This is a genomic window from Desulfoconvexum algidum, from assembly GCF_055382125.1.
The window spans coordinates 6282883-6398225 of the sequence record NZ_AP042394.1 but is presented as its reverse complement, the minus strand read 5'-3'; the positions used below and the strand labels follow the sequence as shown (position 1 = coordinate 6398225).

The following is a 115343-nucleotide window of genomic DNA, read 5'->3' as shown; positions in this document are numbered from 1 at the left end:
TTTCCGGTGGTGGGGCTGATCATTGGTGCCTTGCTGGTGCTTTTCGATCTTGTGGTCTCCCAACTCTGGGCAAGCCCTGTGGCAGCCTTGCTGGACCTTATTTTCCTGGTGGCGGTCACCGGTGCCTTTCATCTGGATGGGCTGGGGGATACGGCAGACGGTATTTTTAGTCACAGGTCACGGGAACGAGCTCTCGAGATCATGAAAGACAGCCGGACCGGTATGATGGGGCTTGTGGCCGTTGTCTGCGGGCTGGCCGTCAAATTAGCGGGTATCTGGTCCGTCAAAACAAATGGGACTCCGGTTCAAATTATTCTTTTGCTGTTGATTGTACCGGCCTATTCACGGGCTTCCATGATTATTGGCATCAAAGCCTTAAAGTACGGCAGAAAAGGGGAAGGAACCGGTAGGGAGCATTTTAGGCGGCCCCTTGGTTTGCGTGATTTCTCCTATTGCCTGATCCCCCTGTTTTTCTCCTTGTTTCTGGGGGTTAAGGGTCTGGTGTTGAACACGGTTTTTTTCATTGGAACAGCCTTAATACTGTTTTTTTATAAGAAAAAGCTTAATTGTATCACAGGGGATATGCTGGGTGCCATGAACGAGGTGTTGGAAGCCGTTCTGTTTTTGGTCGTTGGTGCGGCTCTGGTCTTGTAGCCCGATTCCCTATTTTAAAAGGAAACAAAGATGATCCAAGGACATGGGGGCAATAAAAGCAAACTTGCAGGGCAGCTAGGCTGCCGTGTTGAAGATATCATTGACATGAGCTGCAATCTCAATCCCCTGGGACCGCCGGAAAATATCCATGCCATTATCAGGGAACGGCTGTCGGCCATTCATTCTTTGCCCGAACCGGATGCCGCGTCCATGTGCAGGGGGTTTGCCCGTTACCATGACATTGATCCCAAGAATGTCATGGCCGGCAACGGCACCACTTTTTTTATTTATACCATTCCAAGGGCCCTATACGTTAAAAAGGCTGTCATTGCAGCTCCCGCCTATTCAGATTATCGAGATGCCTGCCGCATGCACGGGATAGACCCTGTCCATTGCCTGGCAAAAAAAGAGCAAAATTTCCAACTGGACATTGACAAGGTTTCTGGAATGGCAAAGGGAGCTGACCTGGTCTTTTTGTGCAACCCCAACAATCCCACGGGGGTTTTGACACCCAAAGACAAGATTGCCTATCTGATTAAACGCCACCCAAACACTTGTTTTGTGGTGGATGAATCTTATCTGCCTTTTGTGGAGGATGCCCGGAATCTTTCCTTTGTGGAGGACACCCATTATCCCAACCTGCTGGTCTTGTCTTCCATGTCAAAAATATTTAAAATCCCCGGACTTCGCACGGGATTTTTAAGCGGGGGCACCGCTTTGATAGACAAGGTAATGGGGCATTATCAGCCCTGGAGTGTCAACTCCCTTGCCCAGGAAGTGATCACGGATATTTTTGCCCACCCCCAAGCAATTGAATCCTTTTATCAACGGACCCGGGCTTATATACACGAGGAAAAGCAGGTGTTTAGCCAGGCCCTCCAGGGAATTTCGGGGATTTCCCTCTTTGATGCGCCTACCTATTTTATACTGGCGGAATTAGACCGGATGACAGCTTCTGACTTTTGCCGGGCCATTGGCCGGGATAAAATTTTGATCCGGGACTGCGGAAATTTTCATGGGCTTAGTAACCGGTTTGTGCGGTTTTCCCTCAAGACAAGAGATATCAACCTGGCCCTAGCGGACAGTATTAAAAAGAACCTGGCCCCTGGGACGGCAGATCATGTGTGAGATTCACTGGTATGTTCTTTTTGGCGCCTTTGTCCTGGATTTTATTGTGGGGGATCCCCGATGGCTGCCCCATCCGGTTGTGGGCATGGGGGCTGCCATCTCCTGGTTTGAACCCCGGTTTCGGCGTTGGGTTTCAAACCCGTTTTTTTCAGGGTTTTTATTTGCCTTGTTTCTGATAATCTCCACCTGGGCCCTCTCCTTTGGACTGGTATGCTTGGCGGTTTTCATTCACCCCCTGCTGGGGATCGGGGTGCAGGTGCTGCTTTTATTCTATTGTTTTTCTGCAACCAGTCTGGTTGATGCGGCAAGGGAGGTGGCCTGCCCCCTTGAAGCCCATGATATTGGAACCGCCCGGAAAAAAGTTGCCATGATTGTGGGGCGTGATACCCGGGATCTGGACGAGGCCGCTGTCACCCGGGCCACCGTGGAAACCGTGGCGGAAAATTTTGTGGATGGTTTTTTGTCTCCCCTGGTTTTTGCCCTGCTGTTCGGGGTGCCCGGTGCCATGGCCTACAAAATGGTCAATACCCTGGATTCCATGGTAGGGTATAAAAATGAGACTTATCTTTTGTTTGGCCGGGCATCTGCACGGATTGATGACCTGGCCAATTTTATACCGGCAAGGCTTTCGGTTCTGGTGATCGGTCTTGCCGCTTTTTTATTGTCTGCCCAAAGAGGGCTGTCTGCCCTGAAAACAGGTATCGCCCAGGGCCGGCGGCACAAAAGCCCCAATGCCGGGTACCCGGAAGCTTGTTTTGCCGGGGCCCTGGGAATCCGCATGGGCGGTCCCAATGTTTACCATGGAAAACTAGTGGACAAACCCTATATTGGCGGGAAATTTCCAGATCCTGACATCACGGGGATTGATCGGGCCTGTGAACTGATGCTGCTCGCCACACTGCTCGCAACCCTGGCTGGTTGCGGGGTGAGCCTGCTGTTTGTTTAAAGTTGTTTAAGGGAGAAAACAGATGAAAGAAAAGATGCTGCCATTGCCCGATCAGCCCGACCGGCCTGACCGACCCTTCAGGCTGGCCACCACTTCCTTTATTTATCCGGACCACATCCTTCCCAATGTCCGGAAAATAGGGTCCTTTTTCGACGAGATCGAGCTGCTGGTATTTGAAAGTCAGCCCAAGGGGGTATTGCCCTCCCGGGCGGATGTCAGGGAGCTGGGCCAATTGGCTCAAGCCTTAGGTCTTAGCTATAATATTCATTTGCCCACGGATATCAGCCTGACAGACCCCTCCGGGACACAGCGGGCAAAGGCCGCCGATACCCTGCTTGCGGTAGTGGAATTGTTTGCCCCTTTAAGTCCCACCACCTTTACCCTCCATTTGCCCATGGACAGGGGAACCGCCACCCGGGAAGATTTTCTTTGGGACAAACGGGCGAGAAAGGGGTTAGAGCTTCTGGTGCCAAGGCTGCCCGATCCGGGCCTGGTTTCCCTTGAAACCCTTTGGTACGACCCGGACTATCTTTACCGCCTGGTAAAAGATTATGGTCTTTCCCTGTGCATTGATGCGGGCCACCATTTTAAATACGGCCATGATTTGAGAACCACCTTTGAACGCTTCAAAGATAAAATACCCCTTGTTCATCTCCACGGCGTGGATTTTTCAGGCCCTATTCCCAAGGGCCACACCCGCCTGGACAGGCTTCCCCATGAGCTTTTTATGCTTACAACTCAACTTTTGAGCACCTATGAAGGGACGGTTTCCCTGGAAGTTTTTAACCTTGAAAATTTAAACCGATCCCTGGAGAAACTTTCCAAGGTTTTCAGTAATATTCCAAATTTAGAATTATAGCAGTTCCTATTTTCAATAGTTGTTTAAACGGATTGATTTAAAAACCCATTTTATATGTTACAATTGATCCCATGAAAAGAAGAATTGAATTATTGGCGCCGGGTGGTGATATTGATTCCATACGAGCTGCCATTATGGCAGGGGCAGATGCTATTTACTGTGGTCTGGATAGATTTAATGCGAGAAACCGGGCAACCAATATTTCTTTTGAAGATTTAAATGGGGTTATACATCTTGCCCATGGACATGACTGCAAGGTTTTTTTGACCCTTAATATCATCCTTGTGGGAAGTGAAATACCGGCCCTTGTAAAATTACTCAATCAACTGGTTAACACCGGAATAGATGGGGTCATTATTCAGGATTTGGGATTGTTTTATCTGTTATCAACCTATTTTAAGCGCCTTGAGATACATGCCTCTACCCAGTTAAATACCCATAATGAAGGCCAGATAAAATTTTTAAGCAGGCTTGGGGCCAGCCGGGTGAATCTTGCAAGGGAGTTAAATATTGATCAGATACGATCCCTAACCCTGGCGGCGCATAAAAAGAATATGTTAACGGAAGTCTTTGTCCATGGCTCCTATTGTCTTTGTTTTTCCGGTATCTGTTATCTCAGTTCTGTCCAGGGCGGCAATTCCGGTAATCGCGGCCGCTGCAGTCAACCCTGCCGCGATAGATATGTCACAACGCCCCAGGGCAAAGATTTCCCCCTTAACCTTAAGGACAATTCAGCCTATTTTGATCTAAGGGAACTTGCCGATGCAGGGGTTGCCTCTCTTAAGATTGAAGGCCGAATAAAGAAGTTTGATTACGTATTTACGGTGGTCGATTGCTGGAAAAAACAACTTAACCGGTTTTATACCCACAAGAGGCTTAGCACGGATACTCGTGAGTTATATAAGGTGTTTAACCGGGATTTTTCAAACGGCTATTTAAAGGGAGATATCAATAAACAGATGTTTATTGATAATCCCCGGGATCATTCAATCAAACAATTTGTCGGCATTGATGAGAATTCCAAAGATCAAAAAAGGGTACAAGACAAAATAGAATATTATCAAGACAAAGAAGACATTATAACCCGGGTTAAACAGAAAATAAAAAAATTGAGACTAGCTAAAATACCATTAACAATCAGCATTTCAGGGAAAGTGGATACCCCTTTAACCATCTCAATAAAAACACCGGACACCTCCTTTCTTCTGTTTTCAAAAACAAATCTTGTAACTATAAAAAACAGGGCAACGAGTCTAACCCACAACTTTTTGTTGGCCAGACTCAGCGCGGTAAATGATACGGCCTATTATATTGAGCGTCTGGATGTGGAAAATCTTGGGCCGGATCTTTTTATATCCTTTAAAGAACTTAGGGCCATAAAAAAAAAGTGTTTATCCTGCTTAACGGGCTTAAAAGAAATTTACGACCCCATTGAGGTTCCTCGTTTAAAAAAAGCCCCTCCCCTAAAAAGGAAACCTGCCCTTGGGATATTAATTTCTTCCCCCAAGGATATTCATCTTTGCACTGGGACCTGTGCAAAACTTTTTTTCCAACTTCCCAATTGTTTTAAAAATGAGATTTCCGGGTTGATCTCTCTTTTTTTAGACAATCCCCACTTAACGCCCTGGTTCCCTTCGGTTCTCATGGGAGAAACCTATGGGGCTGCCACAAAATTTCTTGAACAGGTGAAACCAGGCCGCATTGTGACCGATAATACCGCAATTGCCTATGAAGCCTTTAAACGGGGAATCCCCTGGATAGCAGGACCCTATCTTAATATGGTGAACTCCTTTGGTCTCCTATGTTTGAAAGAACGGTTTAATTGTTATGGCTCTTTTATTTCAAATGAAATCAGTAAAGATCAGATAAAAAGGATTGTTCGGCCTGAAAATTTTAACCTGTACTATCGTATCTATCATCCGATTTTGCTGTTATCGAGCCGGCAATGTTTGTTTCACCAGGTGATCGGGTGTGAAAAAGATAGAATGGATGAGGACTGTATTCAAGATTGTCAAAAATCTTCAGTCATTACAAATTTAAAAAAAGAGCCCCTGTTTATTGAAAAAACAAAGGGGAATTACCCTTGTATTTATCATCATCATCATTTTTTGAATACAGATATTGTCGGGGATATACCCGATATTTTTTCTCGTTTTTTCATTGATTTACGGGATATAAAAACCCAAACAACAATGGAGATGGATAAATCCGAGGAGATGAATAAATCCGGCATAATACGGCTGTTTGAAAATTTTCTTCAGGGAAATTTTGATTTCCAAAAGCAACTCCAACAAAAGATTCATCCCACAAGCAACATTCAATATAAAAAAGGGATATAGGAAACATCAAACAAGGGATCGTTTAAATAAAGGTTTTCGTGCATTCCTTTTTTATCGGGGAGAACTGTGGAAAAATAGGGAGAGTTTTCTTGAACAAACCCGTGGCAATATGGTATCCTTAGGAACCCTTTTTGTGGGGTGGCCTGTTGGTTGTGTGTTGGTCGCTACAGGCTTTAAAATTTTTGATATTTTGATATAGGATAGCAAAGACAATGTCATTGGTGAACGAGAGAAGGAAAACCAGACAGATTTGTGTGGGGAATGTCAAGGTGGGGGACCTAAGTCAGGTGTCTGTCCAGTCCATGACCAATACCTATACCCAGGACGTGGACGCCACTGTGGGACAGATTTTGTCCCTTGAAAAGGCCGGGTGCGAGATTGTGAGGGTGGCGGTTCCGGATATGGAAGCAGCCTTTGCCATCCGGCAGATTAAAGATAGAATTCACATTCCCTTGATTGCGGACATCCATTTTGATTTCAGGCTGGCCCTGGCTGCAGCCGAGGCGGGTTGCGATGCGCTTCGGATCAATCCCGGTAATATCGGGGACACAAAAAAGATACAGGCCGTGGTTGATGCTTCCCGTGCCCATGGGATTCCCATCCGGGTGGGGGTCAATGCCGGATCCCTTGAACGGGAAATTGAAAAAAGACTGGGCACCACGGCTGAAGGTATGGTGGAAAGTGCCCTGTCTAATATTCGGATACTGGAAAATCTGGGCTTTTATGACATCAAGGTGTCCCTCAAGGCCTCGGATGTGACAAGAACAGTCGAGGCCTATCGCATGCTGGCACCGCTTACCGATGTTCCTTTCCATGTGGGGGTGACCGAAGCAGGAGGGCTCTATGCCGGGATTACCAAATCTGCCATTGGCATCGGGATGCTCTTGTCCGAGGGAATCGGGGACACCATCCGGGTTTCATTGACCCGAGATCCGGTGGAGGAGATTCGGACAGGCTTTGAGATTTTGCGGGCCCTTGGCATCAGAAGCCGTGGACCGGAGCTGATTTCATGTCCCACCTGCGGTCGGTGTAAAATCGATTTGTTTAAAATTGCCGAAGAGGTAGAAAAAGCTTTACTTGAACGTTCCACAAAGATTAAAGTTGCTATTATGGGGTGTGTGGTAAATGGCCCCGGAGAGGCAAAGGAAGCTGACATCGGTATTGCAGGGGCCGACGGTCAGGGAATAATTTTTAAACACGGAAAGGTATTCAAACGGGTGGACCAGGATCAATTGGTCACTGAACTGCTCGCTGAAATAGACGAGATGACGCAAATTGCGGAGGAATTGAATGGCAAAGAAGAATAAGACAGCAATCACCCCGACCCGGGAACAAGATTACTCCCAATGGTATCAAGAGGTTGTAAAGGCCTCTGATATGGCAGAGAACTCGCCGGTCAGGGGCTGCATGGTGATCAAGCCCTGGGGGTTTGCACTGTGGGAAAATATCATGCACGATATGGACGCAATGTTCAAGGAAACCGGCGTCCGAAATGCCTATTTTCCCTTGTTTATTCCATTGAGTTACCTTGAAAAAGAGGCTGAGCATGTGGAAGGGTTTGCAAAAGAATGCGCTGTTGTTACCCACCACAAGCTGGAAAAAGGGCCGGACGGAAAACTGGTTCCCGCAGGGGAGTTGGCAGAACCGTTGATTGTCCGCCCAACCTCAGAAACCATCATTGGTGAGTCCATGTCAAAGTGGACCAGTTCTTACCGGGACCTGCCCATTCTGCTCAACCAATGGGCCAATGTGGTCAGATGGGAGATGCGGACCCGGATGTTTCTGAGAACCAGCGAGTTTTTGTGGCAGGAAGGCCATACCGCCCATGCCACAAAAGGCGAAGCCCAGGAACGGACCATGGAGATGCTCGATATCTATACCCGGTTTGTGGAGGAACACCTGGCCATGCCTGTGATCCGGGGACGCAAAACCGAGTCGGAACGATTCCCCGGAGCCGATGATACGCTTTGTATCGAAGCCATGATGCAGGACAAAAGAGCGCTTCAGGCCGGGACTTCCCATTTTTTGGGCCAAAATTTTGCCAAGGGGTCTAATATTAAATTTCAGAATGAAGCGGGTGAGGAAAGCTATGCATGGACCACCTCCTGGGGGACTTCCACCCGGATGATCGGCGGTATGATCATGGTTCATTCCGATGATGACGGTCTGATTATGCCGCCTCGTGTGGCACCAGCCCATGTGGTGATCCTGCCCATTATTAAAAAAGGCGGGGACAACACCCAGGTGATGGAGAGTGCAGCATCCCTGAAACAGGCCCTAAGAGCTGTGGATTTTCATGGCCGGAAGGTGGAAGTGGAAATTGATGCCAGAGATATCGGGGGCGCCCGGGGGTGGGACTGGGTGAAAAAGGGAATTCCCGTTCGTATTGAGCTGGGACCAAGGGATATTGATAACAACTCTGTGTTCATGGCAAGACGTGATACCAACGAAAAAAAGCCCATGGACAGAGACGAGTTTATCAATGGAATTGCACCACTTTTGGATAATATCCAGGATACCTTGTTTCAACGGGCCTTGCAGTTTAGAGAGGATCATACCCTTTCCATTGATTCTAAAAAGGCGTTTTACAAGCTGTTTACAAAGGCAAAGGGGTATGAAAACGGGGCCTTTGTTTACTCCCATTGGTGCGGCTCCAAAGCCTGTGAAGAAAAGATTAAAAAGGAACTTTCCGTAACCATCCGTTGTATTCCCTTTGACAGCCCTAAAGAAGAGGGAGTTTGTATCTGCTGTGGAAATGACAGCTCCAAAAGAGTTTTGTTTGCCAAGGCCTATTAAACCAAGCTTTATTAAACCAGGGCCTTCGGCGATCCTAGGGAGTATAATTGCGTGCTAAGGCACGCGATGGGTGACCAGATGAGAAACCAAACGAGAGACAGGGGTTAAGCTAGATCATGATTCGAATCACCGACATATTGGATAAGATTTACGAGTATAACCCGGATGCGGATCTTTCCATCATTGACCGGGCCTACGTCTATTCGGCCCGGGTCCATGAAGGCCAGGTAAGGCTTTCCGGGGAGCCCTATCTTTCCCACCCTCTGGAAGTGGCCGATATTCTGGCAGACATGACCCTGGATGTGGAAAGCATTGCAGCAGCTCTCCTCCATGATGTGATTGAGGATACGCCGGCCACCAAAGAGGATATTGAAAAAATGTTCGGCCCGGGGGTGGCCCATATTGTTGAGGGGGTCACAAAGCTGTCCAGCCTGCCTTTGCCCAAATCCTCCGCCACCAAGATTGCCCAGCAGGCAGAGTCTTTGCGCAAGATGATCCTGGCCATGGCCGATGATATCCGGGTGGTGCTCATCAAGCTGGCAGATAGGATTCATAATATGCGGACCCTTAAATACCACAGGACACCGGAAAAAAAAGCTGCCATTGCCCAGGAAACCCTGGATATTTATGCCCCCATTGCCGCCCGGCTTGGGATCTTCTGGATCAAGCACGAACTGGAGGAGATCGCTTTTTATTATACCCTGCGGGATGAGTATGAGCGCATTGATGCCCTGGTGAACACGGCAAAGGATAAAAAAGAAGATTATATCAAAGAGGTCAAAACCAGCCTTCAGTATAAAATGGAGGAGATGGAGCTGCCCTGTGAGATCAAGGGCCGGTATAAACAGCATTACAGCATCTATCAGAAGATGCTCTCTCAGAGTCTGGAGTTTGAGGAGGTCTATGACATCATTGCCTTCAGGCTTATTCTGGACACGGTGCCCCAGTGTTATGCCGCCATGGGCGCTATCCACTCCATGTGGAAACCCATCTATTATAAGATAAAGGATTATATCGGCAATCCAAAACCCAATATGTACCAGTCCATCCACACCACTGTGGTGGGTCCCAAGGGAGAACGGGTGGAAATCCAGATCCGGACCCGTGATATGGATCAGATTGCCGAATCCGGTATTGCCGCCCACTGGAGTTATAAAGAAGGATCTAAGATAGATGAAAATACCGGGGAATTATATGCCTGGATCCGAAATCTGGTGGAAAATCAGGAAAATTATAATGATCCGGATGAGTTCCTGGAAAATGTCCGCATCGATCTATACCCCGATGAAATCTATGTGTTCACCCCCCAAGGAGAGATAAAAACCCTGCCCAAAAAGGCAACCCCTGTTGATTTTGCTTATAAGATCCATACCGAGGTCGGGGCTGCCTGTACCGGGGCCAAGGTCAGCGGCAAGCTGGTGCCCCTGACCCATGAGCTTAAAACCGGTGATACCATTGAAATTATTACGACCAAGGGGCACCATCCCAGTACGGACTGGCTCAATTTTGTCAAAACGGTCAAGGCCCGGACCAAAATCCGCGCCTATATCAATGCCCGGGAAAAAGAGCGCAGTTATTCCTTGGGCCGGGAAATGTGTGAAAAGATTTTCAGGAAAAAGAACCAGAATTTTAATGCCCTGATAAAATCCGGTGAAATCAAGACGGTAGCAGAATTTTACGGGTTCAAAACCGTGGATGATCTCATCGCCCATGTGGGATTTGGTAAGCTGACCCCCCTGCAGATTTTAAAAAAGATCCTGCCGGATCTTGGGGAGCCCCGTGAAGAAAAGGAGAGTTTTTTCCAAAAAATTGCTGGCCGGACAAAACGGAAAACCGATACCGGCATCATTGTCAAAGGTCTCAATGATATTTTGGTCCGGTTTTCCAAATGCTGCAATCCTTTGCCGGGAGATCCCATAATAGGCTTTATTACCCAGGGCCAGGGCGTGACCATTCACAGCAAGAATTGTATCAATGTCATGAAAATGAGCAATGAACGTAAAATAGAGGTCCAGTGGAGTGAGAATTATACCGATACCTACCCCGCCAGTATCCGGATCAAGACCAGTGACCGGCACGGCCTTTTGGCCGATATTGCCGCAGTGATCAGCAAATCCAATGTCAATATTTTAAATGCCCAGAGTGAAACATCTGAAGCGGGTATTGGTCTGTTTTATTTTACCTTTATGGTGGAAAGTTCGGCACAACTTCGTAAAATCATGTCGGAAATACGACGGGTTAAAAAGGTGACGGATGTCAAACGGGTGGTGAGAAATGATTAAACCCAATAAGATTAAACCAAATAAAATTAGAAAAAACAAAACAACAAAAGTCCGGACATCCATCTGGATAGATGTCCGGACTTGAAGTTTTGTTCTCTATAATCTGCTGTTGCCAAACAAAAGTGATTAAGCGGCTTTTGTAACCTTGCCTGCCTTAATACAATTGGTGCATACATCAATTCTTCTGACGCAACCCTTTTTAATAACCGCACGCACTCTCTGGAGGTTTGGGTTGAATACTCTTCTATTTAAATTGTGGGCATGGCTGACATTGTTGCCGACCATTGGTTTTTTACCGCAAATAGCACATTGTTTTGACATATCTTACACTCCTCAAAGAAAAACACTTTAACAAAATAATAACCCGGAATTAATACACCAATCAAAAAGAAAAGTAAAGATCAATTTTCATTTTTCTGGGGTTTTATTTGCCAGCTCAGTGCATTTCGGGATTTTATTTAGAGCAGACTTGCTTTGCTCGGTTCCGGGAAAATATTCGACAATATATTCATATCGCTTTAACGCACTCTTGTATTTTTTTGTTTTATAATAAAAATTGGCCACAGCCAGTTCATGGTCGATTATATTATCCAGGCATTTTTTTATATGCTCTTTTGTGTCCTTGTCATATTCATTGCCCGGGTATTGATCTGCAAGCCGCTGGAATTGGGCCAGGGCATTTTTAGCCGGGGTGTCATCCCTGTCGATGGTGTCGATTTGCTTGAACCAGCAAAGGCCGATTTGGTTGATAACATAGGGAATCGCATCATTTCTGGGATGCATTTTTTCAAACGAGTTGTATCCCATGATGGCTTCATCATATTGTTCCAGTTGGAAATGGGCGTCGGCAATCTTGAGCTCGGCCAGGATAGCATATTTACTGAAGGGATACCAGTCTTTCAGGTCTGTGTAAGCCTTGATTGCATCCTTGTAGTCTTCATTCATGAATGAAGATGCACCTTCTGCAGCCAATTGTTCGGCATTTTGATTCATCTGGTCCGAGGACCCATCAAAAAGGGAGCAGCCGGATATGCAAAAAATAGAGATGGAAAAAAATAAAACGCCTATCCATAAAAGTTTTTTCATTGCTATAAATTCTCGATATAATGCTCAGCATTAACCGCTGCAATGGCTGCATCACCCACGGCAGTTGCTATCTGTCTCAGGGGGGTGTCCCGAACATCGCCGGCCACATAGACGCCGGGAACGCTGGTCTGCATATTTGCGTCTGCAGCAATAAACCCAAATTCATCTGTTTTAACAGCGCCGTTTAAAAATTCCGTATTGGGTAAAATTCCCACCCAGATAAAACAGCCGTCTGCTTTAATCGTTGTTTTTTCGTCGGTTTTCAGGTTTTTGACATGGACGTTTTCAATGCCGAAAAGACCGTCCACACCCGTGACCACTGAATCCCAGACAAACTCTATCTTGTCGTTGGCAAGGGCCCTTTCCTGAAGAATTTTGGTTGCCCGAAGTTCATCCCTGCGGTGGACCAGAAAAACCTTTTTTGCAAATTTGGTCAAAAAGATGGCCTCCTGCACCGCGGTATCTCCGCCGCCAACGGCCACAACTATTTTGTCCTTGAAAAAAGGAGCATCGCAGGTGGCACAAAAGGAAATCCCTTTGCCCATGTATTTGTCTTCGCCAATTCCTAGCTTTTTGGGTGAGGCTCCCGATGCAATGATCAGGCTTTTTGTCAGTATGGTCCGGTCTTTGAGAACTATTTCTTTTGTATCAGCCGAAAGGTTCAGGGAGTGGACCTGTGCTGTTTGGATTTCCAACCCAAGGTCTTGGGCCTGGACTCTCATCTTTTCAGCCAGGTCATAGCCGCTGATACCCTCGGGAAATCCTGGATAATTTTCAATCCAGTCTGTTATAAGAATCTGACCGCCAGGTACTGCTTTTTCAAGGAGCAAAACCTTCATCCTAGCTCTGGCGGCATATATCCCAGCGGTCAGGCCAGCAGGGCCAGCGCCGATAATTACAAGATCATAATCCACGGTCATGGTAAATACTCCTTACAAAAGTCCTTTGATTGTTTCTTCAAGCTTTTCCTTGGCAACCATGCCGGTAATCTGTTCGGCTATTTCACCATTTTTAAAGAAAATGAGGGTAGGAATGGCCTGGACGCCATATTTACTGGGACTTAAGGGGTTCTCATCCACATTTACCTTTGCAAAGGCCATCTGATCTCCGTAGGTTTTGCTAAGGGCTTCAACGGTGGGGCCGATGGCTTTACAGGGACCGCACCAGGGAGCCCAGAAATCCACCATTACGGGTTTGTCTGATTTTAAAATAATTTCTTCGAATGAATCGTCATCAATTTCTAAAATATTTTCTGTCATGGTTATTATCCTTTAGATTACAAAATTTATTAGCTTACAAAATCGCCTATAAATATAGGATCATATTTATTCTTTGTCAATTCATCAATCTGTTGGATCCAGATGAAACGCCCTGAATCCGTCAAACAATCTTCCTTTCGGATGATTTTAGATTCAGGGCGTATCCTTTACTTTTTTTCTTTAACCTGTTTGCGGGGCTTTTTGTCTACCAATTTTCCGCCAGCACCTCAAAATGTGCTTGGGGGTGGGCACAGGCCGGACACATCTCAATGGCCTCTTTGCCTTCATGGACATATCCGCAATTGCGGCACCTCCATGTAACACTGGTTTCTTTTTTAAATACTTTGCCCGCCTCTATATTGGCGGCAAGGTCACCATAGCGTTTGTCGTGCTGTTTTTCAGCGATTGCGATCATTTCGAAAACCATGGCAATGGCACCAAATCCCTCTTTTTTTGCAACGGCAGCAAAGTCAGGATACATCTGGGTCCATTCATACTCTTCCCCGGCAGCTGCCTCTTTCAAATTTTCAAGGGTGGTACCGATCACCCCGGCAGGGAAGGCCGCAATGATCTCCACCTCGCCGCCTTCCAGAAATTTAAAAAGTCGTTTGGCATGTTCTTTTTCCTGGTTGGCTGTTTCTGTAAAAATTTCAGAAATCTGAACATACCCTTCCTTTTTAGCCGCACTTGCAAAATAGGTGTAACGATTGCGGGCCTGGGACTCCCCGGCAAAAGCGGTTAATAGATTTTTTTCAGTTTGGGTTCCTTTTAAACTTGCCATACTTTTTTTCTCCTATGATCTAAGATGCGAATACTAACAGGTGGTTAGTTTGTAAAATATATACTATAATTATAGTGGTTTTAAAAGAAGTTTATCTCCTTTTAGCCGGTAACTGGGTAGGTCTTCCTCCTCCCGGGGGCCTTGTGCCGCCACCGGGAGGCTTTGGCGGTCTGGGCGGTCGTACCGCCGGGGGGCGGTGGTGATGATGACGATTAGATCGATAATACCCCGAATTCCACTGGACTCCGTAGTGAACATTGACGCCATGGCTGGTGCCGCACCCTAGTATCAGCATCAGGCCGTAGAGCATGAAAAATCCAATGAAAAACTTTAGTAGGGGCTTCATTGTTTTTCTCCTGTATCAATGGTCAGTTCTTGGATGGCAAAGACGGCTCCTGTGGGGTCTGCAATGATGGCCACAAGCCCATTGGGCATTTTAGTGTCTGGACTCACCAGAATTTTTCCCCCCAGTTTCTCCGCTTTTTTTGCCGTGGCAACCACATCAACAACAGCAATATAGGGAAGCCAGGCAGGCTTGATATTTTTCCAATGAATGGTAACAACACCGGCCCGGGGGATGCTGTCTTTTACCAGCAGCAGGTATTCTGATTCGGTTCCGATTCCCACCCGCCGGTGCTCATACCCGGCAACTTTGCTGTAAAACCCAAGAGCGGCGGTTAAATCGGTTGTCCATAATTCACTGCCCATCCATTGGTTTTCCATAATACCTGTGTCTCCAGGGTCTCCATGGGCAGAGGTAAGCAGACCAAAGAGCGCGCCTTCCGGGTCTGTGGCCACGGCAACCCGTCCCCGGTCCGGAAGATTTTTGGGCAGAACATGGAGGGTGCCCCGGTTTTCTTCTATGATTTTTGATGCCTGGTCCACATCTTCCACTGAGATATATCCCAGCCACCTGGATTCTTTTATTTTTTTGTTTTCAGGGGTGGTTAAAACTGCTGTGGCAATGGGGACCTTGTCTGAAGAAATGGTCTGAACTTTTTGGGAATACCCATCGGCAGATTCAAAGGACCAGCCGAACAATGCCTGATAAAATGGGGTGATGGCCTCCATATCATCGGTGAAAAGATCAAACCAGACAAATTTACCCACCTGGTGGTGACCCGTGGGAATGGTGGTGACCGGAGAAACCCGAATCGGTTGATTGGCACAGGCGGATAAAAAGAATCCAGCCAGGAAAACCGCACCCAGAAAAATTTGTCGCCCTGTTTTATTTGCAATTGATTTTTTGAAAATTGTCATGGTGATTTTCCTTTCGGGTTGATAGTAGATCCGATTGTTTCTATTCCTACCAGATAGCTGGAAGATGTCAATAAAAACAAGGACAATAGAAAGAAAAGTCCCGCCATAGACCTGGGGAAATGTTTTAAATTTAAGTGAACACAGACCGGATAAAATCATTCATCTCAGCATAGCGGATTTTTTCCACCCGGGTCTTCCCCAGGGATTCAAGGAAGACAAAATAGAGGTCACTGCCCTGTTTCTTCTTGTCCCTGGCAGCGATTTCTATGATTTGGTCCGCCTTGTAATCCAGGTTCACCGGAAGGTTTAGCGCCTTTAAAAGGGTGGTTATCCTAGTCACATCCGCCTGGGAGATCAGGCCTTTTTTTTGGGAAAACAGGGCGGCGGCCACCATGCCCAGGGACACGGCCCTGCCATGGCCGGTTTGATCCGGTTTCTCCTGATTTAGTTTTTCAATGGCATGGCCGATGGTGTGGCCGAAGTTGAGTTTTCTCCGTTCCCCTGCTTCTCGTTCATCCTGCTGAACCACCTGGGATTTGATGGCAACGGAATCTGCCACCAGCCGGAAAATAGTATCTTGATCAAGGTCCAGGGCTTTTTGACGATTCTCTTCAATAAACGACAGCAGGGCGGCATCGCAGATCAGGCCGTGTTTAACAATTTCGGCCAACCCATTGGAGATTTCTGCCTTGGGAAGGGTTTGCAGCATATCAATATCGCAGATGACAAATTCAGGCTGGTTAAAAACACCCACCATGTTTTTAAAGGCAGAAAGATTGACCCCGTTTTTTCCGCCTACGCTGGCATCTACCTGGGCGAGAAGGGAGGTGGAGACAAAACCAAAGCGAACCCCCCGCAAAAAAATCGAGGCAACAAAACCGACAATATCGGTGACAATTCCTCCCCCTATCCCCAGGATAAAGCTTCCCCTGTCACAGGAAAGTGCGATCAATTCCCCCAGAAGCTTTTCTACGGTGGCAAGGGTTTTAATGCTTTCTCCGCTGCCGATGGTGAGAACGGGGCCCTTGGGAAATTTTGCCCCATACAAGGCTTTTATATTCTCGTCCGTGATGATGACGGGGGTGACGCCCGGGGGAAGATAGGTACTGATGTTTGAGAGACTCGCCCCCACATGGATGGAAGAAAGTCTTTGTTGGCCGTTTACCTGAAAGGTTTTCATTATTCTGTTCCGATAATTGCACGAATGGCATTCATTTTTTTCATAACTGCTTCGAACTGATCCGGATAAAGGGATTGGGCTCCGTCACTTAAGGCTTCTTCCGGCTTGTTATGCACTTCGATCATTTGTCCGTCTGCACCCAAGGCTGCCGAGGCATAGGCCAGGGGAATCACCTGGTCCCGGACACCGGCTGCATGGCTGGGGTCCACAATGATCGGCAGATGGGTTTCTTTTTTTGCGGCAGGCACCACGGATAGGTCCAGGGTGTTCCGGCTGTGACGAACAAAGGTTCTGATCCCTCTTTCACAGAGGATGACCTGTGAATTTCCCTCTTCCATGATATATTCTGCTGCCATGAGCCACTCCTGGAGCATGGCCGACATTCCCCGTTTCAAAATCACGGGACGCTTGGATCTTCCCGCACGCCGGAGCAGGGAAAAGTTTTGCATGTTTCGGGTGCCGATCTGGATTACGTCCACATGGGCTTCTACAAGATCAAAATTCTCAACATCCAGAACCTCCGTCACAACGGGCAGGCCTGTTTCTTCCCGGACCTTTGCCAAAAATTTAAGCCCCTGTTCTCCCAGTCCCTGGAAGGAATAGGGAGATGTTCTGGGTTTGAATGCCCCTCCCCTGAAAAGCATTGCACCTGCATTTTTTACAGACCTTGCAATGGTCAATACCTGTTCTAAGCTTTCAACAGCACAGGGGCCGGCAATCACGGGCATTGTGCCGTTGCCAAAAACCGCGTCACCAATTTTTATCTGGGTATTGTCCCGCTGAAATTCCCGGCTGACAAGCTTATATGGTTTTGTCACCGGAATGACCTCCTTTACGCCGTCGAGCCCCAGAAAATGGGCTGCATCGACAGATCCTTTATTATGCAGGATGCCGATGGAAACCCTATCACCTCCGGGTATGGGCCGGGCTGTGTATCCTCGTTTTTCAATAATCCGGACAATTGCCAGGACACCTTCTTCGGTTGTTCCTTTTTCCAATACGACTAGCATTTCCTACCTCCAATATTCAAGGGTTTTATCAGTCTTTAATTCAATGGGCAATAAAAAAGGCGGGAGATTTGGGGCAACCGATGTATAACCCAAGGTTGCTTTTTACGCTGCAGCCTTTGGTTACCTATCTTTTAGGTGTTCATCTCAGACAGAATCAATGCTGCCGCAGCTTTGCCACCAAAGCCAGGCAGTTGCAAGGCTAATGTTAAGAAAAGGGGCTGTTGTGTCGTGCGGGGCGGATTTTTCAGAACAAATTGTTTCTGTGTATAAGAACATCATAATGGAAAGTATTATAAAGAGAATGTCAGGCTTGTCAATAAAAAAAGTTAATTAGTATTTGATTTTCAACTGTCTTCGGGATAGACTTCCATAAATCATTTAAGTATTGGGAGAATATGGAAATAAAAGTCATCATAGCCGATGATCACGCCATTATCAGGGAAGGGTTGAAAAGCCTGTTGGAAAACAAGGGAATCTGTGTGCTGGATATTGTCGGCAATGGCCGGGAAGCCGTAGAAAAGGCCATTGCCCTGAAACCGGATGTCATGCTGATGGATATTTCCATGCCGGATCTTAATGGCGTGGAGGCGACTGCCAGGATCAAGAAGGAAGTTCCCTTTGCAAAAATTATTGCCCTGTCCATGCATTCGAGCAAAACCATTATTGACAAAATGTTTGCAGCCGGTGCCTCGGGTTATATTTTAAAAGAATCTGCATTCAGCGAATTGTATGATGCGATTCAGGAGGTGATGAAAGGTAACTTTTACCTGACACCTGTCATTGCAAGAATGTATGTAGACAGCCAGGGGCAAGCTTTTTCCAGCAGCGACCAGATCCCGCAATTTAATAAGATTTCCAAAAAAGAGCGGGAGATCCTCCAGCTGATTGCCGAAGGGGAAAAGACCCGGGATATTGCCCAAAAACTGGGGGTCAGCATTAAAACTATTGAAACCCATCGCAGAAATATTATGAAGAAGTTAAGCATTTTTAATGTTGCCGGATTGACAAAATTTGCCATTAAAGAAGGCATTATTGCCCTGGAGTAAAAAAAACTGCGTTTTTTTCTAAAACTAAGGGTTTCCCTGATTGCAAGGGAGGGCCAGTTTGAACTATAAAAAGGAAGCAGTGAATAAATGGTCCTATAAATTTGGTTAACTTTGATTAAATTTAGGTGCGGTAAATGGAATACATACAATTAAAGAACGAGTCACCAGATGCGGTTGAAGCCCTTGCCGGCGGGATCGCCCATGATTTTAACAACCTTTTGACTGCCATCAAAGGCCATGCTTCCTTGATGATGAACAGTATCAAGCCGTCTGATCCACTTTTCGGTCATATAACAGAAATTATAGGCTGTATTGACAAGGGATCGGAAATTGCCAATCAGCTATTGGGGTTTGCCAAGGTGGATGCTTATTATACAAGCTCTATTGATGTGAACCGTTTGGTTCGCAGGACAATGGAAAACCTTGATCTCAAGGGAAAAGAGATTGTGTTAGATGTGGACCTGGATTCCAAATCCCTGGTGATTAATGCCGACCCTGATAAAATCAACCAGGCCATCGGGGTGATTGTGGAGAATGCCATTCTTGCCATGCCGGAAGGGGGTAAGCTTTCTGTTGTCACCGAATCTGCCGCCATCTTGAATGGCACGGCCGATGCCTATGGGCTTGATACGGGTTTTTTTGTCAAGATAACCCTGACCGACACAGGTGTGGGCATGAATTCCGATACCCTGGAAAAAATTTTTAAGCCTTTTTATTCGGCCGATCACCGGGACCATCCTGAGAAAAAGGGGCTGGGTCTTACCTTTGCACGGGAAATTATCCAGAATCATAATGGGGTGATTGATGTCTGGAGCTCCGTTGATGTGGGATCGGCTTTTTCCATTCTCCTTCCCCTGGCAGAGCCCATTGAAAATCCCGATTTGCCGTCGGCTGATGAGCGCTTGGTGCTGGGGAATGAATCGGTTCTGCTGGTGGATGATGAGCAGCGAATTCTCACCGTTGGAAGAGAAATCTGTAAGGCATTGGGATATAGCGTGATCACAGCGGACTCGGGGAAAAAAGCCCTGGAGATCTATGCAGAAAAAAAAGATGAGATCAATCTGGTAATTTTGGATATGATCATGCCTGAAATGAACGGGCTTGAGACGTTTTTGGAATTGAAAAAGCAGAATCCCGATATCAAGGTGCTGCTTTCAACCGGGTATTCCATTGATGAAAAAGCCCAGGAAATGCTCAAAAGAGGATGTAAGGGATATATTTTAAAGCCCTATTCTGTGATTGATTTCTCCCATAAGATACGGGAGGTCCTTGAATTATAGGTTTCCCTATGCCGTATTGCAGGTGATACAGATCTGTATTCACCATCAAAAGATTCAATCCTTGACACTGTTTCCTCGATTTTTTATAACGTCCCCTGATGATTCTTTTAATTATAAACAGACAATTTGTTAAGATATCCCCATGATTAATTTTGAAACTGCGGCTCCGGTAAAGTTAAAAGGGTTTGGCAAGGGCTTCTGGATTACTTTGGATCCCTCCCACTCTGAAGAGGTTCTTATTTCAGAGATTGAAAAACTGTTCAAAAAACTCAAGCATTTGGCCGTGAATGCAGATGTGGTTCTGGATGTGGGGGAGGCCAAAGGGCACGAAGAGCTGATCCAGCGGATTAAACTTTATTTAACGAAACATTTTGAACTGGGGATTGTTTCCACCTCTCCCATAAAACGATCGGTTCCCACAGAAAGAATACGGCAGCGGGACCTGTCAAAGGGATGGAATCAACATCGTTCTGATGTCCTTATGCTCAGGGGCCGGGTTCGGTCGGGCCAGAAAATCAATGCTAAAAAACATTTGGTGATTACCGGGGATGTGAACCCGGGAGCGGAACTCATTGCCGGGGGGGATGTGATTGTGCTGGGTAAACTTTCCGGCAAGGTGCATGCAGGGTTTCCGGACAAGGAAGATGCCATTGTTTTTGCCCTTGCGTTTAATCCAAGTCACGTGAAAATCGGTCCCATCTCAGCCTCTGGAAGTGAAGACGGGGCCGGCAGCAGCCCGGAATTTGCCTCGGTGGAAAAGAATAAAATCATTGTACGAGACTATATGAAGGCAAGCCCGTTCCGGCGAATGCCTTGGCCGGAAGCCATTTAAACATAAAATTTTTTAAATTGAGGTGTGAATTGGAAGGTAAAATCATTGTCGTGACATCGGGAAAAGGAGGGGTTGGTAAAACAACAGCCACTTCTTCCATTGGTGCTGCCCTTGCCCTTGAAGGAAACCGTGTGGCCATTGTGGATATGGATATTGGCCTGAGAAACCTTGATGTTGTCATGGGCCTGGAAAACCGGATTGTGTTTAACATTGTGGATGTGGTATTGGGGCGGTGTAAAATTGAACAGGCAGCCATCCGGGACAGAAGGATTGACAACCTTTTCCTCATTCCCGCTTCCCAGAGTGATAACAAAGATGTCCTGACCACTGCCGGGGTTGAACGGGTGGCAAAGGAGCTGGTCAAACAATTTGACTTTGTGATCATGGATTCTCCCGCCGGCATTGAACGGGGATTTGAAAATTCCATTGTCGGTGCTAGTGAAGCCCTGGTGGTATGTACCCCGGATGTTTCCGCTGTCAGGGATGCAGACCGGGTTATCGGAATTTTATATTCCCGATCGCTCACGCCTAAACTTATTGTCAACCGGATTGAGCCGGCCCGGGTGAAAAGAGGAGAGATGCTCAGCCATGAAGATGTGATGGAAGTGCTTTCCATTGAACTTGCAGGTCTTGTCCCCATGGACGACAAGGTGTTGATTTCTTCCAATACCGGAACCCCGCTGGTGCTCCAGAATGATTCAAAGGCGGGTCAGGCCTTCAAACGGATTGCTCGCCGGATTAATGGTGAAGAAGATGTGCCCTTTGAAGTGCCCACCGATAGATCCAGCATGTGGAGCAAAATCAGTAAAACATTCGGGCTAACACAATAAGGAGAAGTTGATGCTATCAGGATTATTAAAACGCTTTACCGGGCAGAAGAAGAAAAGCAAAGATGACGCCAAAAAAAGGCTTCAATTCTCTTTAATTTATGACAAACTCGAAGTCGATGACACCACCTTGATTGATCTTCAAAACGATATTGTGGATGTGATTTCAAAATATTTTGAAATTGACAGAGAATCCTTGGAACTAAAGGTTAAACGGGACGATAATGTGTCCGCCCTGGTCTTTAACACCCCCATCCTCCATGTGAGAAGAAAACGGGCCTGATTTGCCCACACACACCCTATAAAATTAGTGATTTTTAAACACAAAAGCCCGGTGCTTATCCACCGGGCTTTTGTGTTTATGGGGTGTGTTTTATGTCGTTGACCTACTCTTCAATTTTGGTCACTTTGATGGCCAGTTCTTGTAGTTGGGCCGGGGATGCTTTGGAAGGCGCTTCTGTCAAAAGACAGGTGGCTTTCTGGGTCTTGGGAAATGCAATGACGTTTCTGATGGAATCTTCCTTGCACAGGATCATCATCAACCGGTCCAGACCAAAGGCGATTCCGCCGTGGGGGGGAGCACCCGATGCCAGGGCTTCCAGGAGAAATCCAAATTTTTCCTTGGCTTCTGCCTCATCAATGCCCAGGCAGCTAAGTACGCGTTCCTGAAGATCTGTGTCATGGATACGGATACTGCCACCGCCGATTTCAATCCCGTTGAGCACCAGGTCATAGGCCCGGGATTTGATCTCAAGGGGAGCGCTTGAAAGTTTGTCGATATCGGTTTCAAGGGGGGCGGTAAAGGGGTGATGAAGGGACTGGTATCGTTTTTCTGTTTCATCATAATCAAACAAAGGAAATTCGGTTACCCAGGTAAATTCAAATACCTCATCGGAGATCAGTTCCAGGCGTCGTCCCAGTTCATTTCTCAACTGACCCAGGGCTTCATTGGTGATCTTGGGCTGATCCGCCACAAAAAAGACAATATCCCCTAGTTCAAGGTCCAGGCGTTGGCGTAGGGCATCTCGTTCGTCATCTGTGAAAAACTTGGCAATGGGGGACTGCCATTGGTCTTGTTTGATTTTGATCCAGGCAAGTCCCTTGGCTCTGTAAACAGAAACAAACTCGGTGAGTTCATCGATCTGTTTCCGGCTGAACGTGGCACATCCCTTGGCGTTGATGGCCTTGACAAGGCCGCCTTTTTTTACCACATCGGCAAATACCTTAAAACCGGCATCCTTAACGATGTCTGATACATCGCACAGTTCCAGGCCGAACCTAAGATCGGGCCGGTCCAGGCCGAATCGGTCAATGGCCTCGTCATAGGTGATCCGGGGAAAACTAGGGGCAAGGGTTATGCCCAGAACATCCTTAAAGATCCTTTGAATCAGTCCTTCGGCAACGGTCATGATCTCCTCTTCATTGACAAAGGAGAGCTCCATATCAATCTGGGTGAATTCCGGCTGGCGGTCTGCCCGCAGATCTTCATCCCTGAAGCATTTGACAATCTGGTAGTATCGGTCAAATCCCGCCACCATGAGCAGTTGCTTAAAGAGCTGGGGAGACTGGGGCAGGGCATAAAATTGTCCCTGATTCACCCGGGAGGGGACCAGGTAATCCCTGGCGCCTTCCGGAGTGCTTTTGGTCAGGACGGGGGTCTCAATATCAATGAAGCCCTTGTTGTCCAGATAGTTTCGGATGGCCATGGTGGCCTTGTGTCGATCCAGGATATTTTTTTTGAGCTTGGGGCGCCGCAGGTCCAGATAACGGTATTGGAGGCGGATAATTTCAGAGGCATCCACCCGCTCATCAATCTGGAAGGCAGGCGTCTTGGCCCGGGAAAAAATTTTTAATTCCTCCACAAGGATTTCAATGGCTCCGGTTTCCATATGGGGGTTGCGCATGTCCCCTGGCCGTGCGGATACTTTTCCCCGGATACCGATGACATACTCGTTCCTTATTTCCTGAGCTTTTTCATGGACGCTTTGGCAAATCACCGGGTTGAATACGATCTGGGTAATGCCCTCCTTGTCCCGCAAATCAACAAAAACAACCCCGCCATGGTCCCTGCGGTGCTGTACCCATCCCATTAACACAACTTGTTGATCGATATCTGTATCCCTTAACTGGGAACAGGTATGTGTCCTTTTCATATTTCCAAGTAAATCAGTCACGTTTTTTCCTTCATCCTGTTATTTTTATAATAATGTTATGATTTTAAAATGTTGATCAGTTCGGGGACCAGGTTATCCATGGAAAGAGATGACTGGTCTTTGGTCTCCATATTTCTCAGTATCAGCTGGTTTTCTTTCAATTCATTTTCTCCTGCAATGAGCACATGGGCGGCATTGAGTTTGTTTGCCCGTTTCATGAGGCTTTTCAAGCTTTTTCCCCGGAAATCCACCTCGGTTCTAAGTCCTCGTTGGTTCAATTCACAGGACCAGTGATAGGCCTGTTCCAGGGCGGCAGCGCCTAGGGCGATAATGAACAGGTCCAGGGGGGGCTTAGGTGTTTCAATTTCCAGTTGCGCCATGACTTCCACCAGGCGGTCAAACCCGATGGCAAACCCAATGGCAGGGGTGGCAGGGCCCCCCAGTTCTTGGACCAGTCCGTCATATCTTCCGCCCCCGGCTACGGCACTTTGGGCCCCTAATGTGGTGGTCTTGATTTCCCAGGCCGTCCGGGTATAATAATCAAGTCCCCGGACAAGGGATTTGTCCACCATAAACTCAACCCCTTGTTTTTTCAGGGTGGTGGTGACAATATCAAAGTGATCCGCACAGGCTGGGCACAGGTGGTCAATGGTGGCAGGTGCTCCCTGCAGTGCTTGTTGACAGCTTTCTACCTTGCAGTCAAGAATCCGCAGGGGGTTTTTTTGAATTCTTCGGGTGCAATTCTCGCACAGGAGCTCTTTTCTTTCCCCCAGAAAATCCAGCAATGCCCGTTGAAAAGAAGGCCGGCATTCGGGACATCCCAGGCTGTTGATATGGGCGGTGAGGCCGGTGAGCCCCAGGCGCTTGAACAGTTCGTTGAGTAAAAAAATCAGTTCGGCATCTATATAGGCAGATTCAATGCCGAATACCTCGGCATCAATCTGGTAGAACTGCCGGTACCGTCCCTTCTGGGGCCTTTCCCGCCTGAACATGGGGCCGGTCATATAAAATTTTCTCAAGGGATCCGTGGCATACATCTTGTGCTGGATATAAGATCTGCAAATGGATGCTGTGGCTTCGGGCCTCAGGGTCAGGTGTCCCCCTTTTCTGTCAGGAAAGGTGTACATCTCTTTTTCGACAATGTCGGTGGTCTCTCCGATGCTCCTGGCAAACAGGTCTGTTTTTTCCAGGACAGGGATCCTGATTTCCTTGAATCCAAAGGATTCAAACAGGGAAAATGCTTCTTGTTCAACTCGCTGCCACAAGGAGATGTGCTCGGGCAGTATATCTCTAAACCCTCGTATGGTCTGCATTGTTGTTATCTTTATCTTTTAAAATTATTATCAAAAATGAATACAAACGTTATATATAGATTAAAATCAACGTGTTAGTCAATATGTAATCCCAGGTCCGCTTATAATAACTTGGAAGTGGCGTAAATAATTGTGAAATTAGGGATTTCGTTTTTTTTATATAAGTAATATGGTGTGAATGAATAGCCTAACCCTAAATTGCCAGGTGGTCTCCATGGGCGACAAACCCAGCTATGAACAATTGGAACAATATGTAAAGCGGCTGGAAAATACTGTTTTTAAGAAAATTCGGGCAGAAGCTATTAACAAAGCCCTGTTTCATATTGCCAGCGCTCACAATACCAGCGAGACCCTTCAGGACTTTTATCGGTCCATTCACCGACATCTGTCGCTACTTCTGGACACGACCAATTTTTTTATTGCCATTAATTACAAAGAGAAAAATGCCATCCGATATGTCTACCAGGTGGATGAACGAGATGAGTTTATTCCCAGATGGATAAACCAGTTTACGGAAAATCCTTCCCTGACCGGAGATGTGGTTCTGGGAAAAAAGCCCCTTTTCCTGGATGAAAAGAACCTGGTGAAACGATTTGCCCGGGGTCGGGGAAAAGGAAGCCTTCCCAAGGTCTGGCTGGGGGTGCCCCTGATGATTCAAGAGGAGGTGCTGGGGGTTCTTGCGGTTCAAAGTTATACAAATCCCGATCAATTCACCCGGGCCGATGTGGAGATTCTAAGCTTTGTTTCCGAACAGATTGCCATTTCCATAGAAAGAAAACGATCTGAAAAAGAGTTGAGACAGGCCCGGAAAAGGCTGATTCGGTCTGAAAAGCTGGAAGCCATCGGAACCCTGGCCAGCGGTATTGCCCATGATTTTAACAATACTTTGTCTGTCACCCTGGGAAATATCAACCTGGCCCAGATGCTGGCCGCCCCGGATCAGATATCAGAGTATCTTGCAGATGCAGAAGCATCGGTTCTCCAGGCAAAAGAATTGGCTGCAAAGTTTATCGTTTTTTCCAAGGGCGGGATCCGCATTAAATCCCATATTGATACCCGCGGGTTTTTAAACAAAACCCTGGAATCCCTTGCTAAATCAGAGGGCATTGAATGCCGGTTGACCATCGATGACCTTCCCCCGGTGATGGAAGCCGACGAAAAGCAGCTCAGAGAGGCTTTTAAAAATATTGTTGTCAATGCGGCTGAAGCCATGGATATGGGAAACAAAGTAACGGTTTTTGCCGGGGGACACCCGGAAAAGCCGGGCATGGTATTTATTCGTGTCCAGGACCAGGGCCGGGGCATAGAAGCGCAGAATATCGAAAAGGTCTTTGAGCCCTATTATTCGTCTAAACCCATGGGGAAAAACAAGGGAACAGGTCTTGGCATGTCCATTGCCTGGTCCATTGTGAAAAACCACCAGGGAAGCATCTGGATTGACTCTACCCCTGGCAGCGGGACCCGGGTGGATATCCTGTTACCGGTGTTTCAAAAATCGCTTTCCCATGAAAAACCCCGGGTTCAACTGCCTGAAAGCCAGATTGTCCGGCCCACGGACAAAGAGAGTCCCCTGGTATTGTTCATGGATGATGACCCCATGATTCGGCATATCACAAAAAAAATACTCGTCCGGTTGGGGTATATACCCGTTCTTGCACAAAATGGTGAAGAGGCCGTGGAAAAATATCAGTCATTGGTTTTATCCGGCCAAACTATTGCTGTGGTTATTTTAGACCTTGAGGTCAAACAGGGAATGGGCGGCATTGAAACAATGGAATTGTTGACGGCCCTGAACCCTGAAATAAAGGTGATTGTCGCTTCCGGGTATTCCAAAGATGTGGCCATGGAAAACTGTAAAGCCTTCGGCTTTGCCGATTCCCTGGCAAAGCCGATTTCCGTGCAAAATCTAAAAGAGGCTCTGGAAAAACTCTTATAAGCCTACCTAAGTTCCAGGTTCCTGAATGGGTTCCTATTTTCGGATCTTTACGGAGTTGGCATGGGCATCCAGCCCTTCGGTCATGGCCAGGTGAATTACATCATCGGCCTCTCGTTGAAAGGCTGCTTTTGAATAGTGGATCAGGCTGGTTTTTTTGGTGAAGTTCTCCACACTCAATGCAGATGAAAACCTTGCCGTCCCTGCCGTGGGCAGCACATGGTTGGGTCCTGCAATATAGTCTCCCATGGGTTCCGGGGTATAGGACCCGATAAAGAGGGCGCCGGCATTTCGGATTCTGTCAATATAGTCAAAGGGATCTCGGACGATGAGCTCCAAATGTTCCGGGGCCAGGCGGTTGGAAAGGGCAATGGCGGTTTCAATGTCCGGCACCAGCATGATAGCCCCGAAATTTTCAATGGAAGCCTTGGCAATCTCCTGACGGGACAGATGTTTCAATTGTCGTTGAACTGCCAGAAGGGTTTTTTGGGCCAGATTTTCGGAATCGGTGACAAGGATGGACGAGGCCATGACATCGTGCTCGGCCTGGGAGAGCAGGTCTGCAGCAATAAATTCAGGGTTGGCATCCTGATCTGCAATGATCAAAATTTCACTGGGCCCTGCAATCATGTCAATTCCCACGGTTCCAGAGACAATTTTCTTGGCCAGGGTCACATAGATATTTCCCGGTCCCACAATCACGTCTACCCGGGGGACCTGCTCAGTCCCATGGGCCAGGGCGGCAATGGCCCAGGCACTTCCGGCCTTGAATACAGAGGAGATGCCTACTTTTTTGGCCGCGGCAAGGATATGGGGGTTGATCCGGCCGTTTTCCATGGGCGGGGTCATGAGCGTTATGGATTCCACCCCTGCAACGCGAGCAGGAATTCCCCCCATGAGCACCGAGGAGACCAGGGGGGTCTTGCCGCCCTTGGCGCCCGGGGCATAGACACCGGCAGCTTCCACGGGTTTGACCAGTTGGCCCACCATCACACCGTTTCGGGGGGTGTCTATCCAGGATTTTTCCTTCTGTTTTAAATGAAACTCTGTGATCTGGTTTACGGACCGGTCCAGGCTTTTTAAAAAGTTTGGATCAATGGACGCCATGGCCTGGTCAAATTCTTCCGCCGTGACTCGCAGGGAATCCAGGGTGACCTCTTTTGAATCAAATTGGTTGGTATATTCCACCAGGGCCAGGTCCCCTCTTTTTTTTACATCATCAATGTAGCGCTGGACATTCGCATAATCGGCCTGGGAAAATCCCAGTCCCCTTTCAATGGTCTCTTTGACTCTGGTTTCTGCCGGGTCTGAAGGGTATTGAAATATTTTCATGGCATTTCTTCTTTTTGGTATAGTTTGTTATTATAACAACGTGATCCATAGTCTCGTATCATTCAGGGTCTATCAAAATAGGGTTGCCCAAAAACAGCGGCAACCTCCCTTTATATCAGAAGAAACCGGGGAAGGACAATTAGAATCTGAAAATGAGTAAAATGACTGTCCTCCGGGGTTACAAAATGGATAGCCGCCACACAAAAAGACTTATTCTGTGAACTTGACCAGTTCATCGCAAAAGGCTTCCACCTCCTGAACCATATTTTGTTTATCCTCTTTTGTCGGTGCCCCCTGCCATTCGTAAAAATTGAGCAGATCCCAACCGGACTTTTCGATCCTGGCTTCAAAATCCCGCTGGGCACCACCTACCCAACCGTATGAGCCGTACCGGAATACCTTCTTGTTGGTCACCTTTTTCACCAGAAGTTCCTCAATGACATGGGACATGGGCGGGAATACCTTGTATTCATAGGTGGGCATTCCAAAAATCAGACCGGCTGATTTCCAGGCACTTGCCAGGATATATCCGATATCGTCTCCCGGGGCCTGGAACACGTGGACCGGTATCTGCCGTTTGTTCAGGGTTTGAACGATCAGGTTCAGCATGGTTTTTGTATTGCCGTACATGCTGGACCAGATAAGTGTAACTTCCCGCTCTCCCGGCCCTTTGCTATACTCTGCATACCGTTTGTAATGATCAATAATTACATTGGGATTATCCCGCCAGATGATACCGTGGGCGGGACAGATGGTTTTAATATCAAGACTCGCCAGTTTACTCAGCCCCTTGAGAACAAACGCAGAAAATGTGGCCACGATATTGGCATAATAACGAAGCGCCTCGTTTTCCAAAAATTTATGTTTTTCCTGGGATAACTGGTCGTCGAAGATGGTGTCGTCTTCCACTTTTCCGTATGAGCCGAATGCATCGCAGGAAAACAGGATGCCGCGTTTTTTCTCATAGGTCATCATGGTCTCGGGCCAGTGGATATTGGGTGTTTCAAAAAACTGAAGTTCGTAATCACCGGCAGTCAGGGTCATCCCGTCTGTAATCGCGACTGCCCGTTCCGGGGGCACCTCTCCAAAGGCTTTAAGCAGGGGGATGGCTTTTTTTGTGCAATAAATGACGCCTTTGGTGTTTTTTTTGCAAAAGTCATTCAGCCAGCCTGAATGATCCGGCTCCATATGATTGATGATAATGATGTCAATATCCTCGACAGCCAGGGATGCGCCTTCCATCTGTTCGGTGATTACCTTAGGAAAGTCCATAATATTCTGGGTCAAATCGATAAGAACGTTTTTTTCCCCTTTGATCAGGTAACTATTAATGGAAATCCCGTGGGGGATCGGCCAGATCCCCTCAAAAAGATAGCTTTCATCCTCGATATTGACAGCAAGTCGATATATATCATCGACCACTTTTTGTATTTTCATTCTACAAAGACTCCTTTGTTTTTAAAGTTTACGATTAAAGCATTAAAATAGAACAACCTTGCCATTTGTACAATGCAAAATGTATTTAATAGAAGAAGAAATTTTGATGCACCCGTTCTAATCAAATCACTGGAATCCCATGTCCAGTCCCGGATCTTTGAAATGGAAGATGCCCAAGAGGAGATCAGTGACCTGCTGGAAAAACGAGAGCCCGAGAGCCCAGGTTCCATGGAAAATAAATGGCCAATGAACGCCACCGGTCATGGGTGCCGGATCATTGTTCTGCGTTAAAATTTTCTGCTCCTTTGTGCCTTGTTTTGGGGGAAGGATCAATAAGCACTTGCCTTAAGGCTGGAGAGCTGATAATTCCCAAACCCGATGGGTGTATTCTGCCTTGGAAATGATGCTGTTCTGTTTTGTAACCAAAGGAAGTTCTGAATGAAAATAGCTTTGATTGCCCCGCCGTATCCCTTGGAAGAGGTGCCGTCACCGCCCTTGGGATTGACTTATATTGCCGCTGTGTGTGAAGCCGCCGGTGCCCAGGTGAAAATTTTTGATTATATTGTCCGGGGATATTCTGAAACAAAACTCAAACAAGAGCTGAACGCCTTTGGTCCGGATGTGGTGGGCACCAATTCGGTTACCATGAATTTTAAACAGGCCGCCGCTATTCTTTCCATTGTAAAACAGACGTTTCCGGAGGTCATCACCCTCATGGGTGGCCCCCATGTTTCCTTTGATGCTGAAAATACCCTGTCCCTTTTTCCGGGAATCGATATTATTGTCAAGGGGGAGGGGGAAGCCACGGTTACACAACTGCTGCCGGTAATTCATACTCCGGAAAAATGGGAAACCATTCCGGGAATTGTTTTTAAAGACCATGGGCAAATGATAATAACGGCCCCGCGTCCTTTTATACAGGATCTGGATGCATTGCCTCTGCCGGCCCGGCATCTGCTGCCCATGGCCCGGTACCAGGCCCTGGGATACCCTGTGAGCATCATTACCAGCAGGGGATGTCCCAACCAGTGCATCTTTTGCCTGGGGCGCCGCATGGTGGGCCAAAAGGTTCGCTTTCGTTCTGCCGGTCATATTGCCGACGAAATTGAACAGATCATCTCCCTTGGTATCTCTGTGATCAATATTGCCGATGATTTGTTCACCGCCAGCAAACGCCGGGTTACAGCGTTTTGCAATGAACTTGTGCGACGGAAACTGGATATTTCCTGGAGTGCATTTTCAAGGGTGAATACTGTCGACACTCAAATCCTTAAGCTGATGAAAAACGCTGGTTGCCATTCTGTTAGTTTCGGTATTGAATCGGGCAACCCTGAGATGCTCAAGCGGGTCAAAAAGGGGATCACCATTGACCAGGCAAAACGAGCGGCCATGGCCTGCCGGGAAGCGGGCATCAGGGGACATGCCTCTTTTATTGTCGGGCTTCCCGGGGAAACCCGGGACACCATGAATGATTCTTTGAAACTGCAAAAAGAACTGGAAATAGAATCGGCTTTTCATTTCTTGTCTCCTTTTCCCGGGACCGCCGTGAGGGAGGATATTGCCGACTATGATCTTGAAATCCTCACCGATGACTGGGATCAATATAATGCCAACAGGTCCATTGTTAAAACCGATGCCCTGACCCCTGAACAGATGGACGCATTTATCCATGATGCCACTGAGCAGAATCGGAAAGATTGGGAAGAATTGAAAATCAAATATGCGAACAAAACAGCAACCCCCTATGAACAGATGCAGGTGGGGGGCTTTTATCGCATGGAGATGATTTTTAAACTGCTGACCCAGGATTTTCTTGAGCAGCATTCAAGCCTTGAAACAGATCATGCCACAGCCCTAAAAGCGCTTTCCGAAAAAGCTGCTACCATGGCAGGCCTTGATTTTGATTTCACTGAAACCACCCTGAAGGACCTTCTCGCAAAAGGATACATCCGGATGGAAACCTACCAGGGAAAAACCCGGTTTTTATGGGCAGATCACAGCCATTAAATAAAGCGTTGCATCATGTTTGCAATAATGCGGTTTATGTTTTCCTCGGTTACAGTGAGCTCTGAATACTTCCATTCGGCATAGGTTCGAAGTGTCGGATCATCCAGGTCGTCCAGCCGGGAAAAAAGACCGCTTCGTCTTCCAATTTGATAGAGCATCTGCTCTTTTCTGTCCAGGCAAAGAAATCGTTCAATAACCGCTGTCATCCGGTGTTTATCTTGGGGCAGTCTTCCCTCGATCTCCTGGAAAAGATTCAGGATATGATCACTTTTAAGGGTGCTGTTGATCCCGTCCAGAGATTGGATAAATAAAAGGATTTCTTGGGCCACCTCTCGGTCGCCCATGGGGTGGAATGTGCTGGCGCGAATCTGGGCCTCCTTGTCGGTTCCTTTTTTTACCAGCGCCAGCACCCTGTCCTCGGCGGATTCCATGCCAATATGGATCCGGTTAAGGCCTGCCCCGGCCATGCGTGCAAGGTTCTGATCGCTGATCCTGGCAATGGTATGGGACCGGGCATAGGAGGTCACGCGTTTAGTTTCCGGGAAGGCGTCCTTTAAATAGGTCAGGATGGTGACAAGGTCATCGGGTTGCATGATCAGGCTGTTGGAGTCCTGGAGAAAGATGGATTTCATTCCGTTTTCCACCCAGTTTCTGGCGGCATGGAAGGCCATGTGATCACGCGGGCCCATGGAGGGGGTGCCGCCTTTAATCTCCCGGACATAATTATGGATAAGATCAATATCCCTGAGAACATGACCTACCGGCCGTAGGCTGAATTTTTTACCTTTGTAAAGCCCGCAAAAGGTACAGCGGTTCCAGGGACAATTTCGGGTGGCACGGATCAGAAGACTCCCACTCTCACTGGGAGGACGAATAGGACCTTGTTCAAATCCGGAATAGGGGGTCACTCTTTTTCATTTGTTTACTCTCTTTATTTTGTTTTTGCCTGCTGTTGAGCAGGTCCTGAAAAATCCATTTTTTTATAAAATATAGGCAGCCGGTTTTCATCATGGGAAGGGCATTCCTTTAAGATTTCCAGGCCTGCTTTTTTAAGAGCCTTCACTCTGGTTCGGGTCAGTTTATATCCCGTTGTAAACAAAACCGGCATGGACCTTTTATCAATGGTGGCAATGATATCTTCAAGGTCCTCCCGTAGGAGAGGTTCTCCTCCGGTAAGTCCGATTACACTTGTTCCCAAGTCCTGGACATCGCATTATAAATGCAAACATCAAACGGGTGGTTGACAGTCAAGACGAAAATGAAAATGGATTGGGATCTGTCCGGCGGATTTATGCCTTACCCGGTGTGGCCTTTGAAGAATCCGTTGTCAGGTTCGAACCAAATCAGCTCATGGAGTATACTGTCAGTAAAGGAAGCCCCATAAAAAAACACAGGGGACGAATGGAATTTGCAGAAGATCAGGGAAAAACCAGGCTTACCTATTCCACTGAAGTTTCACCATTTTTTCGCAAAATTTCAAATTGCACGGAAGTTAAAATTTTTAAAAAAATATTAGTTGGTGTACAAAATGCAATTCAATTTTTATGCCAATATCTATTATTATTTCAATTAGTTACATAAATTCAATGCTTGTGAAACATCTCTTTTTGTGGTATAAAATATAGCATATAACCTGGGGTGGTGAAAATAAGCTGAAAAGGTTGAAAAATGATTTTGATTCAAGTTCCCATAAATATTCCCGTCTGAAGTCTGAATCACGAGCATTGTTGCAATCTGATTAAAATTTGATAGACACCCTCACTTCTTTATGTTAGGGGATAATAAATCCCTATAACATGAGGAGCAAAAATGGATACCCAAGAGCAAAAACCGAATAAAGTAGAAAATAAATATAAAAGCCCAATGTCGAAACTTGTTAGGTTTTTTGAGGGCAGCAGGAATGGGTGGAAAGAAAAGGCAAAAGACGCAAAGTACCAAATCAAGCTGCTCCGTAAAAAAGTTAAATATTTAGAGCAAAACAAAAATGAATTCAAAAAACGTTCAAAAAATCTTGAGATTGAGATTCAGCAAATGAAAGATAAAGAAAAAAGAATGTTGGCTGAAATAAATCGACTAAAAAAAAATCTTTGATTCAGGAAAGCAAGGCATCTCTTAAACAGTTTGAACAGAAGCCGAACTTTCATACCTATTCTTCCGGCCATGCCTTTTTGTTTATTTCATTGGTCCTTAATGCCTGTTCAAGCTTAAGAGGAGCGGAACGGACCTTGCTATTATTATCCACATTTTTGAACATTAATTTCACAACACCCTCATGGTATTCAGGACGTATTTGGCTGCTCCGCCTCGGTTATTACAAACTGACCCGGCCAAAAGTGATAGCCGATGACTGGATATGGATTGTTGACCATTCAGTTCAATGGGGTAAAGAAAAATGCCTGGCAATATTGGGAATCAGGCAAAGTCAACTCCCTGCTGCCGATACCATTCTTTGCCATGAAGATGTTGAACCCTTAGCATTATTTCCTGTAACCAAATCAAATGGTGATGTGGTCTATGCACAACTTCAAGAAACGATCTCGAAAACAGGTGTTCCAAAACAGATTATTAGTGATCATGGAACAGATGTCAAATCCGGAATCGAACGATTCTGTCAGGAATTTACCGATACTGTTTTTGTGTATGATATTACCCATAAAGCAGCCACAGTACTAAAACGAGAACTAAGCACCGATTATAAATGGATTGAATTCATCAGACTGGCAACAAGCACACGAAAACAAGTTCAACAAACACAACTGGCAGCCATCGCACCTCCTAATCAAAGGAGTAAGGCCCGATATATGAATGTAGAGCCATTGATTAAATGGGGTTTGGATAAGCTTTGTTTGCTTGATAATCCCAATGGCTTTTCATGTCTTGAATGTACAAGAGACCATATAACCCTGAAATTGGGGTGGTTGACCGATTTCAGGAGGGACCTTGAAGAATGGAAGGAACTTATCCATATTATCAAAGAGGCCGAAACATTTATTAAGTTTCAAGGGATTTATCGTAACTGCCATATTGATTTGATGATGCTTCCAACATTTAAGGCCAAAACACTCAGGGCAATGCGGATAAAAACAGAAATGCTTGATTTTGTTGAGCAAGAATCAAAAAAAGCCAGCAAAGATGAAAGATTGCTTGGTACGTCAGAAATCATAGAATCCGTTTTTGGAAAAATGAAGCGGCTTGAGCATGATCAGGCAAAAAGCGGATTCACCGTTTTTATTTTAAGTCTTGCCGCCATTGTTTCTAAAACCACAACAGAGATTGTTCACGAGGCGTTGGAAACAGTTCCCACAAAAAAAATTCACGAATGGTTCAAAGATAATATTGGCAAATCAGTCCAGGCCAAAAGAATGCAGGTCAATAATTGGATCAAAGATCAGGAACAAAAACAGAACCAAAAATATGCGTTTTAGCTATGTGATTTTCACCACCCCACATATAACCTGCTGAAATTAAACCCAAAAGGAGTAAAATCTCATGTTTATTTTACGCGATATCCTTAACCCCCTTCAAAATAAATTTTCATCCTGCAAACTTGGTACCCACCGGAGTAGATGGTTCGTTTATGCCCTGCTTTCATTCATTATCCCTTTTACCAGCTCCATCTCATCGAATATTCTTCGCTGTATGCATACTTTTTTTGGAATCGATATCAATAAACGAATATTCTATACTTTCATGGCATCGAATAAGCTGCCCTGGGATAAGCTCTGGGTAAAGTTGTGGGATACTATTCCAGATCCTCTAACTGACGGACGATTGCTGGTTGCCTTAGATGATTCTATCAACCCCAAAACCGGTAAAAAAATTTTTGGGTGTTCACACGTTTTTGACCATGCCGCTAAATCAAATCAAACAAAATATCCTTGGGCACAAAATGTGGTACTCCTTGGTTTGCTCAAATCCATAAAGGGCCGTTGGGCATGCCTGCCCCTTTCCTACAAATTTTATTTACCACTAAAAGCTATCACCGCAAAATTCGATAATATGAAAATTGCCGGAAAAATTCCCTTATTTAAAACAAAGCTGGAACAATCAGCGAATATGTTAGTTGAGCTGGCACATCATTTTAAAGGGGTCAATATTTTGTGTGCCTGTGATAGCTGGTTTGGTAATAACGGGCTGTACAAACCCACCAGAAGACATATTGGCAGTCTATTCGATTTGCTCTCACGGTTACGTTCCAATACCGTTCTATACTCTATAGTGTAGATTGTCGAGTTCAGATCCCAAAGATATTCCAAGCTATTTTACCATTATAATACATAAAGAAGAGCCCGGTAGAACTAACCTACCGGGCTCCATGTAGACAGCAGTCTACCGCCCTGAGCTATCCCTTGGCATCGGGGTCTCCCCTCGTATGCCTCCGTTTCACTCAGATATCTTTATCTGGTCGCAATTATAAATCAATTCGGCACTGATGGTTCGTTCTTGTCTGTAAAATGCCTCTGCTAAAAGCAGTGTCCCCATGTTCATAATTTGACGACGGTTCCCCCGGCAATGGGAAGACATAAGACTTAATGCATCCGGATCAAATAAAGTTTCCGCAACACGGGCATTGGAGAGTCTGAACTTTATGAACTCAAGACTTTCATTGTCATTCAAGGTGTTCAAATTAAATTGCCCAGTGAGCCTGGTCCTGACAGGGGACATGATTTGCAACTGAAGTCTTTTTTCAAGGGTTTCGTCACCCACAAGAATAAAGCTTGCAGCCACTGTCTCTTTGAGGGGATTAAACATGAGGGAACAGATATCCATCAACGATTCCTTTTCCATCAAGTGAGCATCATCAATGACAAACACCGGGAATACACTTCGGCTTTCCGATGCCATCTGCATGATTTGCTTTTGTAATTTAATCAGCAAAGGCACCGTCCTGCCATTAGTATCTACGCCAAGCACATCGGCAATGGCTTTGAGCATTCCGTTACGCTGCAAACCTCCGTAATGGACCAGGGCTGGCCTGTAACAATTTACATCAAGCCGGGATAAAACATAGTGGATCAATGTTGATTTTCCTGCACCTGACGGTCCGGACAGAGCAAAGCTTTTTCCTGTAGAGATCAAAGATAAAGCCGTTTTAAAAAAGCGGTTATCCTGGTCCCCTAAATAAGGTTGCTTTAAACGGTAAGTATCTGCAAAAGGGTGAAGTTTATAATCAAAAAATTCTGCTGGAGATTCTCCTTGGATTATGGGCATAATGTTCTCCTTATTTATTGGTTCGGATGTTCGAATCGCCTGGCATTGGCACTTGGATCAACAATGCGGGCTTTTTTCATGTCATGGCCGTAATAAAGACAGGTCCTGTCCCAGGGCATATAATAAATTGTTGCTCTGTCACCCGGCAGGCAGTCAGGAACCTCATACCTGGTTTTCTTAAACTGAATGGTGCAGTCGTTGTAAACCCGGCATCGCCGTTCCATTCTAAAAAGTGCCTCGATGTCGGTTGATGGGGGCAAAACCCGGCAGACGTTTTTAACCTGCATTCTTTTTTGTAAAGGAGAACATTTTAATGATGAGTGAATGGTTTCATGGTATTTACTGACCCATATTTTAAAACCATCATTGATCTGTTGGAGGGTCTTAAAATGTTTATCGCACAGGAATTGATCTCTTATGGTTCTGAACACTCGTTCAACTTTCCCACGGCCTTGGGGGATGTACGGTGGGGTATGGACCAGGTCAATACCGTTTCTAGCACATAATATTTTAAGGTGTCTACCGGCATAAGCTGCTCCATTATCGGTATAAAATCGTTGAGGGATGCCAAACCTTCTGACAGCTCCCATGAGATCATAAATCAAAGGTTCCACCGATTCGGTAAGATAGAATCCGCCATGAACAATAAAGCGACTGCTATCATCCAGAATGACATGGAGATAGGTCTTCCTTTTTTCCTTGCCTTTGAACAATTTCGGGCCATGGAGAAAGTCGGCAATCCATAGTTGACCGAAGTGATCAAACGCAAAAGGCCGTACCTTTCTTTCTGAATTAATGTGAGGGTCTCTTTGCAGGTTAGATGCTTTGGCAAACCTGTAAATTGCCGATCTACTTGGGCTTCGGCCATTCCATTTGCCGGTTTCCGTAAGCTCTATGATCATTTTGGCAGTCGTCCATCTTGGATGTTCCTCTCGCATGGCATACATTGCAGAACCAATATCATCTGGAATCTGGTGTTTGCCTTTATCTGATCTGACTTTCCCTGTAAGGCCAGGCAGGCCACAGCTAAGATAACGGTATCTCCATTTCCTCAAAGTTTCAGCACTCAGAGAAACATGGAATCCATCAGGATGTACGTAATGTTTCCAGGATGCCTGGTCCAGTAGTTCTCCCACAGGAATATCATTTGCATCTCTATGCAGAAGTGGGCTGATGATCCCATAACGCCACAAGGCGAGTTCGAATTTCTTGTCATTTTGTTCGCTCATTAAAACCTCCACTTAAAAAATTAAACTCCATGGAGGTTCAATTAACAAACTGACTGATTTTGTTATATATATGTTTTGTGTTGGTGGGTTTTCACCTCCACCGCTCCGGGTAAAAAGTCCAGGAAAAATCCCTGATAAATGGTGTCCATAATCGATCAGGAGAAAAACACGGTGAAGGGCTCCAAGAGGCTATGCCAGATTCTTGCTTGAGCCATTCTTGGATTGTTGAAGCTTTAATTAACCATCGTTGTATTCTTTGCCAATTATTGCTGGTATGCCGGGCAATATTTGCGATACTATTTCCTTGCTCATACATTTTGAGAACATACATAAGCATACACAAAGAGGCTCTGATGATTCGCAGAAATGCATGGGGCAGAATTGAAAAAGTTTTGCAAGGGCATAAATCATTATCACAGCGGTAGCGCTGAATATTTATTCTTTGATCATTAAACAAATATCGGTGGTAAAAGCCCCATTTTACATAGGTATGGTCGTTCCCACAGTGAGAGCAGCAAATAAGTGATTCACAATTTTTTCTTGTAATTTCTGACAAAACAGTTATCAATGAATTCCAGGATCGGGGCATGTGTTTCTCCTTTTTTTAAAAATAGTATTTTTAAAAGCGACAATGAGTAGATAACACATGCCCCCCCTCTTATCCCCCCCAAAAGGGGGGAGGAAGATAAAAGGCATCCGGCGGTTCCTGCTGGCTACGAAAAACTCGATTTTTTTCTTACAATAAAAAACCTGGAAAATATTACATGGGGATAATTGCGTGAGATTTTAGATGGGATTTGTGGGATGCCTTTGAGCTTCATTACAATAGCACCCAAAAGGAAACCAGGGCAACGTGGCAGAACACGAAAGTATGGAGATCGTTTAGGTTCATGCTCCGAGATGGCAGCTATGTTCAGATCACAAGCCTCAAAACTTAGCGTATTTCTTTATGGCGATTATCGTGAGGTCATGTTTTATTCCACTGTAGTCATACTAAAAACACTAAAATGCCCTGTCCGGGTAGTATGGGTATTTCGAAAAACCCAATGGGTTGCATTATTTTCAACGGATCTGGATCTGTCAATTAAACAGATCATCGAGTACTACGGTGCCAGATGGAAAATTGAATCTGGGTTTAAAGAAATTAAGCAGGAGATAGGCAGCAGTAAAAGCCAAACCCGCAATGCTCATGCCGTCATGAATCACATTCATTTCTCAATGATGGCTGCTACTATTGTTTGGATTTATGGTGCACGTCTTGAAAATATCCCGGAACGTCGACATAAGGTAAGAGGTCGGAACAGTTTTGCCTTCTCAGACCTCAGACATATCATAGCCAAAGCCGCATTGAGTGAGAATTTTGATGCTGTTTGCCATAGTCACCCCAAATCCTTGAAAAAATATTTCATTGACCTGCTGCTACGCATGGTTGCATGATCGTTACTCTTTGATTTCGGTGAAACTTTAGCTATTCCATTGATTTCGAACCGAAACTGCCGTTTTTCCTCCTGGGTTCCATCATAAAAAAAATTATTGAAAAACCGATGGTAGAAGGGTTGGCAAATCTTGCTGCCCGGTATGAGTCGTGAACATAAGAAAAGAGCAAAGGGGCAGAGAATTTCTCTGCCCCTTTGTTTAACAATGTTGTTCAACGATGTTGTTTAACGATTAAATTTATTATCTGACTTGGATTAGAAAGCCAGGGTTTTTTCCAGATCCTCAGCAGTGAAATCCCAGGTGGTTTTGTGGGGGGGGAGTTCTTCTGAGAAAAATTCCGGCAGCCGGTCATCCGCCTTAGTAAATCCGGCTCGTTTGTTGAATTCCAGTTCGTTCCTGAGGACCGATTTACCCAGCTCCATGATATCATCCGGCGTAAGTTTAAGACCGTATTGGGCGTTGATCATCTGGGCAATGGTGGGAAGTCCGTCTTCATTGTCCAGAACGGCAAAGGCCACAAAGAGACAGAGACCGGCGGCGTCAATGGCTGCCGTGGCGATCTGGAGGCCCTGGGAAAGTGCCACATTCCCTTCTTTTTTAAGGGGATCAATGGTGCCGCCCACACCCAGGATATTGGCGGTAACTCCGTATCCGGCCGTGTGGTCCGCCCCCATGGGCGTGGTGGCATAGGTGACGCCCTGGCCCTTGCAGGATCGGGGATCATAGGCAGGGAATGCCTGGTTTTTCGCCACGGCTACCCGGGTGACACCCAGGGCATCTCCGGTAAATTTTGCGCCACTGCCGATGATTTTGCCCACAGGGGCATATTCACCCACTTTGGAGAGAAGATCAATGGCAGCCTGTCCATCCCCCCAGGGGATCATGCCGCCTTCCATGGCAACGCCTATGGCAACACCTGTGTCAATGGTGTCCAGGCCAAAATCATCACAAAGCCTGTCCAGCATGGCGATCTGGTCCAGATCCTTTATGGTGGTGTGGGCGCCGAATGCCCAGATGGTCTCATATTCAAACCCTGAGGTGAGGTACTTGCCGTCCTTGTCATGGTAGACATTGGAGCATTTTATCACACAACCGGGATGGCAGCCTTCGGTGGTGATACCGCCTCTTTCTTTAATGTTTTCCGCCATGGTTTCGCCGCTGATGCTCTGGACATCCTCAAACCGACCGGTGCGAAAATTTTTGGTGGGCATGGTACCGGCTTCGTTGATCACGTTTACCAGGACGGCTGTGCCAAAGGCGGGCAGACCTTCACCGGTAACCGGATGATTCCGAAGCATTTCCACCCAGCGTTTGTTGGCTATTTTAAATGCTTCGGGATCTTTGATTTCTAACCTGGGAGCGCCTTTGTCGTCTACAACGATGGCTTTGATCCTTTTGGATCCCATGACAGCGCCAAGGCCGCCTCTGCCGTGGGCACGTCCGGGCCGGCCGTTCATGTCGGCCTGTTGAATGGAAGCCGCCTTGAGACATTGCTCGCCTGCCTGGCCAATGCTCATGATTCCTGTGTTTTTACCGTATTTTGCCCAGAGTTTTTCCATGACCTCATAGTTCCCGGCTTTAACAAGATCTCCGGCCGGCAAAATTTCTACCCCGTCCTTGTTGATGATAATGATGCTGTAATCGTCTGAATCTGGTTTGTCTTCAAGTACCAGGCCGGTGATGCCCAGTCTGGCCAGTTTTTGGGAAACATATCCCCCCGCGTTGCTCTCTTTGATCCCACCGGTAAGGGGGGACTTCGCCCCTGCGGATAACCGGCCGGAGTTGGCTGCGGGAGTGCCTGACATGATGCCAGGTGAAAAGACCAGCTTGTTGTTTTTTCCCAGGGGGTGACAGGTGGCCGGGACTTCGTCTAAAATTAGTTTAGAGGTCAGTGCGCGGCCCCCAAGACCTGCATAGGCTTCGGGTGTTTCTTCAAAAGTAAAGGTTTTTTCCTTGGTGTTTATCCTAAGTAATTTTCCCATTTTTCCTCCTTGGCATTGAAAGGTTTATAAAAGGTATGTTTTTAATTGAGTTGTACTCCTTTTGACGGGTACCAATAGCAATTCAGGCATGCCGATCATCTCAACAAGACCCATTTACTGAACCATGACATAATGACCCTTTCTTATATGTCATGGGATTTCCATCCAGTTCACCATAAATAAATACAACCCGTCTCTTCTATAAAATACTCTGTAAATCCTTGAATGTAAATAATTTCTTTATGGAATTTGACTCCCAGGTTTCATGCTGTCAAAATTAGAGGCGACCGGATTCAGATAATTCTGACAACCCTTCCATATCACAGATGAAAATAACCTTTGTTTTGACTTCGATCAATTGGGCGTCGGCCATTTTTTTGAAGATTCTTGAGATGGTTTCGGGGGTGGTCCCTATAAGATTTGAGAGCTGGGCTTTGGAAATGGGGAGGGTGACCTTTTTCTCATTCTTTTGTTCGGTTGCCAGGGTTAAAATATAGGCCGCCAGTCTGGCAGGAACTTCTTTGAGGCTCAGGTTTTCAATTTGTATGGTAAAGTCCCGCAGTCGTTTTGAAAGATCCGCCAGCATGTTCATGGAAAGTGCCGGGGTGGTTGTGATCAGGTTGACAAAGGAGTCCCGGGGCAGAAAAAGAATACTTGAATCTTCAATGGCCATGGCCGAGGCGGGGAAATTTTTGCCTTCAAAGACCGGTACCTCTCCAAAGGTATGGCCGGGCCCGTAAATATGGAGGATTTGCTCCTTTCCTTCAACGGAGAGTTTGAAAACCTTTATCTTCCCTGTATTTACTATATAAAATCCATCCCCTTTGTCTTGTTCCTGGAAGATGAGCTGACCCTTATTAAAGGGGCGATCAAGAGCAATGGCCTGGATTTTTTCAAGCTGGGGGGTTGAAAGTCCCGAGAAAAGCGGTATTGTCTTTAGTATATTAATGGTAGATTGCTCCCATAAATTTCGTAACCTAACTCCATTTATTTTTTTAACAAAAGTACAAAAAAAATTTGTAACTTGATCCAGATCAAGGTTTTATATCTCTCTCTATAGTAAGTTCATTTCAAGATGTAAAGATGAGAATGAAGACGAGAATAAAAATGAGATATAAAATAGTCATTGTTTTTCACCATAACCCAAGGAGAATGTAACATGTTTTGTTTTCAATGTCAGGAAGCCGCCAAAAATGAAGGGTGTACCATCAAGGGAATGTGCGGAAAAGAAAATACCACCGCCAATCTCCAGGATCTTTTGATTTTTAATCTCAAGGGAATTGCCGTTACCGCTCAAAAATCCAAGGCAGCCGGTGTTGCAGTCCCCAATTCAGCCGCCGCCTTTATCGGTCAGGGGCTCTTTACCACCATCACCAATACGAATTTCAATGATGAAAATCTGGTGGATTGGGTCAACCGTGCCCAGGTGGTAAAAAAAGAACTGGCCGCAGCGGCCGGCGATAAATTGGGCGGTGATCTCCACGAAAGCGCCACCTGGTATTCCAATGATGTGGCAACCTTCCAGGCAAAGGCGGAAGCGGTGGGTGTTCTGGCCACGGAAAATGAAGATGTCAGGTCCCTGAGGGAATTGTTGATCCTCGGCCTCAAGGGAATGGCTGCCTATGCAGACCATGCCGCAATTCTCGGGGTGGAAAAACAGGAGATCTGGGATTTCATGTACGAAAGCCTTGCCTCCACCACCCAAGATTTGTCCGTGGATGAGATGGTGGCCATGGTGCTTAAATGCGGCAGCGTCACCGTTACCACCATGGCAGCCCTGGACGAAGCCAATACAACCGCCTATGGTCATCCTGAAATATCAGAGGTTAATATCGGTGTGGGAACAAAATCGGGGATACTCATTTCCGGCCATGATCTTAAAGATATGGAAATGTTATTAAAACAGACTGAAGGTACCGGCGTGGATGTTTACACCCACGGGGAAATGCTTCCTGCCAACTATTATCCGGCCTTTAAGAAGTATGACCATTTGAAAGGCAATTACGGCGGGTCCTGGTGGCATCAGAATGAAGAGTTTGAGGCGTTTAACGGCCCCATCCTCATGACTACCAATTGCGTGGTGCCCATGAAAAAAAGCAACACCTATCTTCCCAAGCTTTATACCACAGGGGTTGCTTCCTACCCCGGGGCGGCCCATATTTCCCCGGAGAACGGAACCAAGGATTTTTCAGCTCTTGTTGAACAGGCCAAAACATGCGCTTCTCCCAAGGAGCTTGAGACGGGGAAAATTGTGGGCGGGTTTGCTCACAACCAGGTGCTGGCACTGGCCGATAAGGTGGTTGCCGCGGTGAAATCCGGTGCCATTAAACGGTTTGTGGTCATGGCCGGATGCGATGGTCGTCATAAAAGCCGTAATTATTTTACCGAAGTTGCTGAAAAATTGCCCCAGGATGCCGTCATTCTGACCGCAGGATGTGCCAAGTATCGCTATAATAAACTGAACCTGGGCGATATCGGCGGTATCCCAAGGGTTTTGGATGCCGGTCAGTGCAACGATTGTTACTCTTTGGCGGTTATCGCCCTGAAACTTAAGGAAGTCTTTGAGCTGGACGACATCAATGACCTGCCTATTTCTTTTGATATCGGATGGTATGAGCAAAAAGCCGTTGCCGTTCTTCTGGCATTGCTTTCTTTGGGAATCAAAGGCATTCGCCTGGGGCCAACCTTGCCAGCCTTTGTTTCTCCGGCTGTACTGAACGTGCTGGTTGAAAATTTTAACATTAAAGCCATTACCGAGCCAGAGGCTGATATTGAAGCCATGATGCAGGGTAAGTAAATTATTAAAATGGGCAGGCAGGAGAACTTGTCTCCTGCCTGCTGCTCCCCACAGGTCTTAAAGGAAGGAGGGTAACTCATGCAATGCCCAGGACAGGATACTCAATACTGGAATAAGGATGCGATTTTTGAAATAAAATGCCCGGAATGTGGACATCCCATGGAATTTTTCAAGGATGATGCCACCCGTCGCTGTGGCAATTGCAAGAAAAAAATTGTAAATCCAAAGATGGATTTTGGATGTGCCTCCTATTGCAAATTTGCCGAACAATGCCTGGGAACTTTACCCGATGGCTTTCTGGCAAAGCGGGACGACCTTCTTAAAGATAGGGTGGCGGTGGCGATGAAACGCTATTTTCGCACGGATTTTAAACGCATCGGCCATGCCGGTAAAGTTGCCAGGTATGCCGAACAAATTGGTAAACGAGAAAAGGCAAATCTGGCGGTGGTTTTGTGTGCTGCCTATCTCCATGATATTGGTATAAAGGCTGCCGAAGAAAAATACAATTCTTCTGCTGCCGAATATCAGGAACAAGAAGGCCCACCCGTGGCAAGGGGGCTTATGGAAGATCTAGGGGCCAAAAAAGAGCTTGTTGAAGAAGTTTGCGACATTATTGGCCATCATCATCATCCGGGTGGGGATGAGAGTTTGAATTTTAAGGTTCTCCATGATGCAGATATGCTGACCAATATGGCTGAATGCAAGGATAGAAAAGGGATTGATACGCCTGAGTTTCTGGCAAAGCTTGACCGGCTTTTTTTGACGGAATCGGGAAATGATTTGGCAAAAGAAGTCTTAATGCAGGACAATTAAAAAGTCATGGGATGCGGTAACTGCAATTCCTTGTAAGGAGAATAAAATGATAGTAACTCGAAATATAATTGAGATTGATGAAGAACTCTGTGACGGATGCGGCAATTGTATTCTGGCCTGTGCCGAAGGTGCCATTCAGATTGTGGAGGGAAAAGCCAAGGTTATTGCCGATAAATATTGCGACGGTCTGGGTGCGTGCCTGGGAGACTGCCCCCAGGGAGCCCTGAAGGTGATTCAACGGGAAGCAGATGAATTTGACGAAGAAGCAGTTGAAGAATTGCTCGAACAGCAGAAAAAGGACAAAAAAGCCCCTGTTTCCAGCGGGTGTCCCTCTGCTGCCTTGAAAACCTTTCCCATTGCAGATGAGGGACATGCCTGCAATTGTGCCAATGAAGCAAAATCACAACCCTCCGGTGGTCCTTCTGCCCTGGGCCATTGGCCGGTGAAAATTCGCCTGGTCCCGGCCGGTGCTCCCTTTTTAAAAGGATCGGATCTGTTGATTGCCGCTGATTGTGTTACCGTGGCCTATCCTTCTTTTCATAAAGATTTCCTAAAAGGCAAGACCGTCATGACCGGCTGCCCCAAGTTTGATGATGCGGATAGCTATGTGGACAAGCTTGCCCAGGTATTTGCCGAGTCCGGTATCAAGAGTATCACTTCGGTGGTCATGGAAGTACCCTGTTGTTCAGGCATGGCCGGGATTATCAAAAAAGCCCTTGAGCGAGCAGGGGTGGATCTTCCCTTTAAAGAAGTTGTTATCAGTGCCCAGGGAAAAATTCTTTCATGAAATGGACTGTTGAAGCCGAAGCAGCCATAAAAAGCGTACCTTTCTTCGTTCGAAAAAAGGTACGTCAACGAGTGGAAGCCCATGCCCAGAGCTGTGGCAAACGAGAGGTGGGGTTAGAAGATGTTACCTCCCTGAAAAAACAATTTTTGTCCAAGGGCGGTATGGAAAAAGAGATGCGGGGCTATGATATTTCCACCTGTTTCGGGGGGGAGGGCTGCCCCAATAGCGCTAACTCCTGTGCTAAACTTCTTGGGGGCATTACCGCCCTCATGGAAGAGGCGGATATCCTTTCCTTTTTAAAGCAAAGTGTACCCGGCGATTTAAAATTTCACCATGAATTCAGGGTTTCCTTGTCAGACTGTCCCAATGCCTGTTCCCGTCCCCAGATTGTGGACATTGGTATTATCGGGGCTGCCCGGCCTGTGGCAGGGACAAAAGAGTGCACCCAATGCATGGCTTGTGTGGATGCCTGCCCGGATAAAGCGATCTGTTTCGATGAAATAAAAGAATACCCCGTCATTGACCCGGATCTTTGTATGGCCTGTGGCAAATGCATCACCGCCTGTCCCACGGGTACCATTGCGGAATCGGAACGAGGGTTTCGGGTGCTGCTGGGGGGAAGGCTTGGCCGTCATCCTCGATTGGCCATGGAAGTGCCCGGAATCCAATCACGGCAAAAGGTTCTGGCCATTGTTGAAAATTGTTTAACCTTTTACAAAATCCATTCAACGAACGGCCAACGCTTTTCTAAAATTCTCGCTTCCCTGGATCAAGTTCTTCCATAACCCTTGTCTGATAAGGCTCACCTGATAAGGCTCACCTGACGACAGCTGTTCAAAGATTGCGGCTGTCAATTCAACGCTAAAATGGTAGGATGGGAATTGATGAAGATAAAATATTATTATTTAATTCAAATCCAATACCTAGGGTTTCGGTACCATGGCTGGTTAAAACAGCCGGGTCTAAAAACCATTGAATCCATGGTGAAAAAGACCCTTGGTTATATTTTGGGCCCTGGAAAATATAAACTTCTGGGCACCAGCCGGACCGATTCAAAGGTCTCTGCAAACCATTCGGCATTTGAGTTGTTTACAGATGCGCCCCTTGAGCCAGATCCCTTTCTCATGGAATTGAATTTAAACCTGCCCAATGACATTCGCGTTTTGAAAATTACGGCAGTTGATAAAAGTTTTAATATCATCAACAGCCCCAGGACAAAGGAATATCTCTATCTATTCTCCTTTGGTGAAAAACCCCATCCCTTCAGTGCGCCTTTGATCAGTTCCTTTCAGGATTTTCTGGATATTGAGCTGATGAAACAAGGGGCTAAAATTTTTTTAGGCCCCCATGATTTCAGACGATACTGTACAAAGCCCAAGCCCGGCACTCAATTTAAAAGAGATATTCTTGTCAGCCAAATTGAAGAAAACAGGGCCTTTTCAGCTAGTTTTTTCCCGGAAAAAAGTTATGCCTATCGCATTGAGTCCAGGGGATTCATGCGAAACCAGGTCCGGTTGATCATGGGGCAGCTTTTAAGCCTTGGCAGGGGGGAGATTTGTTTGGCAGAGGTCAGGGAGTCTCTTGGGGGAAAGGCCGGCCACCCATTAAGATATATTGCCCCCGCCTCGGGTTTGATTTTAAATAAAATTGAGTTTGACTAGTTTGGGGAGTTGCGCCGGGTCTCGGGAAAATTTGTAAGAAAAATTACTACAGCACAATCAGAAATCCTCCAATTGATCCTTTGAATCCTTATTGCTACTTTGATAATCGGTAAAGAAAGTTTGTTAATTGTTTTTTTATTCAATACCCATTAAAGGAGAATCGTATGAAAGCGAAACGTTTATTGGTCATCGGTTTTATCGCAGTGGTTTCAATGGCATTCTGCCAGTCAGCATTTGCCAAGGATAGAATTGTCTTTGGCGGCGGACCTGCCGGCGGTACCTTTCAGGTGGTTGCCAATGCTATTCAGGTGTACAAGCCCATGAAGAAAGTGACTGAATTCAAGGTGCAGGCACAGTCTTCAGCCGGTTCTGTGGAAAACCTGAGAAAAACAAATTCCGGCAAACAGCAGATGAGCGTTGTGTATTCCGGACACGTTTATCTTGGACGCAATGGTATGATGAAAAATGATACCAAAAAATACGAAGACGTTCTGGCCGTTGCATGGCTCTATGGCGCTCCTGGTCAACTGGTTGTCCATGCTGATTCAGGTATCAAAAGCGTGAAGGACCTGGTGGGTAAAAAAGTGGGTGTGGGGAATGCCGGTTCAGGCGCCTTTGCCAATTGCGAACTTTTTTTCAGCCACATGGGCGTTTGGGATAAAATTGAAAGAAATGCAATGGGTTACAACGATGCAGCCCAGGCCTTTGGTAACAACCAACTGGATGCCTTCTGGTTGTTCACCGCCTTTCCTTCCGGTGCCGTTATCATGGCTGCCCAGACCAATGACATCGCTCTGGTTAACCTGGATGCAGATGCAAAAGCCAGTGGTTTTTATGATAAATATCCCTACTTTGCAAAACTTACCATTCCTGCCAATACCTATAAAGGCGTAGATTATGATTCTCCTTCCTTTCAGGATTCCGCCCTGTGGGTAGCAAACGCCAAAGTTTCCAATGAAGCCGTTTACAAAATGCTCTCTCTTATCTATACCGATGAAGGACTTGCCCACATGAAAGAGCAGAAAAAGACATTTAAACTCATGTCCCTTAAAACCGGAGCTGATGGTGTTGTGACTCCCTTTCATCCCGGTGCTGAAAAATTCTGGAAAGAAAAAGGTGCTTTATAAGACCTGAGCCTCTATGTCTAATGTTCAGGTACGCGGCGTTGCCCGTGCCTGAACCAAAACCCCACTAAAGTCGTCCCGCGCATCTCTAATAATTTTTTACCATAGGAAGGCAAACCGTGTATGAAAAACTAAATCGATTCGAGCAAATTGTATTTGATATCTGCTCGGTGCTCCTGGTCGTTTTTTACTCTTGGGCAGCTGTGGTGCAGCCCATGGCCACCCAGTATCACAGGGGTGTCTATGTTATTATCACCTATGTTCTAGCCTTCCTTTTGTACAAAGCCAAAACAAAAATCGGGCGAGTCATTGATTACCTGCTGATTTTGGGTTCCGTGGTATCCATCGGGTATTGGATTATCATGTTTGAAGTCATCAACTACAGAACCGGGGCAGAAACTACAACCGACGCGGTGTTTGCCATCATCGGAGTGCTCATCGGGATTGAACTGGCCCGCCGGGTGGTGGGTAGTGTATTTGTGATCCTGGGTACCGTCATGATGCTCTACGGGGTATACGGATACCTGGCCCCGGATCTGGTCTCCCATGCAGGCGCTCCCTTTACCGAACTGTGTGTCAGTATTTTTTATAAGAGTGACGGGGTTTTTGGTATCATGGCCAATGTGTTGGCCACCTATGTGATCCTCTTTGTCTTGTTTGGCGCTTTCCTGGAAAAATGCGGGGCCCAGAAATTTTTCATCGACTGGCCCTTGGCGGCGGTGGGTCATAAAATCGGGGGACCTGCCAAGGTCTCTGTTATTGCTTCGGGTTTGTTCGGGTCCATTTCAGGGTCTGCCATTGCCAATACCGTATCAACGGGTATGTTCACCATTCCCATGATGAAAAAGGCCGGATTCAAGCCCCATATCGCCGGTGGTATTGAACCAGCAGCTTCCATTGGCGGCATGTTCATGCCCCCCATCATGGGAGCAGGCGGGTTTATCATGGCGGAATTGACAGGCGTCCCTTATTCAACCATCATGCTGGTGGCCATTTTTCCTGCCTTGATGTATTTTTTCTCGGTATTTTGCATGGTCCATTATGAAGCCAAAAAAAACGATATCGTGGGAGAAAAGTCTGAATTTTCCGCCATGGAAATTTTCAAAAAACAATGGTTTTATATCATGCCCCTGGTGGTCATTACCATTTTCATGCTTTATGGATTTTCCCCGGGGTATTCGGCCATTTTAGGGCTTGTTTCCTGTATCGCTGTCTCCTATGTGAGAAAAGATACAAGGATCGGTCCCAAACAATTTGTCCAAGCGTCCAGATCTGGGACTGAAAACAGTTTAAAGATCGGTGCCACCGTGGGCGTCATCGGTATTATTATCGGGGTGCTGACTTTTTCCGGCCTGGTGTTGACCTTTGCCGACATCATGATTGAACTTGCCGGCGGCTCCTTGCTGCTGACCATTTTCTTGGTGGCCCTGGCCTCCCTGGTACTGGGGATGGGGGTTCCGGTAACGGCCGCCTACCTTATAACGGCTGTTGTGGCTGTCCCGGCCCTGACCCATTTGGGGGTCAATGAAATAGCCGCTCACATGATCGTCTACTGGCTGTCCCAGGATTCCAATATAACCCCGCCGGTATGTATTGCTGCATTTGCCGGGGCCACCATTGCCAAGGCCAACATGTGGCGGACGGCTTTTTCCGCCTTTAAGTTTGCAAAGTTCCTCTATCTGGGTCCCATTTTGTTCGGGTATGTTCCGGGATTTTCCCTTAACGGAAGTTCCATGGATATTATCAAGGCTTTTATTGCCATCTTTTTCGGGACTTGGCTCTATTCCTGGATATTAAGCGGTATCTGGATCAAGTACCTGAAAGATTTCTTTTCAAAGAAAACCACATCCTAGAAGTTTTTTATCGCAGTTTGTCAGCCATAGAGAATAAAGATCACCCCCAGTTATGTCCCTGATAAGGGTCCTTGCCAGGGGTGATTTTTATTTGGGCCGGTGATAAAATATTTTAAGATTTAGTTGCACTATCATCCTTTTTATACCATATTGTCTGGGAACAAATTAAATCCCAGGGTAATCATGGGTCGTTACTATTTGATGGTTGATCTGATTGCTGATTATCTGGCGGGAATCTAACCCCTAGGAAATGAAATTTACGTATGGATAATTATGAGCGCGTCATTGACTCTTCCATTGGATATTTGGTGGGTAGAACCTCAAGGGCCATTGTTAAACGGCTGACAAAAAAATTTGCAGATGCAGGGTTTGATATCAGCTACGAGCAATGGAGTATTCTCATTCATTTGTACCGTAAGGATGGCCAGACCCAGCAGGAATTGTCGAATATTGCTGTCAAGGACAAGGCTGCCATTACACGATTGCTCAATGTTCTTGAAAAGAAGAATGTTGTGTTAAGAATACCGGACCGGACCGATAAAAGAAGCAACCTGGTCTATCTGACCCACAAGGCCAAGGAGTTTCAGGAGGATCTTATGGCCCTGGTGGAGGAGATGCTCCGCGAGGCGGACAAGGGAATTTCCCTTGAAGAAATGGAACAATGCCGTACCACCTTGAACAAGATCTTTATGAATTTTGACCGGTTTGACCGCTAAAAATTATAATTCCACCAATTTATTTTGAATGGCATACCGGGATAATTCTGTATTATTTCGGATGTTCAGTTTTTTTAATATCCTTGCCCGGTAGGTATCAACGGTTTTTACACTGAGATTATAAGAGGTGGCAATTTCCCGGTTGGTATTGCCCATTGCAAGTTTTCTCAACACCTGAAGCTCCCGCATGGATAAGGATTCTGTCAGGCTTTGATCCTTATTGCCCCGGATCACTCTCAAGGCTAACGCCTCACTTGCTTTTTCCGTGAGATACCGGCCCCCGGCATTGATTTTCTTGACGGCTTCCACCAATTGCTCCGGTGCAGACTGTTTGGTAACATACCCCATGGCACCGGCTTCAATGGCCCGAATAACATATTGTTCCTCATCGTGCATGGTCAAAATCAATACGGGAATATCCGGGCAGTAACTGGCCATTCGTGTCACCACTTCAAGGCCGTCCATTCCGGGCATGGAGATGTCAATGACAGCCACATCCGGTTTTTTTTCCATGGCCTCGTCAAAGGCGGCTTCCCCGTCGGCAGCTTCGGCAATGACCTTTATTTCATTGCTGTCTTCAAGCACCCTTCTTAAGCCTTCCCTGACAATACGATGGTCATCCGCAAGCAATACCTTGATCATGGTTTATCCTTTTATTGTTACGTTACAGCAGATTTTGGTTCCCCGGGATTTGGCAGTTTCAATGGTCAGTTTTCCGCCGACAAGGTTTGCCCTTTCCTGCATGCCTTCAAGTCCAAAACCGTTTCGATCTGTGGTGTTGTCAAGATCAAATCCGCAGCCGTCATCTTCAATGGTGAGGACAATGCCTTTTTGCTCCATTCTTAATTCGACCAGGATGGTGGTGGCGCAAGAATGCCTCAATGCGTTGGTCACTGCTTCCTGCCCGATTCTGTAAAGGGCTGTGGCAAGGGTTTTGTCAACTTCCGGGAGATCATCATGGCGGAAAACGCAGGAAACATTGGATCTTTTTTCAAAATCCGACACCAAAGATTCCAGGGCATCGGTTAACCCAAGATCATCCAGAACCCGTGGTCTGAGGCGGTAGGCCATATCCCTGACATCCTCTATGGTATCATCAATAAGGGCACTCATTCTTTTCCCTCTTTCCCAGGCCTTGGCATCAATTTTTATCAGATAGCGTTCGATCCAGACGGCATCAATGCGCAGGGCTGTCAGCACCTGGCCCAGTTGATCGTGGAGTTCTTGTGCTATCAGTTCCTTTTCCCTTTCCTGGGAGGCAATGATATTTTTGGACAGGTTCTTCAGATTTACCTGGGCATTCTCCAGCTGGGCTGTTCGTTTTTTAACCTGGCCTTCCAGGTCCAAAGAGTATTGGGACAGTTTTTCCTTGGCCATCTGCAGATCTTTTTCGGCAAGATTTTTTTCTGTGACATCCACGCTGACGGCAAGGGATCGAATAATTTCTCCTTCTTCATTTCTCATCCCGTAACAGGAGAGCAAGATGTCGATTCGTTCCTGGTTCTTTTTGACATAGGTGTAAGGAATATCCTTGCAAAAGCCTGTGCTGAAAAACCTCGGGAAGATGGAGTTGATGGCAAAGTTTCTGGATTCCCGGGTGAAAAATCGGGTGAGTTGTTCGCCAATGACCTCATCGCGCTGGTACCCCATGACTTCCACCCAGTGGTCGGACACCCGGGTGATGTTCCCTTCTGTGTCAATGGAATGGAGCATGATCGGGGTTTTATGATAGATGTGCCGGTATCGTTCTTCGCTGAGCCGTAATTTTTTTTCTGCCTGTTTTCGCTGGGTAAGTTCCCTTGCTGCCAATTGGTAGAGGATATAAACCAGAAGGCCTGCCAGAATAGAAACAAACAGGACCACAGGCCCAATGACCTGGATAAAGGGTGCGGTTACCTGTCGTTCAATCTCTTTGTGATTTCTCAGGGAGATAATTTGCCAATTTGGGTAATGGGGCACTTCCAGTCTGGAATAAAGATATTCGGCCCCCTTGTTGTCCATGACCCCGGCATTATTTTTTTTAAATCCCGCCCATTCCCAGGGTCCGTTTCCAAACTGACGGGAATCGGTAAGGGCATTTAATTTGTCTTCATCCAGTTCCCATAGGAGCTGGAACCGTAACCCGGGTTTGTTTGATATGAAAATCAGTCCATTGGGGTCCGTGAATAACAGGGTGTCATCGGATTTAGAAAACAGAGTGGCTTCTAAAAACTCCACCGAAGACTTGATCACAGCGACCCCAAGAATGGTTGTGCCGGAGCCGTCATAGATGGGATAACTATAATATACCCCTCTTTTTTTTGAGGTGCTGCCCAGGGCCAGGTAGGTGGCAGGCATCCCCTTGATGGCCTCTGTATAATAGGGCCTGAATGAAAAATCATTTCCCACGAAACTGTCATGGGCATTTCGATTACTGGAGCACAGGGTAATCCCGTTTTTATCCATGAGGTAACTGACATCTATGTCCAGGGAGGTTGTAAAATGGTCCAGAATCTGATTGGCCTGGAAAATAGTTTCCAGGTTGGTGGTTTTAAGGGCAACCTGTAATTCCTGGATACCGGCCAGGGTTTTTACCGGTTTAATATGTTCTGAAAGATGGGTGGACAATTGTCTGGTAAGCAATGTAAGCCGGGTATGGGCATCGGATTCTGTTTTCTGGAATGCCGCTTCCCGGTAGGAAAAATAATAAAGCCATCCCCCGGTCGAGGCAGAGAGAAAGGCAAACAAGGCCAATATTAAAATTATTATTCGCAGTCGCATTGCTACAGTATAGACCAAACGCGCCTCATTTTTCAATGGGGTTTACGCCGGAGCCTCAAAATTGATAGGCATATTTTCCTATGATTGTGATATAGTAGACAATGATTGTGATGAAATTTTTTTAGAATACCAGAAAGTTACAATTGATAATCTTTGAATCTGAAGGGTCTTTAATTGAGGAGTGTGGCATGGCAACGATTATTTTTAACGCATTTTCATTTTTACAAAAAAAATTAAAATCAAAAAATCTGGAATATGTCAATGCACGCTTGTCCATTGAGCGAGGAAGCACTGTCAGGGATCTTATCCACCAAATGGACCTGACGGAACGAGATGTCGAAGCGGTAATGCTAAACGGCAAGGTCGGGCTCTTAGATACCATCCTCCAAGACCAGGATCGGGTGGCCTTTGTTCCACCTGGAACACCTGGGCCTTACCGGGTTATGCTTGGATTCAAAAAAGGTTCACGGGTTTTGTAAAACTTCCAATTTGTAATTCATAGAATCACAAATTTCACTGAGTGAAAAATTTTCCAAGCTTGATTCTATTTTTAGGGAAGCGTAAATTCCAGAAAAATGGGTGCCGGGGAATGCTTTTCCTGTGATCTCAATTTTTGAAATATTTTTCTGGTAACGGGTCCATTCAAAAAACAAATATAATTTTTCTTTAAGGGCTTTGATGGCGGTGTTGGTTTCCGGCAGCAACCGATCGATTTTATTTTCAAGCTCAATCTTTTTTGTGTCGTGTAATTTTTTTGTCTTGTTTATTTCTTTAAGAGAGGCAATCGAGCGTTCAATTCTTTTTTCAAAATTTGAAATCAGACCAACAATATTTTTTAATTTTAGTCGTTCTTGTCCTTTGCTTTTTTTAAACTCGGTTAATAAGAGTTGCTTTTTGTTTTTTGCACGGTCATGAAAGATTTTCAGTTCAATCATTTTTTGAAAAATTTTTTTTGAAAGATTTTCTTGTTCCTCTTTTTTTTCTTTTAGAGAATCAATTTCTTTTGAGATACGTTCAATTTCTCGATAAATGAATTTTTCAATTTCCAGAATATGATGCTCTCCTCCAGAGGTGACAGTGCACGATTTTGTTCGTTCACTACCTATTCCCGACAGTCGTACTCCTCGTTTGGCATAAAGACTGGAAGAAATGATCCGGCAGCCAGGAGAATCTATTTTTCCGCTGACGGTGATTTTGGAATCAAATATTTCATTTTCTATATAAATGTTCCCAAAGGTCTCTATCTGACAATTATGCAGGTAACGGGCATGGATATCTCCCTGGGATCGGATAATGGTATCGGTGATGCCCACATCTGCCCGTATGGTTCCAATTGATTCTATTGAGGCCCCCCTGATTTCCCTGGCCTTGATGCTGCCGGCTGTTATGGGGTAGGCACCGGTCAATACCCCGGAAATTGACAAATTGGCATAGGCTTCAAGGGGGCCATATCGTAGATCGGCATCTTCAAGGACATGGATTATGGGGTGGATGAACACTTTCCCCTCAATGGACAATGAAGGAACTCCTGTTTTGGCAGCTATAATACCGGCACCATCCTGGGAGGGTCTGGTTCCGCTGCCACATTTATGAACAAGGGTTTCCCTGCATTCTTGTCTCATATCCTTGCCAAAAATATCTTTTACGATCAAGGGGTTTGGGATCGTCTCTTGTTTTGCCAGTTGATCCCCCTTCCTTTTCTCCCCCCCTTCCCTAAGATTGGTTTCCATAATCAATTTTGGTGAAACATCAGACCTGGCTACCGTAAATTCAAGGTTGCCCCTATCCAACTGACCCTGGAGCAAAGCGTCTGGGTATATTCCATTGGTGATTCCATGGGCGATTAGAATTGATTTTAATCGGGGCACCGTGGCTTGGGACAAAAAGTGTCGATTGATTTTAACCCATGCTGTGATTTTGTCAGGGCTGATAACCACCTCAAGGCCTGGCGGTTCTTTAGAACCTTTCTCTTTGGAACCTTTCTCTTTGGAATCTGAGGGTCCCCCGGATCTGATTTGATCCTTCAAGATGATCGCTTTTTGTTCCTCGGTGATAAATCCCATGGTGACCATGACATCACCCAGAATTTTTAACTTGTTCTCCTTTTCAAATTCCTCTTCCTGTACTCTTTGGGCAATGGCCACTTCCCGTTTCGATGCCAATCCTTTCTCCGTAACGCGTGCAGCAAATTCCCGGTCCAATACCTTGATTTTCAGGAATTTTTTTTCATAGGTTGACAACTCTGAATCATCCCAAGGAAGCGGTTGCCCCCCCCCTTGGGTTGCGATTGTTTCTGGCTTGTTTTCCGGCTTGGAGGTAAAGATTTTTTCTGCTCTTTGTTCCAGGAGAAGCTGCTCTTTTAATATATTGTTTTTTTGCTTTGTTGTGATCACCCTGGATTCCACCAGAATATCCCCGATCAATTTTTTAATTCGGGCTCGTTTGAATTCTTTTTTTTGAAATTCCAGGGCCTTTTGGACATCCAGCCGGGTTGCAAACCCTCGGTCAATGGCGATTTTTCCGAATTCTTCTCCCCTCTTTTTAACAATAAAATATTCTTGTATCAGCTTTAACAGACCGATTTGATAACGGGTAGCAAATTTTTGGCCCAGAAGAAGCCTGGCATAATCCATTGGGGGTTGATCTTTTTTCTGTGAGGCATGCAGGGCTGTCAAGTGACGGTATTGGTCGTTATCAATGGTGCCGTATTGGAGGGCAAGGCTGGCAAGAGTTGGGATGTTATTGGTCTGGGGCACTTGTTCTTCCCACGCTGTTTGAATTAATGGTTGTTGTGTCAGGATAATGAATTTATATCATAATGTAAATAATAAGATAATAGGAATGCAGGAAAATAGCCGGTTTCCCCTGGTCCTATGCAAGCATCTGGTCTAGTACAATGCCCCAAGGTCAACATGGGATTCCAAATGGGATTTAAGCAAATCATAGTCTCGTTCTTTTCGTTCAGCCATGCTTTCTTTCTCTGCCACAAGTTCGGTCAACCCGATCATAGAAAACCACTTGGATGAAATTTCCGGGGTGTCAAAAAAACCGTGGAGATAGGTCCCGGTTACCCGGTTGTCTTCGGATATGCACCCTTCCGCTTCATTACAGGGGGTTGAATTTCTGGAGGTGATGCGCAGAAAGGGATGGCCTGAAAACAATTGGGTAAACCCCATGTGAATTTCATAGCCTTTACCCGGGGTGCCCTCCCATTCAAATTCGCTCAAGGTTGTTGTTTTTGGGGCTTTTAACACGGTTTTTATGGGAAGCAACCCCAATCCCGTTTCTTGTCCCGGCTTACCTTCAAGTCCCTGGGGGTCTTCCACCCAGGACCCCAGCATCTGATATCCGCCGCAAATGCCAAGAACATGTCCCTTTTCCCGGTGGTATTTTTTTAATGCCGATTCAAAACCCTTTTTCAACCAGTCAAGATCTGCCCTGGTATTTTTAGACCCAGGAAGGATCACTGCATCAAAATTAGATAAATTGTGGGGCGTGTCAATAAATACGGTTTGAAGCCCTTTTATTTGTGACAGGGCATGGAAATCCGTAAAATTGGCAATATGGGGCAGGCGCACCACTGCAATAGTGGGCTTTTTCGGGTCTAAGTCTTTTAAATTACAGCAGTTTTCTATTTCAACCGAGTCTTCTGCATCAATTTTGAAATGGGTATACCAGGGCAATACCCCAAAAACTTTTTTCCCGGTTCTTTTTTCTATCCAGTCCACTCCATCCTTGAACAGGGCTATGTCTCCCCTGAATCGATTGATAATGAATCCTTTTACCATGTCCCTGTAAGAATCGGGCAGACAGTCAAGGGTTCCCACCAGCTGTGCAAAAACCCCTCCCCTGTGAATATCGGCTGTCAGCACCACATCTGCCTTGGCATATTCGGCCATGGGAAAGTTGACGATGTCGGTTGCCATAAGATTGACCTCTGCACAGGACCCGGCCCCTTCGAGTATGATCCGGTCATATTGTCCTGATAAACGGTCAAAGGCTTCACAGGCTTTCTTAAAATAAAACCCCTTGTTTCGATGATAATCCATGGCGGTGTGGTTGCCATGAACCAGGCCGTTTAACATGACCTGGGATTGTTTTTCCCCGGTGGGCTTGAGCAGGATCGGGTTCATGTCCACATGGGGCAAAATTTTAGCCGCTTCTGCCTGTACAATCTGGGCCCTTCCCATCTCAAGGCCTTCCAGGGTTATCCCTGAATTGTTGGACATATTTTGTGATTTATAGGGAGCCACCCGGACGCCTCTGTCCGCAAGAATCCGACAAATGCCGGCGGCAATAACGCTTTTTCCTACATCTGAACCCGTACCCAGAACGGCAATGTTTTTGGTCATTTTTCAATCCCCACCCGGGCCATTACCCCTTGTTTGTAATAATGTTTGACTTCCTTCATTTCCGTCACCAGGTCTGCCCTGTCCATCACCGACTGAGTGGCCCCCCTGCCGGTGATCACAAGTTCCATGTTGGCCGGTTTCAACTCCATTAATGCCAACAGGTCTTGTTCGGAAAATAGCTTGCACATAACCGCCACATTCCCTTCTTCGGCAATCACCAGGTCATGTTCATTTTTTTTTAGAAGATCACATAACCGTTGATATCCAAGGGCGCCTGCTGCCTTGTCTTCTTGGCTCGGGTTCCCCTTGACAAATTTACCCAGCCCATATTGTTCCACTGTGATATTTTCAAATTTAGACAGGGCTTTTATCTCTGAGTAATCTCCTTTTTTCAGAAACTGGACAATATGGACCCGAAGACCCGCACCGGCAGCTCTGATAGCAAGTCCCAGGCTTGCGGTGGTTTTACCTTTGCCATTGCCTGTATACACCTGTATATACCCTTTCATCCTCTGTCCTCCTGTCTTTTTGCAAATAAAAAATCTTCTAAGCCTGCCTTTTATCGGGTTGTCTTATAGGGTATATTTTTCGGCATACCCCCTGGGGGTGAATAAAAAATCCATATATCGCAGGGATGCGCTGGAACCGATAAATAAAACCGTCTGCATACCCACATCTGCCTTATCCAGCTGGTCTAATCGGGAAAAGCAAACCGCCTGGTTTTCCCTCATGGCACCTGTAACGATCCCCACGGGGGTTGCGCCATCCCTGTGCTCAAGGATGAGTTCCTGTGCTCTTTTTAACTGCCAGTCTCTTTTCTTGCTTTTGGGATTGTATAATACAATGACAAAATCAGCCATGGCAGCACAGGTCAGGCGCTTTTCTATTTTTTCCCATTCTGTGAGCAGGTCGCTAAGGGAAATGGCGGCAAAATCATGGGTCAAAGGCGCGCCGACAAGAGCTGCTCCGGCTGCAAGGGCAGGAATTCCCGGAACCACTTCCAGTTCAAGGTATTTTTCGGTTGCGGAAAGATCCTGGCCCTGAATCGTTCTGAACAAGCGAATGTTTTTTTGTTCACAGATTTCAAAAACCAGACCGGCCATGGCATAAATTCCCGGGTCTCCCCCTGAAACAAGGGCGCAGGAAACGCCTGTCAATGCCATGTCAATAGCCCGTTCCACCCGTTCCACCTCTTTCATCATTCCCGTTGAAATGATTTTTTTATCTTCAACCAACTCTTTGATCAAGTCCACATAGGTGGTGTAACCGGCAATGCAATCGGCCTGCTCGATGACCTGTACCGCCCTGTTGGACATGTGGGCCACACTCCCAGGTCCCGTTCCCACCACATATAGTTTCATTTTTTTATGGCCACGGCTATTGTCACATCCCGGGTTTTCTTTTTCGCTACTATCAATTGGCCCCTTCCTGCTGCCAGAATCGCTGCTGCTTCGCATACGCTTTTTACTCCTAAATGTTTTTCAACCATCTTTGATGGGGTTTCTATGGTGTCAACTGAATTCAATTGGTCCTTATCATAAAACTTTATTGGCAGGCCCAACCTGTCTGCCAATTGCAACAATCCTGTTTCATCCTGTTTTACCTGCGTGGTGGCCAGGGTGAAAACCGAATTTAAACTAAACCCTTCTCCTTTGAAAACCTCCTTGAAAAATTCAAGGAGTGTCGCAAGAGGAGTGCCCCGGTTACACCCGATACCAACGCTTAAGATCCTGGGACGCAATACAAGTGTTTCACGTGGAACTTCCATGATTTTCCAGGTGCAAGCGATCTTGGTGCAAGCGATCTTGGTGCCAGGTTTCGACTTGGCCGGGTTTTGGATGAAATTTTTGGGTATAAGCGGGTGTATATAATTTCCCGGATCATACACATCCAGGGTTTCAGCGTTGAGAAAGGCCATGTTGACATGTTTGATGGCCTCAGGATTTTCAATATAGAGGTCCTTCTCCTGGGCCAGCATGTCAATGGAGGGCAGTTCGTTAATATCTGTTGCCGTTGTGATCACCGGCCTGGAATTGGTGAGCGCTGCTATTTCCTGGGCGAGCCTGTTTGCGCCCCCTAAATGGCCAGACAACAGACTGATGGCATGAATTCCCCTGTCATCCAACACAATGACGGCGGGATCCGTTGTCTTTGACTGAATCAAGGGGGCCAGCATTCGGACGGCAATGCCGGTTGAGAAAATAAAAATATGGGCTGAAAACCGGGTAAATTGTTCGGCTAATTCTTCAGACAGCTTTTTAAAGACCGTTGTCCGACATTCCCGGTTCAAAGGTGTAGCCTTTAGCCTTTCCAAATTGAGGATTGCTTCCGGGGATGGTTTAGGGGGCATTGCCAGGGCTTTAGAAACAAAAAGGCTTGTTCCAAAAACCTTTTGGCAAATATCTTGCCCAAGGGTTAATCCATTAGGGGTGATGGCCCAGACCGCAATAGAAGAAACAGAAATTTTATTTTTTGGAAGCGTTTCTATAGCCATGGGAAAAACCTGCATCGTATAATTTGGATTGGATAAGCTCTTTATTCCCCCTGCTGGCTTCAACTGCCTTGCCGACAATTATCAGGGCATGTCGTGTGATCTTGTTTTTTTCACAGGTTTTTACCAGATCCTGGATCTGGGTATAAAAAATCTGCTCTTCCGGGTGGCTTACTTTGTAGGCAATTGCGCACAGCGATTCTTTGCCGTAGTGATTCTCCAAAATTCCTTGAACTTTTTTAACATGCCCCATGCTCAGATATATGGCCATGGAGGATCCATGGGCAGCCAGTCGTTCAAGATCTTCGCTTTCAGGAACAGGGGTCCGGCCGGAAATCCGGGTCAGGATCAAGGTCTGGGTGACTTCCGGAAGGGTGTACTCCATTCCCATTGAGGAAGCGGCAGCAAAGGCAGCCGTTACCCCCGGCAAAACTTCATAGGGGATGCTCAGTTTTTGAAGTTCCCGGATCTGTTCAAAGATAGCCCCATATAGCGAGGGGTCACCTGTGTGGAGACGGACTACCCGTTTGCCTAAATCATGGGAGGCTTTAATCCTATTGATGATTTGATCCAGATTCATTCCAGCACTAGAAATCGTTTCTGTGTCGCTGCCCTTCCAGCAGAGAACTGCTTCTGGGACCAGAGATCCGGCATAGATTATTAAATCCGCCGATTCCAATGCTCGCATGGATTTGATGGTCATCAGTTCCGGATCCCCTGGACCGGCTCCGGCAAATATTACTTTGTTTTCCGTGTTGTTCATTTTACCTCAGCCTTGCTTTGTGGTTTTTTGCCTGAAATTATCCAGACAGGGTTTAATGGTTCAAGTCGGTCTCCATAGGGCATGGGTTTTGACCGGGATACCTGGATCTGGATCATCTCGTAGGAAAAATGGTTCTGTTTTAAAACCCGGATGGCTGTTTCCATGTTCTGGATCAATATGGTATTAATAACAATTCTTCCCTGTTCCTTGAGACGAACACAGCAGATGTTCATGATTTTTTCAAGCGCACTGCCGCCGCCACCAATGAAAACTCTATCGGGATCTTTTAACTGGTCAGACCCTTCGGGAAAATCTAGATTTAAAATTTTGATATTGGATCGATCGAACAATTTGATGTTGTGGATGATGTCCGGAATCCGTGTCTGATTTTTTTCAACGGCAAATACCTGCCCCCAGGGGATTTGGCAGGAGGCTTCTATGCCGACGGATCCCGAACCAGACCCAATGTCCCATAGAATATGGTCTCGTCTGACCAGTTCTAATTTTGACAGACTAATACTTCGGATTTCCGATTTGGTGATCAACCCTTTGGAATGACGATACAAAGAGTCGTCCATGCCGATATGTGTTTCATGTGGAACATTTTTAATAGGAGTATTCTTTTGGGGAGTCCCCTCCTTTAAAAGAATAACAATGTTGGGGGAGGCAAATTTCAGGTCAGCCACCCTGGCGTAGTCATCAAACCAGGATATTTTTTCCTCTGCTGCGCCCAGGTTTTCCAGCACACAAATATTGAACCCAACCAGTTTCAAGTTGATCAATGTGGAAGCAATGTAAACAGGATCCCTTGCTATATCAGTTAAAAAGGCAACCTTGGATTCTCCTGCCAGACTTGAAAAGGGGAACTGGCTGAATTTGCCATGGAGGCTGACAACCTTTGCATCATGCCAGGGTTCTCCAATGGCGGCAAAGGCTGCGGCAACAGATGAAATATTGGCGTGAATCACAAGATGTTGTTTGTCTATATGCCTGGAAAGTGTGCTGCCGATCCCGTAAAAAAGAGGATCGCCCGATGCCAGGACCACTATTTTTTTGTGGACCATATTTTCTTTGATCTGGTCAATCACTTGTTCAATGGCACCAGTGATTACAAGGGTGTCGCCCGTATGGTCGGCAAACATTTTAAGATGGCGTCGCCCCCCCACGAGCAGGTCTGCCCCTTTAATGAGCGTTAAATGGGTGGTAGTCAGATCTCGTTTGCCCTGACCGATTCCAATGACATTTATGGGATTCATGTTATACCGCCAAATAATATAAAGTTCCGATGATAATTATGCTTACCACCCTGAAAAACTGTCCTGATAATAGCAGTTGCAACCCCATTTTGGGAGAGAAAATTCCCATGTATCGAGGCAATTGGTGCCGGAGCGCCCGAATGGGAAAGGCCAGGACGTTGCCAAGAAGCAAGGCAATCACGGTTTGCTTGACGCTGAGAACCCCGGCATTCATGAGCGCTCCGGCTGCGGCGAACCCCGAGGTGAATTCAGCAGCAAAACTTAAAATAATAATGGACAAGGACTCCACGGGCATAAGGCTTATGGTGACATAGGCTGATAGTGCCTGGTTCAAATAGTTAAAAACGCCATTTGCATTCAATATAAATACCAGGGTATAAATGGGAAGCACCCAGGTGAAAATGTTGGCAATGCGAACCGGTAATCGGGATTGTATGGTTTTTAAAAGGGCAATCTTATCTGGTTTTTTCCTATTGTTCATCTTGGCTTTAGAGCCAGTTACTTGTGTTATCTCCATTGCGGTTGCAGGTTTTTGGGAATCACCAGCCCCAGGCGTTGCCTTGCTGTCTGTTCGCTCACTCGGTTCGTTGAGGTAAATGTGTCCAAAGGTAAGAAAACAAAGGGTTCGAAATAAGGTGGCCAAAAAAGTGATCAAAAAATAAAATCCACCGGCTATCCCCGTCAGGGGAAGAACAATGAACATGGTGGTGGGCAGATGAAGGAAAAATGCCGGAAACTGGTTGATATAATTTGCCAAAAAAAGCTGGAGTTTTGAGATCTTTTGTTCTTCATAAAATTCAAGCAGCATGGCGTTGGCAGCCGCCCCGGATATAAAGGCCATGGTAAAGGCGGCACTGCAATGGTTTCCCATTTTAGAAAACCGGAACACAGGCCGTGCCAGAACCGCCACCTCCCTTGTCCATCCCATCGCCTCAATGATCTGGCCAGCCAGAAGACCAATGGTGATAAACCCCATGAGCCGCAAAAGTGGGAATCCCAGCTTTTGGATACCCGAGGCCAGGGACAGGGTATTAAAAAAAACGGCATCGAGTCCCAATAGGACCAGGGTGAATAAAACAGACAGGCATAATTTCCTATAATTTATCTGTTTTTTATGGGTCGACTGTTTTTTCATTTTGATGCCAGAATTAATGTCCAATAATCGGGGTCCCGTGTTTCAAGGTCGTCCAGGTTGGCGATGATTTCTTCGTTTTTGCGTCCACATTTGGAAACCGCCACGCCATTTTTGTGGAGTCCGGCATCTTTGAGGGCCATATTAATGTCTGTAATGTTTTTATAGGCCTTCACAATGGCAACATTTTCAACTTGTTTGACCTGCCTGATCCGGTCGCCCCCATAGGCTCCCGAAGTGACCAGCAAGGACTCCTCTCCTTCCACCAGTATTCTGTTTAACCTGGCCGAGGCTGCATGGAAAGAGGTAATGCCGGGGATGGTTTCAATATCAGCCTCGGGCATAATAAGTTTCATTTTTTTTAAAATATAGCCAAAGGTTGAATAGGTGGTGGGATCCCCAAGGGTCAGAAATACGGCGGTCATGCCCTGTTCCATGGCAGCGGCAATCTGTCGTGCATTGGCGATCCATGCGGCTTCCACTTCTGTTGTGTCTTTGCTCATGGAGAATCCAAGGTGTTCAATCCTGGCCGAGGGTGAAATATAGGGAGAGGCTATTTCAACCGCCAGGCTGTAATTGTTTTTGGTGGAAGCGGCTGTAAAAATAATATCCGCTTCTTTGATCACTCTTACCGCCTTAACTGTAATCAGTTCAGGATCCCCGGGTCCAACGCCAACGCCAAATAATTTGCCTGCTTTCTTCATTGTTAATCCTTTCCTATCTTTAACGTACTGAAAATATCAGGATAGAGAAGCTTCCCTATGGTAACGATTCCCTCATATAACCTAGGAACCGGTCGGGAAACAATATTTTCATCAATTAAAAATACCTGTTTGTTTTTGATTGCCTTAATTATTTTAAATCCGGGTTCATTGATGATCTGCTCTTTGCGCACCGAATTCATGATGCCTTGTTGTGCCAGGAAAACATCAATTTCAGATGCCTTTTCCAAAATTTGTTCCTTGCCATAAATGGCAATATTGGTATTTCTGGATGCCCTGGCATCACTCGCCACATTGATACCCCCTGCTGTTTCCAGGGCAAAAATTGGCATGGAGCCGGGGGTAAAAGTTTTCATCCGGGTATGAATGGCCTGGAAATACACTTTTTTTTTCTTGGATATCCCCTGGGTAAGTGTCTGTATTTGAGCGATTTTTTCCTTAAATTCTGCGATCATCTTTTTGGCCTGGGCCTGACGTCCACTTAAACGGCCAAGGGTTAACCAATAGTCATACATCTGTTGTGTGGTGGCCGGTTGAAGGGAAACCACTGTAATGCCGTATCGCTCAAGCTGTTGAACAAATTGGGGGTATCCATTGTCGATCATGGGACGGATCAATACCAGGTCTGGCTTGTTTGCGATGAATTTTTCCGGTCCGTCGTGAAAGGAAAATTTTTGTTTTTCCCGGGCCCGGGCAGGAAAGCTGTCATTCACAGAAACGCCAATAATCTCGTCTCCACAACCCAGGTAAAAAAGGTTTTCCGTATGGGCGCCATAAAGGGAAATGATCCGTTTAAAGGGAGTTTTCACCTCAATTTGTCTGCCGCGGTTGTCAACAACCATGTCTGCGGCCAGGCATGGTGAGAAAGCCCAGACCCACCAGCAACAAGCCAGTGCCAGCAACTTATAAGGGGGTACCCTATTTTGATTTAAAATAGACTTGTTTTGCCTGGACATATTCATTGAATTCAACCTTTGATTCTACATTAAATACAAGCTCAATATTCTCCTGGCTCATAACTTCCCTGGTTTTTCCCTTGGCCAGGATCTCACCTTCTTTCAGGAATAAAATTTCATCTGCCCAGGCCGCTGCCAGATTTAAATCGTGGAGAACACAGATAATCGTCCCCTTTGTTTTTTGTATCATCTCTTTAATAAGGCCAAGAAAATGAAGGGTGTGGTTAATATCCATATTGGAAAAAGCTTCGTCCAAGAGCAGCACGGGTGTTTCCTGGCACAAGGCCCTTGCAAAAATACACCGCTGCTTTTCACCGCCTGATAATTGGGTCACTCTTCGGTGTTTTAGATGGGATATCCCGGTTTCCTCCATGATCAAGGCGACCCGGTCCCTGTCAATTTTGGAGGGGTGGGAAAATCTATTAATATAGGGGTGCCGTCCCATCATGACAACTTCCTCCACGGAAAAAGGAAAATTAATATAATAATTTTGGGACACCAAAGAGAGAATTTTGGCAATCTGTTTTTTGGACAATGCCGCCAGATTTGTATTGTTCAGGAGGACTTGTCCCCTGTCAGGGAGAAAAAAACCTGAAATCAAATCCAGAAGCGTTGTTTTCCCGCTTCCATTGGGGCCGAGTATCCCATAAAATTTGCCCGGGGAGAATCGAGAGGATACTTTTTTTATAATGGGCGTGCTCCCATGGGAAAAGCATAAATTTTGAAGTCGTATCTCCATGGGTTAGGCCAACCGGCTTTTTTTAAATATCCAGCAGAAGACCGGACCGCCAATTAGGGCGGTAAGAACACCTATGGGAATTTCATGGGGCAGTACTGCCCGGGTAATGGTGTCGGCAAACAGCAATAAAAAGGCGCCCACCAGCATGGAGAGGGGCAGCAGTTTTCTGTTGTCAGGTCCTGTAATAAATCGGACCATGTGGGGAACCAGAAGGCCTACAAAGCCGATGATGCCGGATACGGATACACAGACAGCCGCCAGCATGGATCCGGTTACCAACAAAAGGAGGGTTATTCGTTTAATATCCACCCCAAGGCTGGATGCGGCCTTTTCCCCCAGGGAGATAAGATTCAGATCCCTGGCAAAATAAATGGCAATGATGAATCCTATAACAAGGAAGACAAAGATGACCATAAAATTACTCCAGGTCTTGGAGGCAAAACTGCCCATGAGCCAGAAAATAATAACAGACACCTGTTCATTGGCAATGAATTTCAAAAAACTGATGCCAGCGGAAAGGATTGCCGCTACAATAATACCTGACAAAATAAGATTGTTGGAGGAAAGACCGCTCACAGATCCCTTGGATGAGGATGAATAGGACAAAAAAATGACAAAAAACAGGGTGGTGCAGGCGCCTGCAAAGGCAAATGCAGGAACGGACACAAAGGTGGCACCCAGATTGAGCAATATGGCAATACATGCCCCAAAGGCGGCTCCGGCTGATACCCCGAGGGTGTAGGGGTCTGCCAGGGGGTTTAGTAAAATTCCCTGGAACAGGACCCCGGAGATGGAAAGAGCTGCTCCCACAGCGGCGCAGGTGAGAATCCGGGGAAGCCGGATATCAAATATAACCGCGGTAAAGGTCTCGGCTGTGGGCGTTGCCATATCCATGTTCCCAAAAAGCCTGTTCACAAGGATACCAGAAATTTCTCCCATGGGAATACAGATATACCCCATGGAAAGGGAAATCATTATCATTCCAAACACAAGAAGGGAAAACAGTGCTATCATCCATAAATAATAATGGCCTGATATCCTTTGTTTCAAGCTTGATTTGGGTTTGTTGGGTCCCTCTTTTTCTTTTGGCTCCATCTATTCCTGTTTCCATTTGTTCCATGTGAAACAAAATGGTTGTCTGCCCTTTTTCTATGGTCTTCCAATAAAAAAACCCATATCAGAATTTATCCTGATATGGGAACCGAATTTATCCACATTGTGCTGATCTGCCCAAGTCCTCGAGGGTAAAACGACCCAGCATTCAGGCAGGTTTTCTGACTTCCGGATCGGCTTACTCGTCACTCCTTCCCGCTGAAAAATGACTCAGCAGTGGCTGCAGTGATTTTCATCCCCGGTCACAGCGGCGGGTCCGTTCCTGAATTTCACAGGATTCCCTTTTGACTGCAAATGGCAGCACCTGAAATATCCTATCAGATATAACCCTTTCCCCAAAGGGTGTCAAGAAAAAAGGCCGGGATTCAAATTGTTGAAAAGGCAATATAATTGAGGTCTTAGTTTCGATCGTTTTGAAAAATATCGGCTTTAAGCACATCAAATGTGTTGAACCCGGTTTTCAATGAAAGAAGAATGGATAAAATCACACTGAAGTATTCAGTATAGAAAATACAGCCCATGATAGCAATTTGATATTTGATGGCAACAATGGGGATGGATCCGCCTAAAATCTGGCCGGTCATCATGCCGGGCAGGGAAACAAGTCCAATGGTGGCCATGGATGCCAGAGTAGGATTAATGGCAGCCACAAGACTTTCTTTGAACCAGGGTTTTAATGCCTGGGTCCGGTTGTTGAAAAGACAGAGGGAATAGAGGTATTCTCGCTCATTTTTTTTCAACCCTGAATAGAAATGGGTAAGCCCGATGATGATACTTCTCAGGCAGTTTCCCAGTAGCATACCGCCCACGGGCACCAGGTATTTTGCTTCAAACAGGTTGTCAATATTTGCAACCACCCCATTGAAGAAGAGCAGCATGATGCCAAAGGGGATGAGCAGGGCAAAAAACAAGGGTTTGAAAAATATGCGGAGTTTAAGATTGCTGGATTTCAATATGGAGTGACAGGCAATGGAAATCATGAGCAGCAGATAGGCTGTGTTGAGCCAGGGAGAATCAAATTTGAATAAAAACTCAAGATATAGTCCCACAAAACTCAGCTGCAGGCACATTCTAACCATGCCAATGATGATCTCTCGATTAATCCCAAGTTTCAAATATCGGCTGATATAAAGGATGGGAACAAGAAAGATCAATAAAGTTCCAAGGGAGAATATGTTTAAATCCTGGGCGCCCATATTAGGACCACCTTTCGATTCGAACCGAGCTGTCCTGCCAGCAATGGTCATGGGAAACGATAATCATTGTTTTCTCCAGGGAGAGAATATGGGCGGCTATTTTTTCTTTCATGACATCATCCAGAGCAGATGTGGGTTCATCCAAAAGCCAGATGGGCCGGTCCAGCAGAAAACCGATCAAAAGGCCTATCCGTTGGCGTTCTCCTCCTGACAGTTCACCTGTTTTCTTCTGGAGGATACCGGGGGACAGCTCAAGAAAGTTTAGCTGCCGGTTTATCTCTTCGTGACAAAGCTCTTTGGCAAAGTTGAATTGCCAGATATCTGTCAAAAGTCCGAGGATGGTTTCGTTTCTCAGGTCAATATCCTGGCTCAAATAAAATAGTTGCTGCCGTATTTGGTGAACATGATTTTTGTCAAGATTCAGCCCGTTCACCACAATTTTTCCTGATCCGGGCTGTTCAAACCCAAGGATCAGCCGGAACAGGCTTGTCTTTCCTAAACCGGATTTGCCCAGGATCAACACTTTTTCCTTTTTTCCTACGCAAAGGCTTCGGTCTGAAAAAATTCGGGTGTTACCAATAGTGTGGCTGACAGATTCAAATGAGATCACAAGATTTCCTTAAAATTTCATCAACCTCTTTAAGATCTATATTACGCCCATCGGAAATATTTTTTATTTTAAGGGTAATTTTTTTAATATCGTCATCCTCAAAGGAAAGGCCTATTTTTTGCGCCCTATCTTTTACCGCATTCCAACCTGTGAGCTTATGGGCTACCATTATTGTTCGTGACGCATTAAAATCTGACGGATCTATAATCTCATAGGATTTGGGATTAAGAATCACCGCCTTTGTATGCACACCCGCCTTATGGACAAATGCTGATTTCCCCACGATGGGGTGGTCCCATGGGATCCCAATCCCTAAGATTCTAGCAACAGTTTCATGTAAGTGTTTGAGATTTCCAAGGTTATACTTTTTTTTAACCATCTCAGCCTCAAAACTATAAAGCCTGGCAATAAATCCGGCAAGTGAGGTTATCCCGTTTCTCTCCCCTATTCCCAAAACGGTTGTATCAATATGGGTTGCCCCGGCTTCGAAGGCTGTATAGCTATTCACCACCGCAGAACCGGTATCGTTATGACAATGAAATTCAATATCCATTCCGGTCAATACATGTAATAGTTTGATAACACGTTCAACATCACGGGGGAGTGCGTATCCCACAGTGTCGGCAACCCCTAGTCGATCCACCAACCCCGAGTCTCCAACAGCCCCGTAGATAACAATAAGATCCTCAATGCGGGTTCTGAAAGCATCTTCAAGGGAAAATCGAATTTCTAACTCAGGCGCATTTTCCCTGGCGAAACTCAGCACATCCAATATTTTCTCCAGGGTTTGCGACATCTGCGGTCCAAGACCGTATCTGTCATGGGATAAAGATATTCTTGAGAACAGATTAATACCTGCAACGCCGGTATCTATTGCCGTGATCACATCCTCTTTTATGCACCTGATATGGGTTAAGATTTTTGATTTCAACCCCATTCTGGAAATGACTTGGCAGTCTTCCTTTGACTGTGAAGATACACAGGGCGATGTAAGCTCAATATATTCAACACCAAAATCTGATAACTGGGTTGCAATTTTAATTTTGTCTTTTTGTGAAAAATTGGCATTATAAAACTGTTCGCCTTCTCTCAAGGTGGTATCCACAATTGACAATCTGTCTAAGGACATGGTGAAATTATTTCCTTTTATTGCCTGTGTTAGGGCTAGGTTGCTGTTTAGTTCGAGATTATTACCTGTCTTTATCGGATAAAATATTACCCTTGGACTTTACTTTTTCGCCCCTGTAATTATAAACAAGATTGGTCAATTCAAAAAAAGAAAAAGGAATTTTCATATCAATTTTTTTTACCATTTTAAAATTAATGGCAATATCTGGCGGTTTAATAACACCTACCTCAAACTCCCCTGGCTTCTTTTCACCCTTAAGTATTTTTTCAGCATAGATAGATGCAAGTTGGGCATTATTCTCAAACCCCACCCCTATTGCCATCACTGCCCCTGGAATATCTTTGCCCTTCACCATACTGGGCGAGGCCCCGATTACGGGAATCGAACCGGCATGTTGATTGATAATACCAAAATTACTGAATACCGAGGTACTACCCGTCACCCAGAAGATACTCTCTTTTAGGCCAGAATCATTTTTCCTCATCTCTTCCACGGCACGGCTCACCTTGAGTCCAAGTTCCGATACGGCATTTTTTTGATCCTCTACCACAACATCGAAGACCTTGACGCCAATACGCTTTGCATATTCTTTAAGAGGGAGGGCCTGGGTCATTACAGCGCTGGTATTATTCCTGGCATACATAATTCCAATATTTTTCAAATCCGGTATCAACTCTTTGAAATAAACCATTTGCAGTTTGACGGGGATATTTAGGGATGTAAAGGCAAAGTTGGTCCCGCTTTTCATGGAATAATCTGAAATATACTTCATCATTACAGGGTCTTTGGCACAGATTGTCACCACTGGAATGGTTTTATTTTTAAAGTTATTATACATGAAATCAACCGATAAAGATCCCATGGCAAAAACCAGATCCACCTGCCGCTGACGGACCTCTTCCAGTATCGACCTCCCCCTGTCAAGATCTTTATGGAAGTTAATTATCTCAAATGTCGGGTATAATTTTTTATCTGAAAAAAAATTAAGGACGGATTCTGTTGAACTCACATAGGCTGAAGATCTTTTGGGAACCAATATAATAATTTTCTTATCCTTCAACTCACCCTTTTCGACGCTACTGGACACTGTGAACCTTAGGGGATCCTTGTCGTCATAGGTTACTTCCCAACCGGCAGGCATATTCTTTGTAAACCTAAACCAGTCCGGCCCGGCCCCATTGAAGCAAAAACCGTCGGAGATGAACCCCATGGAAATAATACTGGGGATAAGAAGAACTGCAATCTTGCCCCCCCCTAAGCGAATAAGAAACAAAAATCCGCAGAGTATAATAAACACCCCCAGAAAACTAATCACCATTGTATTATAACCACCCAAAACCAGTAGCTGCCCCACAATCAAGGGGCCCAGAATATTCCCGGTCCGCTCAAACACCCTGAAGACAGAAATTGAAGGCCCTGCACCCAGTATTTTCGCTGTCCTGGTCCCGGAAATATGAGTCGTGATGGGAGCTGCGATAAACCCATGGGAGAGTCCTAGAACAATAGATCCCAACGCCATGAGCGGCTCAGCCCAGGCATCAATCCCGGGAAGGCCTGTTAAACCGATGAGGACCAACCCTATACCGCTTCCCTGGTTACCCCGGAACAGTATTTTTCTGATGTTGCCCGTCTTATCCGCCAGCCTTGAAGAGTACATACTTGAGATCAATACGCCAGCACTATAGAGCATGAGAACCAAGCCGATATCCTCTTTTGTAAAACCACTTCGCTCCATTACCAGGGGAATGGCAAAGCAGATCACACCTATCATCACAAGCTTTGCATTAACCCCGATTAAAAAACTTGCCTTTAAATGCTCAATATCCTTAAGCACTGTTTTTAAACCGGTCCCGAAGGAGGGTTCAGGTTGTTTCACTAAAGGTTCTGCCTCCTTTTGGACTTCAATCCTTGGAATATATTTGGCCACATACCCGTATAGAAAAAAAGCAATAACGCCACCGGCCAAAAACACCCCGCTAATATCAAAATAATTAACAGCCAATGCCCCGATTGCGGTACCTGCAATCCTACCACCGTTGTACTGGATAATGACAATAGCCATGGATCGGGTTTTGCGGTGCAAAGGAGTTGCCTTTAATATATAGGACTGAACAGCCATGAACAAAACGCCCTGGCAGAAACCCGCAACCAGCCGGATGAAAAGAATCGTATAATAGTTGGTACAAACCGCCATTAGCAAACTGCTAAGGCCGATAAACACAACTGACCATAACAGGGGGCCTTTTTCTCCGTTTTTCTGGCAATAACTGGCCGCTGGAAAGAGAATCACTCCGTAGGATATGAAAAAAACGGTGAATAAAAAAGATGCAACATTTGCCGACGCACCTATTCCGGCTGTGATGGTTTCAAAATACTGGGGTAAAAAGGAGGAGTACAACGCTTCGATAAACACCCCTATGAAGAATACAGGCTTAATAACGGCCAAAGATCGCTCTTTTTCCTCGTTGGTACCCAAGAGATGTTTCTGTTTCCCAGATAGGGTAAACATCAAATTTAAAAACAGAGCGGACATAAATAAGGCTGCCACAAACAGTATTAAAAAATTCTTTGAACTTCGCCATAAATTTTTATAAACAATTTTTTTATCCACCCAGACGGAAATCTCATGATCGTCCAGCTGTCTGGCATAGTGAATATAATCGGATGCTTTTCCCAGCAACTGCTTTGACGTGTCGACAATAACCTTGCCATTAACCTTCAACGCTATATAGCTGATCTCATTGTTTAAGTGTCTGTACTGATCAAAAAGGGTGTCGATTCCCTTAAAACTGTCTATTTCCAGATCAAGTTTTTTAATATAGGAGAGCTTATGGGCCAATGAACTGGTGAGATTATCGGTTTTCTTTTGGATACCCTCATTATAGATATCTATAAGGGAAAATAAAATGGTAAAGATGACAATAAGGTTCGCCATGGAGTATGTAACAGTCACCCAAAATTTTTGATTCTTCAAACCGCTTCTATCAACAACATATATCTGGATTAAATAGAGTCCTATAACCGCCAGGATGATAAAAACTAAAGGTTTGAATGTTTTTGAAATACGATCATTGATCGATCGCTTTTCAATTTCAAGCCGCAACTCCCCGGCTTGTTCAAACTTGGTTTCAAGTGGTATGCGTATTCGAAAATAGTCATCATTATCATCGGTGATAAATCTTTTTTTACCGTCCTGTTTTTTTGACGGGCGAAATACCCCTTGCACTGAACCCGGATTACTTGAAAACACAACCTCATTGAGGTTATTAACGATTGTCATTCTATGGATACTGGGGTCGCTGGTGAGAACCATCTTGGAAACAGTATCAAATCCTGAGAATTGCTTGAGCGGAACCCCTGCCCCCAAAAAAGAATCCACAACGGACTTTATGGTTTCCCCTAGACCATAACATCCTTCAATCTTTAATTTCGAATAGGTTCGATAGGCTTCACCAACACCGATACCTGTTATAAAGGCAAGTGCCACCCCCAGGATCAACAGAGAAATAATCGCTTTTTTAATCTTTATCATAGTATGGCTATTTTGCCGTGTAACTGTCTATGGATGGTGGCTTCGATCTGCTCAGGAGATTGTTTTGATGAATCAATAAGGATGGCACGATCCGAAAGGGTATTTTTTATAAAACTGCCGGCAGCCCCTTGGTCATAATTTTCCCTTTCTTTTAGGACGATTTTAACTTTTTCATACAGTTGGCTTTCAGGTATTTTTTCGTGTTTCACATATTCGAAAAGTTCTTCTCGTTGGGAGGGTGAGCATATTTTTTTAAACGCTGCCACATCCCCTGGGGTGATCCGACCCTTGATCCTATCAAATGAGTCTCCACGGGCCAGCAGGCGTTTGATCCTTATGTGTTCCGGTGCGCTCAACACAATAAAAAAAGAGGTTGGAATCGATTTTGCAGCATACGCCACCTCATTTACACCCCTTAATCCATCAAACAGAACAGGGGTTAAAGGATCTATATCTCTTATCCTTGTTTTGGACAACAGGTACCCCATTCCACCAGGATATTTGTCTCTAAAGGCTTTTGTATGGGTAAACCTTTGATTTCGATCCACAGGTACCCCATGATCCTCCTGCATCATGGGTAAAATAATCTTATCGGTGAGAATTCTCCTGTCGGGCAAGGTGTAAAATTTATACCTTTCAAGCAGTCTGGATTTTAAGGTTGTCTTTCCAGCACCTGTAACCCCAACGATGATACAGGTGAAGAAACGATCCAGTTTTCCATAGGCCATATCTTTCGTATCACCTATACCAAGCGCATCGTCAATTTTTATAAACTGCATGATTTAAAAACTCTCTCTATTCTTTTAACCCGTTATACTTAAAGGTCAGTATGGTGATATCATCTGATTGTTCCGCATCATTTGCAAAGTGTTTCACGTCCTGATTTACCAATTCCACAATTTCATTAACATCGTCTGTATCTTCTTTTGAGAGCAGCGCTTTTAACCTAAGGTCCGTATATTCATTATAATCCGGATTCATGGCTTCATTAACCCCGTCGGTGTATAAAAATATAATATCCCCGGGAGCCATGACAAAGGATTCTTTCACATAGCTAAAGTCGGGCATACCCCCTAGGACAAACCCGGTAGCGGGTGTCATGAAATCATAGGTGCCCCCCTTAAACGCTATTTTTTGAAGCGGCGGGTTATGGCCGGCATTTGCAAAATCCAGCCGCCCGGTTTCAAGATCGATAATGCAGATAAAAGCGGTAACAAACATACTTTCATCGTTGTTCTCACATAATGCATTATTAACGTTGGTAAAGATCTCTTCAGGTGGGATGCCCCTCAAAGCCTCGTTCTTGATCAATGTCTTGGCAATTATCATAAATAGGGACGCTGGAACCCCCTTGCCCGATACATCCCCGATTAAAAAGCAAAATTTATTTTCCGAGATAAAAAAGAAATCAAACAGATCGCCCCCAACCTCTCGTGCGGGTATCATGCTTGCAAAAATGTCAAATTCATCTCTCTCCGGGAAAGCTGGAAAAATTCTCGGAAGCATGCTGGCCTGAATCTTTGTTGCAACCTGCAATTCGCTTTGAATCTTTTCTTTTTCTGCCGTCGTCTCTTTTAGATTTTTTATATAGAGCTTAAGATCGTTTGTCATGGTGTTGAACGCTTCTGCCAGCGTCTCTATCTCGTCACCGGTTTTTATCTCGAAGTTTAGATCAAGATCTCCCTTTCCAACCTTCTTAACACCTTGTGTTAAATCCAAAATAGGTTTACTTATCTTGTCGGACATCTTAACGGCGACCAATATGGTGATGAGCAACACACCAATAAAGAATGCCATTAAATATTTCTGGATATCAACTATTACACTTATAATGCGCTCTTTTTTTGAAAGGGTATAATCCATTATATATTTTTTTGTCTCATCGGCAAGTTTCAGGGCCGTTTTTGCAGAAATAACAACTGCCATGCTCCAACCGGTTTCTTTTATGGGAGCGAACCCTATAAATTTTTCTCCGCTGTTAAGTCGTATCCGGGAAAATCCGTTTTGGCCGGCCACCATTTTTTTTACAATATTGGAAAGTTCCTCATTTTTAGTTTCAAGCAGATTGCCCAACCCGTAATCCTTTATTCTCTCCTCCTGCCCCAGGGCTGGAAAAGCGATGACATTTCCACCCTTATCCAGTAAAAAAGCATACCCCACCTCTTTCACCTGGCTGGAGATGACCTTAAGCATTTCATCCAGCGTAACCGTAATCCCGATCACACCCTTGAGCTCACCTTCCCGAGTCCGAACCGGACCAGAACAAGCGATCATCAGTTTCGATGTGGAGGCACCCTTAAAGATCTCGGTCCAGCCGATACCATCTCGAGCCACCGTATTTTTATACCAGGGCCTGATTCTGGGATCATACGGTTTGTTTGCCCGCCCACCCGTATCCGGCCAAAGAATATTGATGCCGGTCTGAGTTCCAAGAAAGAGGGAGTCTAAATTTGCATTGTCAAATAGATAGGGTTTAAACACATTTCCCATTGTACGCAGACGCATGAACTCGCCCTGCACCACCTTCTTATCTACCCCCGGTGCTAACCGATAAATGTGGGACAACTCCCTCTCATTTTTATCGGTGGCATATTGACCCAGACTCTGCCCATCGGTTTCCCAGAGAAGCTTACAGAATTTGGACATGGTATTCACTTCCATGTGCACAGAGTTAAAAAAATTGTTTCCTGTCTGGGCCTGGATACCTACCAATTGAGTCAAATTAAGTCTCGTCTGATCCTCCAGCGTTGTCCGGCTTTTTTCAGCAGACTCTCTCCCTAAGTTGAGGCTCTGCTCCAATATATATTCTCCCCCCCGGTACAGGGTATAGTTGGCAATGACAAAGAAAGATAACGCACAAAAAGCTGTGATTCCCAAGGAGAGCAAGAGTAATTTGGTTTTGATCCTGAGTCTGGTCATTTTGTATTTCATTCTGTTTGGTTACACACTTTATTTTAAATTAGGTTAAATCCATAAAAAGGTCTGTGGACATGCTTAAATAATTGCGGATAGTAAGTCAGTCGCTTTGTCCTTGTCAATGAAAATAAAAGGGATCTTTTGGCACCGGTGGGTACACCTGGTGTGAATTCATCACCTATCCTTGCTTTTTACTGTATTTCCCTGTATTTTGTAAAGATTATAACCCTTTAAAAAAAAGATTCCCAATGAAATTTGATACCTATTATATTGATTCAGCCATAAAGAAAAATTTGGCGGCAGAAGGGTTTAAACGGCCCACAGACATCCAGTTCAAGGCAATTCCCTCCATTCAGAAAGGCGAGGATGTCCTGGCCATTGCCCAGACCGGAACCGGAAAGACCGCAGCATTTGCCATTCCCATTATTGATAAAATTCACCGGGCCAAAACCTCAAAGCACTCCTTTGGCATCCATTGCATCGTCATGGTGCCTACCCGGGAATTGGCTGCCCAGATCGGTGATGTTTTTACCACCCTTGCAGCCCATACAAAGGTAAAAGCCTTTGCCCTGTTCGGTGGCGTGGAACAGGATCCCCAGATCAAAAAGCTTGGGGACGGGATTGATGTGCTCATTGCCACCCCGGGCCGGATGTTTGACCTCATCAGCCAGGGTGCCATTGATGTCAAGAGGGTCAAGGTCCTGGTGCTGGATGAAGCGGACCAGATGCTGGGTAAAGGATTTATCAAGGACATCGAGTCGGTAAAGAGAAAATTGACCCAGCGGCATCAAACCCTGTTTTTTTCGGCCACCATTAGCAAGGAAATAAAGAAGCTGGCCTTTTCCCAGGTCAAAAGCACTGCCATCCGAATTCAAATATCTCCCGATGACCCGGTTTCAAAAAATGTGTCCCATGGGGTTATTTTTGTGGAAATGGATGACAAGCGCTTTTTTCTTCGTAAATTTATCCAGGATAACAAAGATGCCAGGATCATGGTCTTTGTCAGAACAAAGGTCAGGGCCGAGCGGGTTGTAAAGGCCTTGGAACGAGTGGGCATTAAGTCCCTGGCCATCCACGGAGACAAGGACCAGGAAGAACGAACCGCTGTCATGGGGCAATATAAAAGCGGGTGGGCCAAGATTCTCATTGCCACCGACGTCAGTGCCAGGGGGATTGATATTCCTGATGTTAATTTTGTGGTGAATTATGATTTGCCTGAAAAACAGGAAAATTATGTCCATCGGGTCGGAAGAACCGGCAGGGGAACCCAAAAAGGCCAGGCCATTTCCTTTTGCAGTACAGAAGAGATACCTTTGCTGGAAGCTATCCAGGAATTTTTGACCAAGCCAATAGAGACTATTCCGGTCGGTAAAAAAGAATATTCACTTATCATTGAGGCAGCAGAAGAACCGGAAAACGTCCAGGACCTGATTCAGGCCAACGAAGACTGGGAAAAAAACCGGAAAAAAGCCAGAAAGAATAGAGCTAAGCCCAAAAAATCCTGATGGGCTAGCTCTTGATTCGTCAGCGGTTACACCCGGTTATTTGGCCATCAGCCCGGCGATCTGGTAGGGGTTGGTGCCGGCTTGGGTCATGGCCTTGTGGCGGGTTTCGTCCAGGACAAATTCCCTTGCCACGGACACGAACCGCTCCGGGGTTTTTAGAAGGGGAATGGTGAACAGGAGACTGGCGGCCTTGGGGGTGTTTTCAGGGTACAGGGCCTTGAACGCCTTGAAGTCAAAGCTTAGGGCCACTCCTTTTCCGGTTTTTGCCTTGGCATTCCAGATCAGAAGGAACCCGGCAGGATCAGGCACTGAGATTTTCTCCTTCTGGGCCTTGGACAGGGTCTTGACCACCAGGCCGTGTTTGCCTGCGGTGCAGTCCAGTATCACCTGTAAGGCATCCTCCTTGCACCAGACAGGCGACGACACAATGGTATACCGTTCTCCTGGGGCCAGGGGATAATGCCCCAGGATAAAATGAGCCAGAAGATACCCCGAGGTCAGGCCGGGGCAGATGTGGTTGTGAAGCTCGGCCGCTTTGAGAAAATCATAGGGCGCGCCCTGGGCCCAGGCAGTGGACATGCCTGCCAGGGTGAACATGTCCCTGCCTGCCTTGTAAGTCGTTTTCACTGATTTCCAGAAGGCAGGATCTGAAATATGGTCGGGTCCAAGATCCAGGGTGTCTTCCGCCCAGCCTGCTCCGTCCTGGCTGATGATGACAGCCTGGCCGCTGGATTTTTTAAACAGCATCAGGCAGAAAGGATGGTTTTGGGGCCGCTGGAAAAAGAGCAGGTTGCCCCTGCCCACCATGGCCCCGGTGATTTCCTGGGCCTGGCCCAGCAGGGCCATGCTGTCCAGGTTTTTTTGCCTGACATAGGGGGCATTGGTCAGGACCAGAATTTGGGGGTCGCCTTTGGCGGCCTTCAGGGTTTCCATGGCCCGGGACAGGGGCCCCCCGAAATCCTTGGCATGGACTTGGGGAACGAGAAGCAGTACAAGGGCGATACATCCGATAAAAGAGAGAACACGTTTCATGCGAATTTTTCCTTTTCTATAAATATGGGTTTAATGGCTCCCGAAGGAGGGTGAGGGGTTAGCCGGACTCTGGAGGGGGGGCCGGGTGAACATGGGGTCGTCCTTGTGAACGGACCAGATCATGGCCCCCCGGCACACCGGTTTTTCAGGCCGGTACTCCCCGTCAGGACACAGGCTTTCCACATGATCCACCTCCTGCCAGGTGTGCGGGTCAATGGTGATGTTGTCCACCTTCTCCTCCTCCATCCTGCCAGCGATGATGTCGGTCATACTCCGAGCCGGTTCAAGGGCTGTGACATGGGCGCAGTGACGGGACATGGGCAGGGCCCAGGCTCCCGGGCCCGCACCGATGTCCAAAACCCGGGTTTTGGGTGTCAGGATTTTTCTGTCCACAAGAAATCGGATGGTCTTGTCCCGCAGTTGTGTGGCCTTTTGCTTGTCCGTACGCTCGGCAAAGTCTTTTGCCATCTTGTTCCACCGGGTCATTTGTCCCGGATTTCTTTCCTTTTCCGGGAAATTTGTCCTGGACAGGTCAATTGCTGCCTGCCACTCTGATTCCCAGAAAGCCTGGGAAGCTACTTGGTTGTCCATGGTGTGTGTTCCTTTTTTTCATGATCATATGGTTACGCTGAAAGAGAAGCCGAATGTCCGGTCCGTGGCCGGATAGCCTTCTGAATCGTAGTAGGACTCGTTCATTAAATTTTTGACATAAAGGTCCAAGGTGCCGTTTTTAAGCCAGCCAGCCTGTTCGAAACATTTGTATTGAACTCCCAGATCCACCACGCTGTGGGCGGGAATGTCCACCTGATAAAATTCCCAGACATCGTTTGAGATTTCATTGGAAACCTCGGTGGTTTCATCGCTCTGGTAGGTGTAGTCCAGCATCAGGGTGGTTTTTTTGCCCAGGGCATAGCGCAGCCCCATGCCTACCTGGTGTTCGGCCCGTTGGTCCAGTTCGGTTTCACCGGCTGGCTCGTCGCCCTGGTTGGAGAACCGCTGCCATGCCCAGCTCAGGTTAAAGGAGAGTTTGTCCGTGAGGTGGCCCCCCAGTTCCAGGGTGGTGGCGTGGCGGTGAACCTCTTCCAGGTTGATTTTATAGTCGCTGAACCGCAGGACCCCGGCACTGGCGTCTGAGTATTGTGCATAGGTGGAGTTGGTGGCGATATAATCCTTGATGTCGTAAAAGGCATACCCGATTTTAAGAGTGATGTCTTGCCAGACCCGCCGCTTGAAGATCAGATCATAGCCGATGCCGTGCTCAGGATCCAGGAAGATGCCGGCAGGCCGGCCCTGGGGGTTGTAATCACCGTGGTAGTCCGGGGCGTGCCAGATTTTGCTGATTCCGGCGGACAGGGAGGTGTCCCGAAGCCAGGGAGCCAAACGGTCCATCTTCCAGGTGGTAAAACTTTTGGGAATGAACTGGTCAAATTGGCTTTCCACTAATTGGCCATAGGCAGAATTCCAAAGGCTGCCGTTGCTATAGTTGCTCGTCCAGGTGGTCACCGCCTCGTAGCGCAGGCCCAAGGTGAGATCGATACTGGGGATGATACCCCATTTGTGCTGGGCAAAGGCCCCTTCTTTTTTGACACGCTCGGTCTTGGTGTCATCCACTCCCACGTCATAGAGCTGGGCCAGGTCCATTCCCACTGTTGTGGTCTGGTTGTCGGCCCATTGAAGTTCGTCTGTAACCTTGGCCCCGTGCTGCCACCATTTTGTCTGCCAGCCAGCATCATAGGTCCCCTGGGAGTGGTCATCTTCGTCCACCCATGCCAAATAGTCCCGATCCCGGATATCTTCCCCGTAATACGCGCTGGCATTGATCTTGCCAATGCCAAGGGACTGGGTGTAAGCGAGGCGGTAGGTTTGGGACTTGCTGTCCCAGGTGGGGTCTTGATAGGGCTCAAAGGCGCTGGCGGTCACCTCGGGATAGGAAGAATCCCAGTCTGTTGTGATGCTTGCGGTCTCTCCGGGATTGTTTACTGCGGCGTTGCGGTCAATGTCCGAAGCCGAGGCTGAGATGGTAATGTATCCGTCCTGGGGCAGCAGCAGCCCCAGGCGGCCGTAACCAGTGTTCATCTCGGTCTCGCTGTTGCGAAGGTACCCGTCGGTCATATAGTTCTGGTAGGCCAGGTCATAGGTAAACTTGTCCACGCCGCCCTGGATAACAGTCGTCGTACTAAAGGTATTATAGGAAGAATAGCCGGTGATCAGGGTTAACTCCGGTACCCGGGTCTGCCGGTAGATAGGGGCGCGGGTTTTCATATTGATGACACCGCCGATGCTTTTGGCATCGTACAAGGCTGAGTGGGGACCGGACAGGATTTCGACGGATTCCAGCAAAAAGCCGGGCAGGGTGGCCCAGTCCACGATATTGCTGGATTTTCGGCCCCCGGTTTTCAGAATGGTGACCCCGTCCATGGCCGTTACAAATCGTTTTGAGCTGAACCCGTTGAGGTAGACGCTGTCCACTCCTGGATCCAGATCAGATCCCCTGAAATCCACCATGGCAATGGTCTTGAAGGCATCCAACACGGAATTGGTCGGGCCGATAAAGTCGATTTTGTCCAGTTCAATGGTGGTCTTGGCGGGGGTGGATTCATAGCCCGGGGCGCCGGCCTTTTCCACCACCACCAGTTCGTCCATCTGCTGGATTTGGGGTTTTGTTTGTGTCTCCTGTGCCTGAACAGGGGTCAGGCAAAAAAATAAGAAAATAGTTGTCAATACAAGGGTGCGGTTCGTCATCCATTTCATTTAGGGTCTCCCGGTTTCGTTTAAATCAGTCATTAAAATCCGGTCTGATATCCCTTTTCAGCACCATTGACGAAGGGGGAGACATAATGGTATTAAATCTTATGTCTCCCGGATTCGTCCTGGAACATGTTACAAAGGCAGCCGCATCATCCTTGCCCGGAGCGCGGCTGCCTTTTTTTGTGTAAAGGTTTCAGCCGGAATGGTTGGGTTGCAGGTTTACATGGGGGGTGTCCTTTCCATCTGGGCCATGGCTGCCAGGGCATTCTTGCGGTGCCGCTTGAACCGGGCAGCCTTTTCAAAGGCATTTCGGCTGGCCTTAAGGTCATTGTGCTGCCAGGCCGCATACCCTGCCATGAGCCAGGCCTGGCCTTTCTGGGAGCAGTCGCCTCGGGCTGCCATGCGAAAGGCTTTCGTTGCCGATTTAAAGGCTTTGGCCTCGTAAAGCAGATCCCCCTTGAGCAAGAGCATTTCAGGATCACAGGCCTTGGGGTCAAAGCGGTTCAACAGGGCCAGAGCCTTATCTGATTTGCCCAGCTGCCGGTAGGCAGTTACCAGGCGTTGGATCATCTGCTTTTGTCCTTTGGCATCCAGGGGGGTGTCCCGGGTTTCGGCCAGAAGGGTTTCATAGGTACGAACCGCCCGGCCCGGGATCTTAAGCTGGAGGCTTAAATCTGCAAACAGCTTTTTTTCCTCCCGGGTCAGGGGAGAAAGAAATCCGTAGACAATGAGGTCATCCAGGGCCTGGGGGTAATGGCCCAGGCCCAGGCGGATATGGACCAGGGCCTTCCACCATTTGGCCACGGTGCAGTCTTGTCGGGAAAGGGTTGTGGCATAGGCGAGCGCCTGGTTCAGATTGTCTGTATGTAAATAGATCTGGAGCAGGGTTTCCTGCCATCGGATCTTGTCCGTGCCTGTGGCTTGGGCCACAAGCTCCAGGACCAGGGGAGCGGCTTGTTTCCAGTGGCTGGCTGTCATCAGGGCATTGGCAAAATTTTCCTGCCACTGGCGTGCCACCTGGTCCGGGTGGGCGGCAAAGAGGCGCTCAAAATGGTCGATGGCGGCCTCGGCCCGGCCATGGGCCAGGGTCATAACCGCGCTGTAATAAAGATAGTCTGCCTGCCTGGGATCTGACAGCTCATAGGTGGCCAGGAAGGCCTGTGCTGCTTTGTCGAACTGGCTTGTATCCGAGTAGACCTTGGCCAGGTTGACCCGGGCATCCATGAGATCTGGTGCCAGCGCCAGTGCGGCCAGATAGGCAGATTCTGCATGGGGATAATCCGGGATCATCAGGTAACAATTTCCCAGGGCCAGGCAGACCAGAGGATGGGTGGCGGCGGAAGTCCCGGTCCCGGTGCCGGAGTCGTTGTCAGGTTTCTTTCTGCTGGCCCGGATCAGGGAAATGGCGCCCTTGTAATCCTCTTTGTTCATCAGATCTCTGATCTTGATGAGCAGGTGCTGGTCCGGGCCAGACAGGTTTTTTCCAAGATCCTTTGTCTTTTTGGCATGGGCCAGGGGAATGATCAGGCCGGCAAGGCCTGCCCAGATCAAGATCATGAATATCAGGGGGGGTCTATGTGTCATGGGTCTCCTCAATTTAATTTAAAGCGGATACGTGTCCGGACCACGGTTTTTACCGGCTCCCCCAGGATGGTCCCCGGCTTGAACCGCCAGGCGGAAAGGCATTGGATAACGCTTTTGTCAAAAATTTTTTCCGGTTGAGCTGCGATAACCTTGATTTCTTCCACCAGGCCCTGGTCCGTGACCACGAACTCCACATCCACCCAGCCCTGGATGCCCCGGTGCTTGGCCTTAAAGGGATAGATTGGCGGAATTCTGGACAGCACGGTCAGGGGCTGGTCCAGATCCCCCGGGGAAAACAGGGTGGCAAGATTCAGGGTGGAAAGTGATTTTTCCATGACATGGGGCAGCTCCAGGGTCTGGGGGCCGCCTGGTAGCCTGGTGTTGATCTCAAAGGGCAGGGCCAGGGCTTGGTGGGCTGGTTGGTTGGCCCGGGGTTTGGCAAAAGTTTTGGCCTGTTTTTCCGCCACCCGGGGTTTGGGCTTTTTTTTAATCGGTTCCATGGTTTTGCGTTTGAGCCGGGTCAGCTGGATCTGGGGAATCATGGGGCCCAGGGCCATGGAGGGTTCCGAGGGGTTCATGAGTGTCGGAATCAGGGCGAACAGGGCCAGGTTCAACGCAAGGGTGCAGGTGATTGCACCGGCCCAGGTCCGCCAGTTCCCGTTGAGGATGAGAGCGCTGTCCCTCGCCTGTTTCATTGCCCCTCCGGCAGTGCCGCGGCCAGGGACACATTGGTGGCGCCGGCCATGCGGCAGCCGTCCATGACCTGGATGGCCGTGCCTGTGCTGGAGGCAGTGTCCGCCACCACCACCACGGCACCCTCCGGGTTCTCGGCCAGGGCCCGCTCGGTGTTTGCCCGGACCGCCCGGATATCGATTTCCCGGTGGTCCATGAAGATCCGGTTCTGGTTGTCCACGGCAATGAGAATGGTGGCCTTGGAATGCACAGTGGCCGTGGATGCCGTGGGCCGTGTCACTTCAATGCCGGTCTCCTTGACAAAGCTGGTGGTGACCAGAAAAAAGATCAGCAGGATAAAGACCATATCAATGAGGGGGGCTATGTCCAGCTCCAGGGTTCCTTTTTTATGCTTTCTGCTTGCCGATATGTTTAACATGGGGTTTCCCGTACTCTATACGTGTCGTTTCAGATAAAGACCCATCCGCAGGATGCGCTGGCTCAAGGTGTCTGCCCGCCGTTCCAGGAACCCTTTCATGTATAGCCCCGGGATGGCCACGATGAGTCCTGTCTGGGTGGTGATCAATGACTGGGAAATGCCGCCGGCCATGGCCTTGGCATTGCCTGTACCGAAGATGGCCAGCACATCAAAGGTGGTGATCATTCCCGTGACCGTTCCCAGCAACCCCAGAAGCGGGGCCATGGCCGCCAATACCCCGATGAGGGCCAGAAACCGGGGAAGCCTCCGGTTGATCCGGGCCACGGTCGCATCCAGCAGGTGTCGGTCCAGTTGTTGGTTTCCCGTGCGGCTGTCTATGAATTGCCTAACCAGCAGGCTGACCGCCCCCCGGTATTTTTCAGGATCGGGCATTTTGTCCTTGTGGATGAAGGAGAGGGCAGTGTGTGCGGTCATGTTTTTGCGATAAAGCCTGCGGAAAAAAAAGGCCCGCTCGATGATTAAAAGCCACATGACAAGACTCAAGACAATCAGCGGGACCATGACCACCCCCCCTGCTTGGATCAGGTCGGCTGTGGGCATGAGGATATCCTGGAGACAGATCGGCATCAGACCCCCTGCTTTTGGATGATATTGATCAGGGCCACGGCCTTTTCCTCCATCAGGCCCACGGTGTTTTCCACCTCCCGGTTAAGAAGGGTGTGAACCAGCATAATGGGGATGGCCACGGAAAGGCCCAGCATGGTAGTAACCAGGGCCTCGGAAATCCCGCCGGACATCATTCTGGGATCCCCTGTGCCGTGCATGGTAATGACATGAAAGGTATCAATCATGCCGGTGACCGTTCCCAGCAGCCCCAGAAGCGGGGCAATGGCCGCCAGCATTCCCATGGTGGATAAAAATCGCTCCATGGGGGGGATTTCCCTTAGGATGGCTTCCTGGACGGTGTTTTCCATATCTTCCCTGGGCAGTTCCCGGCCCGAGAGTCCCGCCCGGATAACCCGGACCACGGGATTTTTGGCATATCGGGCACAGATTTCCTGGCAGGCCGTCCAGTTTCGGGCGGCAGCCGAAGTTTCGATCTGGGAGACCACCGTCTCAAGTCTGATTTTCCGGCGCAGCAGGAACCAGAGGCGCTCTGTGGCAATGAGTCCGCCAATGGCCAGGATGATCAGAATGGGCCAGACAATGGGACCGCCCTTGGGAATCTGGTCCCAGAGGCTGAGCTTGTAGGTGAGTTGGCTTAGAGCAGCACCCCGGGAGATGTCCATGGGCACGGCATCCCGTTTCCCTTCCATATACTGAATAATCTTTTTCCCCATGCCGGTCGAGGGCAGCCGGGACAGGGCAAACAGCTTGCCCTCCCCTGGGGTGTAGCTTAAAAATCCGGTTTCCGTTGCCAGACCATAGGCTGCGGTAAAGCTGCCCAAAAGGAGGACCCGTGCGGTAACCGTTTTTCCGGTGCGATCCACAATAGTGGCTGTTTCAAGGTTGACCGCCCTGCCCTGGTGAATCCGGTCAAAAAGCAGATCTGTCATTTTTCGGATATGGTCCATTCCCGGAAATACAGATAGTTCGGCAATGGCCTTTAGAAAGACCGTGTCCGGGTGATAGATCCCGGATAGAAAACTGCTGCTCAAAAAGGTGTCAATGTCCTTGGCGTTCATGCGGATGACCCCGGACAATTCCCGGACCATGCCCTGGGATTTCTCAAGCTGTTGGGATAGGATGGTATCTTCTTGGGCAAGGGTCTCGTTCTCGGCTTCCAGAGCCTTGATCTCTTCCTTAAGGCCCCGGGCCTGTTCTGTCAGACGAGCAATGGTCCGGCTCAGGGCTTTTCGGTCCCGGGTGATCTCTTGCCTGGCTGCGGCGGCTGCCTTCTGGGCTGCGTGCAGTTCCTGGGCGGCCTTTTGTCGCATGGTGGCCTCGATCTTTTGGGCCTCCATGGGAACCAGCCGGATGTCCTTGCCCCAGGCTGTTGTGGTAAAGAGGCAGACCCCGCAGAGGAGAACGGACAGAACCATGATATAAGTATTTTTAATTGGTGATTTCATTGGACGGAAATCCTTCCCAGGGGCAGGTCCAGGATCTCCACGGGTTTGCGCTTGGACCCCATATCAACCGCTTCCTGGATGTCTCGGAGATAATTGTCTTCAAGGGGTTCCCAGTCTTTTTGGGCGATGTTGTAGGCCCCGCAGTGCTGTTTGTCCAGGGTCTGGTAAAAGAGGCTCAGACGCCCCAACCTGAAAATATTAACCAGGGTCTCCCGGCCTGACAGGTCAATGGTTTGCTGATAGACCTCCACGGTCTGGCCGTACTCTGCCTCCACCATCAGGGCTTCCATGATTTTTCTGAACCGTTCGCTTACCGGCACCTCCGGATCATGGGCCATGGCTGCCAGCGCCTCTATCCGTTTGGTGCGCTCCTCCTGCAAAAAGGGCAGGTCCCGGTGAAAAAGCGCCTGGACCTGTTCCAGGAGCTGGTCCAGGAAGGGAGAGATCTGGGCTGAGATCTGGGCAATATCCGATAGCTGCTGTTTTTTTTGGGCAATCTTCACGGTCATGAGGTTTTTCTGATCGGCCTGCTGGGCCTTTTGCGTTTCAAGTGCCTTGATCTGTGCTTCAAGGTTTTCAAACATTTTGGTTTTTTCCCCTCGTTCATCCCGCCATTGGGACTGGGTTGCCTGGGTGGTCTGCTCGATCTGGACGGCCTTGTGCACAGGAGCTTCAATCTGCTTTTCCACATTCCCAGCTCTGACTGGCCAGGGCCGGACCAGGACGATCAGCACACCGGTCAGCACCGTCAGATACGGGAAGATTGTGTTTTTATCCATGTCTCTTTCCTCGCTTGGGCCTGCATCAACATGCCCTGAAAACAAAAAGGCCAAGAATTCCAGTCCACCGGTATTCCCGGTGTCTGGCCTTCTTGGCCTGGTATCGTTATCTATGAACTACTTTTTTTTACTTCACCTGCGTCTTCTTGACGCGTTCGCAATAGGCTTCTTTAAGCACACCTCATTGCTGCTTGTCAAGGAGAAATGAATAAAGATTCAGCCCCTCCTATACCCACAGATAGAGAAAACAGCTGATATACATGAGGGTCACCGAGGTGGCAATGGTCATTTTGAGATTGGACAATTGAAATGCCGCCTTGATCACCTTCACGTTTACGGCAAAGGCGTAGAGGGAAAAAATGCCGGTCAGAAGTGTGATCACAGGCGAGACGGCCCCGATTTGAAGGGCTGCTGCAAAGGGAGCCACAATCCAAAGTGAAATAGCGGCCATTCCGATATTAAAATAGGACATCAAAAAGTTGGCCTTCCCCCCCATGGCCTTTAAAAAAACCCAGATAAAAAGAGCGGCCCCCGCGTGCATGAAAAATGCCACGGGAATTCCGGCCACAATGATTTTAAGGGGATTATAGGCCGTGGCCTCAAAGCCCTTTTCCATCAAAATGGATTGGCTGAACAGGGCTGCTGAACATCCATAGATGATTCCCAAAATCAATACATTGAGGATGGCGTAATATTGCAACCGCTTTATATCCATCCCTTTTTCAAGCCCAATGGTATTCAAGGTCAAAATATTTCCCATGGATGTTAGATAATTCATGAAGGGTTCCTTTTAATGTGTTGGGTTGTAAAGCCCGGGGTGTTTCCCCGGGCTTTATGGATCAGGTTATGCTTTTAATAACAAACCTAAGCCCAGGGTACCAGTCCCCAGCAAAATATCGCAATACAGACGATGGAAGCAATCACTGGTATGGTGATTCCGTTGTAACGGGTCTCTTCATAATCTGTGCCCCAGCCGTGGATTCGATCAATAACTTTTTTGTCTGCCAGGGTAGGTGCATAGGCTTTGAACATCGCCATGCGGTTAAAGGCAATGGACAAGAGAATAAACATGGCAAAGCTCAAGGGGATGGTGACCATTCCGCCGGACATGCCAAGGGCTGCCACAAGACCTTTTCCGATAACGATTGACGGAAATACATGGGGAGAGATCAGGATATACAGGAACCCACAGAACAGGGAAGAAATGATAAGAGCCAGTTTGTTGGCTTCCTTCCACCAGACGCCCAGAAGAATGGCCGGGGTGGCAGTGGTGGCCAGAAGGCCGAAGGCCCATAAAATACTGGTAACCAGAAATTTTGGGGGACTGAAGGCCATCAGGATGGCAAGGAGGCCGCCCATGGCAAGGGCTGCATATCCCCATTTCATTTTTTTGGCAGAGGCCATTTCCGGTGCAATAATGCCCAGCAGATCCGAGCCTACAAGTCCTGCAATGGCCATCAGATTACCACCGATGGTGGAAAGCCCTGCTGCCACGGCACCGCCCATGACAAAGGCCGCCACCAGGGTCGGGTTATAAAATACATTGAGGATCAACAGGGTCTGGTCCGCTTTTTCAATAAGTCTTCCCGTGGTGGCCGTAAAAAAGTTTCCTGCAAATCCCACCACATAGGTGCCGGAAAAAAGCAGTCCCAGAAAAAGGGCGAACCAGACAACGGCCCAGCGGGCACTTTTAACAGACGAAGCGGTAAACACCTTCATGGCCAGATGGGGAAGGGCCACAGGCCCCAGGGTAAAGGCCGGGATCAGGGCGAAATACCATCTGAAATCATATTTCATATCAAAAAAGGTGGGAACGTTTTTCATCATGTCCGGGACCATATCACCATAGGCCAGGGGCGGAAACCACCATCCGGATGATCCCATCAATTTCATGATGGCACCCATGGGAACAATCATGGCAATGGTCATGACCACCATCTGAAAAGCAGCATTGTAAGAGGCCCCGTACATGCCGCCCACGGTGATAAATCCGACGGTTGCAAGGCCTGCAACAACGATGGCAATATTATAGGGAACCCCGAAGAGCAGCTCAAAGGCGCGACCCAGACCGATCATCTGGCCCAGGGCGTACATGATCATGATCAGGATCATCCAGCAGACAATCACGACGGTGGAGGGTTTGCCGTAGCGCTGGCGAATAAAGGTGGCCGGTGTAAAGGCCTTCATCCGCCGAAGGCTGGTGCCGTATAGAAGGGTCAGCAAAGGAATGGAGATGGCCCACTGGATCCAGAGGTAGACAAAGGGAACCTGGAGTTTCATGATCAGGGCAATTACCCCTAAAAAGGTGGCAAGGCTGGCCCAGGTGGCGGCCATTCCAAGTCCGTTGGTCACGGGACCTATGGAAAACCCGGCGGCATAAAAATCTTCATCGGAAACGGTTTTTTTGGAGGAGGTATACCCCACATAATAAAAGATTGCAAAAAGGATCCCCACAACTCCGAGTCCTACCCAGACGTTGCTCAATGCATATTCAGCTGGCATGGTTGCCTCCTTATTGGATTAAAGTGTCGGTATCGGTTTCAGTCACAGGGGGAAGAGAATTGACATATTCTTCCATTTCATCATCAAATTTATTACACATGATGGTCATCACAAGGCAGACGGCAGCGATACCAAACCATCCCAACAAAATTGGCAGAATGTATTGAATGGGAAATCCCCAGAGGGTTCCCTGCTGAAGGGAGGGGAAGAGAACAAAAATGGATGCCGAGTGCCCCATTAAAAGCAATAAAACAGAAAAAACAATGGTCAATCTGATCTCTTTTTTGTAGAGCTTTTCTTTCATGTTTTTAACTCCTGTTCAAAAAGTATTTTTGGTTAAATCTATCATATGCGCGCAATCGTTTTCTGGTCACCTCCTTTTCCTGGCATATCATTGTTTGAATTCCCATATAGGTCTGTGTCTGTTATTTTTTCTTAGAACTCAGTTCAGGGAACTGATGATAGAAATATTCGTTGGGGTTCTTTCCTCGTTTGTCGTTTTCGTTTTCTCTCAATTCGATCCTGCGGATTTTGCCGCTGATGGTTTTGGGCAGCTCGGTTACGAACTCTATGATTCTGGGGATCTTGAATTTGGCCAGCACTTCAATGGTGTGCTGGAACAATTCAAGCGCCAGTTCCCTGGACGGTTCCTGTCCCTGGGACAAGATTACAAAGGCCTTGACCAGCTGATGCCGTTTGGGATCGGGGACCCCGACAACGGCGGTTTCCATGACGGCAACATGTTCGATTAACGCGCTTTCCACTTCAAAGGGCCCCACACGGAAATCCGAAGATTTGATGACGTCATCGGAACGACCGACAAACCACCAGTATCCGTCTTTGTCAAAGGTGGCCTTGTCACCCGTGTAATACAAACCGTGGTGAAATGCTTCTGAGGTTTTTGCCTCATCGTCAATATATTCCTGGAACAGGCCGATGGCCCGCCAATTGCTCAGGCGAACCACAATGTGACCGGTTTCGTCGGGTGTGGTAATCTCGTTGCCCTCATCATCGGCCAGGATGACGTCGTACATGTATGAGGGATACCCAAAGGACCCCAGACGCATTTTGCCTTCCATCCAGGGCGGGTTCCCGATCATGGCGGTGGATTCGGTCTGACCGTAGAAATCACGGATTTCTGTGCCGGTGCCTTCTCTCCACTGGTCAATGACTTCCGGATTAAGGGGCTCGCCTGCACTGATGGAATATTTCATGGCGGAAAGGTCGTATTGTGAAAGGTCCAGACCAACAAAGGCGCGCCATGCTGTTGGCGGGGCACAAAAAGAATTGACTTTATACTTGGCCACGGCAGCGATATATTTTTTAATATCAAGTACGGTAAAATTGAAACCCGTGGCAGTTGCTCCCATGTTAAAGGGGGCGAAAAAGCTGCTCCATGCCCATTTGGCCCATCCGGGTGCACTCAGGTTATGATGGACATCTCCGGGTTCCAGGCCGATAAGGATGGCGGTGGACAGATGCCCTAGCGGGTATGAAACAGCAGAGTGTCCCACCCGTTTGGGAAGTCCTGTGGTTCCCGAGGTAAAAAAGCAGATGAGGACCTCTTCATTGCTCACATCCGCAGCTTCGGCCTGGGGGTTTTCTTCAGCGATTTCGGCATAGGAGGTCCATCCCTCCTTGTGTCCCAGAACAATCTTTGCCTTGGGGGAACAATTGGCTTTTTTCAGGGCATCATCCACCAGATCCGTCAATCCTTCAAAGGCAATGATGACATCCGGCTCGTATGCTTCAAACCGGAACTGGATTTCTCGTTCTGTCATGCTGGTGGCCGTAGGCACAGAGACAAGGCCCCCTTTGATGCCGGCAAAGGTTGCAAACCAGGTTTCGGGAACAATGGGGGTCAGCATGTACAGGTTGTTTCCTTTTTCAACCCCGTTTTTGCGTAAGAAATTTAAGAGTTTATTCCCGTTGGCAGCCAGTTCTTTATAGGTAAACTGCTGTTCGGCATCTGTATCCAGATCTGTCCAGATAAGGGCCGGTTGATCACCGCGTTCTTTGACATGTATCCCCTCAAAAATTTCTGATGCCCAGTTAAATTTTTCCGGCAGTTCGGATTTATTCAGTCTTTCGAAAAACGCTTTTGCTTGGATTTCACGCTGCCCCATATCCTGGATTTCATTGAGCGCCATTGCTTCTCTGTATGTGCTTTTCAACGACATTTGATTCCTCCGAATTTAGATTTTTATCAGATATAGTCCACCTGCGGTTTTGTACGCAGCCCTGGCTATAGTTCTATAAAACTGTGGCGTTTCTACAATCGGTTGAAACCCGATTTAGGGTGTAGGGTTTAGGGGGTGGTTTTCTAGGGAAAAAGAGGGGAGCGTGTAGGTGGATGAACCTACACGCAGATGGTTAGCCTTGCTGGGTAGTGATCTGGCCGGTTTTCTCAAAATGGACGGCGCACCGGACCAGTTCATTGGCATGTTTCAGGGAAAGTTTTTCCTTGATCCGTTCCCGGTAGGTACCAATGGTTTTAATGCTAAGAAAAAGCCTTGTTGCAATTTCCCGGGAGGAAAATCCCCGACCGATCATTCTAAATACCTGGAGTTCTCGGTCCGTGAGCCGATCTACAGGGGTTTTCTCCCGGGCTTTTTGGGGATTTGACATGGTGGAAAGAATATGCTCTTTTACCTTTTCGTTGAGATATATTTTTCCTGTCAGAACATGGTGGATGGCAGTTACAACAGATTCCATGGCTTCTTGTTTCATGATATACCCACGGGCACCGGCAGTAAGGGCCCGCTGGGCATATAGATATTCATCGTGCATGGACAGGACCAGGACCGGAATTTGCCCATGGTGAAGCTTAACGTATTTGACAAGATCAATTCCATCTGAATTTTTTAATGAAATATCGGCGATAATCAGGTCAGGCGCCATGTTTTCAATTTCAATAATGGCCTGGTTCACATCCTTGGCTTTGCCAAAGGCACGAAGATCTTCTTCCTGGTTGATCAGTTCGGCAAGGCCCAGTCTGAATATGGGGTGATCCTCAACCAGCAGTATCTTTTTTTTATCCGGCATGTCTTGTCTGCAATAAAAATTTTAAGTTAGAGGACCGTACCACCTTTGGCGAGAGATTTCCAGTTCCCATATGAATTAAGATTCCCAGTCAGGCCAAGGGGGCAGGCGAAGGGGTCAGACCAACGGGTCGGTCAATGCTGCCAGGGGCATGGCCAGTTTTATCCGGGTCCCTGTTTTCCTGTCCGAGGAAATCATGAGGGAGGCCCCTATCATTTTGGCCCGATAGTTCATGATGCGAAGTCCCATGCCATTGTGATGGATTTCAGGGTCCATTCCCTTGCCATTGTCCTGGATAAGAAAGCTGAACTGATCCTCCCTGATTTTTAAGGAAATGACAATGGTTGTGGCATCACCGTGGCGAATGGCATTGCGCACAGCCTCCCCGGCGATATGGTAGAGGTTGAGGGTGACCATATGAGAGTTTACTTCTAGACCATCATCTGCTTTTAGCTGGCAGTCCACCTGGTGGAGCATCCGGGTGGTGGTGACCAGGTCCTCAAGGGAAGAGACCAGACCATGGGTGTAATAGACCGGGCAAAGGCCCCGGGCCAAGCCTCGGGTTTTGGAAATGGCCTCCTTGATAAGCTGCGTAATCTTGTCTGACAATTGGGCGGCCCCAGGAGATTGTCCTTCGGCTTTTTTTTTCAACACCTTGGTTAATCCTTCGATTCCTATTAAATGGGGACATAGATCATCATGGAGGTCATTGCCTATGGCCTGACGTTCTTTTTCACCGGTTTCCATGATGGCCTTTTCCAGGTATTTGACCTCGGAAATATCCCGGTGGGTGATGACCGACCCCAGGGGGTTTCCGTTTTTGTCACGGTAGACCGATCCCCGGGTGGTGACATCAATGAGCTGGCCGTCTTTTGCCATTCGTTTGGTTTCCACCCGGGGCAGAATTTCCCCTTTTAAAATGGTGCCAATTCCCTCCATGGTCTCCTTCCAATGGGCTTTGGGCACGAAATGATCCATGGTTTTGCCCAGGCTGTCTTCAAGGGTATACCCGAATACCTTGGTAAAGGCCGGATTCATATAGGTGACCCGGCCTTCCATGTCGTATACCACGATAGGGTCTGGTACGGCTTCCATGACGGACCTGTATTTTTCTTCACTTTCTTTTAAGGCCTCCTGGGCCTGGCGGCGATCCTTGATTTCCGCTAAGAGCTTTCGGTCATAGGTAGCAAGTCTGTCCATAAAAGAATTATAATAGAAAGTGAGCTGTCCCACTTCATCACTGGATTCCATTTTTACGGCCCGGTTTGAAAATCCCCCGGCAATATCCTGGTTGAACCGGGTCATCAAAGATTGGAGGGGTTTTGTTATGGTGGAACTTAAGATAAAGGTAATGGGGATAAAAATGATCAGGGAAGCCACTCCCGTAAGGATGATGAAATGCCGGATGGTTCCCAGGGGGAAGTAGAATTCGTCCAGATAACTCGATGAGGCAACGATCCACTCATATTCAGGAATATAATTAAAAATCACCAGTTTTTTACGATGTTTTTCTTCCCCGGGGTTTTTCCAGGAATAGATCAGCTTGCCATTCTTTTTTTTCAGCATACGCCTAAAAAACTGGTCGGGGAACCGTTCATCTTCAAAAACATTGATCCCGGTCAGTTCCGGGTGAATGATGACATTGCCACGGGTGTCCATGACATAGGAATAGCCTGTTTTTCCAAACTGCAGACTTAAAATACCCTCCTTAAAATCATTTATTTCCACCAGCTTTGAAAATTCTTTTCGATAGGAGGACACTGTAATCATCCAGTCCCAGGGCTCAAAATAATTGAGATACAATGCCTTGGGCCGGGCAACAGCATCTTCCGGGTTTTTCCAGGAATATTCAATATATCCGTTTTTTTTTGCAATCATTTCCTGGACAAATTGATGATCGGAAATGTCCAGCCCTTCCAGGGTTTTTTTGGGGTGTTTGAGCACCCGCCCTTTTCCGTCCAGAATACAGATATATCCGGTAATGCCTATTTTCTGGCAGAGAATGATATCGCTAGCCCGTTTTTTTGCCTCTTCCAGGCTGATTTCCCCTGCCTTTTGCCGATTATAAAGGTGCTGGATAATATCATAGTTTTTTTCAGCAACTCCCCTGAGACGGTTTTTAATGGAAACCGAGACCGCTGTTTTGACATTGTTCAAGATGGCCGAGGTGGAATTTTTTAATTCGCTTTCAATATTTTTTTCCACATTTTGTTTGACAATAAAATAGATGATCAAGCTGGACAGGCTTATGATGATAAGAAAGCAAAAGGAATAGATAAAGAGCAGCTTGTACCGGATGGGGAAATTTTTGATCAGACCAAAGGGGTTCATTCCGTATCCTCCTCGTAAAACGGGTTCATGGGGTGAATGCTAAACGAAGGTTTCAAAAAGAACCGGATTTGTCAATGGGAGTTTTAGGGAATCAACTCCTGTTTGAGCATGCAGCAGGCAATCTTGTGGCGGGGTTTGCCACTCTTTGTATAGGCAAGGTTTCCCGGCTGGATCATCTTGTTCATGACGCAGCCTTCAGGGATCGTAAGTTTGAACAGATCTGTTTCATTGATCGGGGGCATTGCCACAAGGCGATTGTTTCGGATTTCATGGGAATGCAGGGGAAAATCTTCACAGATGGGGCATTGATACACCCTGCCATTGGGAAACACAAAATAATTTTGGGCCACATTTGCCGCGCATTGAAAGGGTTCTCCTTCGGATAAAAACACCTTGGGATAGGTGACAATAATCCCCTGGGCGGCGATCTCTTCAGCTACTTTCGGGATGGTTTCAAGCCAGACATCTTTTGATACCTGGAGTGCCCGGGGTGTTTGGGAAGAGGGGCTAACTGTTGAGGATTCCCCCCGCATGCCAATGACCTGGATAAAAAATCGTTCAATACCCAGATCCTTTACAAGGGTGGGCATTTGGGTAAGCTCGTGGATATTTTTATCCGACACCGTGTAGATCATGGAGCAGGCAAACCCTCGTTCCCTGGCGTTTTTAATCCCTGCAAGGACGGCATCATAGCTGCCTTTTCCCCTTATGGCATCGTTGGTATCCCGGGTGGCACCATCCAGGGAAAAGCTAAAAAAATCAAGAAGGTCCGGGGTGATTTTTTCCAGAATATCATGGAAGAGAAACCCGTTGGTATCAATGGTGATGGATTTAAATCCCAAGCGCCGGGCCTCTTTGACAGCCAGGTGAAGATCCGGGTGAAGGGTGGGCTCTCCTCCCAAAAGGATCAGATTCGTCTGATGGGCTTTGGGGGAAAAAATTGCCAGCCAGTCCCGGATGGTGTCAATGGAAAGTGTCATGTCCCCATGCTGTTCTCGATTAATATAGCAATGGGAACAAGACAGATTACACTTGGTCAGGATGTGGAAAAAAAGATTGGACGAATCCTTTGAAAACGCCACGGTTTGGTTTCGCATATTACCCCATGCATTGTTTGCTAAAGTTGGGATCAAAAGGAACAGGATAGTCACCGTCAAAACAGGCCTTGCAGAAATTGAGCTCCGGGTTTTCAACGCCGGAGGCTTCCAGCATCCCTTCCACACTAAGATAATGCAATGAATCCAGTCCCAGGTATTCGGTTAGTTCAGCCAGGGGCATTTGGGCGGCAATCAACTCGCCCTTGGAGGAAAAATCAATACCATAGTAGCAAGGATTTTTATGGGGGGGACAGCAGACCCGCATGTGAATCTTTTTGGCGCCCAGCTCCCGCAGGGCTTTGACCCGGGTTTTGGCCGTGGTGCCCCGGATAATGGAATCCTCAATGATGATAATTTCCTTGCCTTTTATCACTTCTCGGACCGGGTTGAGTTTTACCCTTACGGCAAAGTCCCGCATGGACTGGGTGGGCTGGATAAAGCTTCTGCCCACATAATGGTTTCGGATCATGCCCATTTCAAAGGGGATGCCCGATTCTTTTGCATAGCCGATGGCGGCATAATTGCCTGAATCCGGGAAGGGCATGACAAGATCTGCTTCCACGGGGGCTTCCTGGGCCAGACGTTTGCCGAGAGCTTTTCGCATCTGGTAGACATTTTTGCCGTCAATGGTCGAGTCGGGTCTGGCAAAATAGATATATTCAAAGATGCACAGGGATTTATGGACTGCAGCCTTGGGGTGCTGGATGCTTCTAATGCCGTCTTCGTTGATGATGACAATTTCCCCGGGCTCCAGTTCCCGGATAAATTCCGCCTGGATCAGGTCAAAGGCACAGGTTTCAGATGCCAGCACATAGTGGCCGTTGAGCTTGCCCAGGGCCAGGGGCCTGAATCCGTTGGGATCTTTTATGCCGATGACCTCTCCCTTGCAGGTGAGAAGGACCATGGAATAGGCCCCTTTTATCTTGGATACGGTATTTAAGACAGCTGTTTCAATATCGCCTTTGATCAGATTTTTAATGAACAAATGGAGGAAGACTTCTGAATCCATGGTGGTCTGGAAGATGGAGCCGCTTTCTTCCAACTCTTCTTTCAGGGTATGGGCATTGACCAGATTTCCGTTGTGGGCAACGGCATAGGATCTATGGCGGTGGTTGGCCACAAAGGGCTGGGCATTTGTGATCACCGAATCCCCGGTGGTCGAATAGCGCACATGCCCGATGGCAGATCCCCCTTCGATACGGGCCAGATCTTCCATGTTAAAGATATCATGGACAAGGCCCATGCCTTTGTGGGAAAAAATCTTATCGTTGATGCCCCGGTTTACGGAGATGCCGGCACTTTCCTGACCTCGGTGCTGGAGGGCATACAGCCCAAAATAGGTAATTTGGGCGGCTTCCGGGTGTCTATACAGGCCGAAAATTCCACATTCGTCCTTGGGCCGCTCACTTGCGTCAAATATTTCTTGGTTACACATGGTGGTTTTCCTGGTGATAATACTGGATCGGGTTGATGGATAGCGGTGCTTTTTTCATGGCCTTTATGGCAGAGCATATTGCCTTGGTGCCGTCGGTGGTGGTGGCATAGGGGATCTTATATTTAATGGCTGCCCGCCTGATTTCATATCCATCCCTCTGGGTCTGGCTGGAGGAACCGGTGTTGAGAATCAGTTGGATTTCGTTATTTTTTACGGCATCCACCACATGGGGTCTGCCCGAGGAAACTTTTTTCACCATCTGGGCGGGAACATTGTTTTCCTTTAGAAAGCGCGCCGTCCCTCTGGTTGCCATGATGGTGAATCCCATGGCATGGAAATCCTTGGCAACGGACAGGGCCGATGCCTTGTCCTTGTCCTGGACGGAAATAAAGACCGTCCCTTCCAGGGGCAAGCGTTGTCCGGCGGCAAGCTGGGCCTTGGCAACGGCGGCGCCCAGATCCTTGTCAATGCCCATCACCTCGCCGGTGGATTTCATTTCAGGACCCAGTACCGGGTCCACATTTTCAAACCGGTCAAAGGGCATGACCGCTTCTTTAACACAATAATAGGGGGGGATGATTTCCTTTGTAAACCCGAGTTCCGCGAGACTTGCCCCCAGCATCACCTTGGTGGCAAGTTTTGCCAAAGGTACGCCGATGGCCTTGGAAACAAAGGGGATGGTCCGGGAGGCCCTGGGGTTGACTTCAATGATATACACCTTGTTGTTCATGATACCGAACTGGATGTTCATCAACCCTTTGACCTGGAGTTCCTTTGCAATATTCCTTGCTGCATCTGCCATTTCATCAATATGGACCTGGGAGATGGAATAGGGCGGCAGAACACAGGCAGAGTCACCGGAATGGATCCCGGCCTCTTCAATGTGTTCCATCATGCCGCCGATGATGGTGGTTTCTCCGTCTGAAATGGCATCCACGTCCAGTTCAAAGGCCTCTTCTAAAAATTTATCAATGAGGACCGGTTTGTCTGGGGAGGCCAGGACGGCTAGATCAAAATATTCCTGCAGGTCCCCTTCATCATAGACAATTTTCATGGCCCGGCCGCCCAATACAAAGGAGGGTCTGACCATGACCGGATAGCCGATGTTCCGGGCCACGCTTTGAGCTTCGTCATAGGAATGTGCAATGCCGTTTTCAGGCTGTCGCAGCTTAAGTTTGTCCATCATGGCCTGGAACAGATCCCGGTCTTCTGCCCGGTTAATGCTTTCGGGGCTTGTCCCGATGATGGGCACCCCGGCCCGTTGCAGGTCCATGGCCAGATTTAAGGGGGTCTGGCCGCCAAACTGGACAATGACCCCAAAGGGATTTTCCTTTTCCACAATGTGGAGCACGTCTTCCAGGGTAACGGGTTCAAAATAAAGCTTGTCCGAGGTATCATAGTCCGTGGAGACCGTTTCCGGATTGGAGTTGACCATGATGGATTCCACCCCCTCTTCCCTCAAGGCAAAGGAAGCATGGACACAACAATAGTCAAACTCAATCCCCTGGCCGATGCGGTTGGGCCCGCCGCCCAGGATAATAACTTTTTTAACGTCCGACACCCTTGCTTCGCACTCGGATTCATAGGTGGAATAATAATAGGGGGTCACGGCTCGAAACTCTGCAGCACAGGTATCCACAAGTTTGAACACGGGCACAATACCCAAATCCTTGCGGCGCTGTTCTATCTGTTTGTCCGTGAGTCCCCCGGACATGAACGCCATCTGTTTGTCGGAAAATCCGTATTTTTTGGCCTTTTCAAACAAGTCCCTGGGAAGATCCTTGCCCGCAAGGGTGATCTGTTTCTCCAGGTCTACAATTTGCTTCATCTGGTGAAGGAACCAGGGATCGATAAAGGTCAGTTCATGGAGCATGGTGATGGGCATGCCGTGCTCCAGGGCATATTTGATGTAAAAAAGTCGCTGTGAATTGGGGGTGGACAGCTTGTATTCCAATTCGTTACCTGCCACACTGCCGGTTGCCGGATCCTTGCCGTCGGCACCGAATCCTGATCTGCCGATTTCAAGGGATCGCAGTCCCTTTTGAAAGGCTTCCTTAAAGGTTCTGCCGATGGACATGGTTTCCCCCACCGATTTCATGGCGGTACTCAAGACATCGTCGGCTTCGGGGAATTTTTCAAAGGTCCACCTGGGGATTTTGACCACTACATAATCAATGGAGGGTTCAAAACAGGCCAGGGTTTCGCCGGTGATATCGTTGGGGATCTCGTCCAGGGTATACCCGACGGCAAGTTTTGCCGCAATTTTGGCAATGGGGAACCCCGTGGCCTTGGAGGCCAGGGCCGAACTTCTGGAAACCCGTGGGTTCATCTCCACGATAATCATGTCCCCGTTTTCCGGATTTATGGCAAACTGAACATTGGAGCCGCCGGTATCCACCCCGATTTCCCGGATAATGGCAATGGAGGCATCCCGCAGTCGTTGGTATTCTTTGTCCGAAAGGGTCTGGGCCGGGGCCACAGTGACGGAATCGCCTGTGTGAACGCCCATGGCATCGATGTTCTCTATGGAGCAGATGATCACCACGTTGTCGGCATGGTCCCGCATCACTTCGAGTTCATACTCTTTCCATCCCAATACCGATTCTTCCAGCATGACCTGGGTGTTCAGGCTGGCGTCCAATCCTGCCTTGCAGAAAGAGGCCAGTTCTTCAGCGTTGTAGGCCACCCCGCCACCGGTACCGCCCAGGGTGAAACTGGGCCGGACAATTATGGGAAATCCGATGCGTTTTGAGACATCTTCCACCTCGTGCATGTTGGTGGCAAATCCGCTTTTGGGAATCCGCAGACCGATCTTGTTCATGGCATTTCGGAAAAGTTCCCGGTCTTCGGCCTTGTTGATGGCATCAATGGAGGCACCGATCATCTCAACATTATAACGTTCAAATATGCCGGTTTTTTCAGCCTCAATGGCGGTGTTCAAAGCCGTTTGACCGCCCAGGGTGGGCAGGATGGCATCGGGTCTTTCCCGTTCAATGACCTTGCACAGGGTCTCCACGTTAACCGGCTCAATATAGACCTTGTCTGCGGTTTCAGGGTCCGTCATGATGGTGGCGGGATTTGAATTGATAAGAACCACTTCAAACCCTTCTTCTTTCAGCGCTTTACAGGCCTGGGTTCCAGAATAGTCAAACTCACAGGCCTGGCTGATAATAATGGGGCCGGCACCAATGATCAGGATTTTTTTTATGTCGTTACGCTTTGGCATGTTTCATCATCTCTGCAAACTGGTTAAAAAGATAGGCGGCGTCATGGGGCCCCGGGGATGCTTCCGGATGATACTGAACGGCAAAGGCCTGAACCGTTTCGTTTTTAAGTCCCTCAAGGGAGTCTTCATTCAGATTGATATGGGTGAGGATGGTAGCCTCCTTGCCCAGGCTGTTGAGATCCACTGCAAATCCATGGTTCTGGGAGGTAATTTCCACACGGCCCGTGGCAAGATTTTTCACGGGCTGGTTGCCCCCCCTGTGGCCGAATTTGATCTTCAGGGTTTTACCGCCCATGGCAAGACCCAAAAGCTGCATCCCCAGGCAGATGCCGAAAATCGGCGCAACGCCAAGAAGGGCCTGTATGGTCGCCACCGCATAGGTGACCGGTTCCGGGTCCCCTGGGCCGTTGGACAGAAAAATTCCGTTTGGATTCAGATTTTTGATGGTTTGGGCAGACGTTGTTGCCGGTACCACCAATACTTCACATCCGACCCGTTCAAGGCAGCGAATGATATTGTATTTAATCCCGAAATCAAGGGCCACCACCGAGTGTCGTTTGCCTTTATGGTGCCAGATCAGGGGATCTTCAAGTTTTTCAATGTTCACATAATCCGGCCGGTTATGTTTCCAGAAATAGGGCTTTTTTGTGGTAACACTCCCCACAAGGTCCCTGCCCTCCATGGAGGGAATCTGTTTTGCACGTTCCACCAGAGAATCGGGGTCAAGGTCAGCGGTTGAGATAATGGCCCGCATGGCACCTGATTTTCGAATGTGCCGGGTCAGGGCCCGGGTATCTAAGTCCTCAATTCCCAGGACATGTCCCTTGATCAGATAATCGGCCAGGGTGCCTCTGGATTGAAAATTGCTGGGAAAATCCTGGTATTCTTTGACAATAAATGCTGTGACCTGTATCCGGTCCGATTCAATATCATCTGGGTTGACACCATAATTTCCGATCAAAGGGCAGGTCATGGTCACCATCTGTCCTGCATAGGACGGGTCTGTCAAAATCTCCTGGTACCCGGTCATGCTGGTGTTGAAGACCACTTCCCCGCTGGCTTCTCCCTGTCCTGTAAAACTTCTACAGGGAAAGGTCCTGCCATCTTCAAGGGCTAATAATGCTTTCATATCGGTTTGCACCTGTTCAAACTTATGGTTGATAAAATTAATCCGGGGATTCCCCGGATTTAAAATCCCCCTGCAATCGTTTTATAAAACGAACCTATTTAATTACCATATATTACGCCTTTTTTGCAAGCCTTGTATTTATCCTGTTTAAAAGAGAATGTTGGTGCCCGATGTGATGCATGGTTTAAGAAAGATCAGGGATTTGTTTGCAAAGCCGTGTGAATACGTGTAAACTAATAACTTAACGTAGCCAGTCAGATTTGGGATAAGCCAAGCTGCGTATCATCCATTAATTAAGGTTTTTATGTCTTTGTTACGCATTCGTTACCAGACCATAGAGTTTGGTGATGTGGATATTCATGTCCGAACTTTACGCGACAACCTGGAATATCTTGACGTCGGCGGTGTTGCCGAAAAGTTAGGAATATCGTCGGCCACATGGCCTTTATTCGGAGTGGTTTGGCCCTCCAGTGAGGTCCTGGCCCATCATATGCTTGATTATGAGATCTCAGGCAAGCGGATACTGGAAGTGGGGTGCGGCATTGCATTGACCAGTCTGTTGCTGAACCATCGGCTTGCAGATATCACGGCGACGGATTACCATCCGGAAGTGGAATCCTTTCTTTTGAAAAACGTTGAATTAAATGAGGAGAAGGCCATCCCATTCGTCCGCACGGGATGGGGGGATGAAGATAGTGGTGGTTTGGGCGTGTTTGATTTGGTTATCGGTAGTGATATTTTATACGAGAGATGTCATACCAGCCTGTTGTCCGGTTTCATTGAACAGCATGCAAAAGCAAAATGTGACGTGATCCTTGTCGATCCGGGGCGGGGTCACCATGCCAATTTCAGTAAAAAAATGGTGGCCCTGGGCTATTCCCATACCCAAAAAAAGCCAGCCTCAGACTATTTGGACAAACCGTTTCCGGGGCAGATTTTAAGTTATCATCGGTAAAGAATAGTCGGTAAAGAATGGATTGATAAGCTGGGAAGGGTTTTGTATAAATATCGATTGGGCCTTGTTTTTCTTAACGGGGATCACCCAGAACCGCTCTGATGGTAGTGGCAAGTTCTCTTGTTATGACAGGCTTCATCAGATACCCCTGAATACCCATCTCCTTGCTGGTGTCTGAATTGATCTGGTCACTGAATCCCGAGCAAATGATAACAGGAATATCAGGCCGTATGGATCTGATTTTATCGGCAAGCTGGATGCCTGTCATCTGTGGCATGGTCATATCGGTAATGACCAGATCAAAGGCATCGGGATTTTCTTTGAATAGGGCAAGGGTCTCAACGCTTCCTGTCATGGGGGTCACGTGATACCCCAACCGTTCAAGGATCTGTTTCTCCATTTTGATGATCATTTCTTCATCATCAATGATGAGAATTCTTTCCCTGCCGCCTTGAACAGGCTCAGACAGGTCAGAGCGATCAAGGCTTTTCATTTTTTTCATGATGGGTAGATAAATATGAACTTCGGTTCCCCTTCCCGGTTCACTATACACATGGATGGCACCATTACAGCTTTTAATAATGCCCTGGACCACTGAAAGCCCCAGGCCGGTTCCTTTGTTTGTTTCCTTGGTTGTAAAGTAGGGATCAAAAATTTTATCCATTAATGAGGGTTCAATACCGGTTCCGGTATCAGTGATTTTTAACCGGGCATAATTGCCCGGGAGTAGTTCTGAAAACTCCAGAGGGATAGCGTCGATTTGGGTCTGTTCCAGAACAATGGTCAGCCGTCCGCCGGATTTTTCCATGGCGTGGTAGGCATTTGTGGCAAGATTCATGACAACTTGGTGAATCTTGGTGGCGTCCGCCACCACCATGCCACAGTCAGCATCTATCTTTGTCTGGATATCAATGGTTTTCGGGATGGAGGCATTTAAAAGCGTAAGGGCCTCTTTCAGAGTGGACTGAAGTCTTACGGGCTTGAGTTCCTGGTTGCTTTGGCGGCTGAATGCAAGGATTTGTTTGACCAGATCTTTTGCCCGCAAAGCTGCCTGAAGAATCTGGGTAACACTTTCCTGCTCACGGCTTTCCCGGGGCAGATCTTCCTGGAGCATTTCAGCAAATCCGATAAGGGGATACAAGATATTGTTAAAATCATGGGCAATCCCACCGGCAAGGGTGCCGATGGCTTCCATTTTCTGGGATTGCTGGAGCCGGGTTTCTAATTTGGCTTGCTCCGCTTCTTGTTTCTTGCGGTCGGTAATATCCCGGGAAATACCCAGAACACCGATGCATTGCCTCTCATCATCATACATGGGCGTCTTTACGGTTTCTGAAATTTCTCGATGACCGTCATCGGCATAAACAAGATTTTCTTCATTTATGGTGGGCACGCCTGCCGTTATGGCAGCTCTGTCTTTTTCCCTGAAAGAATCCGCCAGGTCAGAGCCCACAAAGTCATAATCGGTTTTGCCGACGATCTGGGCTTCTTTTGCACCAAAGAACTGCTCAAATTTAGAATTACAGGACAGATAGACTCCCTCAAAGTTTTTCAACCAGACCAGATCGGGGATGGTATTGACCAATGTTTTCAGGCGACCCTCATTTTCCCTTAAAGAGGCTTCAGCCTGGTTTCTTTCCAAGATTTCTCCCTTCAGGAGGGAGTAGGAATCATTCAGGTTTATCCGCATGTCATTGACGGAACCGGCAAGGATATCAAATTCATCTTTCCCCCAGCTCCTTTTATACCGCTTAAGGGAAAAAGGCGTTTCCAGGGTCGCAACCTCCAGGGAGTTGGTATAATTTACCAGGGCATAAAGGTGCCGGGCCACCAGGAAATAAAAAATAACAAACATAAACCCGGATACCAGAAACAGAAGAATACTTTGGGAAATGATGATGGCAATGGCATCTTTCATCAGGCGATTGTGCAGATTTTTTAAGGTAAAAATCAGGCGAAGCCTTCCCAGTGAAATCGTTTTATCTCCATATGTATAGGTCAAGGGGAATATTTTTATGATAACATGCTCATCTGTAAACACCCCTGCTTTTACAAGGGCTTGATCCTTATACACCACATCAATATATTGAACATCCCCAAGCTTCATCAATCCGTTAATCTGGGTGGTTAAAAGCTGGGTATCAGATACCCACAGGGTATTGATAATGCCGGGCAAATAGCTCTCTTCAACCTGGCGGATACTTTTTTCTATGGCACCAAGCCCGGCATGATACCCCATATATAATTGCATCCCGGTTAGAACAAGTGTCACCAGAAAACTGAATAACAAGATACACAAAATAAATTTTTGGGCAATTCCCCATCGGAGAATGGATTCTTTTTTAAACTTGTCAGGTATCATCACATTTCTTTTTCATAAATTTATTAAAAGTTTTGATGAATAAAGCGGTCATAGGTGCCGTCTTTTTTCATTCCCCTGAGGGTGTTTACAATGTCAGGAATCAAGTTTTGATGTTTTTTATGGAGGTACAAGAATAAATCACTGATAACAATGGGCGGAACAAGCGGGGTGATCCGGGAATATCCCAGTTTTTCTAAAGCAGCCTTCCCGGTGCTCTGGCCGAAGATACCTATTTGGGCCCGATCTTTCTCAAGAAGGGTGAAAAGCAGTACTTCATTTTTCACAACCGTTATGGCCCGGGCATTTTTTAATTCACGCTCACAATTTCTCCAGCCGTTAACATAGGTCACATGATATGGTAACAAACTTTTCCATCCGTTTATTTTTATCCCTGTGTTCTTTGAAAAAGCTATTATCCGGTTCTCGGAAATTTTTTCCGGGACTTTGATCAAATTTGGATATCTTTGTGTGATGCCCTCTGTTCTTACAAAATTACCATCCTCTGTGCCATTATTGGCATTGATCAATGACCGTTTGGAAGGCATGGGGAAAATTTCAACGCCCACGCCCATTCGGTTAAAACATTCTGTGAGCATCTCATTCATGACCTTGCTCCGGACATGGCTCTGGTCATCCGCCGTTGTTAATTTGAGCCGTGTCTGGGCAATTGAACTGGATGAAAATACGAAGATTAATATCGCAATAAGATATAATTTATTGATGATTATCTCCTATAAACAGGCTGGCTAATTGCTTTTGAACTTTCCATGGAAAAAGGCCACAGATTGTTTTATGGATTCTTTAAACCCACCCAGAAATAGGTAAGCTTACACCATATTTTGGAACAGAACAAATGGAATTTTAGGCCCGGGTTTATCTTGCTTAATTTTTCGGGCAATATTATGGTATGCAAGACAACAACCTTTAATATCAGGCAGGCGCATGTATCCCACACCGGACCTAAAATTGATTGACCGTATTTTTCCAAATCTTGAACTTTCCCTGTTCACCCTTTTAAAAAAACGGCTGGCCTCTTTTTATGAGGGGCTTGAAAAAAATGGGATTGAAATGGCCCCTATGGTCCAGACGCCTGATTTTATAAGGGTCATGCTGTTCAGTGAATATTTTGCCGTCACCATCTCTCAAAATCCTGGTCTCTATCAAACACTGGTCAACTCAGGGGATAATTCCCGCTCCTATTCCCCGGTTGCCTATTGTGATAAACTTAAAATAGCCCTGGCCCGGGAAGCATTGGATACGGCCTTCGTTAAAGAGACCCTGCTTCAATTTAAACTCTATGAATCCATCCGCATTGCATGGCGGGACCTGACAGGTATGGCAGGGCTTGAAGAAACCTTAATGGACCTGTCAAACCTTGCCGAAAGCTGTGTCCGGCAAGGGATTGACTTTTTATACGATGATTTTTGTCAGCGCTTTGGCGTCCCGGTGGATAGCCAGGGGATCCCACAGCAACTTATTGTCCTTGGCCTGGGAAAGCTTGGGGCCAGGGAACTGAATTTTTCATCTGATATTGATCTGATGTTTGTTTATCCAAGACAAGGGGTTACCACAGGCAAAAATCCCATTTCCAACGATGACTTTTTTACCCGACTCTGCCGGGATTTTTTAAAGCTGTTCACCATGGGGGGCGGCATCAATTTTTTCCGGGTGGATACCCGGTTACGACCCTTTGGGGACAGTGGCCCCCTGGTCATGTGTGCTGCGGCCTTTGAAGATTATTACCAGGCCCAGGGCCGGGAATGGGAACGGTATGCCATGATAAAGGCACGACCCATTGCCGGAAATATTGATGAGGGAAATCTTCTGCTCAAGGGGTTGAATTCCTTTATTTACCGCCGGTATTTTGACTATGGTTCCTTTGATTCTTTCCGGGAGATGAAACATAGGATAACGCTCCAGGTAAAGAATAAAAAACTTAAAGACAATATCAAGCTGGGGGCTGGCGGCATCCGGGAAATTGAGTTCTTTGGTCAGTTGTTCCAGCTTATCCGGGGCGGTGTGGAACCAGAACTTCAGGAGCAGCAGATCCTCAAGGTGCTGGATTTGTTGCACCTTCACAAGTGTATCAATCTCAAGACCCGGCAGGATTTAAACGAGTCCTATCATTTTTTGCGGCGGGTGGAAAACAGGCTCCAGGAATACCAGGATCTCCAGACCCATGATATACCGGAAAAAGCGGACCAGCGTCTGATTCTGGCCCTGTCCATGGGTTTTGATTCCTTTGAAGTCTTTTATCAGGAATTAACACAGGTTCTGGACCGGGTCCACGGCCATTTTTCACTATTATTGGTCACCGAAGAGGAGGAGAACACAGACACCCAAACCCGACATCTCAGGGAAATGTGGACCAACATCAATGACCCCCAGTTTGCATCCGATGCCCTTGAAGTGGTAGGATATGGGGATCCGGATCAGTTATTGACAAGTTTAAGAATCCTTGCCGACCACCCCAACACCCAGCGCCTGACCTCCAGCGGTCAAAAAAAATTAGCCCGGCTCATGCCGATGCTGGTAAAAAAGGCGGGCCGGGAGCAAGATGCCCAAACTCTCCTCAGCAAATTGATCGACCTTATCATCACCATTGAGCGTCGAACCTGTTATCTATCTCTCCTCATTGAAAACAAGGGGGCCCTGGATACCCTGATTGTCCTGGCCCAAAAAAGTCCCTGGATTATTACCTTTCTGAGCCAGCATCCGGTGTTATTGGATGAACTCATGCACCCGGCCACTTTGTATGCGCCCCCTAAAAGGGATGCACTTGAACGAGAAATGGTAGACCGGATGAAAAAGATTCCTTCTATGGATGTGGAATATTTGCTGGAAGAACTGTGTATTTTTCGCCAGATCAATACCCTGCGGGTGGCTGCAGCAGATGTTAGCGGGAATTACCCCCTCATGAAAGTCAGTGATCATCTGACCTATATTGCAGAAACAGTCCTGTCCCAGGTGCTTAAAATTGCCTGGGACATTGTGACCCGAAAATACGGGATCCCCCAGGGTATGGACCCCAACATAGATGCTCCCCAGGGGTTTGCCATTGTGGCCTATGGAAAAGTGGGAGGCCTTGAAATGGGATATAAATCAGACCTGGACCTTGTCTTTCTCTTTCAGGCAGAAACCGGCATGACAAGCGGCATACCAAACGGCATGAAAATGGGAGGGGACCTGTCCCCGGGCAGATCAATTGACAATGTGTTGTTTTATTCAAACCTGGGCCAGCGGATCATCCGGCTTTTAACCATGCATACCTCTGCCGGCACTCTCTATGGTGCGGACATGCGGCTTCGGCCCGGGGGCGCTTCTGGCATGATTGTTTCCCAAATTGATGCCTTTGAGGAGTATCTTGTAAACCAGGCATGGACCTGGGAACATCAGGCCCTGATAAGGGCCCGGCCTGTGACAGGAGATCCTGCCCTCTTCGCTCGGTTTGACAGAATCCGGGAAGCCGTGCTGGGGAAAAAACGGGACCCTGGCACCCTGCAAAAAGAGGTCAGCGATATGCGCGAGCGCATGCGAGAAGAACGTCTGGCCCATGCCAGCGGTCTGTTTGATCTGAAGCAGGATCCCGGGGGCATTGTGGACATCGAGTTTCTGGTTCAATACCTTATTTTAAAAAATGCCCACAGGTTTCCCGATGTCCTGGTGTGGACCGATAATATTCGCCTCATGGAAGCCTTGAGCGTTGAAGGATTGATTTCAGGGGCACAAAGCCAGGTGCTCCAGGAGGCATATGTGGGAATGCGAAAGGCGTTGCATCGATTGACCCTCCAGGAAAAAAATCTGGTTGTGCCCGATGAGCTGTTCAAAGAGACGGCCACTGCCGTGGCAAAAATTTATGATTCCTACTTAAAACTATAAAATTAGAAACAGGCTCAAACTAGGCCAATAGGTGATGATCAGAACCGACAATAAAAGCACCAGCATAAAGGGAATGGTGGCCCGGTAGATGTCCACTATGGGTTTGTTGAACCGGTAGCTTGCAATGAAAAGGTTCATGCCCACCGGCGGTGTAAAATATCCAATCTGCATATTGGCCAGAAAAATAATTCCCAGGTGCACCGGGTGGACCCCGTATTCCAGGGCCACGGGCAGCATCAGCGGCACCATGATGATGATAGCTGAAAAAATATCCAGCATGGCCCCCAGGATCAGAAGGAAAATATTCAGCAAAATTAAAAACACCAGTTTACTGCTCACAAATTTCTGGCACAGGGCAAACAGCTTCATGGGGATTTCGGCGTCAATGAGAAAATTGGTGAGGGCCAGAGAAACCCCGAGAATCAGTAATATTCCCCCCACCATGACCATGGATTCCCGGATAATAGTGGCCAGCTGGGATAATTTGATTTCCCTGTAAATAAACACTTCCACCACCAGCACGTACATGGCTGTAACCGCCGCCGCTTCGGACACGGCAAAATATCCTGAATAGATCCCGACAAACACAAAAACAGGCAAGGGAATTTCCCATGCCGCGTCCCGGATGGCAGTAAAGGCATTTTTCCAGGAAAATTTTATCAGGGGGATGGGATTTTTCTTGTTGACCCAGATGCTCCACAAGGAGAGCATGAAAATCATGAGAAGGGCCGGAAAAATACCGGCAATAAACAGATCCTCAATGGAGATCTCAACACCTCCCCCCATCTGCTGGGCAATAATCCCGTATAAAATTAATGGAAGAGAGGGGGGCAGCAGCAGCCCCAGACTGCCCGAAGTGGTGACAAGGCCTAGACTGAAATCATCCTGGTACCCAGCCTGTTTCAATGCAGGGTACAACAGGGCGCCCATGGCAACGATGGTCACTCCCGAGGCCCCGGTAAAGGCAGTAAAAAGGGCGCAGACCACAAAGGCCACAATGGCAAGGCCACCGGGCATCCATCCTAGAAAGGCCTGGGTCAGCCGGACCAGGCGCTGTGAGGTATTGCTTTCCCCCAGGAGATAGCCGGCAAAGGTAAACAAAGGCAGGGCCAGCAGAATCGGGGTATCGGCAATCCGGTACAATTCGATGGCCATGACGGAAAGATCAATCTGGGCCATGTAGAATCCGGCCATGGCCGCCGCAATGATCACCGTGAACAAAGGGGCCCCAAAAAAGGCCATCAGGATGAGTATGCCGATAAACAGATATATCATGGTTTTTTGACCGCCTTTTTTTGGGTCACCAACTGGACAAAAAGCTGTATTGAAAACAGAGCGTACCGAAGACTGATCACGGCAAAGGCAATGGGGATAATACTTTCGCAGACCCAGGCAGGCACATTGGCAAAGGCAATGAGGTTCTCTCCCATTTCCATTCGCACAAAATCCAGACTAAACCAGGCCATGAGCGCTGTGACCACGACGGTAAACACATGGGTGACAAGATTTGAATACCGTTTAATGCGGGGGGGCAGATATCGGGAAAGGATGTCAATACTGATGTGGTTATCGGTTCTGCTGGCGACCATGGCACCGATGAGACCGATCCAGAGTACCAAAACCCGGACCAGGGAATCCCCCCATATAATCCCGGAGTCAAAGAAATTTCTTAAAAAAATCTGGAGAACGGCCATGGTGATCATGAACAGTAGGAGGCCTACCAGAATGCTGTCTTCAATTCTTTGAACCAGTAAGACAAGGGGGCGTAAGGCGCCAAATTTATTGGTCATGGGTCTTGGTTGGTTCCTTGGTGTGAAATTCTTTTAAAAGGCGGTCCATTTTATCCACCACATCCTTGGGCAGGGTACCGGATTCCACCATTTTTTTAGATGCATTTCCCGCTGTTTCTCTCCATTCATTTCTGATGGGCTTATCCGGGGTGATAAATTTAATTCCCTGGTTTTTCAATGCTGCAATGGCCTTGCTGTCATCTTTCCGGTTTTGAAGATCAATTTGATTGAAGGCATGGGTCATGACCCGGGTGACGATTTCCTGGTCCTGGGGGGAAATGGCTAAAAACTTTTTCTTGTCGATGGCCAGGACCGCATGGAGATAAATCAAGGGGATATTGGTAACATATTTAATCTGGGTGTGCCATTGAAGTACAATGGCCCCCACAGGAGAGGTGGCCACCGTGTCAATAAGACCTGACTGCAGGCTGGTTCGAACGTCTGCTATGGGCAGGGGAATGGGAGCGACGCCAAAGGCTGCAACCGCATCCTGGGAAAGCTTGTCATTATCCGGAATCCAAACCTTTCTCCGCTGAAGGTCTTGAACGGTTCGAATGGGTTCCTTGGACATGATATAGGCAAATCCCCCACCGGCAATTCCAAAGGTGACAAACCCGGCCTTGTTCAGTCCGTCAATTATGAAGCTGTCCATGTGTTGCCGGACATAATCCACCTCGTCCAGAGTTGTAAATTTCATGGGCTGGGAATAGATCTGGTTTGCCGGGAAATAAGCGGACAGACTTCCTGCCACAACCGCCCCGCCCTGGAGCTGACCAATTCGGATTTTCCGAAGTACGGCCTTGTCATTGCCCATGACGCCGCCGGGATAAAATTTAAATTTTACCCGGTTTTGGGTTTCCGTGGCAACCTCTCGGGCACCCTGGCGCATTTGTTCCATCCACATGGAACCTTCGGGTGATATGGTGGCAATTTTAAAGGTGGCGGCGTATCCGGGTGCAAAACCCGATAATACGAGTAATAATACCAGGGTAAATTGTTTGATAAAGGTCATCTGTTTCTCCAAAATCATGGATTCAATGGGCTGTCCGGGAAATTAAAAATAATCATCTGCATCCTCCAGCAATTGTCGGGCTTGTTTTTGCGCATAGGTGTTCACAAGGGTGTATCCGGGTACAACAGGATTGGTATCCATCACCTCTGTGAGCAGTCTGTCATGCAGCGGTCTGTCAAATATCATTCGTGCATAGAGTTTGGCAAATATCACCTTGACCATGAGGTTTCTGCCCTGGGACAACTCAATGGCGCGTTCAAAATAGCGTTTGCCCTCTTCGGGTTTCCCCCCCATGGCCGGTGGCAGGAAGGTGGCCAGGGTGCCCAGATATAGAAAAGCGGCACCATCTTTATAGGATTCATCCACCTGGGTAATTTTGAGCATGATGGCTTCAATTCGGGAAATATCTGCCAGGGCATTGAAGTCATTGGTATTGGCCATGATCCAACTGGCCCAGGCATTGCCCAAAGCAAATAAATAGGGCAGATCCTCAGCGTCCATGGAGGCGATCACCGCTTGAAATTGTTCAAAGGGCTTTTTCTTCAGGCCGCAGGCATCATCATTGGAAATACACATGGCCTGGTTTGCATATCCCAGGGCCTTGGCTGCCATTTTGCGGGATCGTTTTGTATCTGTGACAAATACATCTGCATAGGCAGTGTACAATTGGGCCGCCGTTGACAGCATCTCTTTGGAATCAGGGTCTTCACTGATCAGGCTGTCGATCATGAGAAGGTAGGCCGGAGCCCCTGCTTCAACCAGGGACAAATCATCATTGTTCACAATGGTATCAGACAAATGGGTCATCATATCGGACTTGACGGAACAACCGGAACACAATATTAACCCCACAAACCCGAGGATGAAAAATGAGGAAAAGAACCTTCCGGTTATCAGGGGCCTTGGAATCAGAAGCATCATGATCTTAAATATCCTATTCTTAAGAATCCTAGTCCTAAGTATCATAGAAGAATAAACCCCTTTTAAGTTCAACAGGTATCAATAACAATGTTCACTGACAAAAAAGAAAATTAGCCTGTTTTTTCAAAAAAAGCAACCGGGATTTGTGGGAAACCAGCAATTCTGATATGGAAATAATGGGTGGCATTCACGATCTTATAAATTTGATTCAAAAGTCCATGTTGATTTGGATTGAAAATTGCTGCAATTGATATTTTTTTGATAAAATCGAGGGAATTTTACTTTGAATTGGATAATTCCATGGTATAGTAAAGCAATTGAGTTTCGTTGGCGGAGTAAAAATTTAATAAACAGATTCAAAAACGAAGAAAAGACATGAATACAAGCGCTATCCTGAAAATTTTTTTTTCCCGCATAGGCGGTATTCTTTTAGGGGGGATCCTTTTTTTGACGGGTTTGCCCGGATGGACGATAGCCGGTCAAAACAACCAGAAAATCTATGTGATTCCCGTTGAAGGAATGGTTGAACCAGGAATGGCTGCCTATATCAAACGGGCCACAGAACAGGTCCGGTCTGAATCCGATGCCATGATCCTTTTTAAAATGGATACCTTTGGGGGACGGGTGGATTCCGCCTTTGAGATTGTGGGCACCATTTCAGCTATTCCCAAGGGAAAATCCATTGCCTTTGTGGAAAAAAAAGCCATTTCAGCCGGTGCCCTGATTGCCCTTGCTTCCAGCACTCTGGTGATGAAGGAACATACCCTGATCGGGGATTGTGCCCCCATTCTCCAGTCCAAGGAGGGCCAGAAAGAGGCCGGGGAAAAGACCCAGACCGTATTAAGGGCCCAATTTCGCTCCCTGGCAAAGAAAAATAATTATCCTGAAGTTTTGGCTGAATCCATGGTGTCCAAGAATATGGAGGTCTACCGGATCACCATGGCTGGCAAGCAGCAATACATGGACAAACAGTCCTATGATGACCTGACAGAAGACCAAAAGAAACAGGTGACAAAAAAACAGACCATCGTGGCCGCAGGAGAGCTTTTAACCATGGATGATCAAGAGGCTTTTGATCTGGGCTTTTCAAAGCAGAGCGTGGGGGATCTGGACCAGGCCCTGGCCTTTCTGGGATATGAGGATTATGAATTGATACTTCTGGATGAATCCTGGTCTGAAAATCTGGTTCGCATGCTTCATCCCTTTTTGCCGGTTCTCATGCTACTGGGGATCGGTGCCCTCTACACGGAAATCAAGGCCCCTGGTTTTGGATTCCCGGGTATTCTCGGCATCATCTGCCTGGGGCTGGTCTTTTTTAATCAACATCTGGTGGGGCTGGCAGGCAATACAGAATTTTTGCTTTTCTTGATTGGATTTTTGCTGCTGGGAGTGGAGGTTTTTGTCCTGCCGGGATTTGGTGTGGCCGGTATCTCAGGGCTCCTGGTCATTGCGGCAGGCCTGGTGCTTTCCTTCCAGGGCTTTGTCATTCCAGACCCTTCTTTGCCCTGGGAAGGACGGCTGCTGCTCCGGAACCTGGGGGTGGTGCTGGGATCTTTTATGGGGTCTTTGCTGATCTCACTGTTTATGGTGAGGTTTGTACTGCCCAAACTGTCCCTCCTGGTGAAAGGACCCTATTTGTCCACCACACTGCAAGATTCCCATGCCGACTCGAACCAGGCCCTTGGTGTCAGCCCCGGTGAGGTTGGGGTTGCCCTGACCCCCTTCAGGCCTTCGGGTAAAATAAAGATTGGCAATAAAAAAATTGATGCCATTGCCCAGGGGGAGTTTATCCCTTCTGGAACTCCTGTCCGGGT

At 47.2% G+C, this 115343-nt stretch carries 99 protein-coding genes and 1 riboswitch (2 of these 100 only partly in view); of the genes, 35 read left to right on the top strand and 64 right to left on the bottom strand.

The annotated features are described in order from the left end of the window. The 8 genes from cobS to ACZ45G_RS28730 all read left to right on the top strand — a co-directional run. On the top strand, positions 1-654 hold the 3' portion of the coding sequence (gene cobS, locus ACZ45G_RS28765; RefSeq protein WP_464174033.1) for an adenosylcobinamide-GDP ribazoletransferase. 111 nt of this gene lie to the left of the window's left edge; 654 of the gene's 765 nt are visible here — the last part of the coding sequence; the start codon falls outside the window, past its left edge; it ends in the stop codon at positions 652-654. A 30-nt stretch (positions 655-684) separates the two neighbouring features. Next, positions 685-1782 carry a threonine-phosphate decarboxylase gene (locus ACZ45G_RS28760; protein WP_464174032.1) on the top strand — a complete coding sequence of 366 codons (1098 nt, stop codon included), beginning with the start codon at positions 685-687 and terminating at the stop codon, positions 1780-1782. After that, entirely contained in the window at positions 1775-2728 is a 954-nt protein-coding gene (gene cbiB, locus ACZ45G_RS28755) for an adenosylcobinamide-phosphate synthase CbiB (RefSeq protein ID WP_464174031.1), read from the top strand. Before ACZ45G_RS28760 ends, cbiB begins: the two co-directional genes overlap by 8 nt. 22 nt (positions 2729-2750) lie before the next feature. Then, on the top strand, positions 2751-3587 hold the full coding sequence (gene cbiR, locus ACZ45G_RS28750) for a cobamide remodeling phosphodiesterase CbiR (RefSeq protein ID WP_464174029.1): 837 nt from the start codon (positions 2751-2753) through the stop codon (positions 3585-3587). A gap of 71 nt (positions 3588-3658) precedes the next feature. Further along, positions 3659-5926 (top strand): peptidase U32 family protein, encoded by a 2268-nt coding sequence (locus ACZ45G_RS28745; RefSeq protein WP_464174028.1) that lies wholly within the window; start codon positions 3659-3661, stop codon positions 5924-5926. A gap of 212 nt (positions 5927-6138) precedes the next feature. Beyond that, the gene (gene ispG / locus ACZ45G_RS28740; protein ID WP_464174027.1) at positions 6139-7233 is read left to right on the top strand and encodes a flavodoxin-dependent (E)-4-hydroxy-3-methylbut-2-enyl-diphosphate synthase; all 1095 of its coding nucleotides are present in this window, start codon (positions 6139-6141) and stop codon (positions 7231-7233) included. After that, a complete protein-coding gene (gene proS / locus ACZ45G_RS28735) occupies positions 7217-8722 on the top strand; it encodes a proline--tRNA ligase (RefSeq protein WP_464174026.1) in 1506 nt (501 codons plus the stop codon). Before ispG ends, proS begins: the two co-directional genes overlap by 17 nt. A 116-nt stretch (positions 8723-8838) precedes the next feature. Further along, on the top strand, positions 8839-11004 hold the full coding sequence (locus tag ACZ45G_RS28730) for a RelA/SpoT family protein (protein WP_464174025.1): 2166 nt from the start codon (positions 8839-8841) through the stop codon (positions 11002-11004). Positions 11005-11130: 126 nt separating this feature from the next. On the opposite strand, the gene rpmB is transcribed toward ACZ45G_RS28730, so the two are convergent. The 9 genes from rpmB to aroF all read right to left on the bottom strand — a co-directional run bounded on the left by rpmB (position 11131) and on the right by aroF (position 17580). Next, positions 11131-11325: a 50S ribosomal protein L28 gene (gene rpmB / locus ACZ45G_RS28725; RefSeq protein ID WP_464174024.1), complete on the bottom strand. Its 195-nt coding sequence runs from the start codon at positions 11323-11325 to the stop codon at positions 11131-11133. Between the two features lie 87 nt (positions 11326-11412). After that, positions 11413-12090, bottom strand: coding sequence for an outer membrane protein assembly factor BamD (gene bamD, locus ACZ45G_RS28720; RefSeq protein WP_464174023.1), 678 nt, complete (start codon positions 12088-12090; stop codon positions 11413-11415). A gap of 2 nt (positions 12091-12092) precedes the next feature. Continuing rightward, on the bottom strand, positions 12093-13010 hold the full coding sequence (trxB, locus tag ACZ45G_RS28715) for a thioredoxin-disulfide reductase (RefSeq protein ID WP_464174022.1): 918 nt from the start codon (positions 13008-13010) through the stop codon (positions 12093-12095). Positions 13011-13022: 12 nt separating this feature from the next. Next, positions 13023-13349 carry a thioredoxin gene (gene trxA, locus ACZ45G_RS28710; protein WP_464174021.1) on the bottom strand — a complete coding sequence of 109 codons (327 nt, stop codon included), beginning with the start codon at positions 13347-13349 and terminating at the stop codon, positions 13023-13025. A 205-nt stretch (positions 13350-13554) separates the two neighbouring features. Further along, on the bottom strand, positions 13555-14130 hold the full coding sequence (gene rbr, locus ACZ45G_RS28705) for a rubrerythrin (RefSeq protein ID WP_464174020.1): 576 nt from the start codon (positions 14128-14130) through the stop codon (positions 13555-13557). A 91-nt stretch (positions 14131-14221) separates the two neighbouring features. Then, positions 14222-14476: a hypothetical protein gene (locus ACZ45G_RS28700; protein ID WP_464174019.1), complete on the bottom strand. Its 255-nt coding sequence runs from the start codon at positions 14474-14476 to the stop codon at positions 14222-14224. Then, positions 14473-15390 carry a VOC family protein gene (locus ACZ45G_RS28695; RefSeq protein ID WP_464174018.1) on the bottom strand — a complete coding sequence of 306 codons (918 nt, stop codon included), beginning with the start codon at positions 15388-15390 and terminating at the stop codon, positions 14473-14475. The genes ACZ45G_RS28700 and ACZ45G_RS28695 overlap by 4 nt, the downstream gene beginning before the upstream one ends. 130 nt (positions 15391-15520) lie before the next feature. After that, positions 15521-16570 (bottom strand): 3-dehydroquinate synthase, encoded by a 1050-nt coding sequence (gene aroB / locus ACZ45G_RS28690; RefSeq protein WP_464174016.1) that lies wholly within the window; start codon positions 16568-16570, stop codon positions 15521-15523. Next, positions 16570-17580, bottom strand: a complete 1011-nt coding sequence (gene aroF, locus ACZ45G_RS28685) for a 3-deoxy-7-phosphoheptulonate synthase (RefSeq protein ID WP_464174015.1) — start codon at positions 17578-17580, stop codon at positions 16570-16572. Before aroF ends, aroB begins: the two co-directional genes overlap by 1 nt. Before the next feature lie 395 nt (positions 17581-17975). Between aroF and ACZ45G_RS28680 the strand changes: the two genes are divergently transcribed. The 5 genes from ACZ45G_RS28680 (at position 17976) to minE (ending at position 21848) form a co-directional block, all read left to right on the top strand. After that, positions 17976-18626 carry a response regulator gene (locus tag ACZ45G_RS28680; protein WP_464174014.1) on the top strand — a complete coding sequence of 217 codons (651 nt, stop codon included), beginning with the start codon at positions 17976-17978 and terminating at the stop codon, positions 18624-18626. 134 nt (positions 18627-18760) lie between these two features. Continuing rightward, on the top strand, positions 18761-19906 hold the full coding sequence (locus ACZ45G_RS28675) for a response regulator (RefSeq protein WP_464174013.1): 1146 nt from the start codon (positions 18761-18763) through the stop codon (positions 19904-19906). Positions 19907-20048: 142 nt separating this feature from the next. Next, complete coding sequence (locus tag ACZ45G_RS28670; RefSeq protein ID WP_464174012.1) at positions 20049-20738, top strand: septum site-determining protein MinC; 690 nt, start codon at positions 20049-20051, stop codon at positions 20736-20738. 29 nt (positions 20739-20767) lie between these two features. Continuing rightward, positions 20768-21568 (top strand): septum site-determining protein MinD, encoded by an 801-nt coding sequence (gene minD / locus ACZ45G_RS28665; protein WP_464174011.1) that lies wholly within the window; start codon positions 20768-20770, stop codon positions 21566-21568. Positions 21569-21578: 10 nt separating this feature from the next. Further along, complete coding sequence (gene minE / locus ACZ45G_RS28660; RefSeq protein WP_464174010.1) at positions 21579-21848, top strand: cell division topological specificity factor MinE; 270 nt, start codon at positions 21579-21581, stop codon at positions 21846-21848. Positions 21849-21951: 103 nt separating this feature from the next. Here minE and aspS read toward each other — a convergent pair whose 3' ends face one another. Together aspS and hisS are read right to left on the bottom strand one after the other, a co-directional pair. Continuing rightward, positions 21952-23739, bottom strand: a complete 1788-nt coding sequence (gene aspS, locus ACZ45G_RS28655) for an aspartate--tRNA ligase (RefSeq protein WP_464174009.1) — start codon at positions 23737-23739, stop codon at positions 21952-21954. A 35-nt stretch (positions 23740-23774) separates the two neighbouring features. Then, on the bottom strand, positions 23775-25031 hold the full coding sequence (gene hisS, locus ACZ45G_RS28650; RefSeq protein ID WP_464174007.1) for a histidine--tRNA ligase: 1257 nt from the start codon (positions 25029-25031) through the stop codon (positions 23775-23777). Between the two features lie 214 nt (positions 25032-25245). Between hisS and ACZ45G_RS28645 the strand changes: the two genes are divergently transcribed. Then, entirely contained in the window at positions 25246-26967 is a 1722-nt protein-coding gene (locus ACZ45G_RS28645; RefSeq protein WP_464174006.1) for a hybrid sensor histidine kinase/response regulator, read from the top strand. A 33-nt stretch (positions 26968-27000) separates the two neighbouring features. On the opposite strand, the gene hisD is transcribed toward ACZ45G_RS28645, so the two are convergent. Both hisD and ACZ45G_RS28635 read right to left on the bottom strand, forming a co-directional pair. Continuing rightward, positions 27001-28296, bottom strand: coding sequence for a histidinol dehydrogenase (gene hisD, locus ACZ45G_RS28640; RefSeq protein ID WP_464174005.1), 1296 nt, complete (start codon positions 28294-28296; stop codon positions 27001-27003). A gap of 210 nt (positions 28297-28506) precedes the next feature. Continuing rightward, positions 28507-29733, bottom strand: a complete 1227-nt coding sequence (locus ACZ45G_RS28635) for an FprA family A-type flavoprotein (RefSeq protein WP_464174003.1) — start codon at positions 29731-29733, stop codon at positions 28507-28509. A 72-nt stretch (positions 29734-29805) separates the two neighbouring features. Between ACZ45G_RS28635 and ACZ45G_RS28630 the strand changes: the two genes are divergently transcribed. Further along, positions 29806-30024, top strand: coding sequence for a hypothetical protein (locus ACZ45G_RS28630; RefSeq protein WP_464174002.1), 219 nt, complete (start codon positions 29806-29808; stop codon positions 30022-30024). Between the two features lie 147 nt (positions 30025-30171). Continuing rightward, positions 30172-31740: a B12-binding domain-containing radical SAM protein gene (locus ACZ45G_RS28625; protein WP_464174001.1), complete on the top strand. Its 1569-nt coding sequence runs from the start codon at positions 30172-30174 to the stop codon at positions 31738-31740. On the opposite strand, the gene ACZ45G_RS28620 is transcribed toward ACZ45G_RS28625, so the two are convergent. Continuing rightward, positions 31737-32648, bottom strand: coding sequence for a radical SAM protein (locus tag ACZ45G_RS28620; RefSeq protein WP_464173999.1), 912 nt, complete (start codon positions 32646-32648; stop codon positions 31737-31739). The two genes, ACZ45G_RS28625 and ACZ45G_RS28620, sit on opposite strands and share 4 nt — an antisense overlap. A gap of 23 nt (positions 32649-32671) precedes the next feature. Continuing rightward, entirely contained in the window at positions 32672-32938 is a 267-nt protein-coding gene (locus ACZ45G_RS28615) for a radical SAM protein (protein WP_464173998.1), read from the bottom strand. A gap of 203 nt (positions 32939-33141) precedes the next feature. Between ACZ45G_RS28615 and ACZ45G_RS28610 the strand changes: the two genes are divergently transcribed. The 4 genes from ACZ45G_RS28610 (at position 33142) to ACZ45G_RS28595 (ending at position 35964) form a co-directional block, all read left to right on the top strand. Next, positions 33142-33321 (top strand): hypothetical protein, encoded by a 180-nt coding sequence (locus ACZ45G_RS28610; RefSeq protein WP_464173997.1) that lies wholly within the window; start codon positions 33142-33144, stop codon positions 33319-33321. Positions 33322-33549: 228 nt separating this feature from the next. Next, on the top strand, positions 33550-33831 hold the full coding sequence (locus ACZ45G_RS28605; protein WP_464173996.1) for a hypothetical protein: 282 nt from the start codon (positions 33550-33552) through the stop codon (positions 33829-33831). 134 nt (positions 33832-33965) lie between these two features. Next, a complete protein-coding gene (locus ACZ45G_RS28600; RefSeq protein ID WP_464173995.1) occupies positions 33966-35165 on the top strand; it encodes a hypothetical protein in 1200 nt (399 codons plus the stop codon). A gap of 64 nt (positions 35166-35229) precedes the next feature. Then, on the top strand, positions 35230-35964 hold the full coding sequence (locus tag ACZ45G_RS28595; protein WP_464173994.1) for an IS701 family transposase: 735 nt from the start codon (positions 35230-35232) through the stop codon (positions 35962-35964). Between the two features lie 159 nt (positions 35965-36123). Here the strand turns inward: ACZ45G_RS28595 and ACZ45G_RS28590 are convergent, their stop codons facing one another. Both ACZ45G_RS28590 and ACZ45G_RS28585 read right to left on the bottom strand, forming a co-directional pair. Further along, complete coding sequence (locus tag ACZ45G_RS28590; RefSeq protein WP_464173993.1) at positions 36124-36951, bottom strand: ExeA family protein; 828 nt, start codon at positions 36949-36951, stop codon at positions 36124-36126. 14 nt (positions 36952-36965) lie between these two features. Beyond that, complete coding sequence (locus tag ACZ45G_RS28585) at positions 36966-38180, bottom strand: DDE-type integrase/transposase/recombinase (protein WP_464173992.1); 1215 nt, start codon at positions 38178-38180, stop codon at positions 36966-36968. Positions 38181-38954: 774 nt separating this feature from the next. Between ACZ45G_RS28585 and ACZ45G_RS28580 the strand changes: the two genes are divergently transcribed. Continuing rightward, positions 38955-39617, top strand: coding sequence for an IS701 family transposase (locus ACZ45G_RS28580; protein WP_464173991.1), 663 nt, complete (start codon positions 38955-38957; stop codon positions 39615-39617). A gap of 254 nt (positions 39618-39871) precedes the next feature. On the opposite strand, the gene ACZ45G_RS28575 is transcribed toward ACZ45G_RS28580, so the two are convergent. Together ACZ45G_RS28575 and ACZ45G_RS28570 are read right to left on the bottom strand one after the other, a co-directional pair. Then, positions 39872-41599, bottom strand: a complete 1728-nt coding sequence (locus ACZ45G_RS28575; protein ID WP_464173990.1) for an aldehyde ferredoxin oxidoreductase family protein — start codon at positions 41597-41599, stop codon at positions 39872-39874. Positions 41600-41876: 277 nt separating this feature from the next. After that, positions 41877-42407 carry a Crp/Fnr family transcriptional regulator gene (locus tag ACZ45G_RS28570; RefSeq protein ID WP_464180045.1) on the bottom strand — a complete coding sequence of 177 codons (531 nt, stop codon included), beginning with the start codon at positions 42405-42407 and terminating at the stop codon, positions 41877-41879. On the opposite strand from ACZ45G_RS28570, the gene ACZ45G_RS28565 reads away from it, so the two are divergent. The 9 genes from ACZ45G_RS28565 to ACZ45G_RS28525 all read left to right on the top strand — a co-directional run bounded on the left by ACZ45G_RS28565 (position 42342) and on the right by ACZ45G_RS28525 (position 51350). Further along, entirely contained in the window at positions 42342-42509 is a 168-nt protein-coding gene (locus ACZ45G_RS28565; RefSeq protein WP_464173989.1) for a hypothetical protein, read from the top strand. The two genes, ACZ45G_RS28570 and ACZ45G_RS28565, sit on opposite strands and share 66 nt — an antisense overlap. 249 nt (positions 42510-42758) lie before the next feature. Next, positions 42759-44396: a hydroxylamine reductase gene (gene hcp, locus ACZ45G_RS28560; protein ID WP_464173988.1), complete on the top strand. Its 1638-nt coding sequence runs from the start codon at positions 42759-42761 to the stop codon at positions 44394-44396. A gap of 78 nt (positions 44397-44474) precedes the next feature. Further along, entirely contained in the window at positions 44475-45209 is a 735-nt protein-coding gene (locus ACZ45G_RS28555) for an HD domain-containing protein (RefSeq protein WP_464173987.1), read from the top strand. A 46-nt stretch (positions 45210-45255) separates the two neighbouring features. Further along, the gene (locus ACZ45G_RS28550) at positions 45256-45996 is read left to right on the top strand and encodes an ATP-binding protein (protein ID WP_464173986.1); all 741 of its coding nucleotides are present in this window, start codon (positions 45256-45258) and stop codon (positions 45994-45996) included. Next, positions 45993-46781 carry a 4Fe-4S binding protein gene (locus ACZ45G_RS28545; RefSeq protein WP_464173985.1) on the top strand — a complete coding sequence of 263 codons (789 nt, stop codon included), beginning with the start codon at positions 45993-45995 and terminating at the stop codon, positions 46779-46781. The genes ACZ45G_RS28550 and ACZ45G_RS28545 overlap by 4 nt, the downstream gene beginning before the upstream one ends. Before the next feature lie 99 nt (positions 46782-46880). Next, on the top strand, positions 46881-47657 hold the full coding sequence (locus ACZ45G_RS28540; protein ID WP_464173984.1) for a tRNA pseudouridine synthase A: 777 nt from the start codon (positions 46881-46883) through the stop codon (positions 47655-47657). A 164-nt stretch (positions 47658-47821) separates the two neighbouring features. After that, complete coding sequence (locus ACZ45G_RS28535) at positions 47822-48784, top strand: TAXI family TRAP transporter solute-binding subunit (RefSeq protein ID WP_464173983.1); 963 nt, start codon at positions 47822-47824, stop codon at positions 48782-48784. A gap of 116 nt (positions 48785-48900) precedes the next feature. After that, entirely contained in the window at positions 48901-50634 is a 1734-nt protein-coding gene (locus ACZ45G_RS28530; protein WP_464173982.1) for a TRAP transporter permease, read from the top strand. Positions 50635-50897: 263 nt separating this feature from the next. After that, complete coding sequence (locus tag ACZ45G_RS28525; protein ID WP_464173981.1) at positions 50898-51350, top strand: MarR family winged helix-turn-helix transcriptional regulator; 453 nt, start codon at positions 50898-50900, stop codon at positions 51348-51350. A 3-nt stretch (positions 51351-51353) separates the two neighbouring features. On the opposite strand, the gene ACZ45G_RS28520 is transcribed toward ACZ45G_RS28525, so the two are convergent. Together ACZ45G_RS28520 and ACZ45G_RS28515 are read right to left on the bottom strand one after the other, a co-directional pair. After that, entirely contained in the window at positions 51354-51992 is a 639-nt protein-coding gene (locus ACZ45G_RS28520) for a response regulator (protein WP_464173980.1), read from the bottom strand. A 3-nt stretch (positions 51993-51995) separates the two neighbouring features. Beyond that, complete coding sequence (locus tag ACZ45G_RS28515) at positions 51996-54128, bottom strand: sensor histidine kinase (protein ID WP_464173979.1); 2133 nt, start codon at positions 54126-54128, stop codon at positions 51996-51998. A gap of 170 nt (positions 54129-54298) precedes the next feature. Here ACZ45G_RS28515 and ACZ45G_RS28510 point away from each other — a divergent pair, with 170 nt between their 5' ends. After that, entirely contained in the window at positions 54299-54589 is a 291-nt protein-coding gene (locus tag ACZ45G_RS28510) for a MoaD/ThiS family protein (RefSeq protein WP_464173978.1), read from the top strand. On the opposite strand, the gene ACZ45G_RS28505 is transcribed toward ACZ45G_RS28510, so the two are convergent. The 18 genes from ACZ45G_RS28505 to ACZ45G_RS28420 form a co-directional block, all read right to left on the bottom strand. After that, positions 54575-56866: a FapA family protein gene (locus ACZ45G_RS28505; RefSeq protein ID WP_464173977.1), complete on the bottom strand. Its 2292-nt coding sequence runs from the start codon at positions 56864-56866 to the stop codon at positions 54575-54577. The genes ACZ45G_RS28510 and ACZ45G_RS28505 overlap by 15 nt on opposite strands. Before the next feature lie 132 nt (positions 56867-56998). After that, the gene (locus ACZ45G_RS28500; protein WP_464173976.1) at positions 56999-58462 is read right to left on the bottom strand and encodes a cobyric acid synthase; all 1464 of its coding nucleotides are present in this window, start codon (positions 58460-58462) and stop codon (positions 56999-57001) included. After that, positions 58459-58971, bottom strand: coding sequence for a cob(I)yrinic acid a,c-diamide adenosyltransferase (locus ACZ45G_RS28495; protein ID WP_464173975.1), 513 nt, complete (start codon positions 58969-58971; stop codon positions 58459-58461). Before ACZ45G_RS28495 ends, ACZ45G_RS28500 begins: the two co-directional genes overlap by 4 nt. 63 nt (positions 58972-59034) lie before the next feature. Beyond that, complete coding sequence (gene cobJ / locus ACZ45G_RS28490; protein WP_464173973.1) at positions 59035-59823, bottom strand: precorrin-3B C(17)-methyltransferase; 789 nt, start codon at positions 59821-59823, stop codon at positions 59035-59037. Continuing rightward, the gene (locus tag ACZ45G_RS28485; RefSeq protein ID WP_464173972.1) at positions 59820-60956 is read right to left on the bottom strand and encodes a cobalt-precorrin 5A hydrolase; all 1137 of its coding nucleotides are present in this window, start codon (positions 60954-60956) and stop codon (positions 59820-59822) included. The genes cobJ and ACZ45G_RS28485 overlap by 4 nt, the downstream gene beginning before the upstream one ends. Next, entirely contained in the window at positions 60928-61716 is a 789-nt protein-coding gene (gene cobM, locus ACZ45G_RS28480) for a precorrin-4 C(11)-methyltransferase (RefSeq protein ID WP_464173971.1), read from the bottom strand. The genes ACZ45G_RS28485 and cobM overlap by 29 nt, the downstream gene beginning before the upstream one ends. Beyond that, the gene (gene cbiE / locus ACZ45G_RS28475) at positions 61713-62972 is read right to left on the bottom strand and encodes a precorrin-6y C5,15-methyltransferase (decarboxylating) subunit CbiE (protein ID WP_464173970.1); all 1260 of its coding nucleotides are present in this window, start codon (positions 62970-62972) and stop codon (positions 61713-61715) included. The genes cobM and cbiE overlap by 4 nt, the downstream gene beginning before the upstream one ends. A gap of 1 nt (position 62973) precedes the next feature. Then, positions 62974-64107, bottom strand: coding sequence for a nucleoside recognition protein (locus ACZ45G_RS28470; protein WP_464173969.1), 1134 nt, complete (start codon positions 64105-64107; stop codon positions 62974-62976). Continuing rightward, entirely contained in the window at positions 64104-64808 is a 705-nt protein-coding gene (gene cobI / locus ACZ45G_RS28465) for a precorrin-2 C(20)-methyltransferase (protein WP_464173968.1), read from the bottom strand. The genes ACZ45G_RS28470 and cobI overlap by 4 nt, the downstream gene beginning before the upstream one ends. Positions 64809-64810: 2 nt before the next feature. Further along, the gene (locus ACZ45G_RS28460) at positions 64811-65668 is read right to left on the bottom strand and encodes an ABC transporter substrate-binding protein (protein WP_464173967.1); all 858 of its coding nucleotides are present in this window, start codon (positions 65666-65668) and stop codon (positions 64811-64813) included. Positions 65669-65744: 76 nt separating this feature from the next. Further along, positions 65745-66521 carry an ABC transporter ATP-binding protein gene (locus tag ACZ45G_RS28455; protein ID WP_464173966.1) on the bottom strand — a complete coding sequence of 259 codons (777 nt, stop codon included), beginning with the start codon at positions 66519-66521 and terminating at the stop codon, positions 65745-65747. 3 nt (positions 66522-66524) lie between these two features. Then, positions 66525-67616 (bottom strand): FecCD family ABC transporter permease, encoded by a 1092-nt coding sequence (locus ACZ45G_RS28450; RefSeq protein WP_464173965.1) that lies wholly within the window; start codon positions 67614-67616, stop codon positions 66525-66527. A 152-nt stretch (positions 67617-67768) separates the two neighbouring features. Next, positions 67769-67957, bottom strand: a riboswitch (cobalamin riboswitch). A 75-nt stretch (positions 67958-68032) separates the two neighbouring features. Next, complete coding sequence (locus ACZ45G_RS28445) at positions 68033-68830, bottom strand: ABC transporter permease (protein ID WP_464173964.1); 798 nt, start codon at positions 68828-68830, stop codon at positions 68033-68035. A 1-nt stretch (position 68831) separates the two neighbouring features. Beyond that, complete coding sequence (locus tag ACZ45G_RS28440; RefSeq protein ID WP_464173963.1) at positions 68832-69440, bottom strand: ABC transporter ATP-binding protein; 609 nt, start codon at positions 69438-69440, stop codon at positions 68832-68834. After that, complete coding sequence (locus tag ACZ45G_RS28435; protein ID WP_464173962.1) at positions 69427-70569, bottom strand: homocitrate synthase; 1143 nt, start codon at positions 70567-70569, stop codon at positions 69427-69429. The genes ACZ45G_RS28440 and ACZ45G_RS28435 overlap by 14 nt, the downstream gene beginning before the upstream one ends. 61 nt (positions 70570-70630) lie before the next feature. Next, entirely contained in the window at positions 70631-74101 is a 3471-nt protein-coding gene (locus ACZ45G_RS28430; protein ID WP_464173961.1) for an MFS transporter, read from the bottom strand. Then, positions 74098-74880 carry an AAA family ATPase gene (locus ACZ45G_RS28425; RefSeq protein ID WP_464173960.1) on the bottom strand — a complete coding sequence of 261 codons (783 nt, stop codon included), beginning with the start codon at positions 74878-74880 and terminating at the stop codon, positions 74098-74100. Before ACZ45G_RS28425 ends, ACZ45G_RS28430 begins: the two co-directional genes overlap by 4 nt. Before the next feature lie 16 nt (positions 74881-74896). After that, entirely contained in the window at positions 74897-77020 is a 2124-nt protein-coding gene (locus ACZ45G_RS28420) for a SpoIIE family protein phosphatase (protein WP_464173959.1), read from the bottom strand. A gap of 245 nt (positions 77021-77265) precedes the next feature. Here ACZ45G_RS28420 and ACZ45G_RS28415 point away from each other — a divergent pair, with 245 nt between their 5' ends. Beyond that, on the top strand, positions 77266-78522 hold the full coding sequence (locus ACZ45G_RS28415; protein ID WP_464173958.1) for a DEAD/DEAH box helicase: 1257 nt from the start codon (positions 77266-77268) through the stop codon (positions 78520-78522). Positions 78523-78558: 36 nt separating this feature from the next. On the opposite strand, the gene ACZ45G_RS28410 is transcribed toward ACZ45G_RS28415, so the two are convergent. The 19 genes from ACZ45G_RS28410 to carA form a co-directional block, all read right to left on the bottom strand. Next, positions 78559-79554 (bottom strand): FmdE family protein, encoded by a 996-nt coding sequence (locus ACZ45G_RS28410; protein ID WP_464173957.1) that lies wholly within the window; start codon positions 79552-79554, stop codon positions 78559-78561. A gap of 30 nt (positions 79555-79584) precedes the next feature. Then, positions 79585-80145 carry a class I SAM-dependent methyltransferase gene (locus ACZ45G_RS28405; RefSeq protein WP_464173956.1) on the bottom strand — a complete coding sequence of 187 codons (561 nt, stop codon included), beginning with the start codon at positions 80143-80145 and terminating at the stop codon, positions 79585-79587. A 24-nt stretch (positions 80146-80169) separates the two neighbouring features. After that, on the bottom strand, positions 80170-82305 hold the full coding sequence (locus ACZ45G_RS28400) for a TonB-dependent receptor (protein WP_464173955.1): 2136 nt from the start codon (positions 82303-82305) through the stop codon (positions 80170-80172). A gap of 216 nt (positions 82306-82521) precedes the next feature. Next, complete coding sequence (locus ACZ45G_RS28395) at positions 82522-83886, bottom strand: tetratricopeptide repeat protein (protein ID WP_464173954.1); 1365 nt, start codon at positions 83884-83886, stop codon at positions 82522-82524. An 8-nt stretch (positions 83887-83894) separates the two neighbouring features. After that, positions 83895-84581 (bottom strand): energy transducer TonB, encoded by a 687-nt coding sequence (locus tag ACZ45G_RS28390; RefSeq protein WP_464173953.1) that lies wholly within the window; start codon positions 84579-84581, stop codon positions 83895-83897. Further along, a complete protein-coding gene (locus tag ACZ45G_RS28385) occupies positions 84578-84997 on the bottom strand; it encodes an ExbD/TolR family protein (protein ID WP_464173952.1) in 420 nt (139 codons plus the stop codon). Before ACZ45G_RS28385 ends, ACZ45G_RS28390 begins: the two co-directional genes overlap by 4 nt. Positions 84998-85012: 15 nt before the next feature. After that, positions 85013-85624, bottom strand: a complete 612-nt coding sequence (locus ACZ45G_RS28380; protein ID WP_464173951.1) for a MotA/TolQ/ExbB proton channel family protein — start codon at positions 85622-85624, stop codon at positions 85013-85015. Next, the gene (locus ACZ45G_RS28375; protein WP_464173950.1) at positions 85624-87069 is read right to left on the bottom strand and encodes a MotA/TolQ/ExbB proton channel family protein; all 1446 of its coding nucleotides are present in this window, start codon (positions 87067-87069) and stop codon (positions 85624-85626) included. The genes ACZ45G_RS28380 and ACZ45G_RS28375 overlap by 1 nt, the downstream gene beginning before the upstream one ends. Beyond that, complete coding sequence (locus ACZ45G_RS28370) at positions 87066-87848, bottom strand: DUF3450 domain-containing protein (RefSeq protein WP_464173949.1); 783 nt, start codon at positions 87846-87848, stop codon at positions 87066-87068. The genes ACZ45G_RS28375 and ACZ45G_RS28370 overlap by 4 nt, the downstream gene beginning before the upstream one ends. Positions 87849-88074: 226 nt before the next feature. Then, entirely contained in the window at positions 88075-88626 is a 552-nt protein-coding gene (locus ACZ45G_RS28365) for a hypothetical protein (protein WP_464173948.1), read from the bottom strand. Between the two features lie 86 nt (positions 88627-88712). Beyond that, on the bottom strand, positions 88713-90350 hold the full coding sequence (locus ACZ45G_RS28360; protein WP_464173947.1) for a sodium:solute symporter family transporter: 1638 nt from the start codon (positions 90348-90350) through the stop codon (positions 88713-88715). Positions 90351-90360: 10 nt separating this feature from the next. Beyond that, positions 90361-90654 (bottom strand): hypothetical protein, encoded by a 294-nt coding sequence (locus ACZ45G_RS28355; protein WP_464173946.1) that lies wholly within the window; start codon positions 90652-90654, stop codon positions 90361-90363. A 121-nt stretch (positions 90655-90775) separates the two neighbouring features. Further along, positions 90776-92530, bottom strand: a complete 1755-nt coding sequence (locus tag ACZ45G_RS28350) for an acyl-CoA synthetase (RefSeq protein WP_464173945.1) — start codon at positions 92528-92530, stop codon at positions 90776-90778. 193 nt (positions 92531-92723) lie between these two features. After that, positions 92724-93395, bottom strand: a complete 672-nt coding sequence (locus ACZ45G_RS28345; protein WP_464173944.1) for a response regulator transcription factor — start codon at positions 93393-93395, stop codon at positions 92724-92726. Positions 93396-93509: 114 nt separating this feature from the next. Further along, entirely contained in the window at positions 93510-95723 is a 2214-nt protein-coding gene (locus tag ACZ45G_RS28340; protein WP_464173943.1) for a cache domain-containing protein, read from the bottom strand. 83 nt (positions 95724-95806) lie between these two features. Further along, a complete protein-coding gene (locus tag ACZ45G_RS28335) occupies positions 95807-96820 on the bottom strand; it encodes a radical SAM protein (protein WP_464173942.1) in 1014 nt (337 codons plus the stop codon). Between the two features lies 1 nt (position 96821). Beyond that, positions 96822-98255, bottom strand: a complete 1434-nt coding sequence (gene purF, locus ACZ45G_RS28330; RefSeq protein ID WP_464173941.1) for an amidophosphoribosyltransferase — start codon at positions 98253-98255, stop codon at positions 96822-96824. Beyond that, positions 98248-101481 (bottom strand): carbamoyl-phosphate synthase large subunit, encoded by a 3234-nt coding sequence (gene carB, locus ACZ45G_RS28325; RefSeq protein ID WP_464173940.1) that lies wholly within the window; start codon positions 101479-101481, stop codon positions 98248-98250. The genes purF and carB overlap by 8 nt, the downstream gene beginning before the upstream one ends. Further along, positions 101468-102610, bottom strand: a complete 1143-nt coding sequence (gene carA, locus ACZ45G_RS28320; protein ID WP_464173939.1) for a glutamine-hydrolyzing carbamoyl-phosphate synthase small subunit — start codon at positions 102608-102610, stop codon at positions 101468-101470. The genes carB and carA overlap by 14 nt, the downstream gene beginning before the upstream one ends. A gap of 304 nt (positions 102611-102914) precedes the next feature. Here carA and ACZ45G_RS28315 point away from each other — a divergent pair, with 304 nt between their 5' ends. Further along, positions 102915-103565, top strand: a complete 651-nt coding sequence (locus ACZ45G_RS28315) for a class I SAM-dependent methyltransferase (protein ID WP_464173938.1) — start codon at positions 102915-102917, stop codon at positions 103563-103565. 73 nt (positions 103566-103638) lie between these two features. Here ACZ45G_RS28315 and ACZ45G_RS28310 read toward each other — a convergent pair whose 3' ends face one another. Continuing rightward, complete coding sequence (locus ACZ45G_RS28310; protein ID WP_464173937.1) at positions 103639-105927, bottom strand: ATP-binding protein; 2289 nt, start codon at positions 105925-105927, stop codon at positions 103639-103641. A 23-nt stretch (positions 105928-105950) separates the two neighbouring features. Further along, positions 105951-106532, bottom strand: coding sequence for a hypothetical protein (locus ACZ45G_RS28305; RefSeq protein WP_464173936.1), 582 nt, complete (start codon positions 106530-106532; stop codon positions 105951-105953). A gap of 337 nt (positions 106533-106869) precedes the next feature. Between ACZ45G_RS28305 and glnE the strand changes: the two genes are divergently transcribed. Beyond that, on the top strand, positions 106870-109806 hold the full coding sequence (gene glnE / locus ACZ45G_RS28300; RefSeq protein WP_464173935.1) for a bifunctional [glutamate--ammonia ligase]-adenylyl-L-tyrosine phosphorylase/[glutamate--ammonia-ligase] adenylyltransferase: 2937 nt from the start codon (positions 106870-106872) through the stop codon (positions 109804-109806). Here the strand turns inward: glnE and ACZ45G_RS28295 are convergent. From ACZ45G_RS28295 to ACZ45G_RS28280, 4 genes are read right to left on the bottom strand one after another with little or no spacing between them, the layout of a single operon-like run. Then, positions 109801-111081: a TRAP transporter large permease gene (locus ACZ45G_RS28295; protein ID WP_464173934.1), complete on the bottom strand. Its 1281-nt coding sequence runs from the start codon at positions 111079-111081 to the stop codon at positions 109801-109803. The genes glnE and ACZ45G_RS28295 overlap by 6 nt on opposite strands. Continuing rightward, positions 111078-111596, bottom strand: coding sequence for a TRAP transporter small permease (locus tag ACZ45G_RS28290; protein WP_464173933.1), 519 nt, complete (start codon positions 111594-111596; stop codon positions 111078-111080). The genes ACZ45G_RS28295 and ACZ45G_RS28290 overlap by 4 nt, the downstream gene beginning before the upstream one ends. After that, positions 111586-112608, bottom strand: a complete 1023-nt coding sequence (locus tag ACZ45G_RS28285) for a TRAP transporter substrate-binding protein (protein ID WP_464173932.1) — start codon at positions 112606-112608, stop codon at positions 111586-111588. Before ACZ45G_RS28285 ends, ACZ45G_RS28290 begins: the two co-directional genes overlap by 11 nt. Before the next feature lie 42 nt (positions 112609-112650). Beyond that, the gene (locus ACZ45G_RS28280) at positions 112651-113529 is read right to left on the bottom strand and encodes a TRAP transporter TatT component family protein (protein ID WP_464173931.1); all 879 of its coding nucleotides are present in this window, start codon (positions 113527-113529) and stop codon (positions 112651-112653) included. A 375-nt stretch (positions 113530-113904) separates the two neighbouring features. Here ACZ45G_RS28280 and ACZ45G_RS28275 point away from each other — a divergent pair, with 375 nt between their 5' ends. Further along, positions 113905-115343: the 5' portion of an NfeD family protein gene (locus ACZ45G_RS28275; protein WP_464173930.1), read on the top strand. 64 nt of this gene lie beyond the right edge of the window; 1439 of the gene's 1503 nt are visible here — the first part of the coding sequence; its start codon is at positions 113905-113907; its stop codon lies beyond the right edge, outside the window.

Excerpts from the sequence above, each read along its gene's own strand:
- ACZ45G_RS28335 (WP_464173942.1), bottom strand. The coding sequence starts at position 96,820 with ATGCGAAACCAAACCGTGGCGTTTTCAAAGGATTCGTCCAATCTTTTT.
- cobI (WP_464173968.1), bottom strand. The coding sequence starts at position 64,808 with ATGAAGAAAGCAGGCAAATTATTTGGCGTTGGCGTTGGACCCGGGGAT.
- cbiR (WP_464174029.1), top strand. The coding sequence starts at position 2,751 with ATGAAAGAAAAGATGCTGCCATTGCCCGATCAGCCCGACCGGCCTGAC.
- ACZ45G_RS28410 (WP_464173957.1), bottom strand. The coding sequence starts at position 79,554 with ATGAAACGTGTTCTCTCTTTTATCGGATGTATCGCCCTTGTACTGCTT.
- ACZ45G_RS28420 (WP_464173959.1), bottom strand. The coding sequence starts at position 77,020 with ATGACCAGACTCAGGATCAAAACCAAATTACTCTTGCTCTCCTTGGGA.
- ACZ45G_RS28575 (WP_464173990.1), bottom strand. The coding sequence starts at position 41,599 with ATGGGAAAATTACTTAGGATAAACACCAAGGAAAAAACCTTTACTTTT.
- ACZ45G_RS28430 (WP_464173961.1), bottom strand. The coding sequence starts at position 74,101 with ATGATAAAGATTAAAAAAGCGATTATTTCTCTGTTGATCCTGGGGGTG.
- ACZ45G_RS28675 (WP_464174013.1), top strand. The coding sequence starts at position 18,761 with ATGGAATACATACAATTAAAGAACGAGTCACCAGATGCGGTTGAAGCC.
- ACZ45G_RS28445 (WP_464173964.1), bottom strand. The coding sequence starts at position 68,830 with ATGGGCGCCCAGGATTTAAACATATTCTCCCTTGGAACTTTATTGATC.
- rpmB (WP_464174024.1), bottom strand. The coding sequence starts at position 11,325 with ATGTCAAAACAATGTGCTATTTGCGGTAAAAAACCAATGGTCGGCAAC.
- ACZ45G_RS28395 (WP_464173954.1), bottom strand. The coding sequence starts at position 83,886 with ATGACACATAGACCCCCCCTGATATTCATGATCTTGATCTGGGCAGGC.
- ACZ45G_RS28695 (WP_464174018.1), bottom strand. The coding sequence starts at position 15,390 with ATGACAATTTTCAAAAAATCAATTGCAAATAAAACAGGGCGACAAATT.
- ACZ45G_RS28285 (WP_464173932.1), bottom strand. The coding sequence starts at position 112,608 with ATGACCTTTATCAAACAATTTACCCTGGTATTATTACTCGTATTATCG.
- ACZ45G_RS28280 (WP_464173931.1), bottom strand. The coding sequence starts at position 113,529 with ATGATGCTTCTGATTCCAAGGCCCCTGATAACCGGAAGGTTCTTTTCC.
- bamD (WP_464174023.1), bottom strand. The coding sequence starts at position 12,090 with ATGAAAAAACTTTTATGGATAGGCGTTTTATTTTTTTCCATCTCTATT.
- ACZ45G_RS28670 (WP_464174012.1), top strand. The coding sequence starts at position 20,049 with ATGATTAATTTTGAAACTGCGGCTCCGGTAAAGTTAAAAGGGTTTGGC.
- ACZ45G_RS28625 (WP_464174001.1), top strand. The coding sequence starts at position 30,172 with ATGAAAATAGCTTTGATTGCCCCGCCGTATCCCTTGGAAGAGGTGCCG.
- ACZ45G_RS28355 (WP_464173946.1), bottom strand. The coding sequence starts at position 90,654 with ATGAAAGAAAAGCTCTACAAAAAAGAGATCAGATTGACCATTGTTTTT.
- ACZ45G_RS28380 (WP_464173951.1), bottom strand. The coding sequence starts at position 85,624 with ATGCCGATCTGTCTCCAGGATATCCTCATGCCCACAGCCGACCTGATC.
- ACZ45G_RS28745 (WP_464174028.1), top strand. The coding sequence starts at position 3,659 with ATGAAAAGAAGAATTGAATTATTGGCGCCGGGTGGTGATATTGATTCC.
- ACZ45G_RS28595 (WP_464173994.1), top strand. The coding sequence starts at position 35,230 with ATGTTTATTTTACGCGATATCCTTAACCCCCTTCAAAATAAATTTTCA.
- ACZ45G_RS28760 (WP_464174032.1), top strand. The coding sequence starts at position 685 with ATGATCCAAGGACATGGGGGCAATAAAAGCAAACTTGCAGGGCAGCTA.
- ACZ45G_RS28680 (WP_464174014.1), top strand. The coding sequence starts at position 17,976 with ATGGAAATAAAAGTCATCATAGCCGATGATCACGCCATTATCAGGGAA.
- cobM (WP_464173971.1), bottom strand. The coding sequence starts at position 61,716 with ATGAACAACACGGAAAACAAAGTAATATTTGCCGGAGCCGGTCCAGGG.
- ACZ45G_RS28700 (WP_464174019.1), bottom strand. The coding sequence starts at position 14,476 with ATGAAGCCCCTACTAAAGTTTTTCATTGGATTTTTCATGCTCTACGGC.
- proS (WP_464174026.1), top strand. The coding sequence starts at position 7,217 with ATGGCAAAGAAGAATAAGACAGCAATCACCCCGACCCGGGAACAAGAT.
- ACZ45G_RS28425 (WP_464173960.1), bottom strand. The coding sequence starts at position 74,880 with ATGCAGTTTATAAAAATTGACGATGCGCTTGGTATAGGTGATACGAAA.
- aroF (WP_464174015.1), bottom strand. The coding sequence starts at position 17,580 with ATGCTAGTCGTATTGGAAAAAGGAACAACCGAAGAAGGTGTCCTGGCA.
- ACZ45G_RS28290 (WP_464173933.1), bottom strand. The coding sequence starts at position 111,596 with ATGACCAATAAATTTGGCGCCTTACGCCCCCTTGTCTTACTGGTTCAA.
- ACZ45G_RS28350 (WP_464173945.1), bottom strand. The coding sequence starts at position 92,530 with ATGTCGTTGAAAAGCACATACAGAGAAGCAATGGCGCTCAATGAAATC.
- ACZ45G_RS28435 (WP_464173962.1), bottom strand. The coding sequence starts at position 70,569 with ATGTCCTTAGACAGATTGTCAATTGTGGATACCACCTTGAGAGAAGGC.
- ispG (WP_464174027.1), top strand. The coding sequence starts at position 6,139 with ATGTCATTGGTGAACGAGAGAAGGAAAACCAGACAGATTTGTGTGGGG.
- ACZ45G_RS28565 (WP_464173989.1), top strand. The coding sequence starts at position 42,342 with ATGGAGGATTTGCTCCTTTCCTTCAACGGAGAGTTTGAAAACCTTTAT.
- ACZ45G_RS28545 (WP_464173985.1), top strand. The coding sequence starts at position 45,993 with ATGAAATGGACTGTTGAAGCCGAAGCAGCCATAAAAAGCGTACCTTTC.
- ACZ45G_RS28645 (WP_464174006.1), top strand. The coding sequence starts at position 25,246 with ATGGGCGACAAACCCAGCTATGAACAATTGGAACAATATGTAAAGCGG.
- aroB (WP_464174016.1), bottom strand. The coding sequence starts at position 16,570 with ATGAAAACCTTTCAGGTAAACGGCCAACAAAGACTTTCTTCCATCCAT.
- ACZ45G_RS28500 (WP_464173976.1), bottom strand. The coding sequence starts at position 58,462 with ATGACCAAAAACATTGCCGTTCTGGGTACGGGTTCAGATGTAGGAAAA.
- ACZ45G_RS28295 (WP_464173934.1), bottom strand. The coding sequence starts at position 111,081 with ATGATATATCTGTTTATCGGCATACTCATCCTGATGGCCTTTTTTGGG.
- ACZ45G_RS28520 (WP_464173980.1), bottom strand. The coding sequence starts at position 51,992 with ATGATCAAGGTATTGCTTGCGGATGACCATCGTATTGTCAGGGAAGGC.
- ACZ45G_RS28610 (WP_464173997.1), top strand. The coding sequence starts at position 33,142 with ATGGAATTTGCAGAAGATCAGGGAAAAACCAGGCTTACCTATTCCACT.
- ACZ45G_RS28590 (WP_464173993.1), bottom strand. The coding sequence starts at position 36,951 with ATGCCCATAATCCAAGGAGAATCTCCAGCAGAATTTTTTGATTATAAA.
- carA (WP_464173939.1), bottom strand. The coding sequence starts at position 102,610 with ATGAAAGCATTATTAGCCCTTGAAGATGGCAGGACCTTTCCCTGTAGA.
- ACZ45G_RS28635 (WP_464174003.1), bottom strand. The coding sequence starts at position 29,733 with ATGAAAATACAAAAAGTGGTCGATGATATATATCGACTTGCTGTCAAT.
- purF (WP_464173941.1), bottom strand. The coding sequence starts at position 98,255 with ATGTGTAACCAAGAAATATTTGACGCAAGTGAGCGGCCCAAGGACGAA.
- ACZ45G_RS28510 (WP_464173978.1), top strand. The coding sequence starts at position 54,299 with ATGGCAACGATTATTTTTAACGCATTTTCATTTTTACAAAAAAAATTA.
- ACZ45G_RS28450 (WP_464173965.1), bottom strand. The coding sequence starts at position 67,616 with ATGGAGCCAAAAGAAAAAGAGGGACCCAACAAACCCAAATCAAGCTTG.
- ACZ45G_RS28365 (WP_464173948.1), bottom strand. The coding sequence starts at position 88,626 with ATGAATTATCTAACATCCATGGGAAATATTTTGACCTTGAATACCATT.
- glnE (WP_464173935.1), top strand. The coding sequence starts at position 106,870 with ATGTATCCCACACCGGACCTAAAATTGATTGACCGTATTTTTCCAAAT.
- ACZ45G_RS28315 (WP_464173938.1), top strand. The coding sequence starts at position 102,915 with ATGTCTTTGTTACGCATTCGTTACCAGACCATAGAGTTTGGTGATGTG.
- ACZ45G_RS28385 (WP_464173952.1), bottom strand. The coding sequence starts at position 84,997 with ATGTTAAACATATCGGCAAGCAGAAAGCATAAAAAAGGAACCCTGGAG.
- ACZ45G_RS28415 (WP_464173958.1), top strand. The coding sequence starts at position 77,266 with ATGAAATTTGATACCTATTATATTGATTCAGCCATAAAGAAAAATTTG.
- trxA (WP_464174021.1), bottom strand. The coding sequence starts at position 13,349 with ATGACAGAAAATATTTTAGAAATTGATGACGATTCATTCGAAGAAATT.
- ACZ45G_RS28375 (WP_464173950.1), bottom strand. The coding sequence starts at position 87,069 with ATGAAATCACCAATTAAAAATACTTATATCATGGTTCTGTCCGTTCTC.
- hisS (WP_464174007.1), bottom strand. The coding sequence starts at position 25,031 with ATGCAGACCATACGAGGGTTTAGAGATATACTGCCCGAGCACATCTCC.
- ACZ45G_RS28340 (WP_464173943.1), bottom strand. The coding sequence starts at position 95,723 with ATGAACCCCTTTGGTCTGATCAAAAATTTCCCCATCCGGTACAAGCTG.
- ACZ45G_RS28400 (WP_464173955.1), bottom strand. The coding sequence starts at position 82,305 with ATGAAATGGATGACGAACCGCACCCTTGTATTGACAACTATTTTCTTA.
- ACZ45G_RS28605 (WP_464173996.1), top strand. The coding sequence starts at position 33,550 with ATGGATACCCAAGAGCAAAAACCGAATAAAGTAGAAAATAAATATAAA.
- ACZ45G_RS28455 (WP_464173966.1), bottom strand. The coding sequence starts at position 66,521 with ATGGAGATACGACTTCAAAATTTATGCTTTTCCCATGGGAGCACGCCC.
- ACZ45G_RS28370 (WP_464173949.1), bottom strand. The coding sequence starts at position 87,848 with ATGGATAAAAACACAATCTTCCCGTATCTGACGGTGCTGACCGGTGTG.
- minE (WP_464174010.1), top strand. The coding sequence starts at position 21,579 with ATGCTATCAGGATTATTAAAACGCTTTACCGGGCAGAAGAAGAAAAGC.
- ACZ45G_RS28345 (WP_464173944.1), bottom strand. The coding sequence starts at position 93,395 with ATGCCGGATAAAAAAAAGATACTGCTGGTTGAGGATCACCCCATATTC.
- ACZ45G_RS28495 (WP_464173975.1), bottom strand. The coding sequence starts at position 58,971 with ATGAAAGGGTATATACAGGTGTATACAGGCAATGGCAAAGGTAAAACC.
- ACZ45G_RS28535 (WP_464173983.1), top strand. The coding sequence starts at position 47,822 with ATGAAAGCGAAACGTTTATTGGTCATCGGTTTTATCGCAGTGGTTTCA.
- ACZ45G_RS28305 (WP_464173936.1), bottom strand. The coding sequence starts at position 106,532 with ATGAATGAGATGCTCACAGAATGTTTTAACCGAATGGGCGTGGGCGTT.
- ACZ45G_RS28360 (WP_464173947.1), bottom strand. The coding sequence starts at position 90,350 with ATGCCAGCTGAATATGCATTGAGCAACGTCTGGGTAGGACTCGGAGTT.
- ACZ45G_RS28555 (WP_464173987.1), top strand. The coding sequence starts at position 44,475 with ATGCAATGCCCAGGACAGGATACTCAATACTGGAATAAGGATGCGATT.
- ACZ45G_RS28310 (WP_464173937.1), bottom strand. The coding sequence starts at position 105,927 with ATGATACCTGACAAGTTTAAAAAAGAATCCATTCTCCGATGGGGAATT.
- cbiB (WP_464174031.1), top strand. The coding sequence starts at position 1,775 with ATGTGTGAGATTCACTGGTATGTTCTTTTTGGCGCCTTTGTCCTGGAT.
- ACZ45G_RS28550 (WP_464173986.1), top strand. The coding sequence starts at position 45,256 with ATGATAGTAACTCGAAATATAATTGAGATTGATGAAGAACTCTGTGAC.
- ACZ45G_RS28405 (WP_464173956.1), bottom strand. The coding sequence starts at position 80,145 with ATGGACAACCAAGTAGCTTCCCAGGCTTTCTGGGAATCAGAGTGGCAG.
- trxB (WP_464174022.1), bottom strand. The coding sequence starts at position 13,010 with ATGACCGTGGATTATGATCTTGTAATTATCGGCGCTGGCCCTGCTGGC.
- cobJ (WP_464173973.1), bottom strand. The coding sequence starts at position 59,823 with ATGAAACTATATGTGGTGGGAACGGGACCTGGGAGTGTGGCCCACATG.
- ACZ45G_RS28485 (WP_464173972.1), bottom strand. The coding sequence starts at position 60,956 with ATGGCTATAGAAACGCTTCCAAAAAATAAAATTTCTGTTTCTTCTATT.
- ACZ45G_RS28460 (WP_464173967.1), bottom strand. The coding sequence starts at position 65,668 with ATGGTTGTTGACAACCGCGGCAGACAAATTGAGGTGAAAACTCCCTTT.
- ACZ45G_RS28585 (WP_464173992.1), bottom strand. The coding sequence starts at position 38,180 with ATGAGCGAACAAAATGACAAGAAATTCGAACTCGCCTTGTGGCGTTAT.
- ACZ45G_RS28630 (WP_464174002.1), top strand. The coding sequence starts at position 29,806 with ATGCAAAATGTATTTAATAGAAGAAGAAATTTTGATGCACCCGTTCTA.
- rbr (WP_464174020.1), bottom strand. The coding sequence starts at position 14,130 with ATGGCAAGTTTAAAAGGAACCCAAACTGAAAAAAATCTATTAACCGCT.
- ACZ45G_RS28470 (WP_464173969.1), bottom strand. The coding sequence starts at position 64,107 with ATGAAAAAACAGTCGACCCATAAAAAACAGATAAATTATAGGAAATTA.
- ACZ45G_RS28525 (WP_464173981.1), top strand. The coding sequence starts at position 50,898 with ATGGATAATTATGAGCGCGTCATTGACTCTTCCATTGGATATTTGGTG.
- ACZ45G_RS28540 (WP_464173984.1), top strand. The coding sequence starts at position 46,881 with ATGAAGATAAAATATTATTATTTAATTCAAATCCAATACCTAGGGTTT.
- ACZ45G_RS28730 (WP_464174025.1), top strand. The coding sequence starts at position 8,839 with ATGATTCGAATCACCGACATATTGGATAAGATTTACGAGTATAACCCG.
- ACZ45G_RS28390 (WP_464173953.1), bottom strand. The coding sequence starts at position 84,581 with ATGAAACAGGCGAGGGACAGCGCTCTCATCCTCAACGGGAACTGGCGG.
- hisD (WP_464174005.1), bottom strand. The coding sequence starts at position 28,296 with ATGAAAATATTTCAATACCCTTCAGACCCGGCAGAAACCAGAGTCAAA.
- cbiE (WP_464173970.1), bottom strand. The coding sequence starts at position 62,972 with ATGAATCCCATAAATGTCATTGGAATCGGTCAGGGCAAACGAGATCTG.
- carB (WP_464173940.1), bottom strand. The coding sequence starts at position 101,481 with ATGCCAAAGCGTAACGACATAAAAAAAATCCTGATCATTGGTGCCGGC.
- hcp (WP_464173988.1), top strand. The coding sequence starts at position 42,759 with ATGTTTTGTTTTCAATGTCAGGAAGCCGCCAAAAATGAAGGGTGTACC.